Origin of the sequence: Mesorhizobium sp. M0208, assembly GCF_040322015.1 — a bacterium.
In the GTDB taxonomy this organism is placed as follows: Bacteria; Pseudomonadota; Alphaproteobacteria; order Rhizobiales; family Rhizobiaceae; genus Mesorhizobium.
On sequence record NZ_JAMYSP010000026.1, the window covers coordinates 1 to 86,525 of the forward strand.

Consider the following 86,525-nt stretch of genomic DNA (forward strand, 5'->3'; position numbering starts at 1 on the left):
GCAAATCACTCAAGGCGGCACCTCCTGCCACCTTGAATCACCCAACAGAGATCAACTCAACAAATTAATGGGTCCTGACCCTAGCTGAACCGCCACGCCAGCCTGCATCGTTGAGATAATGAGGGCGGATATGCAGGTGATGGAGCTTTGGGATGGCCGCTCGTTGCCGTGCATCGGGATCGAGCACCTGGGCGGCCCTTCAGCACGGGCGAAGTGAGGATAAAACGTGAGGCGGCTACGCCGCCTAAGCCGATTTCGGTCCGCGGTCGCTCAAGCAGTCGGCTGCTTTCGAATTTGGGCAGCGTTGGTGGCGGTGCAGGTTTCGAGAGGACGATCACTCCCTCCAACTCAAGAGACCTCCAATCTGAGCAATATCTTCCCGCCACATGCTGTCGCAAAATGGCAGCACCGCTTACCGAGGCCCCGACCCCTGAGCTTTGCGCCGAAGCAGTTTGCGCGCCAAAACGGCAGATCATTTCAGCCGGCGGGTTTGCCTATATCGCGGCCTCTGTTTGGCACGATTAATTCGACGGCTCTGGGAGAACACGGGTATTCGGATGTTGACCCGGACGGTTGTTGACGCGACAACCCGCCGATGCCGTGAGTATTTATAGCGGCCAAATCGCTCCCTCCCGCGACCGGCCTGCTGCTGCCGGTCCGGGACAAGCTGCCGCTAGACTATCGCCGCTCACCGCTCGGTCGCGAAGTCTACTGTGTTCCAGAGTACTGTGCGTCCCTCGGGCTGGAGCACGGGCCCACCATCTCAGCTGACGACATTGTGCAGGCGGTTCTGACTACGGGCCGTCCGAAAGGCGCAGGGCTGCTTCACCGAGAGCATCCGCTACATGACCCGCCTGTTCCTGCCGCTCGCGGAGCGCGCTCCGACCCCTTCAGCGCTCGGCTCTTCTCGCGTATTGCCAAATGGTATAGAATGAGATATTCACTGCCATATGGAAATGACGCATGCTAGCACTTGAACGCGTCGATACGGCCCCTGAGGCATTCCGTGCCGATCCTGTTACCGAGGCCGAGGCGGCTGCCATGTTTCGCGCCGCGCTCAATCTTTTCGGCAAATGGGAATTGACCGACGAGCAGTCGGCGACCCTGCTCGACATGCCGGTCCGGTCCTTCCGCCGCTGGAAGGCTGAAGGGCCCGGACGGATATCCCGCGACGGCCGTGCGCGCCTTTCCAACCTGATGGGCATCCACAAGGCCCTCAGGATCATCTTCACCGAGGCGCAGCGCGGATATGCGTGGATCCGCACCGGCAATTCCGCCTTTGCCGGGGCAAGCGCCTTGGATGTGATGCTTGGTGGCGAGCTCACTGACATCATGCGGGTCCGCCGCTATCTCGACGCCGAGCGCGGCGGCTGGTGACGGCGCCGGAACAGATCCCGGTTTCGCGGATTAAGTGGAAAGGTGCTGTCAGGATCATTCGCAGCGCCTTTCCGCCGATCGATTTATTCGAGGACATTGCGGATCCGGCCGATTGGCCGCTGCTGATCTCCGCGGAGCAGAAGACCAACCCGCGGGTCATGGCGAGCATCGGCAATCTCGATCTCGTGCCGGTCGAGCGCAGGGTCGGCGGCAATGGCGCGTCCTACCTCATGGCGCCCTTCACGCATGTGAGCACCGACAGGCCAAGCCGCTTCACCGACGGCACTTTTGGCGTCCTCTACGTCGGCAATGTCTTCGAGACGGCGCTGTTCGAGACCATCCATCACCACGAGCGCTTCATGGTGCGGACAGCCGAAGAAGCTGGCTGGACTTCGCAGTTCCGTGAGATCGTTCTTTCGGTTGATGCCGATCTGCACGACTTGAGAGGGCCTGAGCGGCAGGGCCATTCGGCCCTTGCCCCGGACAACTACCAGTCATCGCAAGGGTTGGCGAAGCGCCTCAAGGACGCTGGGTCGGACGGTATGATATATCCCAGCGTCCGGCACCCAAACGGCGAGTGCGTTGGCCTTTTCTACCCGGATTGTGCTTCGGCACCCGTTCAGGGCCGCCATCTCGACTACCGCTGGGACGGCGAGCGCGTCGATCTTGTGCGGGATGCAGGATCGGGGGAGGTCTTCCGTGTCGTGGATGTTTCCTGAACCACGGGCTGCGGGTGACCTCGCAATCCGGCCTTCGCGGAGGGCGTCGATCGATTTAGGCCGCCGATGCGAGGGACTGCTCGTAAATGCGGGTTAGGACTGCTATCGTGCCGTTCTTCGGAAGGGCGCCTGACCCGTTTGGGCTGATTTCTGTCAGACAGCTTTCTCTTGTCGCTGAAGTCGCCGAATATGGGGATCATGGCTTCGCCATTGTCCCGCACGATCATAGTCGCGTCGTGATACATTCCTTTCGTATCGAAAGAACCGAGCGCCGCGTATGAGCTTGTCGAAGTCCTCGCGGACAAAGCGCGTTTCGTTCCACTCTGCAGTCGACAAGTAGGAGAGCGAGCAGACCTGATCCTGGGTCGGGCGGCCGAATGAAAGTCATGCAGAAAGGCTGCTTTTTCCATACGTTTGACCAGTAGCCGTCGCCGGGTTCGCGCCTGACCTCGATGGCGATTCCGCCTTTGCGGCGCTCTGCTGGTAAAGTTGGGCGGCGTCGACCGCACCAAGGAACGCCACGTCCGGTTCTCGACTGTTCGGCCTGACATTTTATCTTCTGTTTTATTTTCTCCCGCCAACATGCCCTGCAAAGATTGGCTTTGACATCAAGCCATCAGCAGCCGTCTTGCTAGCAGAGCGGATGAGCCTATATAACAGTGCCAAGGAGTCCGATATGGCCGAACCGCAACTCTCAGTCCGCAGCGCTAAGGCGCGTGATCTTGCACACCGGCTTGCCCGCCGTGAAAACCGCTCGATTGCGGACGTGGTCGAGCGCGCCCTCGAATCCTACGAGGTCCGCGAGGCCGGTCGCGAGCCTGCTTCTGCCTTCTATCTGCGTCTTTCAGCGCAATCCGGCACAGACGTCGACCTTGAGGCGGTGATCCGTGAGAGTCGCCGGCCGAATCGAGGCGTCGAGCTTTGATCTTCGTCGATACCAACGTCGTTTCCGAAACGTTGAAAAAGACCCCAGACGAGGCAGTCATTGCCTGGCTGATCCGATACGATGCCGAACTCGCGCTTCCAACCGTGACGATTGCCGAGATCGCCTTCGGCATCCAGAAGATAAGACCGGATCAACGTGCCGAACGGCTGGAGCAAGGGTTGGCCGACTGGCGCCGGCGTTTCGCAGACCGCATCTTCGGTCTGACAGAAGAAGCTGCGCTGGTTTATGGGGAAATTATGGGTGCTGCTGCTCGCCAGGGACGCGGCATGTCGGCACCCGATGGCATGATCGCGGCGATCGCTCGAGTAAACGGTGGCCGCCTCGCCACGCGCAATCTGACTGACTTCGAGACGGCAGGACTCGTTCTGACATCTCCGTGGGAGTTCTGAGACGTTTTCCTGTCGTCGCTTTTGTTCAAGCCCCATCTGCCAGTCACGAGCTGAAAGGCCGTCAAAGCGCAGGCGAGCGACATCAGGTTCGATTGCATGCCGTCAAAATCCCCTCAAGATCACTCGAAGCGCCTCCTCGGCAGCCTCGCCGTAAGGCTCCCGCAACCGACGCTGCCCTTTTTTGAGAAACCAATTAGGCTCGCTGGGCTTGCGAGACACCGAGAGGGGCTGATCTGAAACAGATGCCGGACGTGAAACAATTGAGATTGCTCGGCGTTCTGGCAGCCGCAGCGATCGGTCTATATGTCTGCTATCTGCTTGCGTGGCCTTTTTTGCCCGCATTGACCTGGGCTCTCGTCCTGGCAGTCATTCTGTCTCCGGCTCATCGTTGGGTTGAGAGACGGGTCGGAAATCGAAACCTGGCAGCGCTGATATCGGTAAGCGTGGCGGCGATTGCCGTCGGGCTGCCGCTTGCACTCGTCGCACAACAGCTCGTTCGCGAGGCCGTAAACGGAGCGACTTATCTGCAGGAGGTCATCCGTGGTTGGGATGCAGACGGCTTCATGTCTGGCTATCCCACGCTTTCGGTCATTGCCCAATGGATCGAGAACCAATTCGATCCGGCCGGCTCCGTCGCAGCATTCGTACAATGGCTGACGGGACAAAGCACATCGCTGTTGCGTGGCTCCATCTATCAGGTCGCGATGTTCGGGCTGACATTTTATCTTCTGTTCTATTTTCTGCGTGATCGCCAACATGCCCTGCAAGCCGTTGCGGGCCTTTCGCCCCTGCGCGCTCCGGAGACAGCATACATCTTGTCCCGCTTTGCGGAGACTGTCCATGCAACACTGCTCGGCACCGTGTTCGTCGCCGCCGTCCAGGGAACATTGGGTGGCCTGATGTTCTGGTGGCTCGGCCTGCCGACCCCAGTCTTTTGGGGCCTTGTCATGGGACTTCTTGCCATAGTGCCTGTGCTCGGGGCATTTGTGATCTGGGTGCCCGCAGCGGTCTATCTCGCGCTGGAGGGGGCTTGGGCCAGCGCGGCGATATTGACCGTCTGGGGCGGCGTCATTGTCGGCGGCATCGACAATCTGCTCTATCCGATGCTTGTCGGGAATCGGTTACGCCTCCACACGGTCGTGGCCTTTGTCGGCTCGGTCGGCGGCATTGTCTTGTTTGGGGCATCCGGCCTTGTCCTCGGCCCCGCGGTGATCGCCATCACCATCAGCCTCATTGATGTTCTGAAGAACCGATTGACCGATCAGCCGGAGTCGGCGCCGCCGCGCCCTACCGAGCTACCGCATCAGCCCGTGACGGATTGACCACGAAGACAGGGCTGCTCATGAGTTCCGTGTTCTGACCGCACCGTACTCAAGATCAAGCGGGCGGAAGGGGCGGGCTGGCCTTCGAGCGGTAGCGAGAAACCTGAACAACTCTGGGCCAGACATTTCAATCAAGGCAAGCACATCAGCTCGGCTGCTGTATTGCGGCGAGCTTCCAGTCCCCGCTGTTCTGGCGCATGAAGGTCCACAGTTCGGTTGTCTCGGTCGGCTGATCGGCCTGGCCCTCAACGATTTTGCCGCTGCTGCGATCGCGGGTCACGTCGCGAGACTCATAGCGCAAAGCAGCCGTCGCGTAGTCGCGGTCACCCTCCCGCCAACTTTCCGCAATATCGGCCTCCAATAGGTTGACGTCCGACACGTCGTTCCTGACGCCCTTTTTGGCATTGTCGGCAAGTTCCTCGGACAGATAGGACACCATCTCGGGCGTCGCCAACCGGCGCAAAGCAGCATGATCTTCGCGCCCGAATGCCTCCTGAACTTCCGTCAGCCGTTGCTGGAACGTGTCGAGGTCGGTTTGCGTGAGTGTGATCTCATCGGAAGCGTTGGCTTGGCTCGTTCCGCCAAATCCTGACCCGATGCCTGGAATGGGGAAAGCTGTAGCGTTGCTCGGCTCGGGCCCAGCTGCTGCGTTTCGCCCAAAGGTCCCGGTGCCCCGCGAGGCACCGGCCGTAGCGGGCGCTGGGTTGTATGCCGATTGCGAGCGGAAAAAGCGGATCGCCAGCATGATCACGCCGCCGATCAGCAGTACTTGGAGCAAAAGACCCAACATGCCGGCCAAGCCGCCGAATCCATGGCCCAGAAGAACGCCGATCAAACCGCCGAGGAGCAGCCCACGCATCATCGATCCGCCGAGGCCGTTGAAGAAGCCTGGGCGCTGGAATGCCTGCGGCTGACGGGCCGCATTGTTCGTTGCCGCACTAGGCGTCATCGAGCGCTCGACCGGTGCGGCCGGTTGCGGCGCGACTCTGGTCGGCGGGACCGGCTGGAAAGTGCGCATGCCGCGACTGCCGAAGCTGCCGCCACGGCGCGCATCGGCGTGATCCACAGCGACCATGGAAAATGCCAGGAACAATCCGGCGAACAAAACTGCAAACCGTCCCCAACGCGAAATCAGCATAGGCAAATCCTCAAGTGACACTCTGTCCACCCATATGGGGTGCGTCGATCGAAATATCAGTGAATAGTCCGCTGAGATATTTTCCGACGGCATGGTCGGGCGCCCGCCGGGGTTCACGATGAGACTGTCCAGCCTGCCCAAGCGAGATGATTGCCTGTCCGATCATGCAGGCGCGCCGCACCCGGCCGACCGCCGTCTGTCGCATCAAGAGCAGCGGATATGCAAGCGTCGGGTCACCGCTCTCCCGGCGACGATGCCGACGGTCTCCCGGCAATGACTTGAGCTTGACATACAGCTTTTCTAGGCTGCAAAACCTGCCATACAGGTTTGCCTTCTGAACTGGAGATCGCGTGAGCACGGTGGTAGCCGCAAAACATTCCGACGCAGCGAGCCTGGTCAGCAATACGATCGGCGAGATCACGCGCCACATCCGCACGCATGAACTCGGACCAGGCGACCGGCTGCCCAGCGAGGCCGCGCTTTCGAGGCAATTGAGCGTCTCGCGTACTGTGGTGCGCGAGGCCTTCAGCTCGCTCGCCGCGATGCGGCTTATCGACCTCAGGGCAGGCAGGCGGGCTACCGTCGCCGAGCTGGACTATGGCGCCATGTCGCTGGTGATCGAGCATGGTGTCCACACCGAGCAGATCACGGTGCAGCAAATCTACGACGTGCGCCGCACGATCGAGACCCGCACCGCCATGCTGGCGGCTTTGCGCAGAACCGCCGACGAAGTGGAAAGGATCAGGGCGCACGCGCTTGCCATGCGCGAGAATTTCCAGCGACCGGAACAGGTCATGGAGCACGATCTCGCCTTTCACCTCGAAATCGCCAAGGCGGCAAAGAATCCGGTTTTTAGCCTCATCGTAGGCGCGTTCGAGCGCGTATCGCGCCAGACCTGGCCGATCGGCTGGCGCAGCCGCCCTTCGGATGCCGAGCAGTTGGAGATGATCCAGATCCATATCGAGCTCGCCGAAGCAATCGAGACCGGTGATCCCCAGTCTGCTCGCGACCTGATGGCGAGGCATTTTGACGAGAGCGTCAAGGCCCTGCTGGCGGCCGGCATCGCCTGAGGACGGGGCGCAATGAAGATCGCGAAACTGGAAACGCTGCGGCTCAAGGAGCGGCCGAACCTTCTCTGGGTCCTGGTTCACACGGACGAAGACCTCGTGGGACTGGGCGAGACCTTCTTCATGGCCGAGACCGTCGAGACCTATTTGCACGAATATGTCGCGCCGCGCGTGATCGGTCGCGACCCCTTGCAGATCGACCTGCTCGCCGCCGATCTTGTCGGCTATCTCGGTTTCCGATCGACGGGCGCGGAAGTCAGGGGCAATTCCGCTTTCGACATCGCGCTTTGGGATCTGTTTGGAAAGGCCACGGGTCAGCCGATCACACAGCTCCTCGGCGGGTTCACCAGGCACGAGATCAGGACCTACAACACCTGTGCCGGACCCGAATACATCAAGAAGGCCACGGGCCAGACGACGGCCAACTACGGGCTCGATAAGCCCGGCGACGCCTATGATGATCTGAACGGCTTCCTTCACCGCGCCGACGAACTGGCGCATTCGTTATTGGAGGAAGGCATCACGGCCATGAAGATCTGGCCGTTCGACATGGCCGCCGAGAAAACGCGCGGCCAGTATATATCGCAGCCCGACTTGAATTCCGCGCTGGCGCCATTCGAGAAAATCCGCAATGCGGTCGGCGACAAGATGGACATCATGGTTGAATTCCATTCAATGTGGCAGCTGCTGCCGGCCATCCAGATCGCTCGCGAGCTTGCCCCCTACAAGACCTTCTGGCACGAAGATCCGATCAGGATGGACAGCCTGTCCAGCCTGAAACGCTATGCCGAGGCTTCGCTGGCGCCGATATCGGCTTCGGAGACGCTCGGTTCCCGCTGGGCCTTCCGCGACCTTCTCGAAACTGGAGCGGCCGGTGTCATCATGCTCGATATCAGCTGGTGCGGCGGGCTCTCGGAGGCGCGCAAGATCGCTGCCATGGCTGAGGCATGGCACCTGCCGGTCGCGCCACACGACTGCACCGGTCCAGTGGTGCTCGGCGCATCGACCCACCTGTCGCTGAATGCGCCGAACGCGCTTGTCCAGGAGAGTGTCAGGGCCTTTTACAAGACCTGGTACCGCGACCTTGTGACCGCTTTGCCGCAGGTGAAGAACGGCATGATCACCGTGCCTCCCGGACCGGGCCTCGGCATGGAACTGAACCCGGAGATCGATCGCGCCTTCACGGCGCTTCGACGGGTGACTGACGCATCGACTTTCTGAAAATGAACCTGAAGCAGCTTTCTACGGAGGAGGAGAACCATGAAGAAGCTACTTATCTCGGCAGCCTTGGGAGCAGTACTGGCTGGAGGCTCGGCAATCGGCTCACGCGCACAGGAGCCGATGAACATCGTCTTCACGCATCATTCGTCGGCGTCGAACCCGTTCTGGCAGGCGGTGAAGAAGGGGTTTGACGACGCCTGCGCCAAGATCCAGGCCAATTGCCAGATGGTCTTCACGCAGACCGAAGGCTCGATCGAGCAACAATCGGCCAACATGCAGGCGGCACTCGCGGCAAAACCGGACGCGCTGATCACCTCGATCGTCGACAACAATGCTTTCGACCAGATCATCGCCGACGCCCGCGCTGCCGGCGTCACGGTGATCGCGTCCAACGTCGACGACACCGAGGGTGCAGCCGGCAATGCCCGCCAGGCCTTCATCGGCCAGGGCTTCATTCCCGCCGGCTACGAACTCGGCAAGAAGATGTCCGAGTTCTTCCCCAAGGAAGGCAAGATCAGGGCGCTCGTCGGCGTCTCCGCGCCCGGTCAGAACTGGTCGGAACAGCGTGCTGCCGGTGTCATGAAGTTCCTTGAGGAATACAAGGCCGCGAATGGCGGACGCGAAGTAGTCGTCGAACGGCTCGACACCGGCACAGATGGCGCCGTCGTCGCCGATCGTGTTGGCGCCTATCTGTCTGCCCACCCGGACACCACGGTGTATTTCGACACCGGCCTTTGGCATGCCTACGTGGCCCAAGTGCTGATCGATCGCGGCATCGAGCCGGGCAAGGTGCTGATGGGCGGCTTCGATATCGTCTCGGAAGTCCTGCAACAGATGGAAGCGGGTTATATCCAGGTCCAGGTCGACCAGCAGCCCTACATGCAGGGCTTCATGCCGGTGATGGAATCCTATCTCGCCAAGAACGTCGGTTTGCTGCCGGCAGACATCGACACCGGCAAGGGCATCATCGTCAAGGAAGACGTGCCGAAGCTCAAGGAACTGGCCGCAAAAGGCGTGCGGTAGGCGGCGAAGCCGGCGTCCTCTCCTCGTTCTTTAGGGGAGGGGGCAAGGGTGGGGGGCAGGCCGCGTGGCCTTTGGGCGTTTTAACTCCACCCCTCATCCTGCCACCGCATCTCCCCGTCAAGGGCGGTAGAAGACAGACTGCCGCCATCCTGCTTGCCGGTGCGGCAAGCCAGCGCAAACAATCCCAAGCCGGAGCGAATGATGAAGCGATTGATGAAGATTTATCTGGAGAAGCCGGAGCTTGCCGCGGTCGTGTTCCTGCTCCTCCTCCTTCTCGTCTTTCAGATACGCTCGAACGGCGTATTTCTGAACACACAGAACGTGCGTGGAATGCTTGGGCTGCTGCCTGAAATGGGGCTGGTCGCGATCGGCGTGACCCTGCTGATGATATGCGGCGAGTTTGATCTTTCCGTGGGCTCGGTCTTTGCGCTGACCCCGATGACGATGGCGGTGATGCTGGCGGCCGGCGTGCCGTTCGCGCCGGCCTTTGCCGCCGGCCTCGCGATCGCCGCCCTGATTGGCTTCTTCAACGGGTTCATAACGATTCGTTTCGCGATACCAAGCTTCATCACCACGCTTGGCATGCTGTTCATCGCGCGTTCGCTGACGGTGGTAATCTCCGGCGGCTTCCCTCCTGTCATCCCGGCCAACGCTCTGCCCAAATGGCTGTTTACGATCTATGTGGGGCCGGGCGACCTCTTTCGCATGTCGTTCTTCTGGTTTGTCGCCGTGGCAATCCTGGCGACGGTGCTTCTGTCGCGCACGAATTTCGGCAACTGGGTGCGCGCCACCGGCGGCTTTCTGCCTGCCGCGCAATCGATGGGCATCCCGACGGCCCGGGTGAAGGTCGCCTGCTTCATGATCTGTTCTGTGCTCGCCGGCTTTGCCGGCACCATTCAGGTGATGCGGCTCGGCGCGCCACTGCCCTCGATCGGCGAGGGGCTGGAGTTGCAAGCCGTGTCGGCTGCCGTCATCGGTGGCGCCTCGCTGGCTGGCGGCATCGGCACTATCTTCGGCGGCATCATAGGGGCTGCCCTTATCCGCGTCATCGACAACGGACTGGTGCTGAGCCAGGTTGACGCCAACTGGTTCAAGATGGCAATCGGCTTCCTGACTATCTTCGCGGTCGTCGTGAATGCCTGGCTGCGAAAGCGGGGCAGGGCAATGAAGGTGGAGACCTGATCATGGCGGCACCCATCATCGCGATCAAGGGACTCCAGAAATGGTATTCCGGCGTCCACGCCTTGAAGAACGTCACTCTCGACATTTATCCAGACGAGGCCCTGGGCCTTGTCGGCGACAACGGCGCCGGCAAATCGACGTTGATCAACATCCTGTCAGGCACCCAAAAGCCCGATGGCGGCGAGATCAGGATCGAAGGTGAACCAGTCCGATTCTCGAATCCGCGCGACGCCATGGATCGCGGCATCGAGACGATCTACCAGTACAATTCGATGGTGCCGACCATGACCATCGCCCGCAACGTTTTCATCGGACGCGAGCCGGTGAAGGGCTCGGTTTTCGGCATCGGCATCCTGGACCAGAAGCGCATGCGTGATGAAAGTGTCAAGGCGATCGCCGACGTCGATCTGCATCTGAGGTCGCCGGACGCGCTGGTCGGCGAACTGTCGGGCGGCCAGCGCCAAGGCGTGGCGATCGCCCGGGCCATGCACTTCAAGTCGAAAGTCATGATTCTCGACGAACCGACCAATCATCTTTCGGTGAAGGAGACGCGAAAGGTGATTGGCTTCGTTCGCGCGCTCAAGGCCCAGAACATCACCAGCGTCTTCATCAGCCACAACATGCATCATGTTTTCGAATGCTGCGACCGGGTCGTGGCCATGGCGCGTGGAGAGATCGTTCTCGACAAGCGGATCGGCGAGACCTCGATCGAGGAAATCCACGAGGTTCTGTGACGCGAAGAAGCGATCAGTCGCGAGCCGCTCTGCTGTAGAGGTCAGTCTGCGCTACGGCTTTTGCGCAAGGATCGCCTCAGCGGTTTTCTCGTCGGTGATCAGCACATCGACGACTCCCAGACGCAACACGGCGCGCAGCACCGGAACCTTGTCGAGGCCACCGGAGGGCAGGATCACAGTGTCGACGTCGCGCAGATGTTCGGGCGCGAGGCCGATAACGCGATTGTTCAGCGGGTGATCGACGAGTTGTCCGTCGGCGCCGATCCAGTGGCCGCAAATATCGCCGACGGCCCCCGCTTCGCGGAGCGATTTGAGATCATCATCGCCTACCAGTCCGATCCGAAAGATGGTGGCGTCCTTGTGCACCGCGCCCACCGAAACGAAAGCGGCGTCAACGTCGCGGGCATGGGTGAAGGCGTCTTCCAGAATGGACTGGCGCATAAGCAGATCGCGCGTGGCCTCAGTGTCCGTGAACACCGGTGCTGCGATGTAGAAGCATTCCGCATCGAAAAGCGCCGCGAGCCGCGAAGCGATCTCATAGATGTTGATCGCCGATCCGCGCGTGAGCCCACCAAGCAGGGAAACGACCGACATTCCTTTGACCGGGCGTACGGTCACTGACCGCAGACTAAGCTGGAGCGTCCGTCCCCATCCCACGCCCACCGATATCCCGTCGCGGATTCTGAGCGACAGGGCCTCACCGGCGGCGGCTGCGATGACCTGTGGCACCAGCGCGGGATCGGGTGGTGTCGGAACCACGATTGGATCCGAGACACCATAGGCGTCCCGCAGCCGGTGCTCCAGCTCGATGCAGTTCGCCACCTTCGAATTGATACGAATCTGAACGATCCCCCGCTGGCGCGCATGCGCCAGCATCCGGTTGACGCGAAGGCGGGTCAGGCCAAGAGACTTGGCAATTTGCGCCTGCGTGAGGTCACCGACGTAAGCAAGCCAGGCGGCGCGCACCAGCAGCCCTTCCTCACGATCAGCGGTGACCGAACTCGTTACAGCTTGGCGGCCGTCGCGTTTCTTTCGTGCGGGTTTCTCCATCAGATCATCCTGTCCACTCCGCGGCAGCGGGTCCAGAGCGGGCTCGGCCGAGCCATGTGCTCATCGATATGAGGCATCAATCGAGTTTCCCCGGCTCCGCTAGCCTCGATGATAGCGGTCGAAGGACAAAACCAGCGGAGCATCGTGACAAACCGCGTCGATGATGGCGGTCGTCAGCGGCAGGCGATCATGGGGAAGTACACGCCGGGCCATCATATTCTTCAAAGTCGGACCAAGGTCCAGCGCCAGTTGCGCTCCCTCGACCGTGTCCGAACTCATATGTTCGCGCTTCGCCACGGAATAGGGCAGGCCGCGGCCAAGCAGGCGCCCCATGCGACCGTTACGGCCCGCCTGGCAGGTCACATAAAGATCGCCGGAGCCTGCCAGCCCCAGCACTGTTTCGATTTTTCCGCCCAGAGCATCGACCAGAATCGCCATCTCCGCGAGGGACTGCGAGAAAAGTGACGAGGCAAGATTGTGCATGAGCGCACCATTGGGCGCCTTGCCGTCGCGCTCCAGCAGTCCGACGGGAGCCCCAACTGCGAGTGTGTAGAAATTCTTGAAAGCAGCGCAGATCTCGACGCCGACGAGATCGGGTGACGATCGCGCATGATAGAAAGGCGCGCGCAGAATGCGGGACGCCGCGGCCACCTGGTCGGGATCGTGCCCGGCCACGATCACAGAGGTGTCGCGCTGTGCCGCCAGTTCGCCGGCAATGCACGGTCCGCCGACGGCCATCACCGGGACAGACAAGCCGGTGCGTTGCTCGATCTCGCGGGCAAGCAGATGTGGCAGGATTTCCACGCCTTCGTCGCTTGCTGCAAGTCCTTTCGTAATCATCAGTATCGGCACCGGCAACTTGATGCTTTCTGCAATACGCTCGATCGCCCAAGGAATGCCGGCCGACGAGACGCCGAGTACAAGCAGATCGGGTCCATCGTTCATCGCTGCCCCGAATTCGGTCCAGGACCTGGCGGCTACCACATCAGGCAGTGTGATGTTGAGGCGCGGATGACGACCTGTGCCGGCCACCGAGCCGACGATCTCCTCGTCGAGATGGGTGCCGACAAGAGTGATGCGGTTACCCGCGTGAGCGGCCGGAAGCGTCATGGCAGAGCCCATGACGCCGGCGCCGAGGATAACGACCTGGGCCATTCAGCTTCTTCCCTTGTCCAGTCGCTCGCCGCTGCCTTGGTCGAACAGGTGGATTCGCTCAGGCGCCGGTTCCAGATGGATTACAGCTCCAGGAGAGACCTCCATGCGGTCATGCAGCACCGAGCAGATCGCGGTGTTGCCCATGCTGGCAAAGATGTGGATTTCGGGGCCGGTCGGCTCGACAACCGTAATGGTGGCCGGAATGCCGCGCCCGTCGGCCACGGGTCGAAGATGTTCGGGGCGAATGCCGTAGATCACCTTTTGGCCGGGCCGGACCGCAGCCCCTGGCGGCAGCGGGAGGGATAGCTCGTCGGTCCGCACCACCCAGGCGTCGCGCTCGGAAGCCACCTCGCCATGGAACATGTTCATTGCGGGCGAGCCGATGAAAGAGGCGACGAACAGGTTTGCCGGGTGATCGTAGACATCGAGCGGGCGCCCGATCTGCTCGATATGGCCGTCGCGCATGATGACGATGACATCGGCCATGGTCATGGCCTCGATCTGGTCATGCGTGACATAGACCGTGGTGGTCTTCAGTCGCTGGTGGAGTTCCTTGATTTCGGTGCGCATCTGCACCCGCAGCTTGGCATCGAGGTTGGACAGCGGCTCGTCGAACAGGAACACAGTTGGGTCCCGCACGATGGCGCGGCCCATGGCGACACGCTGCCGCTGGCCGCCCGAAAGCTGGCGAGGGTACCGTTCCAGATAGGGAGTCAGGTTGAGGATCGATGCCGCCCACCCGACCTTCTGTTTGATTTCTTCGTTGGGGCGCTTCTTCAACTGCATGGAAAAGGCCATGTTGTCGAAGACGGTCATGTGCGCATAAAGCGCGTAATTCTGGAAGACCATCGCGATGTTGCGGTCTTTGGGATGAAGCGTGTTGACGACCCTGTCGCCTATGGCGATTTCACCGGACGTGATGGGCTCGAGACCGGCTATCATGCGCAACAGTGTGAACTTGCCGCAGCCGGACGGCCCCAACAGAACGACGAACTGGCCATCCTCGATCGAGAGATCTAGTCCATCGATAATCGAGAGGGCGCCATAGTCCTTTTTTATGTTGCTGATGGTGACAGACGCCATAAATTGCTACCCTTCGATTGCCCTTGCCGGTTGGATCTCATTTTCGCCATGCGAGCCATTGGCGATCGGATGCGCTCTCACCATTCGCTGTCCAGAAATTCTTCCAAGAGTCCTGCATCGGCGGCCAGATTGACAAAGGACCAGCGGCCGCGGATTTCCCGCGAATAGCGAATGGCATCGTGCCAAAGCGCGCGCGGCAGGCCTAGTTCCGCGCCGGTGACCGGCCCCCCCGCAGCCTTCAGTGCTGCCTCCATGCGGGCGACCGGCATTGCCATTGGCCGAACCTCCTGGCGCAGGGCCGGCCAGATTTCCGCGAATTTCCGGTTGAAGATTTCCGTCTGGCTGGCGTCGAGTGCTGTCTTCCTCATCTCGGCAATGCAAAGTGGTCCAAGCTGCGCTCCATAGCGGGCCAGCATCGCCGCCTCGTCGATGACGGTTGGCTTTGCCTGCGGCGGCTCTTCCATGTCCAGCAGCAGCGCTTGCAGACGCGCCATGACCAAAGAGGCAACCCCGACCTGCTGGCCGTGCGTGGTGCCGGGATGATGTGCTTGCGCGAACATGTCGACCCAATGGGAGATCTGGTGCTCCCCCATGGACCCGGGATGGGAAACGCCGGCAAAGCACACGCCCATCGAGCACAGCGTCAGGACGCGCTGGAGATGCCCGACGGCGGTGATGTTGTGCCTGGCAAGGCCAGGCGCATGGGCCAGCATCGGTTCCTCATCCCTCGCCTGAAGCAGATAAGGCACCTCGGAGTAGTAAGTGTCGAACAGCCGATGCGAAGCCCACCAGTCGATCTGGGCGGTGGAGCGGCACAGGCTGTCGCCAAGCCCGGCGGCGCTGAGCCAACTGGGTGCTGCCGCCGACACGCCAAGGTCCAGGAAGATGCCTCGCGGAGCATGCGAGGGCAGCGAGATCTTGAGCCCTGAAGCCAACGTCACCGACGCTGTCGAGGCGCCATAGCCATTCATCGAGGCCGCCGTGCCGAAGACGGCATAGGGCCGCTGGTCGAGGAAGGTTGCATGCTTGCAGCTGTCGTTGAGGACGCCGGATCCGACGGCCACGACGCCTTCGGCGTGACGCGTCTTCTCCCTGACCATCTGGATCGTTGCCTCATCGCAGTCGAGGCCGTCAGGCAGCACGATTTCGTCGATTTCGGCGATGGCACGCAGCGCCTTTGCGACGCGCCTGCCCATCACATCGACCGTGTTGATGTCGGAGACCACGGCGATGCGGCTGCCTAGCGCCAGGGGCGCAACGAGATCCCCCTCGCGGCCCTCCGTCGTCTCCAGCAATTCGATTGTCTGGAACGGCAGGACCGCGGCTGCGCCTGTCTTGGGATCTGTCCAGCGTCCTGCGACAACGTCCTCGATCAAGGCGTTCCAGTTGCTCGTTTCAGCCATGGTCGGTCTCCATGAAGGCCGCGAGACGCTGGTTCCAGGCTGACAGCGTTGGCCAAAGATCGGCATGGATCGCAAGAAGTTCGGCGTAGAGCGCGGCCCGTTTCGCGTCCGGTTCGAAGGTTTTGGCCGGCTCGCTGGCCATTGCGAGCGACGCTTCGGCGATGGTGGAAAACCAGCCCACGCCCTTTGCCGCCGCCATCGCCGCGCCAAGCGAGGAGGCTTCGACCGTCGTCGAACGCTTTATGGGATGATCGAGCGCATCCGCCAGAATCTGCATCCACAGGTCGGACTTCGCTCCTCCGCCGATGGCTATGAACTGGCCGATGGTCTGGGCGGCGGCTGCGGCCGCCCGCTGACTTGTCGCGGCCTGATGCAGCGCTATACCTTCCAGCACGGCACGATAGATGTCGCCGCGGCTGCTCGAGCCGGACAGCCCGGCAATCACACCACGGGCCGTACTGTCCCAGTGCGGGTCCATGACGCCCTGCCAGTAGGGAAGAAGCATTATGCCGCCTGCGCCGATCGGGCTGGCAGCGGCTTCGGCCTCGAGCGCTGCCAGGCCGCTTGCGCCATGCAGATCGACGCCAAGCATTTCGCGCGCCATCCAGTCGACGAGAAAAGTGCCGGCGCGAAGGCACGTCTCGTAGATATAGCCATCATCGGCGACCGCCGTCTCGGTGCGGAAGGCCTGGTCATGGACGTAGTCCGTGCCAAAGCTGCCGGAGACGACCGCCGTGCCGAGATTGATGTAAGCGCATCGTGGCTGCAACACGCCAGCGCCCGTTCCGGCGCATTGACCGTCGCCGCCGCCGGCGACGATCGGCGTGCCCTCCCGCAGGCCCGTCAGTATGGCGGCTTCCGAAGTCAGTTGGCCCAGAACGCTGCCGGGCCTCGCCAGGTCCGGCATCATTCCTCGCGCCACGCCCGCGGCGTCCAGTATTTCGTTCGACCAGTCCATAGCTCGCATATCGAGTATGCCCATCGGGTCGGCGGATGCGGTGGATGTCACCCACCGGCCGCTCAAACGAAAGACCAGATAGCCATGGACTTCGGCCATTCGCTCCACGCGGGCAAATATCTCGGGCTCTTCCTCGCGAAACCAGATCATGCGGTAAAGGCAAGGAATGACGTCCAGCGGCTTGCCGGATGTTGCGTGGACGCGTGCCGCGCCGAAACTCTCGCCGAAGCGGCGTGCCTTCTGCCGGGCGCGCTCATCGAGCCAGAGCGTCGCCGGCCCGACCGCCTGGCCCTGCTCGTCGAAAAGGCCGAAGCTTTCGCGCTGGTTGGCAATCGCAAGGGCGGCAATGCGTGCCGGCGAAACTGTTGCTACGACAGCGCGAAGCGCCGTCACCGTCGAGGCCCACCACTCGGCCGGATCCTGCTCGAAATAGCCCGGCCGCGGGTTGGACATTGCAAGCGGTGCACGACCTTCGGCCACGGCCAGCCCATTGCGGTCCCAGGCGATCGCCTTGGTTGCCGAGGTCGAGGAATCGATGCCGATGACGAGATCCGGAACCATTGCCGCCACATTGCCAAAGGGCGAGGGCGGTGGAAGCCGCCTTCGCCCAAATCACCGACGAGTCGCTAAAGACCGGCGTCCTTGACTTTGCCGTCGACAATGCCGGCGATGGCATCGAGGCACGCCTTGGCATTGCCGCCATAGTCTTGGCCCGTAAGCAATTTGCCGAGCTCAACCGGAATGTCGTTGTTCGACAGATCCGCCCAGATCGGCATGTCCGGCTCGGATCCCATCTGGTTGTCGATCGTGTATTTGATCGCGTCGAAGTGGCGTGTCGTTCCAGGCCCGACGACGGCCTTCGCCTTCACGCGAGGATCGGTGAAGGAAGAATTGCGCATCGGCGAGGCGCCGCCGCCGAGCGTCGATACCCGCGCCATCACATCCTTCGAGCAGACCCACTGCATGAACAGCCATGCTGCTTCCTTGTTCTTGGAATATTGCGACAGCGAAATCGTCGAGCCGCCCTGGTGACCAACGGCCGGGATTTCGTTGAAGCCGCAATCGGCGGCGGCGCGACGACCGGGAACCTCCTTGGGCGCGGGCAGGGCCTCGAACAGGCCTTTGACCTTGGAATCGTTGGCGTCGAAGCCGGGGAAATCTTCGCCCCAGGTGATTGCCATCGCCGCCTGCCCCTGTGTCAGTGCCTGTCCCTGGCCGTCCCAGGTCCATGTCGTCGCCGAGGGCGGCGAGTTCTTGACCAGCTCCTGATAGAATTGCAGCCCGGCCACGCCGCGCTCGTCATTGCCGACAAACTTCTTGTCTTTGTTGAAGATCGACCCGCCATGGCCCCACAAGGCGAAGGTCCAGTCGCATTCGAGCGAATAGTGGCCGGACTTCGCCTGGCACGCGGTGCCGAAGATGCCGTTGCTTTTTTCTGCGTCAGTGAGCGCCTGCACGGCCTTGAGGTAGGCGTCGAGGTCTGTCGGCAGCGCAATGTTGTGTTTGTCGAAAAGATCCTTGCGGTACATCAGGATGAAGATCGGAATATCGAATGGAATTCCGCACTGTTTGCCGTTGTACATGGCGATGCCGTCGACCAGTGGCTTGGAGAAATCGTCCCAGTCGAAGTTGGGCATCGCCAGGTCTTTGTTCTGGTCATAATACTCGCGCGGATCGACGACATCCTGGGCAAATGTCGCCATCCAGGACTGGTCGAGATAATAGACGTCGTACGTGCCCAGCTGGCCCTGCACGTCTTGCGTCGCCTTGGCGAGAACCTGCTCCAGCGGCACGATTTCGACTTCCACCTCAATGCCGGTTGCCTTGGTGAATTCACCCGCGACAAGCTGGTTGGCGACGATCGTTGGCGGCGTCGCTTCCGAAGTGTAGCGGATTTTGGTGCCGGCATACGGTTTGCCGACATCGGCCAGCCACTTCAACATATCGGCGTCCTGGGCGCGGGCTTCTTCAACCCCGAGGCCCAGGATCCCGCGATTGGTGCGGCCGCCACCTAGCATGGCTGATCCGAAGGCAGAAAAGCCGACACCGGCGAGCGCCATCTTCCTCATGAAGTCGCGTTTGGTTATTCGGCGCGCCGTAAAGTCGTTGCAGGTATCGGCGACGAATGTCTTCTTGTCGTGTTCTCTGAAGCTCATGATCGTTCCTCCGTTGCTTTTTTGTCGTCGTTCTTCTCGCCTGCGCCTCACTCCTTCAGGGACCCGAGGGTGAGGCCGCGGACCAGATGCCGTTGAACCAGCAGGATAAAGATGAAGCTGGGTATGATCGCGGACGTGCCGAGCGCTGTGATGTAGCCCCACTCGGTTGCGGTCGAGGTGACAAAGGTCGAAATCTTCACCGGCACGGTGCGGATCGACGTCGTTAGGAACAGTGAGAGCAGGAACTCGGTCCACGAAAAGATGAAACACAGCACAGCCGTCGCAGCGATGCCGCCCTTGACCATAGGAAGGACCACGCGCCGGAACGTCTGCCAGCGCGTCGCGCCGTCGATCAGTGCCGCCTCATCGACCTCGCGCGGGACGTCGTCGAAGAACGACTTCAAAAGCAAAACCGCCAGCGGCAGATTGATCAGACTGTGAACGAGGATGAGCCCCGTATAGGTATCGCGCAAGCCGAGATCGCGGAACATGAAAACGATCGGAATGACGATCGCGATTGGCGGCATGAAGCGCTGCGAAAGAATCCAGAACAGAAAGGACTGCTGGCCGCTGAACTGCATTCGCGACAGGCAATAGGCGGCCAGAGTTGCCAGCAGCAGCGTCAGCGCTGTCGATCCGACGGCTATGACGGCGCTGTCGAGCAACGACTGGCGGGAATCGTAGGAACTCGCGCCCCCCTTGATGACCCCGGCCGCTTCGCCGCCCTGTTCCATGCCGATGTCGACGCGCGAAACGCCAAGCAACGTCACGCGGTAGTTGTCCGGCGTCGGCGTGAAACCGGTGTAAACCGGTCCGCTGCGATCGAAGATCGCCGAATAGGGTTTGATGGACGACAGGGCCCACCAAGCGATCGGGAACATGAAGATCGCCACCACCAGGACGGCGAGCACGTCACGGGCGATCGTTTGGGCGCGCGACGACTCCATCAGAACCTCACCTTGAACAGCCTGACGAAGAGGTTCGACACGACAATCAAGACGACGAGCACGATCAGCGACAGGGTCGCGGCATAGGGGAAGTCTCCGGTGAAGTAGATTCGCCCCGCGTAGAATGAAAGCGTCTCGGTGGCCGTGCCTGGCCCGCCAGCGGTGATGATGTAAACGTAGTCGTAGATGCGAAAGAGATCGACGCCGCGGATCAGCACCGCGACCGCTATCACCTTGCGCAGCATCGGCAATGTGAGCCGCCAGAACGTCTGGATGCCGTTGGCACCGTCGATCGCCGCGGCCTCGAAAGGTTCCTTCGGCAGCGCCCTGAGCCCTGCCAGGATGATGAGCACCATGAACGGCGTCCATTGCCATATGTCAGCCAGCAGGATCGCCGCCAATGCGGTTCCCGGCTGCGTCAGGATCGGCTGTGCCGGCGAGACCAGGTCGAGGGCATACAGGTAAAACGACAGGACACCGAAAGAACCGTCCTGCATCAGCAGGAACATCATTCCGGTTACCGCAGGCGGCACCACCAGCGGCAGTGTCATCAGCGCCCGCAGCACGCCGTAACCTTTGCGATCGGTGTCAAGCAGAAGCGCGATGAGGATGCCGAGCGCAAGCTGAACCGCAAGCGCGACGAAGGTGTAGATCAGCGTGGTTTCCAGCGAATGCCACATGCGCGCATCCGAGAAGGCACGCGTCCATTGGTGGAGCCCGGCGAAGTCAAGTTGCCGGGAGACGACATTGCGTTTGTGAAACGAAAGCCAGACTGAATAGGCGAGGGGATAGATGCCGAAAACGAGAAGCATCACCGTGATCGGCGCGAGCCAGGGGAAAGGATGCTCGGCCGTCATGAACCGGGGCAGGGCCCATCTGGGCGTTTCGCGGGTCACGGTCAGCGTGCTCACGCGCAAATCTCCGCTCGGTCACAGAGACGCATCGGCCTTCTCCCTATCGGCCAGATTGTGCCAACTTGAACTTTTGTAAGTTTGTTGTGTCTTTTGTTAAGAACGTGTCGGACGGCCGCCGATTTGTCAAGTGTCGGTCCCCTCAGCGCTCAAGGGATTTACTCGTGGTCCTACAGGATGCCGTCATCGCCGGGTATGGAGTTGTTCTTGGAGGGAGCGCCGCCGGTAAATGTCCTTGTGTCAGCATCAAAAGCGCACAGGGCCGCCCCCAACTTTGGCAGCCCAAGGAACGATCGGGAGGACAGCCCGGAGCTTTGGAACTCGCTAATCCGGCAATCGGATCTGAAGCTTTACGTCCGCCGGCCGGGCTTCGACTGCGCGGTCGAAGGCGGCAATGGAATCTTCGAAGGGGAAGGTCGCCGAAATCAATGGTTTGAGATCGACCCGGCCCGATCCCATCAGTGCGATCGCCCGGTCATACTGGTGGGCATATCGGAACACCGTCTCGATGCGGATTTCCTTGGTAGAGGCCGTAGCGATGTCGAACGCCACCGGCGCGACCGGCAGGCCGACCACCACCACGGTACCACCGGGCCGCGGCAGATCGAGCAACGTCTCCCAGGCTTTGGTCGAGCCGGAACATTCAAAGACGACGTCGGTGCCCCAGCCGTCGGTCAGGCGCTTGACCTCCGCCGGCAGGCTCTTGTCGCGGATGTTGACCGGGATCACACCCTGGTAGCCGGCGGCAATGTCGAGCTTGGGTTGGGCGAGATCTGCAACAACGGCGCGGGCGCAGCCGCCGGCGAGCGCGGCGATCGCCACCATCGTGCCGATCGGCCCGGCGCCAATCACCACCGCGGTGTCACCCGGCGCAATCTTCGCTTTGGCCGCCGCCTGCATTCCGACAGCGAAGGGCTCCACCATCGCGCCTTCGGCGAAGCTGACATTGTCGGGCAGTTTGAAAGTGTAGTTGGCGGGGTGCACGACATAGGGCGTCAGCACGCCGTGGATCGGCGGCGTTGCCCAGAACCTGACCGCTGGATCGATGTTGTAGAGGCCGAGCCGGCTTGCCCGCGAATTGGGATCGGGGATACCCGGCTCCATGCAGACGCGGTCGCCGACCTTCAGATGCTCGACGCCTTCCCCCGTTTCGACGACGGTGCCGGCGGCTTCATGGCCCAAGACCATCGGCGCTTCGACCACGAACGGGCCGATGCGGCCATGGGTGTAGTAGTGCACGTCGGAGCCGCAGATGCCCACGGTATGGATCTTGATGCGAACTTCGCCCGGGCCGACGGTCTGTGGCAGATCGATGTCACGCAGCTTGAGTTCGTGTTGGCGTTCGAGGACAAGGGCGCGCGCGTTCGTCATCGACGTAGTCTCCTCTAAAGCCGATCGTAGGGGCCTTTAACCGTCTACGGGTACACACACCGTCCATCTATGCATCATTGTTCTCCGGGCTGGCGCTGTGGCCCCGATAGACGCCATCGAGCGCAGGCGGGTTCAGTTGGTGCTGGTTGTGGGGGTGAACCCGCACTGCTTCTGTTCCATATCGATCTGCTTCGTGATGCGGACGGCGTTCTGTGCGTAGGCCTCCGTCACGGAGCCACTATTCACGGTCTTGCCCTTCAGCGGACTCACGCCTGCGCAGAGGTGGAAAACATGCGGCTCGGCGGACTTCGCGGCTCCGGCTTCCGGCGCGATCCAGTAGACGACATCCTGACCGGCGGGGTGGCTCGCGTCCCGCGTCGCCGCCGTCACCGCGGCGGTGTCCGTCGCGATCGCCTGCGCCTGAGCGGCGACATCGGGCGAACAGGCGGTGGTGGGCTGCCCCGACTTGATCTGGGCCGCGCATGCGTTCATATCCTGGGTGTACTGCTCGACCGACGGGGGTTTGAAACTGATCCCCATGACCGTCGCGAGCACGGCCAGCGCAGCGCCGACGCCGCCGGCAACCTTCTTGGTCCGCGGATCCATGTTTTTGTCGGTGAGGATCAAGAAAACCAGCGGAAGGAAGGCAATCAGCGTGATAATTGCGCCGAGCTGGTTTTGGAAGAAGAACCTGGCCGCGTCGGATGCACGGGCCGGATCGTGCCTGTTGGCCGCCTTCCACAGCAAGTTGCCGGCGATTGCGAAAATCGCGATGCCGACCAGAAGGCCGATGACCAGCGGCAGGTGTGCCTGGTCGAACTTGTTCTGGCGAAGCAGCATGATTCCGTAGACCTCGCCGCCAATGGCGACGATCCACGAGAGTGCGGCGAAAAGGCGAAGACGCGTGGCGGAGGACTTCTGGCCCTGCGTCGCTTGCCAATCCTTGGTAACGTCTGGCTTGTTGTCGGTCATTGACCAGATCCCCTGATATCGACACTTCTGCGGGGCGTTAGACCAGAAGGCCAACCCGCCCGGCGCAGCAGCATTGAACGAGCGCCACCTGCCTTAGCGACGCGACGAAATGTGAGCGCCACGGCAGGCCTCATCTCCATTCATAATTCATATTGCGCATGAGTGAGTCCGTCCAGACCCACGCAGGCAGACGCCTATGGGCGAGGGCTCCGTTCTTCTTGATCTCTGGCTCGAACTTGATGTAGCGGACTGACAACTTACGGCCAATAAATGCGACGTAGAGTATCTGCTCGGCAAAGAGGGCTCCTGTACAACTCCGACGTCGCAGGGCAGATCAACCGGTTCGGCCAACATCAGAATCAGTCGAACGAGGGGGCGAGCGCAAATCCACGATCCCTGACGGCTTTCTAGAAGGCATCAATGCCATTCAGTCGCCGCATGGACGCCAAGCTTTGGCCCCCGACCATCTGCATTGATAATAATGCAGATTTGCATTATCATAGCGCGAGAACAGGAAATGTTTAACATGACAACGTTGACAGTGACGACAAGGGGACAGGTGACGTTCCGCAAGGACGTGCTGCAACATCTGGGCATCAAACCGGGCGAGAAGATCGAGCTTGATCTGCTGCCCGACGGTCGGGCGGAATTGAGGGCTGCACGGGCGAAGGGGTCGTTCCGGGACCTCCACGGCTTCCTCAGAGGCAAGACGAACGGCCGGGTGCTCAGCATCGAGGAGATCAACGAGGCGATAGCGGAAGCGGGCGCTGCGGCCGCGTCCGGCAAGGAATGAGGGTTATGGCCGACACGAATGTGCTGTTGCGCGCCTATGTCGCCGATGATGAGGCGCAGGCAGCCATTGCCGTCGACCTGCTGGCCAAAGCGGACATCGTGGCCGTGAGCTTGCAGGCCTTGTGCGAGTTCGCCTGGGTTCTGGCCCGGCAGTACCAGACAGAGCGCGAAAATATTGCCGCGGCGATCCGGGCGTTGCTGAACACCGCGAATGTTGTCATCAACCGGCCGGCAGTTGAGGCAGGGCTGTCAGTCCTCGATGCCGGCGGCGATTTCGCGGACGGCGTGATCGCTTTTGACGGCGGCTGGCTTGGCGGGGAGATTTTCGTCTCGTTTGACCGGAAGGCCGTCAAACTGCTCTCGGCGCAGGGACAATCCGTACAGCTTCTTTTCTAAGTCTCTTTCCGCGGTGGTCTTTCGCCCTGTGCTGTCGCGTCTTTAGAGACCACTGCGAGCAATCGGATTCTGTCTGCGGTACGGATGTCAGATCAGAATGGCGGGGTGAGAGCCGACGATCGCCGATAGGTGATTGTGGAAATCGTTGGAATTGCCCAACTACCAGGCCGACTTGGTCGCGCAGATCGCGTAGCGATGCTGCGTCGAGCGTTCCAGCGCCCTGAGGAAGTTCATGTGCCGTGCCTGCGCGCGATGAATCGCGCCGAGCCGGGTGTCGACCACAGGCATCTCAAAGCCAGCCTCCACCAGAAGCGCGCAGACCTCGTCCGCTTTGGCGCCACGCGAAAAGTGCAACCGTGACAGGATGCTGCCATGGCGGTCCGCCATCACCTGATCCAGTTTGTGGACCGGCCCGACCGTCCGGCCAACGGCCCTTTCCAGCACTTGTCGCAGAGAGGTTACCCAGGTCTTACTGACGCAATCACCATCAATGATCAGCAGCCGTCCGCCAGGCTTGAGCAGCGAGAACCATTCGGCGAATGCCGCTCGCGGATCCACCAACGTCCAGACGAGATGACGGGTGACGAGGACGTCGTAGCTTTCTCCGTTTTCACGGGTTCGCTCGGCGTCCCCGATCAGAAACCGGATGCCGCTTTCCCTCTGCGTCGCCTTTGCACGCGCGCGGGCAAGCATGGCCTCTGACCAATCGAGCCCGGTCACGGCATAACCCAGGTCGTGCATGAGATGGGATATGACCCCGGTGCCGCAAGCGAGGTCGAGAGCGCGACGCCCATCCCCGCGCCCCAAGTGCTTGAGTATCAGCCTGTGCCAGGCCAGGCGTTCCCGCTGTGAGAAGATTTCATGCCCCACCGAAAGGTCGAATGTCCCGGCGCGCGTCGACCAATAGTCGCGTATCTCGTCCCGCAGCGAATAATTGGGCTCGCCCGCCATTCCAGACCCCTTGTCGTCGTACCAGTCTGGAATGGCTCTAAAAGATATTTCTTGAGAATTGAAGTCATCTTTAATAAGGCACCTCTGGCTAATCCATTTCAAGAGAGGGCGCGATGAATTTCGGAAAGATCCCAGCAGCGACGATGGCGGCCGCTATCGTCGCTCTGTCGATGACGCTGGCCGCCAGGGCCGAAATGGTTGCAGTGACTGACATCACGGGCCGCCAGGTCAAGGTGAACGTCCCTGTCGAGAGGGTAATCCTGGGTGAGGGCCGGCAGGTCTATCTCGTCGCGGCGCTCGAGACCGAGGATCCGTTCAAGCGCATCGCTGGCTGGCGCGAGGATTTCAGCCAAGCGGATCCGGACAGCTACGCCGCCTATCTGGAAAAATTCCCAAGGATGGCGAATATCCCCACGTTCGGCGGTTTCAAGGACGGCACTTTCGACGTCGAGCAGGCGATATCGCTCAAGCCCGACGTCATCGTGATGAACATCGAGTCGAAGCAGGCCACGGAAGACGCCAAGTATATCGAGAAGCTCACCGCTGCCGGCATTCCATTGGTTTATGTCGATTTCCGCGAGCGTCCCTTTACCAACACCGAACCTAGCATGCGCCTGTTTGGCAGGCTGTTCGGCAAGGAGGAGCGCGCCGAGGAATTCATCGCCTGGCGCGCCGCCGAGATCGCGCGCGTTACCGACGTAATCGAGAAGGCCAAGCCGGAAAGGCCCAAGGTCTTCATCGAACGCGCCGGCGGCTATTCGGACGATTGCTGCATGAGCTTCGGCGACGACAATTTCGGCAAATTTGTTGAGATGGCAGGCGGTGACAACATCGCCAAGGACATCATCCCCGGCACCTTCGGCACACTCAATCCCGAACAGATCATCGCCTCCGACCCGGATCAGATCATCGTCACCGGCGGCTCGTGGGAAGCCTATGTACCGGGCGGTGCCTGGGTGGGCGTCGGCCCCGGCCGTGATGAGGCGGAGGCGGTGCGCAAGCTGAAGGCGCTGACCGAGCGGCCGGCGCTGACCGGCGTGAAGGCCGTCGAGGACGGCGCGGTGCATGCCATCTGGCATCAGTTCTACAACAGTCCTTATCAGTTCGTGGCCATCCAGCAGATGGCGAAGTGGCTGCACCCCGATCTTTTCGCCGACCTTGATCCTGAAGTGACCTTCAGCGAGTTGCACAAGAAATTCCTGCCCATCGCATACAGGCCCGGCCACTGGGTCTCGCTGACCGATGTCGATTGAATCGACGGCCGTCAGCACCGCGCTCGACAGCACCGATGGACGAGGGCGTTACCGCGCCCTCGTCTGGCGGCGGCAGTTGATCCTTGCCGGCCTCGGCGCTGCCCTGCTCTTCAGCCTGTGCGTCGACCTTGCGGTCGGTCCCGCCCGCTACGACCTCGGCGAGGTCGTGCGGGCCCTTGTGTTCCCCGACACCGTGCCGCTGCAGGTGCGCGTGGTGCTCTGGGACATCCGCATGCCGGTGGCCCTGATGGCGATTGTCGTAGGGGCGGCGCTCGCCGTGGCCGGCGCGCAGATGCAGACCATCCTCAATAACCCGCTGGCGAGCCCCTTCACGCTCGGCATATCCGCCGCCGCGAGCTTCGGCGCTGCGCTTGCGCTTGCCTTCGGAGTGAGGCTTGTCCCCGCCGCAGTCGAGTATGTAGTGCCGATCAACGCCTTCGTGATGGCGATGCTGGCGGCCTTCCTAATTCATGTGCTGAGCGTCAAGCGCGGCGTCAGCGCGGAGACCATCGTGCTGCTCGGCATCGCGCTGGTTTTCACCTTCAACGCGCTGCTCGCGCTCGCCCAGTTTTTCGCGTCGGCGGAAGCGCTGGCGGCAGTCGTCTTCTGGACAATGGGCAGCCTCACCAAGGCCACCTGGCCTAAGCTTGCGGTCACCACATTCATTCTCCTCGCAGTCTTACCCATTTTCGCCCGGCGCGTCTGGGCGCTGACGGCGTTGAGGCTCGGTGAGGACAAGGCGGCCAGCTTCGGCGTCAAAGTCGGTCGCCTGCGGCTCGAGACGCTCATCCTGGTGAGCCTCCTCGCCGCCATTCCCGTCGCCTTCGTCGGCACCATAGGTTTTGTCGGCCTCGTGGGCCCGCACATCGCGCGCATGGTCATCGGCGAGGACCAACGCTTCTTCCTGCCCGCCTCGGCCCTCGCGGGCGCGCTCATCCTGTCGGCCAGCTCGGTCGTCAGCAAGTCGCTTATCCCGGGGACGGTTTTCCCGATCGGCATCGTCACCTCGCTGATCGGCATCCCCTTCTTCATCTCGCTCATCCTGTCCAGCACGAGGCGCTCATGGTGACGATCCGGCTTGAGGCGCTCGGCGCGCGCTACGGGACGAGCCTCCGGCTTCGGGATGTGACGACGCCAGTGTTCGAGGGCGGAGACATTGTGGCTGTGATCGGTCCGAATGCCGCCGGGAAGTCGACGCTCTTCAGGCGCATCGCCGGCCTCCTGCAAGGACCGGGAGCAATGCATGTCGAGGGGGCCATTCGCGGGACGAGCGGCATCTGCTACATGCCACAGGAAACGTCCGCCAACGCGGTGCTCACCGTCTATGAGTCAGTGTTGCTCGCCCGCAAGCAGGGTAAGGGCTGGTCTGTGGGCGACGATGATCTGGCTCGCATCGACGAGACCCTTGCGGCGCTCGGCATCGCCGACATCGCTTTCCGCAACATTGGCGAGCTTTCCGGCGGCCAGCGGCAACTCGCCAGCCTGGCACAGACGCTGGTGCGCGAGCCGGAGGTCCTGCTGATGGACGAACCGACATCAGCACTCGATCTGTCGCGGCAGGTGGAAGTGCTCGGTCTCATGCGGGAACTTGCCAGGGCGCGAGGCATGGTCGTGCTGATCGCCCTGCACGACCTCAATCAGGCCCTGCGCTTCAGCGATCAGACAATGGTCATCGCGGACGGCCGGCTGGTCGCATGCGGGCCAACGCGGGACATCATCACCTCACATCTGCTGCGGGACATTTATCATCTCAACGCGCGCATCGAGCCGTGCTCGCGCGGCATCGGCCATGTCATCGTGGATGGCGTGGCGGATGGGCGTCGGACGCTCATAATGCCGGCAGCGGAGACCGAATCCGGGCTTCGGAGCAGATTCGAGGCGGCAGCCGTTCCGGCCGCGTGACGGCAACCATTAAGCCGGTTGATCGACGCCCGCACTGATCGACCTGGTCCTCTGACCGCTGGTTGAAGGCGAGAGCGTGCTTGCATTCAACTCAAGGCGTGGCCCGCCAATCCATAGACCCAAGGCCCATTGTCTTCCCGGTTCAGAAAGCGGCGCCCCTTGGACATGGTCGTAACGGTCTCGGCAATGCCGAGGCCGCACTGCTGGAGAAACGCGGCAAACACGCCATCCTTCTCGCGGGTGTCGACGCGGGCAAATCGTCCTGCCAGTCCCTTCAGATGCACGGCTGTAAGATGGACCGCGTCGAAATCGTTTCCCGCGACCATCGGGCCGATCACGTGACCACGCCCGAACTCGCGACACATGGAATAGCCAACGATCTCGCTGCCGCGGCTCAAAGTGCAGATTGAGGCATCGGCCGCGAGCAACGTGAGCAGCCTCTCGCGGTTTGTCCCAAACGCGCGCGTATCCAGCGCCGTGATCTCCTTCAGCCTGTCGCTCGACAGCGCCTGCAATTGACCGTCCAGGGACGGCACTGTTGGGAGGACCGGTGGGACTTCCCCCTGGCGCATGTATACAGTCGCCTCGGTCGTGAAACCGAGCGAGACATAAAGAGGATAGGCAGCATGGGTAGCATTGAGTGCCAAGTTGCGATCGCCGCACTGCTCGAGGACTAGGTCCATGAGCCACCGGCCGCCTCCTTGCGCTTGCGTGCGGGGCGTTGTGATCACTACGCCGATGGTGGCGAAGTCGTCCCCGTGAGGAAACCACATCGCGCTGCCGAAAACGCGTCCAATACCATCAACGGCAACGATGCCCTGGCCGGCGCGACGCAGTAGGTTCCAATCCTTCGGCCGATGAGGCCAGCGGACTGAGATCGACAGCGCGTGCAGCAGCTCAACGTCGACATCATTGATGTCCCGCGCGACCAGTTCGAAGGATTTCAGGCGTACTGATCTCTGCATCTCAGTCGATCCTTCAACAAATGCGCAAGGCACGCGGTGTGACGTTGTGATCGATCGCCATGTCGCGACATGCCTCTTTTGCCGTAGCATTATACGGGAAAGCCAGCAGGTTTCGCTGGTTCGAGGTGCTTTTTCGCAATCTTCGGCCAAAGCATGACGCAATTCGGCAGCGAACTCTGCTGCCTGCGGATACGCTGGTTGCACCCGGTGATAATGTGCGATTAGAGCGGACCGCCATGAACGTGGAAGAAATCCTCGCGACGCTGATTGGATTTCCCTCTGTTGTGGGCACGCCAAACCGCGCGATCGTCGATTGGATCCGCGACTACTGTCAGGCAGCCGGAGCCGAGGTGACGGTTCTGCCAGGTCCCGAGGGCGACCGGTCCAACCTCTTCGTGACGATCGGCCCGCGCCAGGGTCGGGGCTACATCATCTCCGGACATATGGATGTCGTGCCGGCCGGCGAGCCGGAATGGAGCTCGGACCCGTTCGTCCTGCGCGGAGAGGGCGGCAGGCTATACGGCCGCGGCACCACCGACATGAAGGGCTTCCTCGCCTGCACATTGGCCGCGCTCCCAGGACTTGCTGCGATGAACCTGCGGCAGCCAGTTCATCTCGCATTCTCCTATGACGAAGAGGCGGGGTGCCGTGGTGTGCCGCATCTCCTGGCCGCGTTGCCGAGCTTATGCGAGAGGCCGCTTGGCGCCATTGTCGGCGAGCCGAGCCGGATGCAGCCTGTGCGCGCGCACAAGGGGAAGGCCGCCGCGCGGCTCGAGGTGATGGGGCGATCCGGCCATTCCTCACGCCCCGATCTCGGACTCAATGCTGTGCACGCCATGGCCAGCGTCATCACATACGCCGTGGTCTACGGCCAGTCCCTCGCCGACGGGCCGCTCGATAAAAATTTCGAGCCCCCATATTCTTCCTTGCAGGTGGGCGTCATCGCCGGTGGACAGGCGGTCAACATCATCCCTGGCCAATGCACAGCCGATATCGAGGTGCGCGCCGTGCCCGGCGTTTCTCCAGCCTCCCTGCTTGAGCCTGTCAAGACCCGGCTTTTCGCCCTGCGAGACAGCGGCTTCGATGTGGTGTGGCACGAGTTGAGCACCTATCCCGCCCTCGCGCCCGCGAACGGGAGCGCGCTAGCGGCCGTTCTGACCGAGCTGACGGGGCAGGAGCCGCTCACAGCCGTCAGCTTCGGCACGGAGGCCGGGCTTTACCAGCAGGCCGGCATCGACGCGATCATTTGCGGTCCTGGCGACATCGGCCGTGCCCATCGTCCCAATGAGTATATCGAGATCGGTGAACTCGCCGCTTGCCGGAAGATGATCGAGGGGCTCGGCGCGCGTCTTGCGGCCTGAAGGAAGGGCGGTCGCCATGGCGTTTCTTTTCAATTCCGATGCGGCGCGTGCTGCGGTCTTCCGCGAGATATTCGCGCGCGAGCTCCCGGATCTGGTATTCTTCCATTCCGGAGACGAGATGGAGCCGGAGAAGGTGCGCTATCTCATCACCTGGACGGTGCCGGACGAGATCTCGCGCTACCGCAATCTGGAAGTGCTGTTTTCCATCGGCGCGGGCGTCGACCAGTTCAAGCAGGACGGAGTGCCAAGCCATGTGAAGCTTGTGCGCATGGTCGAGGACGGCATCATACGCATGATGCAAGAATACGTCGCGCTCGGCGTGTTGGCGCTCCACCGCGAGATGCCCGCCTATCTTGAGCAGCAGAAAAAGTGCTTGTGGAAACCGATTGCCGCTCGACAGGCGGCCGAACGCCGGGTTGGCTTTCTCGGCCTTGGCATGCTGGCCCGCGCGGCTATCGAGCGCTTGAAGCCGTTCGAGTTTCAGCTTGCCGGGTGGAGCCGCAGCGAAAAGCGGATCGAGGACGTCGCCTGCTTTCACGGCACGGACCAACTCGCGGGCTTTCTGAAGCAAACGGATATTCTCGTCTGCCTGCTCCCGCTCACGGAACAAACGCACGGCATGCTCGATGCGGAGTTCTTCGACTTACTGCCCGCCGGGGCGCAGCTGCTGCATGTCGGCAGGGGTCCGCAACTGGACCAGACCGCGCTGATCGACGCGCTCCACACCGGTCACGTATCTGCGGCGATGCTTGATGTCACCGATCCAGAACCGCTCCCGGAAAACCATCCGCTGTGGTCGCATCCGAAGGTGATGATAACGCCGCACATCGCCTCGGTGACGCAACCGCATACGGCGGCACAATCCGTCGTCGACAACATTCGGCGCCACCGCGCCGGAGAAGAACTGATCGGCCTCGTCGATCGGACACTCGGCTACTAACAAGGAAACATCACATGTCACTTCTGATCACGATCGACACAGTTCCAGACTTTGCGCCGAAGGAGGCATTACCGGCTCCGGAGCGGCTCATTTCCGGCAATCCATCCTTCAAGACCTGGGCGCAGGATGCCTCGAAAGGTGAGAAGGTTCTGACCGGCGTCTGGGAGGCGACGCCCGGCGAGACGCATTCGATCAAGGGCACTATCTACGAGTTCTGCCATATCATTTCGGGTCTCGTCGAAATCGAGGAGAAGGGCGGTGAGACCAAGACCTACCGCGCCGGCGACAGTTTCGTGATGAAACCCGGTTTCGTCGGCGTCTGGCGCACGATCGAGACCGTGCGCAAGATCTACGTCTGCGTTGATGACTGAGTTCAGTGCTCAAGGTCTGGCCGAATAGCGCGCGGCGGTTCCAGAACAATCGGCTTTCCAGGTTCCGCCTGACGCGATTCGACGCCGTCGGAGGGCTCAACCTCGACGGAAAATGCGGCGGGCGGTCGACTACTGTTTCCAGTGACGCCAGTGCGAATGAGGACCTCCATCCATGAAGACCTACAAGATAGCGCTGATCCCCGGCGACGGCATCGGCAAGGACGTGACGCAGGCGGCATGGCAGGTGCTGCAGGCGGCGGCTAAGCAGGGCGGTTTCGTCCTTGATGACACAAGATTCCCGTGGTCGTGCGCCTACTACCTGGAGACCGGTGCAATGATGCCGTCAGACGGCATCGATACACTCCGAAAATTCGATGCGATCTATCTCGGCGCTGTGGGCTGGTCCGCGGAAGTGCCCGACTCAGTATCGCTTCACGGACTGCTCCTGCCGATCCGGAAAGGCTTCACGCAGTACGCCAACATACGACCGCACCGGCTGTTGCCGGGCGTTCAGGGGCCCCTCCGCTCCGATGGTTTCGATATCCTGTGCATCCGCGAGAATACGGAAGGCGAATATTCCGGCGCCGGTGGGCGCGTTCATTCCGGCACGGCCGATGAGGTCGCGGTTGAGACTGCGATCTTCACGCGTGCGGGTGTCGAACGGATCATCCGTTTCGGTTTCGAACAGGCGCGGGCGCGTCGCAAGAAGCTCGCATCTGTCACCAAATCCAACGCGCAGAAACACTCCATGGTTTTCTGGGATGAGGTCACGCGCGAGGTGGCGAAAGACTATGCTGATGTGGAGGTCTCGCACTACCACATCGACGCCATTGCCGCCCGGATGGTCCTGGCGCCGGAAAGCCTCGACGTAATCGTCGCATCGAACCTTTTCGGCGACACCCTCACGGATATTGGAGCGGCCATTCAGGGAGGGCTGGGTTACGCCGCCTCCGCCAATATCAATCCCGATCGCAGCGCGCCTTCCATGTTCGAGCCGGTCCATGGTTCGGCGCCCGACATCGCGCATCTCGGCGTCGCCAATCCGATCGCCGCGATCTGGTCCGGTGCCATGATGCTCGAGCATCTGGGCGAGGGGCACGCTGCGGCGGAAGTAATGTCGGCAATCGAGTCCGCAACCGCGCGGGGGATTGGCACGATCGCAGGCAAGGACAGGACTGAAACGATCATGCAGGCCGTGCTGGTGGGATTAAGCTGAAAGGGCAGAGGAAAGACCATGAATGCGATGACGAAGATTGGCATGTTCAACGACTCCGACCTTTTTCGCCAGCAGGTGCTGATTGGCGGTGTCTGGCGGGATGCGGAAACGAAGGGCGCGGTCGATGTCATTGCCCCTGCCAGCCAAAGTGTTCTCGGCACCGTTCCCGCAATGGGGGAGAACGAGACGAGAGCGGCAATCGCTGCCGCGGCCGAGGCCTTCAAGGGCTGGAAGAAAAGGACGCATGCCGAGCGTGCAGGATTTCTGGAGCGCTGGCACGACCTCATCCGCCAGCACGAACAGGATCTCGCGCTCCTGCTGACGCTGGAACAGGGCAAGCCGCTTGCCGAGGCGTTGGCAGAAATCCGCTATGGCGCATCTTTTGTGAAATGGTTCTCCGAAGAAGCGCGCCGGATCGGTGGTTCGACCATTCCCTCACCCACGGCCGATCGCCGCATTCTGGTGCTGAAAGAACCCGTCGGCGTCTGCGCCATCATCACGCCGTGGAATTTCCCCAACGCAATGATCGCACGCAAAGTAGCACCGGCGCTGGCCGCAGGTTGTACGGTTGTCATCAAGCCGTCGGAATTTACGCCATTCTCGGCGCTGGCGCTCGCCGTTCTGGCGGAACGGGCAGGTATTCCTGCAGGCGTGATCAACATTGTGACCGGCATGCCCGTCGAAATCGGCAACGAACTGATGGCCAATCAGACGGTGCGCAAGATCTCGTTCACCGGTTCGACCCGCGTCGGTGCGCTGCTCATGCGTGGCGCGTCCGATAGCATCAAGCGGCTGAGCCTGGAGCTTGGCGGCAACGCACCCTTTATCGTCTTTGACGACGCCGATCTGGATAAGGCAGTTGAAGGGGTGATCGCATCCAAGTTCCGCAATGGCGGTCAAACCTGCGTCTGCGCGAACCGGATTCTTGTGCAGGAAGGCGTTTACGACGCCTTCGCCGAAAAGCTGAGCCGGCGCGTCACGCGGATGAAGGTTGGCGCAGGGACAGATGAGGGCACTGAGATCGGCCCGATGATCAACGCAGCCGCGATCGACAAGATCGAGCGTCACATCGCCGATGCTCAGGCGAAAGGTGCGCAGATCATAGCCCAAAGCGAGACGATGCCGGAGGGTAAGCAATATGCACGGCCCGTCGTGCTGGGAGAAGCTACTACGGGGATGCTCCTGGCATCGGAAGAGACGTTCGGTCCAGTGGCGCCGCTTTTTCGCTTCGAGACGGAGGAAGAGGCCATCGCCATTGCGAACGGTACGCCGTTCGGCCTTGCCGCCTACTTCTACACCGACAACCTCAAGCGCTCATGGCGTGTTGCCGAGGCGCTCGAGTTCGGTATGGTCGGGCTCAACACAGGCATGATCTCGACCGAGGTTGCGCCTTTCGGCGGTGTCAAGCAATCGGGAGTGGGGCGCGAAGGATCGCAGCTCGGCATCGAGGAATATCTCGAGGTCAAGGCGCTTCATGTTGGCGGGCTTAACTAGTTATCTTGCACGCAGGTGGAAACACTTGCAGCCCTAAAGCATTGGAACCACAAGAAAGGGGCGGTGAAAACCGCCCCTTTCTTTTCGCGACCAAGCGCCTCGTCTGGTGCGACTGCGCCAGCAAAAAAATGTTCAGGCGAACTCCCGAACGGGCTCCAGTCCGACGGCGCCGGCCAGACCGCCGATATCCTTGATTTCGGTATATTCGTAGAAGGGGTTCGCAGGCTCATGGCCGCGGTTCACCCAGACCTTGCTCTTGATGCCAAGATCATAGGCCGTCATGAGATCGTAGCGGAATGAAGACGACACATGTGTAATGTCCTCTGGGCCGCAGCCGAGCTTGTCGAACATATATTCGAAGCCCTTCATCTGGGGCTTGTAGGCGCCGGTCTCCTCGGCCGTGATGACCATGTGAAAGGGTGCGCCGAGCTTCTCCACATTCGACATGATCAGGCTCTTCATGGAGTTCGACAGGATCACCAGCGGAATCTCCTTGGCGACCTTGGCCAGGCCCGCCGGGACATCCGGGTGCGGACCCCATGTCGGCACTTCCGCATAGATGCGCTGGGCATCTTCGGGCCGGAATGCGACGCCGTTGCGCTTGCAGGTCCGTTCCACGGAATTGTGCACGACCTCGCTGTACGGCTTCCAGGCGCCAAGAACCTCGTCGAGGCGATAGGCCGAGAAATCCTTGATGAACTGCGTCATCCCAGTTGGGGAGAGCTGCGCGCCGTATACGCGTCTCGCCGCACCGGCCATGTCGAAGTTGGTCAGCGTACCATAGCAGTCGAAGGTGATGTATTTCGGTCTGAACTGGGTCATGGGCGTCGATCCTTCCAATCGTGTCGGCACCGCGTGCCTTTAACAGCAAGGATCATAATGAGGACCGCAGAAGACTAGTCGCCGCATTCGAGCGCCCTGAAGCAGATTGTTTTGTATTGCGTGAGAGCTTTGGCAGGGAGTTGCGCCTGAGTTCGTTTTCGAGCTTCGGCGGGAGCGCGATCTCTCAGCCGTGCTGGCATAAGATGCGGTGCCAGCGGCAAAGGAAAGTCAAAACGCCCATCGCTCAGGTTCTGGTCGGGAGGAACTGCTGTCCGCGGCGGCCTATCTTCGGCCTAGGCGAATTCAGGCCCGAAATGATCCGTGACCGCGCAGCAGATCACGCTGGAAAACGAGCTGAAGGACGAAACCGCACCACACCGGACTTACGCTCTCGTAAGTCAGGCCCTACGCTGAATCGGAGGAAGCAAATGCTGGCAAACTCACTGATCGAACTCGATCGCGCACATCTGGTTCACCCGTTTTCATGCTATCGGAGCCACGAGAAGACGGGCGTGCGGGTGCTCAAATCCGCCAAAGGCGCAACCGTGACCGATGCAAGCGGGAAAACCCTGCTGGACGGATTCGCCGGCCTATGGTGTGTAAATATCGGATATGGCCAGGAAAGCGTCATTGAAGCAGCGGCAAAGCAGCTAAGAGAACTTCCCTATGCGACGGGATATTTCGGGCTCGGATCCGAGCCTGCCATTCGCCTTGCTGCCAGGCTTGCCGAGTTGGCGCCCGGCGATTTGAACCATGTCTATTTCACGCTTGGCGGCTCCGACGCAGTCGACAGTACGATCCGCTTCATTCGCTATTACTACCATGCCAAGGGTACGCCGCAAAAGGACCAGTTCATCTCGGTGGAGCACGGCTACCATGGATCCTCGACGGCAGGGTCAGGTCTGACCGCGATCCCGGCTTTTCACGCAGGTTTCGGCGTGCCTTACGACTGGCAGCACAAGATTCCCTCCCACTACGCCTATCGCAATCCAGTCGGTTCCGATCCGCAGGCGATCATCGGCGCATCGGTCGCGGCCCTGCGGGCCAAAATTGCAGAACTCGGCGCGGGCCGCGTTGCGGCCTTCTACGCCGAACCAATCCAGGGTTCGGGCGGTGTCCTCGTTCCACCGACAGGTTGGCTGAAGGCTCTGCACGCCGTGTGCAAGGAAAACGACATTCTGTTCATTGCCGACGAAGTTATCACTGCGTTTGGCCGCACAGGCCCTCTCTTCGCCTGTGAGGAAGACGAGGTCGTGCCGGATTTCATGACCACGGCGAAGGGACTGACCTCGGGCTACGTGCCGATGGGCGCCGTCTTCATGTCGGACCATGTGTACAATACGATCGCGGACGGAGCCGGCAAAGCGGCTGTCGGCCATGGCTATACCTATTCGGCCCATCCCGTGAGCGCGGCGGTCGGGCTCGAATGTCTGCGTCTCTATGAAGATGGCCTGCTCGAGAATGGGCGGAAGGTGGGGAAGCGGTTGATGGAAGGCCTTCGCTCGCTCGCCGACCACCCGCTGGTTGGCGACGTTCGCGGTCGCGGCATGCTGGCAGCAATCGAGTTGGTCACCGACAAGGCACGCAAGACACCGCTGCCGGCGGCGGCCGATCCGGGGCGCCGCATCTTCGAGCGCGCGTGGGCGAACGGCCTTGTCATCCGCGCCTTCAACAGCGGCATCCTCGGCTTTGCGCCGCCGCTCTGCTGCACCGAGGACGATATTGATGGAATCCTCGAACGCACGCGGATGACGCTGGACCAAACCCTCGAAGATAAGGATGTGCGGGCAGCGATGAAGGCATGATCAGCGGGCGCATTGCATTGACCAGGGCTAAACTCACGCCGCCCGGGTCTTTCGCATGTGTCCCGGCCTAAGTATCAGCCCAGACGCTTCTTTCTCCGCTGTACGAACGCTTGGCTCGGCGTCACCGAGGCTTCACGTCCGCCACTTGCCAAACCTGGTCAGCGGCGCACCCACTGATCGACTTTTGCCCCTGTCACCCATCGCGCAGCAAAGATGATGGTCGGGCGATTTGTCTCCACGAATCGTCGTCCTCGCATCGGCCATTCTGAAGCTCAGCGAGGTCGATCGTGACTCGTTGCACGGCGAGTTCGGGTCTCTTCGGCCTGGAGCCCGCCATTGAGACAATTCCCGCCCGCTCAAGGGCCGCCAAGGAGCGGGATACGTTCGGCTGCGGACGCGCCGCCAACCTGCACAGCTCCGTGATGCTTTGCGGTCGATACCGATGGATCAGCGCCACCAGCCGACAATTCTCAGGGGTCAACGCCCGCAGAATCTCTTCCGGCGCACACGACTGAGCCATTGTTCAGGGACCACCCGGCCCCCTGAGCCGTCGCCGCCGCCATCACTGTCGTGCGTGTTTTCCTAAGTAAGAGTGCTTTCCAGGTGAACAATGGCCTCGAGGAAAGACGGAAATGCCTCTTTTACCCTGTCGAGGCTTTCCTGCACCTTGTCGGTTTTCAGGTCAAAACCGTACCGATGCCTCACCAGGTGACGGAATCCGTTTAACTCACTCAAGGACTGATAAAGCTCGGGGTCGAGCACAGCCGGCCGGATGCCTGCAATTTCCGCCGACATCTGATCGAGCACGTCCTGGTGCATCGTAGGCCCTTGGAGAACGAGGCCGTCTATGTCGTTGGAGAGGCTGAGCAGGATGTCCTCGATGCTGTTGTAGACATTGTGGACTCCCAGCGAACTGCTGCGATCGCGCCCCATTTGCCGAGTGACAGCTCACTCCGATTCGCCAGATATTCCTCGCTTGCTGCAGTTCCTTCGCAGCGGTCGATTTTTGGCGACAGTTTTGCGAACGCCGGATGCTTAAACGCTGCCATTAAGCAATTCCTGCACTCGTTCGGACGAAACGTCTGAGGCAAAGATCAGGTCATAAGGAATGTTCGTTCCCCGAAGCTGGTCTGCGACCAAGCGCTCCACCATGGCCCGGCGCGCGGGATCAGTGCGTCCGTGCACCAGCAGATCTACGTCAGAGTGGACGCGGAAACGGTTTTTCGCGAGGGATCCGACAACAGAGATATCGACGCCGCGGGCTTTGGCGTTCCGGAGAATACGCGATACACAGGCTTGCGCAGTCATCCGGCGATCGTCAGCTCTTCGGTGGATCAAAGTGTCAATCTTGTTCATCTTTTCGCCTGTTGCCTTTGCTCCAACTGTGACCCGAGGGGAGATTGTCGCAACTCCGCAAGCTGTGCGCGCTACCTGCCTATACATGATTCATATTCACGCCATTTGACGACAGGGTGGCAATGACGGCCTCCCCCGAAACGGACATCGTCATTCGACAAATGCCGCGCGCAACAAGATGGAGCTTGGCACGAGCGCCCGCTGCTTGAGGACCGAGCCGGAGCTGCATTCTCATTTGTCGAAAATGATGTCGAGAGGCAAATGGGATTTCACGATCGGTGACTTCAGCACGACGAAGCTGAAATATTTGTCGATTCCGATATCCAATTCGATCATGCGCTCCATAATCGTCTGGTACTCGCTGATGCCTGCTGTGACAAACTTCACAAGATAGTCGTATCCGCCTGAAACCAGATGGCATTCGATGACCGAATCGACTTTCTGAATTGCGGTGAGAAATCTCGCGAAGTCGTTCTGTTGATGGTGCTTGAGCGTGACTTCGGTGAAGATGGTTAGAGTCTGTCCGAGCTTGGACACATCGATCTGGGCGGAATAGCCGGTGATGAAGCCTTCCGCCTGAAGCTTCTTCACCCGCATCAGGCAAGGGCTCGGCGAAAGGTTGACAAGGTCGGCAAGCTCGACATTCGTGACTCGCCCGTTCTTTTGCAGTTGGGATAAGATCTTGATGTCGATCTTGTCGAGCTTCATTGGAAACCTGTCACATGTTCGAACCGCGGATCGCTCGGCAGACGGCGTCCGTCACTTCCTGCGTGGTCGCTGTCCCTCCCACGTCCGGCGTCAGCACGCCTTCACTCGTCACCGTTTCCACAGCGCTCATCAACCGCACGGCCGCTGCGCTCTCGCCCAGATGTTCGAGCATCTGGGCAGCGGTCCAGAAGGTGGCGACCGGGTTGGCAATACCCTTGCCGGCGATGTCGAATGCCGAGCCGTGAATTGGCTCGAACATCGAGGGATAGCGACGCTCGGGATCAATGTTGGCGGTCGGTGCAACGCCGAGACTGCCCGCGAGCGCGCCTGCAAGGTCCGACAATATGTCGGCGTGAAGATTGGTGGCGACGATCGTATCGAGGCTCCGAGGTTTCAACGTCATACGCACTGTCATAGCATCGACTAGCATCTTGTCCCACGCGACGTCAGGGAACTCTTGCGCCACCTCGGCTGCGATTTCGTCCCACATTACCATCCCGTGACGCTGAGCGTTGGATTTCGTAACCACGGTCAGGAGCTTTCGCGGCCGTGACTGCGCCAGCCGGAATGCATAGCGCATGATGCGGGTGACGCCGACGCGCGTGAAGATCGCGACCTCGGTTCCGACCTCCTCGGGGAGGCCGCGATGGGCGCGGCCGCCGTGGCCCGAATACTCGCCCTCGGAATTCTCCCGCACGATCACCCAATCCAGATCGCCAGGGCCAACACCCGCCAGAGGCGAAACAATCCCGGGCAATATTCTTGTTGGCCGCACGTTCGCGTATTGATCAAAGCCTTGGCAAATCGGCAGCCGGAGGCCCCAGAGCGTGATATTGTCGGGCAAGTCGGGAGCGCCTACCGCGCCAAAGAAGATGGCGTCGAAGCGCTTCAGTTGCGCCACGCCATCTTCGGGCATCATCCGACCATGGGCCTTGTAGTAATCCGAGCCCCAGTCGAAGTGCTGGACGCGCAGCTTGAAGTCGCCGCAGCGTTGCTGCAGCGCCTCAAGCGCCTGGAGACCTGCGGCAATGACCTCTGGCCCGATCCCGTCGGCAGGAATGGCGGCAATCTCATATTCGCGCATCGTCAGTTCCCTGTTTTTGGTGCTGGCCGCATGGTGCCTCAATCTCGTGTGCGACCGATTGTACCTTGGCAAGACGGTCTTCTCAGAATTCAGCGACCTTGCCCCACGCAGCGGTCTTCAGACGCTCGGGCCTATAAGGACGCGGATCGACAATAGGCTCGCTGCCTGCGATGATGTCGGCGATCATATGCCCCGCACCGGGGCCAATCCCGAAGCCGTGACCGCTGAATCCCGCCGCCAGGATGAAGCCCGGAATCCCCTCCACTTCGCCGACTGCGGGAATGCCGTCGGGTGTACTGTCGATATAACCCGCCCACACATCGGAGATCGCCACCCGTTGGAGTTCGGGGATCAATTCGCAGGCTCTCCGATATGTCAGCCGAATCTGCCCCATGTCGGGCTTCGGGTCGAGAATCCGGTTCCGTTCCATTGGCGTGATGTCGTCGAGGGTCCATTTGCGCAGGCTTTCGTGGCCCTGACGCCAGCCCTCGAAGGCGCCCGGGGCGAGATTGCGCCAGCGGCGGGCGAACATAGGTACAAACTCACGGCTGAACCTGAACTGTTGCGGCGTTGGATCGACACGCGCCCGCCCGCTGATCGCCAGCGTGTATCCACCGTTGCTGCGCCGCGTCAGAGAGATGCGAGCGGTATGCAGGGCATCTGGCAGACCGTTTGCGCCTGGCGCCACGGCCAGAATGGACTGACGCACGGCAGCTTGCGGAAAACGCACACCGAGCTGGTTGCAGAAGGAAGACGCCCACGCGCCCCCGGCCATGACCACGGTCTTTGTCCGGATGCTACCCGCTTCGGTCACGACAGCGCTCACCCGGCCGGCGCTCAATTCCAGCCCGCGCGCCGCGCAGTGCTGATGTACGGTGCCTCCCGCCGCCATGATGCCGCGCGCTGCAACCGGCACTGCCTTGGAAGGGTCCGCCGTTCCGTCGGTTGGCGAGAACACGCCACCTTTCCATTTGCGGCGCGTCGCTCTGCCCCGTTCGGTGGCTTCTTCCGCGCTCAGCATGTGCGTGGTGACGCCGACCGTTCTCGCAAAATCGCGCCACTTCGCCCAGCCTGCCAGCTCATTTTCGTCTTGTGAGAGATAGAGGAGCCCGCAGCGGCGAAAGCCGGTGTCTTGGCCGGTCTCCTGTGCTACCTTCTCCCAGAGGTCGAGGCTCTTGGTCGCCATCGGCAGCTCACGCGCATCGCGGTTCTGCTGGCGGCACCAACCCCAGTTGCGGCTGGACTGCTCGGCCGCGATACGCCCCTTCTCGACCAGGGCGACCTTGAGGCCGCGGCGCGCCAGATAGTAAGCGCTGAACACGCCCACCACCCCGCCGCCGATGACGACGACGTCCGCCTCGCGAGGGAGGGAAGGGCTGCAGTCGATGTGCATGAGCGGCGCGGGCATGGATGGGACTCCGGTAATTTGAACCATCCTAACCTGCCGCCCGCAGAGGCAGACTGCGGAGTTTGTGCCTGGACGGAATTTCCTGCGTTTAGCAGCCCCCAGGACAGGCAATTATTGCGCTAAGAGCTCGCTGCGTGGGCAAGCTGGAGTACATTTCATGCAGTCGCGTCATCTGCGGCATGGGCGGCATACGGCGCAGTCGTCGACCTTGATCGGCAGCGCCTTGGCCGACATTGCGATGGGCCGCACGGTCACCAATCCGTTTGGGCGCCATGGCCCGCAAATGGTGTCGATGTACACCGGAAATCTTTGGTCCTATCCCTCATGGCCACGTATTGCCGAATAAAGGATATGGTTGCCTGATCCCGGTTTCCGCGCCGAAACGGGAACAGAGTGAAATGCCGAACTGGATGTTCTTTTCAGAAGTTCCTGCCGCGCGAGGGCCAAGTTTCGAAGACTCTGCGGAAACAGAACAGTCAGACTGGCTGCAAGAACGGAGCAACCCTTCCTTTTGGCAGGCAGGCTCCAGAGGACATTCGACAGGCAAGGCTTGCTCCTTCGGAGAGTTCTCCAAGAAAAAGGGAACAGAGTCCGGTACACGGATCGGATTTCATAAGGGAGCCGCCAGGATGAGCAGAACCCGTCTCTCGCAGCCTCAGCGCGCGAAGCGCCGAGAACGCCGGACTACGGCCGCTAGGGTGAGGCGCTTCTGCTCAAAGGGCGATGAAGCGGTCCGCAACAGGGTGGACGCGCTCGGTTGAAAGGGGAGGTGATCTCGATGATCGCAAGCATCCAGGCTGTAGCCCCCCACGATGTGGCGCTTTCGGTGCGCGACCTCACAGTGAATTTGCCGCAAGGCATGGAACGGACCCATGCTGTCAAGGATATTTCCTTCGATCTGAAATGCGGCCAGATCCTTTGCATCATAGGCGAGTCCGGATCGGGTAAGTCGGTGACGGCGAACGCGATCATGGGGCTTCTGCCGAAGGTGATCCGGCTCTCATCGGGTGTCATCCAGCTGGAAGGGATGAACATCGTCGGCATGTCGCCAGACAAGCTGCGCAACCTGCGTGGACGGGTCGTGTCGATGATCTTTCAGGACCCGCTCTCGGCGCTCAATCCCCTGATGACGGTGGGCGCGCAGATTGACGAGGTCATGGCAGCGCACGGCTTCGGCACGCCACAAACCTGTCGCAACCGCGCAATCGAACTGCTCACTGAAGTAGGCCTGCCAGATCCCGAACTCATGTATTACCAGTACCCGTTCCGGCTTTCGGGCGGGCAGCGGCAGCGCGTCATGATCGCCATGGCCTTGGCGCTTGAGCCGACGGTGCTGATTGCCGATGAGCCGACCACCGCGCTCGACGTCACCACCCAGGCTCAGATCCTGCAACTGATCCGTGACATTCAGCGGCGCAAGGGCATGAGCGTGATGTTCATCACCCACGATTTCGGCGTGGTGGCCGAGATCGCCGACAGCGTCGTGGTGATGGAAAAGGGCCATGTCGTCGAACAAGGCAGCGCCGAGCAGGTGTTGAAGTCGCCCAAGCACCCTTATACCCAGCGCCTGATCGCAGCCGTACCGCATTTGACCGGCGAAGATCGCCCCCGTCCGGACGCTGCCAGCAAGGAGCCGATCCTGAAGGTTGAGGGTCTGGTGAAGACCTATCGCGGTGGCAGCGCGCTGTTCGGCGCGCAACGGACTGTGACAGCGGTCAACGAGGTTTCGTTCGAACTGGCGCCCGGCCGCACGCTTGGGGTCGTAGGCGAGAGCGGTTCGGGGAAATCGTCGCTGGGCCGGCTGCTGATCAAGCTGCTGGACAATGACGGCGGCGAGATCTTGTTTCAAGGCTGTGACATAGCCAAGCTTTCCGAAGCGAAGTTCCGCCCGCTTCGACCGCGGATCCAGATGATCTTCCAGGATCCCTTCGCTTCTCTGAACCCACGCTCGACGGTCGGTCACATCATGACGGTAGGCCCGCTGGCGCACGGGATGCCTTATGTCCAAGCGCGCGATGAAGCGCGTGCGCTTCTGGCCCATGTCGGTCTCGATGCCGGCGCTTTTGGCCGCTACCCGCACGAGTTCTCGGGTGGGCAACGCCAGCGCATCGGCATCGCTCGTGCGCTGATGTTCAAGCCGAAGCTGTTGATTGCCGACGAGGCGGTCTCCGCACTCGACGTGTCGATCCAGGCACAGATCCTGCAGCTTCTGGACCAGATCCAGCGCGAGACGGGCGTGTCGATGGTCTTCATCACGCACGACCTGCGCGTCGCCAGCCAGATCTGCGACGAAATCGCAGTGATGCAGAAGGGCCGGATCGTCGAGCGCGGACCGCCCTCGCAAATATTCCTGAACCCGCAAGCAGCCTACACGCGCCAACTGGTAGCGGCGATTCCAGGAGAGCGGCCGGGCAATGCCCGTCCAGTAGCAGCAAACGCATAAGAAATAACAAGAGAGGAACTACCATGACCAAAAATTCATCGACTACGTCCAACTACTCGAGGCGCGAAGCGCTGCGACTGATGGCGATAGGTGGGGCTGCAGGCCTCATCGCGCCCAATCTGTTGGGCAAGCCCGCCTTCGCCAAGACCCCTCCGGCAGGGCCGGCCGGGCGCGTCGTCGTCGGCCTCTCCCAAGAGCCGACCGTGTTCAATCCGCTGATGGCGCATATCGAAGTCGATGACGCGATCCATTTCTCGGTTTTCGACGCGCTGGTCCGCATGGATCCCCAAGGTGGCCTACATCCAAACCTCGCGGCCGAGGTGCCAAGCCAGAAGAACGGCGGCATTTCGGAGGACGGTCTCAACTGGCGCATCCGGTTGCGTGACAATGCCCGCTGGCACGACGGTGAGCCCTTCACGGCCGAAGACGTGAAATTCACCCTTGAGCTCATCACGAACCCGAAGTTTCGGGCTTGGCGCACGAGCGGCCATTCGCTCGTGCAGGACATCACAGTGGTTTCGCCCACCGAGATCACATGGCGGATGAAGGAGGCCTTCGCGCCCTATCTTTCGTTCTTGGCCGAAACCTTCATCGTGCCCAAGCACATTCTGGGGAAAGAAGCCGATCCGAATACAGCCGCGTTCAACCAGGCGCCGGTCGGCACCGGAGCATTCAAATGGGGCCAGCGTGTTGCGGGCGATCATATCGAGCTCGTCGCCAATCCTGAGTACGCCGGCGAAGGTCCCTATGTCGAGCAGCTCATCTTCAAATACATCCCCGACATGACCGTGCTCTACACTCAGTTCAAGAGCGGCGACGTGGACCTTGTCGATCAGTCGTTCATCACCGCCGACCATTATACTGAAGCCCGCGAACTACCAGACCGCGTAGTGACACTGGAGACAGGGGCATCCCTGGAGTCGATCTACCTCAATTTGGGCCGCCCGCAGTTCAAGGACCTGGCAGTGCGCCAGGCGCTCTACGCCGCGTTGGACAGGAAGGCGATTGTCGACACGATCTATTACGGGGTGGGTACCCTCACCGAGACCTTCATGCCGAAGGAGTCCTACTACTATGACCCGAACCTGCCGGTTCAGGAATTCAATCTGGACCGGGCGCGCCAAATCCTTGATGAGGCCGGGTGGGTGCCGGGGCCGGATGGAATCCGGGCCAAGGATGGGGTGCGACTGTCCTTCTCCAACTCGACAACTTCCGGCAACAACCTGCGCGAGCAGACGCAGCAGTTCCTGCAGCAGACGTTTGCCGAGATAGGCGTCGAGATGACCATCTCGAATTTGCCGGCTGCAGTCATGTGGGGCGAGTTCTGGCTGAAATCGCAATTCGACACCGCCATGGTGGGCGTCACCTATCTGATTGCCGCCGACCCCGACGCCACAAACCGGCTCCATACGAAGGCAATCGCCGCTCAAGGCGGACACGGTTCGAACACCGGGCAATATTCCAATCCTGAGGTCGATGCCCTGCTCGAAAAGGGTGCTCGCAGCTTCGATCCGGAAGAACGGCGCGCGATCTATAATCGTGTGCAGGAAGTCGTGCGCCACGATCTGCCCTTCCTGCCGCTGTTCGCGTACACAATCGTCCTCGGGCGCAAGAAGGGGCTGGACGGCTTCGAGCCCAACGCCAACACCCGCACCGCGTCGTGGAATGCCGCGGCCTGGAAGTGGAAGGCCTAGACGCAGTTGCCGCCGCCCAGCCCGATTCCGCCGCGGCGGCGGCAACAGACTAAAATCATCAACCCACAATGGAGGGACTCGAATGCGCGGCTTCCTGCTCAATCGCCTCTTGCAGAGCCTGGTGCTGCTTGTGATCGTTTCGATCATCGGCTTCGGCATTCTGAATCTCCTTCCCGGCGGCCCGCTAGCCCAATTCGGGCTTGATCCCGGAATGACCCAGCAGGATATCGAGCGTCTCAAGGGGCTGCTGGGCCTCGATCGCCCTATATGGATCCAATATCTGGACTGGGCATGGCGGCTGGTGCGGGGCGACTGGGGCCACTCCTTCCGCGACGGAGCGCCGGTCTTGGAGGTCATCGGCAGCCATCTCTTTGCCACGCTGCTGCTGATGGGTTCCTCAACCGTGATTGCAATCTCCATTGGCGCCTGGATCGGAATCCGCGGCGCCACGCGCCGCTACTCGCTGTTCGACTATCTTGCAACTGTCGGCGCCATGGTCGCGTTGTCGGTCCCCACCTTCTGGTTCGGACTCGTCGGCATCTACGTCTTTTCCCTGAAGCTGGGCTGGCTGCCCGCGGGCAATATGTCCGAGATCGGCGATGCCTCGATCCTGGGCTATCTCCACCATCTGATCCTGCCAAGTATCGTGCTGTCGCTGGTCCATGTCGCGATCTGGAGCCGCTACATGCGGACGGCGACTCTCGACGCCATTAGCCAGGATTTCGTCAAGACGGCCCGGGCCAAAGGCTTGAGTGAACGCCGGATTCTGATGAAGCATGTCGTCGGCAACGCACTTTTGCCGATGATTACCTTGGCCGGGATGCAGCTTCCCAGCGTCCTCACTGGCGCACTCGTGACCGAAACCGTCTTTACCTGGCCAGGAATGGGACGGTTGTTCCTCGATAGCCTTGGTTACAGCGACTATCCGGTTGTGATGGGGCTACTGATGTTCTCCGCCATCCTCGTTCTGCTTGGAAACCTGATCGCCGACATTGTCGTCGCTATTGTCGATCCGCGCATTCGCCTGGCTTGAGCGCGCAACTTCCCCGACAGGAGACAGCCGATATGACCGCTCTCACCGCAAATGCAGCTCCAAGCCGATGGAGAAACAACCGTGCGGCACTTCGTTTCATGCGGCATCGCTTGGCGCTGCTTGGGTTGGCGATGATCATCTTCCTGAGCCTTGCTTGCGTCCTCGGCCCCCATCTCCTGCCTTATGACTCACTGTACATCGATCTGCGGGCCCGCTTTGCCCCTCCGCTGACGGACTACCACTTTCTAGGTACCGATCCGCTTGGCCGCGACGTGGCGGCAAGGCTTTTGATGGCGGGACGAATCTCGCTGCTGGTGGGTTTCTTTGCCATGGTTTTGTCGACGCTCATCGGCACGCTGGTCGGCGTAATTGCCGGCTATCGCGGCGGCTGGGTCGGGGCCATGCTGATGCGCACGGTCGATGGTTTCCTGTCATTCCCATCGATCTTTCTGCTGCTGGCGCTGGCTGCCGCACTGAAGCCCAGTCCTGTGATGATCACCGTCATTATCGCCCTCACCAGTTGGATGGAGGTTGCCCGCATAGTCGAAGCGGAAGTCCGCTCGTTACGAGAACGCGAGTTCGTCCTGGCCGGGCGAATGGTGGGATTGAGTGGCACCCACATCATGTTCCGCGAGATACTGCCCAACGCCATGGGGCCGATTATCGTTGCTTCCACCTTGACGGTCGCGCGCGCCATTCTCATGGAAGCCTACATCAGTTTCCTCGGCTACGGGATCCAGCCGCCACTGCCCAGCTGGGGCAACATGCTCAACGGCGCCCAGCAATATCTGGGCAGCGCACCCTGGCTGGCAATCATTCCCGGAGCTGCAATCACGATCGCGGTAACCAGTTTCAACTTCATCGGTGACGGGCTGCGTGATGCGCTCGACGTCCGAGACGACCACATCTGAAGTTTCACCGACCGTAGATCACCCCAGCGAGAAGTCAGCCCCGTGCAAGAGCCTCATATCGCCGACAAGAACACACCCTACTGGTGGGAAGCAGCGCCCGTCATGCCGCTGCCGCGGCAGCCCCTCGCAAAGAAGCTTGACGTGGCAATCGTCGGCGCCGGTTATGCCGGTCTTTCGGCCGGGCTTGTGCTGGTGCGCGAAGGACGCTCGGTCGCAGCTTTTGACGCAATGAATCCGGGCGAGGGTGCTTCCACCCGCAACGGCGGGATTACGAGCGCGAGCATCCGGCCCGACTATGCTACGATCACCCGGCGCTTCGGGGAAGAGAAAGCCATGGCGATCGAGGCCGAGGGAAAGGTCGCACGCGAATTCCTCTACGACTTCATCAAGACCGAAGGGCTCGACTGCGACTTCCGACTGGTTGGCCAATTCAAGGGCGCTTTCGGATATGAACAGTATGAGAAGATGGCGCGCGGCGCCGAGACGCTGGCGAAGAAACTGGGGATCGAGTCCTACGCGGTTCCGCATGCCGAGCAGCGAAGTTATATCGGCACCGACTTCTACCGCGGCGGAACCGTTCGGATGGACATTGGCGGGCTGCACCCCGCAAAATTCCATGCTGAGCTCCTTCGGGTGGCGCTCGCATCCGGGTTGACGGTCCATTCGCATACAGTGGTCAAGTCGATGGAGAGGAACGGTTCGGGGTTCCGCGTCGCGACTTCGGCGGGGACGGTGGACGCACGGCAGGTTCTGGTCTGTACCAACGGCTATACCGACGGCGCTGCTCCCTTCCTGCGCCGCCGCCTGGTTCCGGTCCGCAGCCGGATCATCGTCACCGAGGAACTTGCGCCCGATGTCATGGCGCAACTGATGCCGAAGCTGATGACGGTCACCGAGAACCGGCAACTCGGTTTCTATTATCGTCCCTCGCCCGACGGAAAACGTATCCTGCTGGGGGGCCGTGACAGTTCCCGCTTCGGCGATCCGGCGGCGCCGAAACTTCTCCTTCGCAAGGGCCTGGTGAACCTTTTCCCGGAGTTGGAGAACGTGCGCCTTTCGCATTGCTGGTTCGGCAATGTGGCGATGAACCGAGACATGCTGCCCCGCATCTTCGAGAAGGACGGCGTGGTCTATGCAACTGGCTTCTGCGGTTCGGGCGTGGTCTGGGCGCCATGGATTGGCATGCGTGCGGCCCACAAGTTGATGGGGCATGGCGAGCAGTCGCGCACTGCGTTCGACTTTCGACCGCCTTCGGCCGTCCCGCTCTATCGTGGCAATCCGTGGTTCATGCCGGCGATTATCCAGGGCTATCGGTTGCAGGACCGTCTCGCCTTCTGGCGCGCCAGACGCTAGTCGCCGACATCGGGCGATCCGTGGTTCATGCGGGCACCCCTTTGGCGCGCCCGCCGCTGATACGACTGCAGGATCGCGCGCGGCCACCTTGTTGCCGTGTCGAAAAATCTGTCGGGACTGGGGACTCGGTGCGAAAACTGATCAGCGGTGGGACGCCTTTGCGCGGATCAGCGCGTCGGCCATGTAGAGGTCCTGCAGGGAGATGCCGGAACTGTCGAAGACCGTGATCTCATTGTCGAAGTGGCGTCCGAGCGCACGCCTTTCAACAACGTCGCCGATTGGTGTTACCGCAAGCACGCCGGCGTCGATTTCGTCGCGCACGTGTTGGAACTCGCCGATCTGGACGGACTGGGAAAGCAGATCACAAAACAGACGTGCCTTGCGAAACAATTCGCTCGGCAATTCGCGTTTGCCCGGAGCATCCGACCCGATGCTGACGATATGGGTTCCGGGTCCCACCCAAGCGGCATCGAACAGCGGTTCGCGTGCGGGTGTCGCCGTCACCACGATGTCGGCCGTGCGCACGGCTTCTTCCGGCAAGGCAGCGCGCGCCTTCAGTCCCCTTTCGCCGATCTGATCGACAAAAGCGTCGCGCCGCGGCGAAGGCCGGGCCACGACCAGCACTGTTTCGATTGGGCGGATGCGTGCCAGCGCCATCACTTCGAAGCTCGCCTGGTTGCCGGCCCCGAAGATCGCCAGCACCTTGGCTTGCTTGCGCGCAAGAAGATCGGCCGCAACCGCGTCGGCGGCGGCCGTCCTGTAGGCGTTGACCTTCCCGGCCTCGACTACGGCACCCAGCCGACCTGTATGCTGATCGAGCAGCACGATGCTCGAGTTGTGGCGGGGAAGGCCACGTGCCGGGTTGCCCGACCAGAAGGAGCCAATTTTCACGCCGGTCAGCTCGCCCGACGAACCGGATTTGATTGAGAAGGTATTGGTCACCTCCTGTGTGCGCCCGAGAACAGCCGGAAAGACCCAGCTCTGCCGCGATGCTGCCGCCACGAGAGCCTCGCGCGCCGCCTCGAAAGCAAGTTCATGTGTGACGAGGGCGGCTGACTCCTCTTCGCTGATGTAGATCATCCAAAATTCCTCCTGGGCATCGCCGATCGGGCAACCACGAAGCTGCGATTCAAGGTGCCAGGTATTCCTCGCCCGATTTGCGCGATTTGGCATGCCGAGGAACTGCATAAAACGAATAATACCGCTGATTTGAAGGGGCAAAACAGCAGCGAAATCTGTCCGCCGGGCGCGACCCTAAGATCCGACGTCAATCCGACTCTGGATCAACTGACAGCGTTGCACCTTATGGCCTTTGAGCATGACAGAGATATCGTCAGCGCCCCGATCGAGCTGATGGAATTGGAAACCCGCCATTTGCCGGGCGCACTGAAGCTGTCGCAGGAGATGGCCTGGCCCTACCGTCAGGAGGATTGGGAATTTGCCCTGATGGTCGGCAATGGCCTGGTCCTTGAGCGGGCAGGACAGGTGATTGGCACGGCCATGTCCTGGAATTACGGACAGTCCTATGCCTCGGTCGGGATGATCATAGTTACTGGCTCCGCGCAAGGCGGTGGCAACGGCGCCCGGCTCTTTGATGGATTGCTTGAGGCGACACTCGGTCGCAACCTGCTGCTCAACTCAACCGAAGAGGGGCTGGCGCTCTACAAGCGACGCGGCTTCACTGCCTGGGGCACGGTGCTTCAGCACCAGGGCTCGCTGGCTGTCACCGTGACGCGGAGTACCCGCGACGACGTCCGTCAAGCGACAGCCTCTGACCTAGCGGCGATCCAGGCCTTCGACGAACGGGCCACAGGCATGCCCCGGCTGGCGATGGTGGCTGCGCTCGCCGATGTGGGCAACGCATTGGTCATCGAGCGCAGGGGACGGATTGCAGGCTACGCTGTCGCGAGGAGGTTTGGCCGCGGCTATGTCGTCGGCCCTTGTGCAGCCGAGAGCGACCACGACGCGCGGCTTCTGATCCTGGCCCAGCTTTCGAAGCTTCACAATCAATTCGTTCGCATCGACGTCTATGCCGAGGATGGATTGGGCGACTGGCTTGCGAGCCTTGGCCTGCAGCGGTCCGGCACTGCGACCGCCATGGTCAAAGGACAACGACCCGTCGCCGAGGGGCCAGCCCATATGTATGCGTTGGCAAACCAGTCGTTCACTTAGGAAACGAGATTATGAACAAGGTGGCCGCAAACCTGGCAGTGAGCGAGACGGCTAGGACGATCGACGCCTTGGTCACGCCGGCGCTGCTTCTCGACCGTGGGCGGCTCGGACGCAACATTCAGCGCTTGGCTGAGCGCGCCAGGAAGCTTGGCGTGGTGCTGCGCCCGCATATGAAGACGGCCAAGAGCATCGATGTCGCCCGATACCCGCTTCACCGCGAACCCGGACCGATCACGGTCTCGACCATCGCCGAGGCGGAGTATTTCGCGGGCCATGGCTTTCGAGACATGACCTATGCGGTCGGCATCTCGCCGGCCTCGGCCAAGCGGGCCATGGAGCTTTGTCGCCGCACCGGCGCTGGTGTGAAGCTGTTGCTCGATTCGGTCGAGCAGGCCGATGCCCTAGCCAGCGTCCGCGAAGCCACCGGTATGACCCCATCTGTTTTCATCGAACTGGACTGCGATGACCATCGCGGTGGCTTGAGGCCGGACGACCCGAAGTTGCTCGACGTGGCCGGCAGTGTCGTCGCGGCCAGTGCCAAACTCGTCGGCGTTCTCGCCCATGCAGGCGAATCCTATGGCTTGAACACGCCCGATGCGCTGGTCAAGGCAGGCGAGAACGAGCGTTCAGCCACGGTGCGCGCCGCTGAAATCCTGCGCGCCCATGGCCATGCCTGCCCGATCGTCAGCGTCGGCTCGACGCCGACAGCGCATTTCGCCAGCAATCTTGAGGGGGTCACGGAGCTGCGCGCCGGGGTCTACATGTTCTTCGACCTGGTCCAGCACGGCGTTGGGGTGTGCGAACTCGACGACATCGCGATTTCCGTATTGGCCACGGTGATCGGGTCCAAGCCGGAAAAGGGATGGGTGCTGGTTGACGCCGGATGGATGGCGCTTTCGCGCGACCGGGGAACCGCAAACCAGCAGATCGACCAGGGTTACGGCCTGGTCTGCGACGAAAAGGGGCGGGTGCTTGAAGATGTGATCGTGGCCCAGGCCAGCCAGGAACACGGTATCCTCGCCATTCGTGCCGGTTCTGGAAAGTCCATGCCCGAGCTGCCGCTCGGGACTCGGGTCCGGATTCTGCCCAACCATGCGTGTGCGATGGCCGCCCAGCATGATTTCTACAGCGTCGTCAACGGGGCCAGCCCCAAGATTGAAGCACGTTGGGAGCGGATGCGCGGCTGGTAGGCGCGCGACTAGGCTCGGATGTCGCCCCACTCAAATCAACACCGGTGGTCAAGAAAATGAAGCTTACCTCTTACTGGCTGGATACGTCTCAGCCGTTCAATGAAGGGTCGTCCAAACCGCTCGAAGGCCACTACGACGTGGCGATTGTGGGCGGCGGCTTGACCGGCTCCTCCGCCGCGCTGGCCCTTGCCAAAAAGGGCGCCCGGGTTGCCCTGTTGGAGGCCGAAACGATCGGCAATGCCGCGTCCGGCCGCAATGGCGGCATGTGCAACAACGGCTTTGCCCAGAACTATGCAATCATGGCTGGCAAGCACGGCAAGCCTGCCGCAAATGCGCTGTACAAGGCGTTCGACGCCGGCGTCGATATGGTCGCGCGGTTGGTGCAGGAAGAGAAGATCGACTGCAGCTTCTCCCGCGTCGGCAAGCTCAAGCTTGCCGCCAAGCCCGAGCACTACGACATGCTGGCGCGCAGCCAGGAACTACTGGCTGCCAATGTCGATCCCGACACCAGGATGATCGCGCGCGAGGACCTGCAAACCGAAGTCGGCACCAACCGCTACCATGGCGGGCTGCTCTTTCCCAAGAGCGCGGCCATGCATGTCGGCCGGTTCGTCAGGGGCCTCGCGACCGCCGCTGCCCGGGGTGGCGCAGAGGTCCATGAACGCTCGCCTGTCATTGCGATGCGCAAGGTTTCAGGCGGGCATGAGGTAACGACGCCAAAGGGCAAGATCGTCGCGCGGCAGGTCCTGTTGGCAAGCGGCATTTCCCAGGTTGGCCCGCTCGGCTGGATCCGCCGGCGCATGATCCCGGTCGGCGCATTTCTGATCGTGACCGAACCGCTGTCGCCTTCGCAACTCGAGCGCCTCATGCCGACCCGTCGCAATGTCGTCGACACGCGCAATCTCGTTGTCTACTGGCGGCTCACGCCGGACAATCGCCTTCTGTTCGGCGGGAGGGCGCGCTTTGCCGTGTCCAACCCTCAATCCGACGAAAAAAGCGGCCGGATACTCAAGGCGGCGATGGTCGAGGTCTTTCCGGAACTGGCCGGCACCCGCATCGACTACTGCTGGGGCGGCATGGTCGATATGACCCGCGATCGCCTGCCGCGCGCCGGAGTGCGCGATGGCATCTATTACTCGATGGGCTACAGCGGACACGGGACCCAGATGTCGACGTTGATGGGCACCATCATGGCCGACGTCATGGACGGGCGCCCCGAGCTCAATCCCTGGAAGGATTTCGACTGGCCAGCGATCCCCGGTTATTTCGGGCGCCCCTGGTTCCTGCCGATTCTCGGCGCCTATTACCGCATGAAGGATCTTGTAGGGTGATGACGCCTCTAGAACACCTGGCCCGCAACGGCCACCTGGACAAGTTCTTCATCGACGGTCAATGGGTTGAGCCGAGCGGCACCGCGACGGGCGTCGTCGTCAATCCCGCCACAGAAGAGGTTGTGAGCCAGTTTCCGCTTGGAAATGGCAAGGACGTTGACGCGGCCGTTGCAGCGGCCCGGCGGGCATTCGCCACCTGGAGTCGGACCACGCCAGAAGACCGCGCGGGTCTGCTCGATCGCCTGCACGCGCTGCTCGAGGCGCGCGGCGAACTGCTGGCTCAATGCCTGAGCCTCGAAATGGGCGCGGCGATCGGCTATGCGCGCAGCGCCCAGGTGCCGCTGGCGATCACGCATGTTAAGGTCGCTCGCGATGTGCTGACAGACTTTCGCTTCGTCACGCAACGGGGGCAAACCGCCGTCACCCACGAACCGATCGGTGTCTGCGCCCTGATCACGCCGTGGAACTGGCCGCTTTACCAGATCACCGCCAAGGTTTCGCCGGCGCTCGCTGCAGGCTGCACGATCGTGCTGAAGCCGAGTGAGCTTTCTCCCTTGGACGCCCTGCTATTCACCGAGGCAATCGAGGAAGCCGGCTTCCCTGCCGGGGTTTTCAACCTCCTGCAAGGTGATGGTCCAGGCGTGGGTATGGGTCTCGCCTCCCATGCGGATGTCGACATGATCTCCATTACCGGGTCCACCCGCGCGGGCATTGCGGTGGCCCAGGCGGCAGCGACGACTGTCAAGCGTGTCGCGCAGGAGCTGGGCGGCAAGTCGCCGAACGTGATCCTGCCGGACGCAGATCTCGATCGCGCCGTTTCTCTGGGCGTAGCCGCCGCCTTCCGCAATCTCGGCCAGTCATGCAGTGCCCCGACGCGCATGATCGTGCCACGCCCGCGGCTCTCCGAGATCGAGGCAATCGCCAAAAGGGCCGCAGCCCAGATTGTCATTGGCGATCCTCTTTGCGAAGCCACTACTCATGGTGCAATCGCAAACCGTGCCCAATTCGACCGCATCCAAACCATGATCGGCGTCGGCATTTCTGAGGGCGCCAGGCTCCTCACCGGCGGACCGGGCCGTGCGCACGATCTGAGCGTCGGGTTCTATGTGAGGCCGACCATCTTTTCCGACGTGCGCACGACCATGCGCATTGCCCAGGACGAGGTCTTCGGGCCAGTTCTCTGCATCATCCCCTACGACACAGTCGAGGAGGCCGTCACCATCGCCAATGATACGGTCTACGGTCTGGGGGCTCATGTGCAGGGCCAGGATGTGGACGCCGTCAGGGACGTGGCCTCGCGGATCCGCTCCGGTCAGGTGCATCTCAACTACCCGGCCTGGGATCCGCACGCCCCGTTTGGCGGTTTCAAGCAGTCTGGAAACGGACGCGAATATGGGATCGAGGGCATGTTGGAGTATCTCGAGGTAAAATCCATCCTCGGCTATTTCTAGGCGACATCTTCGCCCAGCGCAGGGGGCGCCCGTGGGCCGAGCCGAGCTCCTGGACCGGGCTCGCGTACGTACCTGGCAATTTGACATGGCTCTGCAGCGCGCTAGCCATCTGCTGAGAAACCGGTCGAGGCCGCTAGCCAGGCTTGGTCGATCCCGAATGCCGTCGAAATTAGAGATGTCTGGCCGTAGCGGTTCAGCCGATCGAGTGTGTACGTTTTCGTACATCGATTTGGAACACAACCACGGATAGAGTACCATCACTATGGGCAGCTATGGGGAGGGTTGGATGAGTAAGGTGCAGAGGGTCAGTCCGGTAGTAGAGCAGGCAATCGCCGCAGTCCTCAATAGGGAGGATCGTGGTGACACTATCTCGGTCACAGCGACATTAAACGCAGCACGGCAAGCCGCCCCTTATCTGGTCGCATCCGACGAAGAGCTGACCGAGGCGATCGTCGAGGCAGCAACTGCCCTGGGCCTGTCCGTGGCTTTCGACGGTCGGAAATAGCCGTCGGCTCACAGGGTGGCTAAGAGTCGGAAAGTTGGTGTCGTGCTTAGGAGCCCTCCTATTAGGAGGTAACTATCACCCGCAACACTTTCTTGCTCGGTCCCTGGTCACGCATGCTGCGAACCCACGCGATGACGCGTGCGTGCTCGTCCGCCATAGCCGCGTCGAACCTGCTGTCGCCGCTGAAAGCCACGGTGCATTTGCGCAGAGCTCGTCCTCCCGGAATCATTGCTGAGGTACTGGGCAGTGTTGGCCATCCCGGCTCCGATCAAGAGCCCTGCGCGCCAGCCAGCCCACCAAGGTTGCCGCGATCGCCCACGATGTCGTAGAGGCTACGGTCGGCGGTCAAAAAAATTGGCGGAGAAGCATATTTGCCAGAGCACCTGAAACTCGTCTCGACTGCCAAGTCGCATGGCGGTGCCCAGCACGTTTACTCTCATCTCTCGACGAGCTGCTCGTGCGAAATGACGTTTGCCATTTTCGTGCCTCCGCAGGCGCGGGAAAGGCGTTGCCCCGTGGTGTGGTACCTCTCCGGACTCACCTGCACGCATGCGAATGTAATGGAAAAAGGAGAATACAGACGTATTGCCGCCGAACTTGGCTTCATCGTCGTTTGTCCCGACACCAGCCCGCGTGGTGCCGACATTCCAGATGAAAAGGACAATTGGCAGTTCGGCACCGGCGCCGGTTTCTACCTCGACGCCACGCAAGAGCCGTATGCCAAGAACTATCGCATGTATTCCTATATCGTCGAGGAACTGCCAGCCGTAATCGGGCGCGAATTTCCCGCCGATATGGCGCGCCAGTCGATCTTCGGCCATTCGATGGGCGGGCATGGCGCGCTGACGATCGCACTGAAAAATCCCGCGCGTTTCAGAAGTTGCTCGGCCTTTGCGCCGATCGTGCAACCAAGCACAGCCGGCTGGTCGAAGCCGGCTTTCAAAAAATATCTCGGCCTGGATGAGGCCTCGTGGCGGCGCTACGATGCCACTTCGCTCATCGAGGACGGATACCGTTTCCCGGAATTCCTGGTCGATCAGGGGACGTCAGACGGTTTCCTCAAGGAGGGCCTCAGGCCTTGGCTGCTCGAAGACGCGTGCTCCAAAGCAGGCATTCCGTTGAAATTGCGGATGCAGGATGACTACGATCACTCCTATTTTTTCATTTCGACATTCATGCAGGACCATATGACGTGGCATGCCGAACGGCTTTCACGAGGCTAAGTCCGTAGGAATAGGTCGGCAGTCAGGCCGGCTCGGTGACGACGCCGATACGCCGGTAGACGAACAGTTCGTCCTTCGAAGGAACCGTCGCAGCGCGCTGGGCTTCGTCGATCAGCATTGCCATGCGCGCATGGATCGGCGATTTCGCGCAAGCCGGGTCCGTCACGGCGGCGTCGCCGGCGATTGCCATCGCCTGGCAGCGGCAGCCGCCCCAGTCGATCTCGCGCCGCTCACAGTTGCGGCAGGGCTCCTGCATCCAGTCCGTGCCTCGAAAGGCATTAAATGCCGGGGAATCGGTCCAGATCGCGGCCAGGCTGCGAGGTCCAAAACGCTCGAAGCTGAGCGACGGGATGGTCTGGGCGGCATGGCATGGCAGTACGGTGCCGTCTGGCGTCACCATGAAGGCGTCGCGCGCCCAGCCGCCCATGCATGGCTTGGGATAGATGGCGAAATAATCCGGCGTGACGAAATCGATGTTCATGATGCCGGTGAGCCGTTCGCGCGCCTCTGCGACGATCTCCGCCTGCCGATCGACGGCAGCACGCTCGGGCATCAGTTGATCGCGATTGGTCAGCGCCCAGCCGGCGTACTGCACGTTGGCTATCTCGAGACGCTCCGCATCCAGCGAAAGGGCCAGATCGATGAATTCCGGTACCTCCTCGATATTGTGGCGATGGATCGGCGCGTTGATGGTAAGCGGCAAGCCGGCCGCGCGGGCGCGGCGTGCCGTTTCCAGCTTCTTTTCGTGGCTGCCCCTGTGATTGCCGATGCGCTCGGTGGTCGCCGGCCGTGCGCCTTGAAAGCTCAGTTGCAGATGGTCGAGCCCGGCTTCGGCAAATGCCTCGATACGGCCATCCGCAATGCCGACGCCGGCGGTGATCAGGTTGGTGTAGACGCCACGCGCCGAAAGCCCGGCGATCAATTGCTCAAGATCGCGACGCAGCGTCGGTTCACCGCCAGACAGATGCACCTGGAGAACGCCAAGATCGGCCGCCTGCGAGAACAAGTCGAGCCAGCTCTGCGTGTCGAGTTCGCGATTGGCCTTCAGCAATTCGAGCGGGTTGGAGCAATAGGGGCATTGCAGCGGGCAGCGATGCGTCAGTTCCGCCAGCATGCCGATCGGGGGGAGAGGGGGCTCGCTCATAGCTTCACCAGCAGCTTGTCCGACCATTCCTGCAGGAAGGCAATGACATCGGCCGCCACAGCCTCCTGTTCCGCATCATAATCTGCGGCAAGGCCGGCAACGATGTGGCCGACCGTGGACCGCCCATCGCAGCGGCGCAATATGTCGAGGCTGATGTCGTTTGGCCAGAACACCTTTTCAGGCGAAAGCACGGCGAACCCCTGGCGCACGGGGTCATACTGTATGCGCACGTGCTTCGGCAGCGATGGAACCGACTGCGGCGACACCATGGCTCTTTCGCGCAGTGCCATCATGGGCCCTCCGGACGGAAGGCGCCGGGCGGGATATTGCCCGGCTCGCCATAGGCGTGTTGAAGCGCGTCGAGCATGGCCCAGAGTATATCGCATTTGAACACGAGTGCATCGATCGCCCGCTGCTGGCGTTCCGCCGTGTCGGCATGTTCGAGCACATAGGCAAGAGCGAAGTCGGCGTCGCGTGAGGCCTGTTCGGGCCGTCGGCTGAAATAGGCCAGCGTATCCTCGGTGATGTAATCGTATCTGGCCAGCATCGCGGGTACCCGCTCGCCGATGATGAGCGGCGAGAACATCTCGGTCAGCGACGACGCGACCGCCTCCAGCAGGGTCCGGTTCGTGCAAAAGGAGAGGTAAGCGCCAACCGCAAAACGTGTCGCCGGCAGGGCCAGCCTCTCGCTCTTCACCGCGTCGGCATCCAGACCGAGCGAGGTCGCCAGGTGCAACCAGCGCGCAATACCGCCGCTCCAGCCGTCCTCGCCGTCATGATCCTCGATGCGTTTGCGCCAGGCGGCGCGAAACGCCGGATCCTCGGCGTGCGCGAGGATCATGGCATCCTTGCGCGGAATGACAGCCTGATAGCAATAGCGGTTCAGCGCCCAGGCCTGCATCTCGGTCCTCGACAACGCACCGCTGGTCATCCTGTGATGGAAAGGATGGCGGTTGTGATAGCGCTGGGCACCGACCTGCCGCAGCACGGCTTCGAGCTCTCTGGAGGACAGGCCGTTGCTGGCTGCGTGGTGGAAATCACTCAAAGTTCCATCTCCATCCCGTCGCGGGCCACTTCCCAGCCAGCCGCTGCGACTGCTGCATGCTCGGGAGAATTCTCGTCCAGAACAGGATTGGTGTTGTTGATGTGGACGAAGACACGACGGCCGATCCTCACATCGGCCAAGCCGGCGATCGATCCTGCGTCTCCCGACATTGCCAGATGCCCCATGCGCGCACCCGTCTTTTCGCCAACGCCGGCAGCAATCATCTCGTCGTCGGTGAAGACGGTGCCGTCGAACAGAAGGCATGCGGCATCGGCTAGACGCGTGCGCAGGGTCGCATCAATGCGGGCGCAGCCGGGGATGTAGAAGACGGAGCCGCGACTGCCGGCACCGGCGATACGGACGCCGATCGTGTCGCCGGCGTCAGAGCTGAAATTCGCATCCGGCTGACCTCTTTCTTCGAGATAGAGCGCTATCTTCCCGGGCACGGGAAAGCTCTCGACAGCCACGCCGGTGTCGTGGCCGTCTGCGTCGCAGATCGCCAATTCTTGCGCCGGTGGCAAGATGCGTCGCGGCACGAGCGCCGGATCGAGGACATTGAAAATCGAATTCGCCTCCAGCGTCGCCAGAACCTGTGTCGTTGCATAGATAGCGAAAGGCTGCCGCTCACGCAGGCTGAGCAGGCCGGCGATATGATCGACATCGGCATTGGTCAGTAGCACCGCGCGAATGGGCGTCGAGCGCAGCGGCGCATCGTGCGCGGGCTGCAATTCAGGCGTTGCCGCGATCTGCTGGCGAATGTCGGGTGACGCGTTGAACAGAACCCAGCCGAGCCCATCCGCCGACGCGGCGACACTTGATTGGGTTCGTGAATGCACGCCAGCCATCCCGGTGCGAGTCGCACGGCTCAGACGATAATTGCAGTTCCACTGCGGAAAGCCACCGCCGGCCGCCGATCCGATGATTCTCAAGCGCATGAAAACGCCCGCCCCGCGGCTTCTCTGACCAGCAGCCAATTTGCAGCCGCAAAAAACGTCCCGCTCGCTTTGCGTGCCTCAAGATCTTTCACGAAAAACCCATGCGGCAAGGGGATGCGTGCCCCTGTTGCCAGGGACACGCACCTCTGCGGCCTACTTCTTGGGAGTAATCTCAGCAGGCAGATACCGCGAAATTTCAAAGCCCGCAGCAACCTGACACATCGTCGGTTTTGTCCAGCTCTTCTTCATAACATTTCTCCTCTTCTACCAGCCCGAAGGGGCCGATCCGGTGGTTAGCCAACCATTGCAGGGCACCGAAGCAATGGCTCGTCCATCACGTCTCAAATGGACAAATGAAACACAAGGTTTTGAAAGGCCGAAAAACAAAACGATCGAAAATAGCTGTAGCCTTCTCTTAAATTTTTCATCGCGCAGGTTTGTCCTCCTCCTCACCCATCCCGACTATTGCGTAATCGGATTATCGTGCTCGTCGATCAGCGGCACATTATAACCCAGCAGGAGCTTGGTGATCTCCGCCTGGTTCTCCCTGATCACCCGGTTGAGCGTCCGCTTCCATTCCTGGTCGGACGGACGTACGCCCATGGTGATGCGGTAGGACATGCGCGAGCCTTTCTTTTCCTTCAGCAGCGGAACAATGGTGATATCGGCTCCGAGTTCCCTGGCATAGTAACCTGCCATCGGCCCCCACAGGACCGCCGCGTCAATCTTGCCGGCCAGCATGTCCTTGATCATGACCTCCCCCATGGAAGGAGTGACGCGCGTATCCACCGCGAGTGGATAGATCTTGGCGGTCCGCAGAAGCTTGTTGGCGGCCATGTTGGCGGTTGGCGGCGTGCTTTCGACGACGCCGATTCTCTTGCCGGAAAGTTTCGGGTCTTCGATCGTCTCGATGCCTTCCATGCCGTTGCCTTTGGGGTATACGAGCACATAGGCGGAGCGATAGTAGGCATTGGTGTTCTGCACCAGTTCGTCGCCTTGGGCGTAGCCCATGATGATGTCGCATCGGTTGGCCCCCAGCGTGTTGCGCACAAAGCCGACGACAGTGGGAAACCATGTGTAGGCGACTGATTTCCGCCCCGTCTTCTTGGCAACCAGTTCAGCCAGCTTGTTTTCGAAGCCTTGGCCGTTCTTGTCGGTAAAGGGCATGTTCGAAGGATCGGCGCAGACGCGCAGAATGTCGGGGTCCACCAGTTCGCCCGCAGCGCCAAGCCCGGCATTTTGCGCCAGAACGTTCGACGCCAGCAAGGCGAGCGCGCCGAGGATCGGCAGAACGACGCGCAGCTTCGATGCAGTACTGGTCATATCATCCACCCATGCAGGATGCTTCGGCATCCTTGGCTGCCTGAGCCTTGTTTTCGTGCTTGGGCGGCCTGCCGCGGGGTGCCGCGCCATCAGCGCGCGCGCGCAGATAGACGTAGAGATCGTCCAGGTAACAATAGACGTTCTTGTTGTCGCCAAAGGCAGGCATGACGTTTTCCTTGCCGCCGCCGACATTCTTGCGGCCCTCGGCGACGATCGAGAGGAACGTGGCGTAGTCCATGGTTTTCAGACTATTGACCAGGGCAGGCGCATAGCTCGAACCTGTTGCGTCCTGCCCGTGACAGACATGGCAATCGGAGTGATACCGGCGGTACCCGCTGAAGGTGTACCAATCGACGGTTCCGTTTTCGATCTTGTAGGTCGGATTTCCGTCCGCATCTAGATATTTGCCTCCTTCTTGCTTCACCGCCTTGGCTTTTTCCATACTGTCTTCGGCCCGTGCCAGAGTTGAGCTGGCCACAGGCAGCAGGACCAGGGCGAGAGCGGAAACTGCAATGCGAACGATCATTCAGACTCTTCCTTCATCTGCCAGGGACACTGGCTGCCGTCGTGCAGCGGCATTGATCGGTGCCTGGGTGCGCGGCGCAATCGAGAGCCCGGTTCCCGGTTTCGGGTGACGCGGGCTCTCGTTTCGAACCTAGTCGTAAGGCTCTTCCCGGTTATCAGTCCGGAAGGCCGAAGACGGTGAGCTGGCCGCCCAGCGTCGTATAGTCGGCAAGTGCCGCGTAGCCGCCGACGGCACCCAGGCCGGCGGTTCCAACCACTGCGGCCTGGTCGCCCTGCTCACGGCCCTGATCAACGGCGCCATGCCAGGCAGCGGCGTTGTCGGGCGAAAGCAGGCCACCTGCCAGACCGATACCGGCCCATCCACCCACGCCGGACAGAACGGCGATGTACTGCTTGCCGTCATGCTCGTAGGTCGTGATGTTGCCGATGATGCCGGACGGGGTCTTGAACTTGTAGAGTTCCTTGCCGTCCTTATCGACCGCCTTGATGTAGCCTTCGAGGGTACCATAGAAGACGACGTCGCCATCTGTCGCCAATGCGCCCGACCACACCGAGAACTGCTCGGGCTTCGACCAGACGATCTCACCCTTGGCTGCATCCCAGGCAATGAAGTTGCCCATGTTGCCGTCACCGCCGGGCGCCGCATACATCGACACGGTGGCGCCCACATAGGGCTGACCGGCGGTGTAGCTCACTTTGTAAGGCTCATAGTCCATGCAGACATGGTTGGTCGGCACGTAGAACAACCCGGTCTTCGGCGAGTAGGCGGCCGGCTGCTGGTCCTTGGTACCAAGCGCGGCTGGGCAGATACCGGTCGAGTTGGTGTCTTCGCCGTTCTGCTGGGTCGAATACTTGGCGACGACCTGCGGGCGGCCGTACTGGTCGCTCTTGGGATCCATGTTGACTTCCGTCGCCCAGTTCACTGCCGGATCGTATTTTTTGGCGACGAGAAGTTCGCCGGTGGCGCGATCCATTGTGTAGGCAAAGCCGTTGCGGTCGAAATGCACCAGCACGTCGTGCTTGGCGCCGTTGACCTCCATGCCATCGACGAGAATCATCTCGTTGATGCCGTCATAGTCCCACTCGTCATGCGGGGTCATTTGGTAGAGCCATTTGGCAACACCGGTATCGGCGTCGCGAGCCATGATTGTCATGGACCAGCGATTGTCGCCTGGGCGCTGGACCGGGTTCCACGTCGAGGGATTGCCGGTGCCGTAATAGACCAGGTTCAGCTTGGGATCATAGGAATACCATCCCCATGTCGTGCCGCCGCCCGTCTTCCACTGTTCGCCTTCCCAGGTGTTGGTGCCGGAATCCTTTCCGACGGGCTTGCCGAGATGGGTCGTCTTCTCGGGGTCGAGAAGGGTGTCTGCATCAGGACCTTCCGAATAGGCTTTCCAGGCAAGCTTGCCGTCTTTCAGATTGTAGGCGGCCAGCCAGCCGCGAACACCGAATTCAGCACCGGAGACGCCCACGAGCACCTTGTCCTTGATGACTACGGGGGCTGACGTGCCGGATTCGCCCTTTCCGCCGTCGGTCTGGTCGCCGTTCTTGACAGACCATACGACCTTGCCGGTCTTGGCATCGAGCGCGACGACGGTGGTGTCGGCCTGGTTGAGAATGATCTTGCCGTCGCCATAGGCGACACCGCGATTGACCGTGTCGCAGCACATGATCGGAATGACGTTCGAGTCCTGCTTGGGCTCGTATTTCCACAGGATCTTGCCGTCGTTCTTGAGGTCGAGAGCATAGACGTTGTTTGGGAAAGGCGTGTGGACATACATCACATCGCCGATGATCAGCGGGCCGCCTTCGTGACCGCGCAGCACGCCGGTGGAAAAGCTCCATTTGACCTGCAGGTTCTTTACATTGTCCGCAGTGATCTGGTTGAGTTTGGAATAGCGGGTGTTGGCGTAGTCACCCGTCTGCATCGCCCAGTTCTTCGCATCTGATGCGAGCTTTGCAAGGTCTTCATTGGCCGAAGCCGTATAGGCAGCGCCTAGCGACAAAAAAGCCGCGGTCGTCAGTATGTAGGTAGTTTTCGCAAGTACACGCATCCGACATCCTCCCGAGGTTCACAGTGACGAATCGACCGTCAAGCCCACAAGGGGCCTGCCCAAGCGATTCATGTGGGGAAGTAATTTCCGGCAGCTGTCACGACCTACCCCGACAAGCAGAGGGCACGTTATTGCCCGCCCCACTTGGCCTTCGAAAGACTGCCACCGCTCCCTGACAATGGCGCTCTTGAAGCCGGAAACAGGGGAAAAGCTATGTCATCGCTAAAGGCCAAGCAAGGAAAAACCCTGAGGTGATATTGCGGTGCAATATCTATTATGGTGCGTCGCAGTATAAAGACACAAACAAGAGAAGTATCCTGCGCGGAACTATTGAGAGAATGGCTGGCAGCGACGACATATATAATATCCATATCGTTGTTGTATTGTTGATGTAATTCGTTTTGGAATTTATTTCCATGTAATTTACAAGATCGCTTCGAGGTAAGTATGCGTGCGTCTGGTTGGTTGCCGATAGTGGGCGAGGCATGAAATGACCGCTGGAAGCGGGGTGCGCAGCGGGCCGTGAATCCAACTTTTGCCGGTCGACAGGGCATTCCTCCTTTGGTCCTATAAGCAGGCCATGGGAGCTTGACTGGCTTTGCGGTACGTCACCAATTGGGGCGATAATCCTGTCCGGATACATCGTGTCCAGGCCAACTGGAGGTTCCCTCATGATCAGATCTGTTGGGTCTTTTATCCTACCGCTGGTCTTTTCGGCGACACTGGCCTTTGCGAACCCGGCCAGCGCCGCGGGAGACTACCCGACGGCAACGATTGCCGATTACGTGCTCGGCTGCATGCAAACAAATGGCCAGACACGTCAGGCGCTTGAAAGCTGTTCCTGCTCGATCGATGTTATCGCCTCGATCCTTCCCTACGATCACTATGAGAGGGCGGAGACCTTCAAAAGCATGTCGCTGACGACAGGGGAGGCGGCAGGGTTGTTTCGCGAAAGCGCGCCAGCGAAGGCGGCGCGCACGGAACTGAAACGCGCGCAGGCTGAAGCCGACGTACGTTGCTTTTAGTCAGGCGGAACAGGCACGCGTGGCGGTGCCTCACAGTCTCGCCGTTTCTATTGGCCATTGGCTGCGAAATAACTTGCAATCCGCATTCGAGCCGTAAAGCGATCAGGTCACGCCCGGAAGGTTTTGGTGGAACGACAGCAAAAGGTCGCTCTCACAACCGGCTTTGAGGCGAGGATGGCGGCTGCCCCCACAGCCGCCAAGCGCAGTGTCGCGCGCCGCGAAATCATCATGGCGTCTCCCCTTTCAGGGCCGTCGACGAACCAGGAATGCCTATCAAATCGCTCGTTCCTTGCTCGGAAAGGCACATTTCCAGCGCACGACCCTGAGCCTCGGATTTTCCTGCGACCATTTTGCGATCTCGGCGGGCGCCAGGAACATGCATTGGAACAGAGAGCCGCGGCTCTCGAAATAGAGATGCTCATCTCGGCAATTGCCCGGATTGGCGCTAAGGCACACCGTTAATATGAGATCGACCATGTCCATTTGGCACTTATCGTCGCCTGCGCGGCGAACTCTCCAGAGTTCGTGCTTTGGAGTTGCGCGGATTCCTGAAGGTGCCCAAACAGCAAACCGGTTGGAGTGAGGCTACGCGTTCGGCCAATAGGCGTCAATGATGTGGACCGCCTGTCGCTACACCCTTCGCGCAGTCGGGAAACGAAGCAGGACCTTTGTACGATTGACTTCCTTCATCGGCAGTCTAGCTTTTCGAGGCGTGTAGGTGCTGCCGGTCCCGGGGGAAAGGACGAATAGTTCGCTCTCCCGCACAAAAACGGATGCCGGCGGTCTAGGCATCGACACGCGTAAATTATCCAGGGCACTCACACGATCAATGAGGAAATGCCATGCGCGCAGTCGCATTTTTCGCCGCCGTGTCCGTCGCTACCTTTGTCACCACCCAGTCCCAGGCACAGGATGCGGCGGCGGGTGAGAAGGTGTTTGCCAAATGCAAGGTCTGCCACGTCGCAGACAAGGACCAGAACAAGGTCGGTCCGTCGTTGAACGGCGTCATCGGCCGAACGGCCGGGACGCATCCGGGGTTCAGCTATTCCAAGGCCATGACCGAGGCCGGCAAGTCGGGTGTCAAATGGGACGAAGCCACGCTGACGAACTATCTTCGCGATCCCAAGGCGATGGTCAAAGGAACGAAGATGGCGTTTCCCGGCCTCAAGAAGGACGAGGACATCGCCAATGTCATTGCCTATCTGAAGCAATTCTCCAAATAACGCGGTACCGCCGGCCATTTGGAGTGCGCCCGGCCGGCGTTGGCTTGGGCTTTGCGCTTGGGGGTCACGCAGCGTCTTGCAGCGTCTGCATCGCGGACGGCAGATCGAACAGGCTGTCGCAAACGAGGTCGGCGCCAAGCTCTTCAACGGGAATTTGGCTGTATCCGCCACGCAGCAGAACGACTGCCATGCTGGCCGCGCGGGCGGCGGCCACGTCGGCGCTGCTATCTCCGACCATCAGCGTATCACGAGGTTCGACCTGAAGCTGGTCGAGCGCCAGCAATAGCGCGTCTGGCGCGGGCTTCAAGTATGTCACCGCGTCTCCGCCGACGATCGCGCCGAGATAGTCCGTCAGCCCAAAATGCAGCAGGATTTCGCGTGCCGCCAACTGCGGCTTGTTGGTTACCACGCCCATGGCTATTCCGCTCAAATGCAAGTGCGTGAGAACCTCCCTGACGCCAGGCATCAGCCTTGTGCGGCCGGTCAGATGCCTGCGATAGATCGGCGCCATGACGCGGTTGGCCTCATCGAGCGCGCTGCCGAGGAGCGGCGTGCCTGAAGCCGCGAAAGCTCGCTCGACCAGTTTCCTGATGCCGCCGCCGATCATGGACTTGACCTGATCCAGGCGCAGCGGCGGCAGATCGCGGTCGGCCAGCAATTCGTTGACGGCGGCCGCTATGTCAGGCGCCGAATCGACCAGCGTGCCGTCGAGATCGAACAGGATCGCCTTGGGCGAGCGAAACGGCCTGCCTGCGCCGACGTTCATGCAGCATCCTTCCACTTGATCGAACAGCCGATCGAAGCGATCTGGTCCAGCGGTCCGTCGCCGGTTCGGGCAACCTGCTTCATCGCCTCGAACAGATCGCGCCTGAGCCCAGGCGGTCCAACGTCGCGTCGCGACGCGTCAAGCCGGCCGCGATATTGCAGCGTCAACTCGTTGTTGAGCCCGAAGAAATCCGGAGTGCAAACGGCTCCGTAGGCACGCGCCACCGTCTGGTGCTCGTCGTGGAGGTAAGGGAAAGTGAAGCCGTTCGTCCCGGCGAAGAGCTTCATGTTGTTGAAGGAATCCTCCGGATAGGCGTCGGCATCGTTGGAGTTTATCGCGACGAAGCCAATGCCCTCGGCCTTGAGATCGTTGGCGTCGCGGACGATGCGTGGAATCGCCGCCTTCACATAGGGGCAGTGGTTGCAGATAAAGGCCACCACCAGCCCGTTCGGACCGGCGTCGCTGAAGATCGAATGCGATTTGCCGTCGACACCGGGCAAAACGGCATCGATGGCTTGCCAGCCGAAATCACAGACAGGTGGGATCGCCCCCATGTTGCCCTCCGATGAAATGGTTTTACGCGGCTTTCCGGATCGCCCCGTCGGCCGCCTGCCTGATGGCGTCGATATTGGCACGATAGGCAGCCTCGGTGCCACCCTTGAAGATGGCCGAGCCGGCGACCAGCACATTGGCGCCGGCAGCGGTGACCAGCGGAGCGGTCTCGGGGGTGACGCCGCCGTCGATCTCGATGTCGATCGGGCGGTTGCCGATCAGCGCCTTGACCCGCCTGACCTTGTCGACGACAGCCGAAATGAAGGCTTGGCCGCCGAAGCCCGGATTGACCGTCATCAGAAGCACAAGATCGAGCCGGTCAAGCACATATTCGATCACGCTTTCCGGTGTTGACGGGTTCAGCGACACGCCGGCCTTCTTGCCGAGATTCCTGATTGCCTGCAGCGAACGGTCGAGATGCGGCCCGGCCTCGGCATGCACCGTAATGATGTCGCACCCGGCATCGGCGAAGGCGCCGAGATAGGCGTCGGCCGGAGCGATCATCAGGTGGCAGTCGAAGACCTTGTCCGTTCGATTACGGATCGCCTTGACCACCGGCGGACCGAAGGTGATGTTGGGCACGAAATGGCCATCCATCACGTCGAGATGGATCCAGTCGGCACCCGCCCGGACGACCGCGTCAACCTCGTCGCCGAGCCGCGAGAAGTCCGCGGAAAGCACCGAGGGCGCGATGATTGTCTTGGTACCCATGGTCGTCGGCTCCCATTCTGTCGTCCGTTTCCAGTCGCTGCACACCAACCGCCGTCATCTTGTCAGCGCGCCTTCGTCTCCGGTTCGCCTTCGAGCTTACCTTCCGCGAATACGCGGCTGCCGCGAATATCGGATTCCTCGATGGTGATAAGATCGGTTTTCGTCAACGCCCGGTCGCGCGATGCGAAAAGCCGGCTGGCCTGGCGAAGCCGCGCCCGGTCGAGGCCATTGCGGACCGATCGAGCGTTGGAGAAATGCGGCAGCCGCATGCGGATCGGGAGATACTCTTCGAGCGCCTTGGCTGCCGCTTCGCTGAGACGGTAATTCTGTTCCGCCAGCATGATCTCGGCGATCGATTTGAGTTCGCTGACACCGTAGTCGGGAAAATCGAGGTGATGGGCAATGCGCGAGCGCATACCGGGATTGCTGTCGAAGAAGCGGTCCATCTTGTCCTTGTAGCCGGCGAGAATCACAACCAGATCGTCACGGTTGTTTTCCATGCACTGCAGCAAGATTTCGATCGATTCCTGACCGTAGTCGCGTTCGTTCTCGGGCTTGTAGAGATAGTAGGCCTCGTCGATGAAAAGCACCCCGCCCATGGCGCGCTTGATCACTTCGCGGGTTTTGGGCGCGGTGTGGCCCACATATTGGCCGACGAGATCGTCGCGCGTCACCGCGACCATGTGCCCTTCGCGGACATAGCCGAGACGATGCAGGATTTCTGCCATTCTGAGCGCCACGGTGGTCTTTCCGGTACCGGGATTCCCCGTAAAGTTCATGTGCAGCGTCGGAGCGCCCGAGGTCAGCCCGAACTTGCGGCGAAGCCGGTCGACCAGTAGGAGCGCGGCGATCTCGCGGATGCGGGTCTTGATGGGTTTCAGGCCAACGAGTTCGCGGTCGAGCTTATCCATCACCTCGTCGATGTTGGACGCTTCGAACTCGGCCTGCAGATCGACCGTTTCGCCCTGCGCGGCAGCGCCCTTTGCTATCGCGTCCAGCATGGTTTCGCCTAGCTCCGCTCGCCTTCGGGCCTGTCGGTCGCATAAGGCACGATCGAATAACCCTGGCTGCGGCCGTCGCGCTCCTGGCGCAGCAGCCGGAAGCCGGGTTCATTGGGTGGCCGGTTGACGATGAATGACATGCGCGGCGCTTCCCAGCCCTTGGTCGAATCGAAGGCGGTGACCCGGACATACATGTTGGGCATGGCTTTCCGGCAATTGTTGACTTCAAGCAGGATGCCCGCCGGGTCCCTCAGGTCGAACATCGGGTTGCCGTACATTTCCCAATAGGTGTTTCGCGGATGCGGATCGTCCGTGTATTCGACGCTGACCGCCCAGTGGTTTTTCAACGCGTATTTGATCTGCGCCGAAATCTGCTCATCGGTCAGGCCGGGCAGGAACGAAAACTGTCCCTGCGTGACCTTGTTTCCCGGATTGGTCATCATGGCGACGGTTCCTTTCGTCTAGAAGCTCGGCGTTGCGGTTGGCACAAAGTCGGCCGTGTCGGTCGATTCGTAGTTGAAGGTGACGTCCTTCCACGTCTCCAGGGCCGCCTTGAGCGGCGTGCACCATCTGGCCGCCTGTTCGAGGATCTTGGTCCCTTCGCGCAGATAGTCGCGGCCCTCGTTGCGGGCGAGGATCATCGCCTCCAGCGCGACGCGATTGGCCGTCGCCCCGGCCTGGATGCCGTCCGGATGGCCGATCGTGCCGCCGCCGAACTGCAGGATGACATCCTCGCCGAGATAATGGATCAACTGGTGCATCTGGCCGGCATGGATGCCGCCCGAGGCGACGGGCATCACCTTGTTGAGCGAGGCCCAGTCCTGATCGAAGAACAGCCCGGTTTCGAGGTTCTGCGGCGTGCGCTCCTCGCGCAGCGTGTCATAAAACCCCTTGATCATCAGCGGGTCGCCTTCCAGCTTGCCGACCACCGTGCCGGCATGGATGTGATCGACGCCGGCCATGCGCATCCATTTGCAGATGACACGAAAATTCATGCCGTGGTTCTTCTGGCGCGAATAGGTCGAGTTGCCGGCCCGGTGCAGGTGCAGGATCATGTCGTTGCGGCGTGCCCACTTGGCCATCGACTGGATCGCCGTATAGCCAATGACGAGGTCGATCATGACGATGCAGGAGCCAAGCTGTTTTGCGAATTCGGCGCGCTCGTACATCTCCTCCATCGTGCCGGCGGTGACGTTGAGATAATGGCCCTTGACTTCGCCGGTGGCGGCTGACGCCTTGTTCACTGCCTCCATGCAGTAGAGGAAGCGGTCGCGCCAGTGCATGAAGGGCTGCGAGTTGATGTTCTCGTCGTCCTTGACGAAGTCAAGGCCACCCTTCAGCGCCTCGTAGACGACGCGGCCGTAGTTGCGGCCTGACAGGCCAAGCTTCGGCTTCGTCGTCGCGCCGAGCAACGGCCGGCCGAACTTGTCGAGCCGCTCGCGTTCCACCACGATGCCGGTCGCCGGGCCCTGGAATGTCTTGAGGTAAGCCACCGGAATGCGCATGTCCTCGAGCCGCAGGGCCTTGACTGCCTTGAAGCCGAACACGTTGCCGACGATCGATGCAGTCAGGTTGGCGATTGAGCCTGGCTCGAAAAGGTCGAGGTCGTAGGCGATATAGGCGAAGTACTGCTGCTCGATTCTGGTGCCTGGACCTGTGTTCGGCACCGGCTCGGATTTGAACGCCTTGGCGCGGTAGAGCTCGCAGGCGGTCAGCCTGTCGGTCCACACCACGGTCCATGTCGCGGTAGAGGATTCGCCGGCGACGGCGGCGGCCGCCTCCTCGTGGTCGACGCCCGGCTGCGGCGTGATCCGAAACATGGCGATCAGGTCGGTCTCCTTGGGTCGGTAGTCCGGCTCCCAGTAGCCCATCTTCTTGTAGGGGATGACGCCCGACCTGTAGCGTTCGCTGCCTTCCTTGAGCGTGCCTGCTGACGGCATCTCGATCTTGTTCATGACAGGTCTCCTGTTTGCCGCTCAGGCGGCTTTCGCGGTTGCGATATGCGGGTCGAGCTTTCCTGCGGCGTAACGTTTCGCCATCTCATCCATGGCGATCACCCTGATCTTCGACGCGTGGCCTGCGGTGCCGAAGCGTTCGAAGCGATCGCGGCAAAGGTCGCGCAGCGCGTCCATGGCGGGTTTCAGGAATTTACGCGGATCGAATTCGCGCGGGTCCTGCGTCGCGACGCGGCGGAACTGCCCGGCCATGGCCATTCGGCAATCGGTGTCGATGTTGACCTTGCGCACGCCGTAGCGGATGCCGCGCTCGATTTCCTCGACCGGGACGCCAAAGGTCTGGGGCATCTCGCCGCCATAGTTGTTGATGATGTCCTGCAGTTCCTGCGGCACGGAGGAAGACCCGTGCATGACCAGATGCGTGTTGGGCAGCTTTTCGTGGATCGCCTCGATCACCTGCATGGCCAGGATGCCGCCGTCAGGCTTGCGGCTGAATTTATAGGCACCGTGTGAGGTACCGCAGGCAATCGCCAGCGCGTCGACCCCGGTGGCGGTCACGAAGTCGACTGCCTGATCGGGATCGGTCAAAAGCTGGTCATGGAAAAGCGCACCTTCGGCGCCGTGTCCGTCCTCGGCCTCGCCCTGGCCGGTTTCCAGCGAGCCGAGCACGCCGAGCTCGCCTTCGACCGAAGCGCCGACCCAATGCGCCATGCGTGCGACACGTTCGGTGATGGCGACGTTGTAGTCGTAGCTCGCCGGCGTCTTGGCGTCCGCCATCAATGACCCGTCCATCATCACCGAGGTGAAGCCGTGGCGGATCGCCGACAGGCAGGTGGCTTCGTTGTTGCCGTGATCCTGATGGATGCAGAGCGGAATGGCCGGATGGATTTCGGTCAACGCCTCCATCATCTTGGCCAGCATGATGTCGTTGGCATAGGAGCGGGCGCCGCGCGAGGCCTGGATGATGACCGGCGCGTCGCAGGCCCTGGCCGCCTCCATGATGGCGAGGCCCTGTTCCATGTTGTTGATGTTGAATGCCGGCACCCCGTAGCCATGCTCGGCGGCATGGTCGAGAAGCTGGCGAAGGGTGATGCGGGCCATGGTCGTCCTCCTAGATGATGAGCTTCAGCGCCGCTGCCGCGACGGCTTCGGGCGTGATGTCGAAATGCCGGTAGAGATCCTGGGCAGGGGCGCTGGCGCCGAAACCAGCCATGCCGACGAAAGCGCCCGTGTCGCCGATCCAGCGGTCCCAGCCGAGCCGTGCTGCGGCTTCGATGGCGATGCGCGGCGCCAGGCCGAGGACGGCCTTGCGGTAGTCCGCATCCTGTTCCTCAAACAGCTCCCAGCACGGCATCGAGACGACCGCAGCGGCGACGCCGTGCTCGGTCTCCAGCCGTTCGGCGGCGGCAATAGCGATCTCGACCTCCGAGCCGGTGGCGATCAGCGTCACGGCGCGGTGCCGGGCTGGCTCGCGCAGGATGTAGGCGCCACGACTCGACCGGTTCTCGTCGCCGTGCCCTTGGCGCAGCATCGGCAGGTTCTGGCGCGAGAGCACCAGCACGCTTGGCCGGTCCTCGCTTCTCAGTGCCAGTTCCCAGCATTCCGCCGTTTCGATGATGTCGGCCGGACGGAAGACGTTGAGGTTTGGCGTCGCCCGCAACATCGCCAGGTGCTCGACCGGCTGGTGGGTCGGGCCGTCCTCGCCCAGACCGATGGAATCATGCGTCATCACATAGATGACGCGCTGGCCCATCAGCGCCGAGAGCCGCATCGCGCCGCGCGCATAGTCGGCAAAGCACAGGAACGTACCGCCATAAGGCAAGAAGCCGCCATGCAGTGCGATGCCGTTCATGGCTGCGGCCATGCCGTGCTCGCGGATTCCATAGTGGATGTAACGGCCGGCGTAGTCGCCCGGCGTGATGCGATCCATGCCCTTGGTGATCGTCAGGTTCGAATGCGTCAGATCGGCGGAGCCGCCGACGGTCAGTACGGTTGCGGCGTTGATTGCGCCGAGCGCCATTTCCGAGGCTTTTCGCGTCGCAACCTTGGTCGCCTTTTCGACATGCTCCTTGCGGAAAACACCGAGCGCTTCGAAGACCGCGTCGGGCAGGGCGCCGGCGACCGCGCTCTCGAAGGCCTCACGCTGCGGCGAAGCGGCAAGCCGCTGCTCCCAGGCGCGCCGCACCGCTTGACCGCGGCTGGCGATCTCGCGCCAGGCGAAACGGATGTCGTCCGGCACCTCGAACGGCGCGTAGGCCCAGCCGATGTTCCGGCGCGTCGCGGCGATCTCCGCATCGCCCAGCGGCGCGCCATGCGTCTTTTCCGAACCGCCCAGATTGGGCGCTCCCTTGCCGATCACCGTGCGGCAGGCGATCAGGGACGGCTGGTCCGATTGCTGCGCCGCTTCGATTGCCGCCGCAACGGTTTCGGTATCGTGGCCGTTCACCGACTGGACATGCCATCCAGCGGCTTTGAACCGTGCCGGCTGGTCCATCGATGTCGACAGCGAAGTCGGACCGTCGATCGAGATCGCATTGTCGTCCCAGAAGACGATCAGCCGGGAGAGCTTCAGGTGACCCGCAAGATCGATCGCCTCGTGGCTGATGCCTTCCTGCAGGCAGCCGTCGCCGGCGATCACGTAGGTGAAATGGTCGACGAGATCGGCGCCGTGCCGGGCAGCAAGCATGCGCTCCGCCAGCGCCATGCCGACCGCGGTCGAAATGCCTTGTCCAAGCGGACCGGTCGTCGTCTCGATGCCGAGCGCATGGCCATATTCCGGATGTCCGGCGGTGCGGCTGCCCAGCTGGCGAAACCGCTGCAATTCTTCGATCGGCATGTCTTCAAAGCCGAGCAGGTAATGCAGCGCATACTGCAGCATCGAACCGTGCCCGGCCGACAGCACGAAGCGATCGCGATCGGGCCAGTTGGGCGCCGACGGATCGATGTTGATGAAGCGGCTGAACAGCACCGTCGCGACATCGGCCATGCCCATCGGCATGCCCGGATGACCGGAATTGGCCTTTTGGACGCTGTCCATCGCTAGTGCGCGAATGGCGTTGGCCATGTCCCGTTCCGAGACGGCGGCGACGGGCTTCAGTGCTGCTGCCTGGCTGTTCATGGCGTCCTCCTCACGACACACGGTTCTTGCGTTCGATCAATTGCAGGATGAGCGGCGTCAGGATCAGCTGCATGGCAAGATCGAGCTTGTTGCCGGGCACCACTATGGAATTCGGCCGCGACATGAACGAGTCGTGGATCATCGAAAGCAGGTAGGGGAAATCGATGCCGCGGGGATTGGCGAAGCGGATGACTAGCATCGATTCGTCGGGTGTCGGAATCCAGCGCGCGATGAATGGATTGGACGTGTCGACGATCGGCACGCGCTGGAAGTTGATGGCGGTCTGCGAAAACTGCGGGACGATGTAGCGGACATAGTCCGGCATGCGGCGCAGGATTACGTCCATCACCGCCTCTGTGGAATAGCCGCGCGTTGCGCGGTCGCGGTGGATCTTCTGGATCCATTCCAGATTTATGACCGGCACCACGCCGATCCTAAGGTCAGCGTGCCTGGCCAGGTTGATTTTGTCGGTGACGACGCAGCCATGCAGGCCCTCGTAGAAGAGCAGGTCGCTCGGCGGGAATTCGCGCCATTCGGTGAAATGTCCCGGCGGCGTGCCGTACTGCTTCTCCTCATCCTCGTCATGGATGTAGGTGCGGGTCTTTCCGGTTCCCCGCCGGCCATATTCCTCGAATACCTCTTCGAGGATTGCCAACTCATTGGCCTCGGCATGGAAGTGGGTGAAGTTCGGATTGCCCGCCTTTTCCTCCTCAGCCACTTTCGCCTTCATCGTGGCGCGGTCGTAGCGATGGAAAGCATCGCCTTCGATGAAGGCGGCCCCGATGTTCTCGCGCCGGAAGATCAGTTCGAAGATGCGCTTGACAGAGGTGGTGCCTGCGCCCGACGACCCGGTGATGGTAATGATGGGGTGCTTTGCCGACATGGTGTTCAGGCCCTGAAAAGGCCGCGGCGGCTGAACAGCGGCGCGCGTTCGCCGATGGCGCTCGGTTCGGTGTGGTAGCGGGTGACGCGCGCGACTTCGCGCGCCGATCCGAAAACCATGGGCACGCGCTGGTGCAGGTTCTCTGGTTGGATTTCGAGGATGCGGGTGATCGTATCGGTGGCGGCACCGCCCGCCTGTTCGACGAGATAGGCGATCGGGTTTGCCTCATAGACGAGGCGCAGTCGCCCCTGGCGGTAAGTCTTGCGCTTGTCGCCCGGATACAGGAATACGCCGCCGCGCATCAATATGCGGTAGCAGTCCGCGACCAGGGAGGCGATCCAGCGCATGTTGAAGTCCTTCTCGCGTGGGCCTTCGGTGCCTTCAAGGCAGTCGTCGATGTAGAGCCGCACCGCCTCGTCCCAATGCCGGTAGTTGGCGGCATTGATGGCGAACTCCTGGGTTCGCTGCGGGATGATCCGGCTCTCGTAGGCCTGGACGAAGGTGCCGAGCCGGGTCGAGAGAACGAAGACATGGGTGCCGCTGCCGAGCGACAGAACCAGCGCCAACTGCGGCCCGTAGATGAAGAAACCGGCGCCCAGCTGGTTCACGCCTGCCTGCAAAAACGAGGCGGCCGGATTCCTATCCGGCGCACCAATTGCAGGGAGGAGCGAGAAGACCGTTCCGATCGACACGTTGGTGTCGATGTTGGATGAGCCGTCGAGCGGGTCGATGGCGATGGCAAGAGGCGCTTGCCTGTCGAGCAGCACCGGCTGCTCCAGTTCCTCGGAAGCGTAGAGCGCGACCGGAGCGTGGCGCATGGCGTCGAGGAAGATGTCATCGGCAAAGACATCGAGATCCTTCTGGATGTCGCCGTCAGCATTGGCGCCGCGGGTTCCGGCAAAGGCCGTGCCGAGCACCCCTTGATTGATGGTGTTGCGGATCGTGGTGGCCGCCTGCGTCAGCTGACGGACGGTCGCTACGACCGCGGAGCGCGGTTCGTCCGGCTCGCCAAGATAGGAGTTCAGAAAAGCGTCGAGCGTTGCCGCTGGCATCGTAACCTCCCGATCCAGCCGCCTCTCCTCGGGTCGGCCGGATTGGGAAAAGAGAACAAACGACGCCCGATAAGTAAAATTCAATAACTTTACTCAGGCAGTAAAAAAATTTTAGTATGCCATATGAGAAACCTCACGCTTAAGCAATTCAAGACCGTTCAGGCAATCATCAGCCACGGAAAAATCGTCAGCGCGGCCAAGGCGTTAGGCCTGTCTCCTCCAGCGGTGACGATCCAGTTGCGGCAGGTGGAGGAGGAGTTCCAACTGGCCTTGTTCGACCGGACGTCGGATGGCATGCGTCCCACTGCCGCAGGTCTGGCCTTCGTCGAGACGGCACAGGCCATCGAGGAGCGGCTTCGTCTGCTCGAAGACAAGATGGATGCGATCAAGGGCGTGCGCGCCGGCAGCTTGCGGCTCGGCGTCGTTTCCACGGCCAAATATTTCGCGCCGCGGCTGATGGCCGCCTTCATGAAGGAACATCCCGATATCGACATGCACCTTGCCATCGGCAACCGCGCCGAGACGATTGACAATCTGAAGAACCACGACATCGATATCGCGCTGATGGGACGCCCGGCCAAGGAAGTCCCGGTGCGTGCTTCGGTCTTCGGCGATCACCCGCTGGTCATCATCGCACCACCCGACCACCCGCTGGCGTCGGCACGCGACATTTCCAAGGAGCGGATCGCCGAGGAGCATTTCCTCATTCGCGAGCCCGGCTCCGGAACGCGCATCTCACTGGAAATATTCCTGAGCGACGTGCCCGGCCGCATCGACGATCTCGGCGTCGAGATGGACTCTAACGAGACCATCAAGCAGGCGGTGATGGCCGGGCTCGGCATCGCGTTCATCTCTGCCCACACCATCGCTGCCGAAACCGAAGCCGGCCGGCTGGTTATCCTCGACGTTGTCGGCATGCCGATCCGCCGGCAATGGTTTTCGGTGATGCGCAGCGATCACGCGATTTCGCCGGCGATGGCGACCTTCCACGATTTTCTGATGCGCAAGGGCGCGATGTACCTGCCCCTGTTCGGCAAGCTCTATCCGCACGAGGAACCGAACACTGGAGGTCGCGCGAGTTAGGGCGCGGGGTGCAGGCAAAACGCTTGCCCCCAAACTTATTAGATGGCGTGATCGAGGCACCGTGTGGCGAGCCGCGCGGACGCGAGAGCCAACGGCCAGTAGCACGCAGGTTGCGGCTACACGTCGGCTCAGCGCATTGTCGCGTCGGCTCGCAGACGCCTGTTCGTCTCGGTCGAGACCGTCACCTGCTCGCCGGACCTTGAGAACGCGTAGAGCGAGCCCTGGTGACCCGGCATGGAAAAGGCCACGGAGTCGTCGTCGGCGAGACCCATTACGACGCGCAGCGGATCGCCCCCGGTCTTCGGCGCGAAGGTGGCGGTGACCTCCAAGAGGTCGCCGTCGACCGGGACGTAGTAGACCACCATGTCAAGGTGTCCCTCGTGCAGGCTGCCGCCCTCGATCGGGCGTCCGATGGTGGCCTCCTCGGCAAAAGCCGGGGTCGCGAGAAACAGCGCGGCCAGGAGCGATGCGCTCAGGTTTTTGCGGATCATCTCATATCTCCTTTTTTAGATTGCATTCGACCTCTATACGATTTATAGATTACGAATGCAATCCAAAAAGGAAGCTAACGATGCGCGTAAGTCGTACCCAGGCCGCGGAAAACCGCGAAACCGTTATCAATGTGGCAAGCCGCCTTTTTCGGGAGCGCGGTTTTGACGGCATTGGCCTTAAGGATCTGATGAAGGGTGCCGGGCTGACCCAAGGCGCTTTTTACAAGCAGTTCGCGTCAAAGGAGGACCTGGCGGCGCAGGCGTCCAAACGGGCGATGGAGAGCGCCACCCACCGATGGTCGGCCGCGATTACGGCAAAACCCGAGGATCCGCTTGGCGCGGTGATCGCGTTCTACCTCAGCATGGACCATCGCGAAGAAAGGATGGACGGCTGCCCGATCGTGGCGCTCGGTTCGGATGCCGCCAGACAGGGCGTGGACGTGAGAGCGTCGTTCGAAGCCGGGATCAGGGAATATCTTGAGATGTTTGGTAGTTGGGTTGGCGAGGCCGACGGCGAGCGGCCCGGCGACAAGGCCATGGCCATTCTCTCGACAATGGTCGGTGCGGTGCTCCTTTCGCGCGTCGTCAACGACCCCGACCTCGCGCAGGCATTTCTGGATGCGGCGACAGAACAGGTTCGCGAAGCAGCCGGTGCTTGAACGGCGTGCGCAGCGCTGGCGGCGCACCCAAATTGATAGGAAAATAGATGCGACGGATTGTTGTCACAGGCATGGGAGCGGTCACGCCCCTTGCTGCCGATGTCGAAGCGTCCTGGTCGCGCCTCCTGGCCGGTCGCTCGGGTATCCGCAGGCTTCCGGACGATGTGGTGGGAGACCTCCCGGCGAAGATCGGAGGGGTGGTTCCCTCCCTGGAAGAAGACCCCGAAGCCGGCTTTGATCCGAATACCGTCCTGGCTGCGAAGGACCAGCGCAAGGTAGACCGGTTCATCATCTTCGGGCTCGCGGCTGCCGAAGAGGCACTCGCCCAAGCAAGATGGACGCCCGTCTTGGAAGCGGATCGCTTGCGCACGGCCATTATCATCGCGTCCGGCATCGGCGGGTTCCCTGCCATAACCGAGGCGGTGCGCACGGTGGACCTGCGCGGCGTCCGCCGCCTCTCGCCGTTTACGGTGCCGTCCTTCCTGGTAAACCTCGCGGCGGGCCACATCTCGATCCGCCATGGCTTCAAAGGCCCGCTCGGTGCACCGGTGACGGCGTGCGCGGCCGGCATCCAGGCGATCGGCGATGCGGCTCGTCTCATCCGGGCAAACGAGGCCGATATCGCCGTGTGCGGTGGAACGGAAGCATGCATGAATATCGTCAGTCTCGGTGGGTTTGCTGCCGCACGCTCTCTTTCAACCGGCTTCAATTGGGCGCCGGCTCAAGCCTCCAGACCGTTCGACAAGTCGCGGGACGGCTTCGTCATGGGCGAAGGAGCCGGCATGCTGGTCATCGAGGAATTGAGCCACGCGCTGGCGCGCGGCGCAAGACCGCTGGCCGAGCTTGTCGGCTACGGCACGACGGCTGATGCTCATCACGTCACCTCCGGTCCCGAGGACGGCGACGGTGCGCGCCGGGCCATGGAGATCGCAATCGCCCAAGCAGGGATTTCGCCCCGCGAGGTTCGTCATCTCAATGCCCATGCGACCTCCACGCCGGTGGGCGACCTGGGTGAGATCGAAGCGATCAAGAGCGTGTTCGGGCGCGATTTCGCGATAGCTGTCAGTGCTACGAAATCGGCGACCGGACACCTGCTCGGAGCCGCTGGCGGGCTCGGAGCTATCTTCGCAATCCTGGCGCTCAGGGATCAGATGGCACCGCCGACCCTCAATCTGAGCGCTCCCGATCCGGCCGGCGACGGGATCGACTTCGTCGCAAACCAGGCCCGGCCGATGGCGATGGACTACGCAATCTCCAATGGCTTCGGCTTCGGAGGCGTTAATGCCAGCGCGCTGTTCCGGCGCTGGACGGATGATCTGGCCGGCGCGAGCACCGGAGGCGCTCATGATTGACGCCTTTCGCTCCGACCTTTCGCGCTTCTCCCCCGCAATGCAAACACGAAGAGAGATGTGATCTTCATGAACAGGACCAATCTAGGCGTCGCCCTGGTGACCGGGACATCCAGCGGCATCGGGCACACAACGGCCAAAGCCCTGCAGAACGCGGGCTTTCGCGTGTTCGGAACCAGCCGTCGCGCGGTCGTCGACCGATCCGATGGCGTTACCATGCTGGCCTGTGACGTGACCGATGACACGTCCGTGGCGAAACTTGTCCAGGACGTGCTGGCCGAGACCGGGCGCATCGACCTGCTTGTCAATAATGCCGGTGTTGGCCTGCTTGGTGGCGCGGAGGAGTCCTCGGTGGCCCAGGCCAAGTCGCTGTTTGACGTGAACGTCTTTGGCGTTATGCGAGTAACCAAAGCGGTGTTGCCGACAATGCGCCGCCAAGGCAAGGGCAGAATCGTCAATTTGAGCTCGGTGCAGGGGTTCATTCCAGCTCCCTATTTCGCGCTTTATTCGTCGACCAAGCATGCCGTTGAGGGCTACTCCGAATCGCTCGACCACGAACTGCGTCCTTTCGGAATTCGCGTCGTGTTGGTGGAGCCCGCGTATACCCGCACCTCATTTGAAGAAAATCTCGCCAGGCCGGATCAGTTGCTTGATATCTATGACTCTGCGCGCGCCGGCATGAATGCAGCTGTGCGCAAAGCGATGGAAAAAGGCGATGCGCCGGAAGTGGTGGCCAGGACCGTTTTGGCGGCTGCGACCGATCCCGCTCCGAAGAGGCGCTATGCGGCTGGAACAATGGCGCGCCAGGTCAGTTTCCTGCGCCGTTTCGTCCCCGCATCCGCATTCGACAACAGCCTGCGAAAGCAACTCGGGCTGCCGGTTTGATGACCTCGACGAAATCCCGTGAAGCTCGGAATCATCGACGTTGGACCATCGTCACCACATTGGCGCGGCGCAACCTGACGCGATTGCTCTGGAGAACGCCCTGCGGTCGTTGGCGTTAGATTAGCGGTATGTTATGTTGCGGCGCGAAAGAGCGGGGGCCACGTCCTTTCACACCCGTAAGCGATCTGTATGTGCGACCTCTGCAGACGGGTCGGTATCACGGAAACCTCCCGGCATGGAGTTCGGGATTCGATGGGGACAAGGGGCAATGCTTTACACGCTCGTTATGATGGTCTGCCTGACGGCTGTGCCGCAGACCTGTGAACAACGCGAACAGATGGTGGACGGCCTGGCGATGAATCCCGGGACCGCGTTCATGCAGGCGCAGCCGCTGGTCGCTCAGTGGATCGAGACGCATCCCGGTTATTTCGTGCAGCGCTGGCGCGTGCTGCCCGGCCGGGGTTCGTGATATCCGCCGCGACGATCGAATGGGGTTCTATTTCTTCGCGCCGAGCGCTTCCGAGACGACCTTGGACAATTGATAAAGCCGCTGCTCGATTATCGTCGGCACTTCACAGACGTAAGTCAGTGATTGGACGCGTTCATTGAAAATTCGCGTTGCGAATTTCAGCTCTTCGGTTCGCCGATCGATCTCTTCGGGATCTGCATCCGGCTTGGCCCGCAACGCATCGACATCGGACCCTTCCTTGCGCAACGCGGCGGCCATTTCGAGCTGCTTGTGGGCGTAGCGGGAAATGCCCGAAATCACCTGCGAGCGCTCGGCGTCCAGGTGATCGAACATGCCTTGCACCAGCATCGCCATTTTGGGTGCAAGCTGTTCTGCCGGCAAGGAAGCCGCGAAATCCCTGATCTTCTTTTGAGCTTCCGCAATCGGCATCCGGCGAGCTGCCACTTCCTCGATCAGGGCGGAGATGGTGGGGTCCTTCGACCAGTCCTTCGCCGCTGAAGGAAGGTCCCGTCCGTTCCAGATCTGGCCGAGCGAGAGTTGCGGCACCTTGCGCTGCATGCAGGGCCAGTCCGGATCGGGGTTCGCCGCCATGGCGTTGATGCCCGGCGCGAGCATGGCAACCAGAGCCAGGCCGCGAACAAGGCTCATTCGTGCCATCAGGTATTTCCTCCCGTGTCCTGTTTGCGGGTCATCAGGCCGCGCGAAGGGTCGTAGGCGATGATGGCGGCGGCAAGGAACAGCAGCGTGCAGCTGGCAACGACGGCTAGCGACAGCCACTCAACCTGGCCGTAGAAGGCGAAGCGGATCAGTTCGACGGCGTAAGTAAAAGGATTGGCGAGGCAGATCTTGTAGAGCAGGGGGCTAGCCTCCTGGATACGCCACAAGGGATAGAGTGCCGGAGAAGCGAAATAGCCGGGAAAGATGACGAAGTTCATGATGCCAGCGAAGTTTTCGAGCTGCTTGATCATCGAGGACAAAAGCATGCCGAGCGCGCACAGCATCATGCCTGACAGGAACAGCGCAGGCAGTACGGTGAGATAGCCAAGCGGCGGCGCCTTGACGCCCCAGAACCAGGCAACGATAAGGAACGCGTAAACCTGCGCGATCGACACGGCGACACCGGCGAGCATCTTCGAGATCAGTAGAAACCAACGCGGGAAGGGGCTGACCAGCAGGGTGCGCATGTTGCCCATTTCGCGGTCATAGACCATCGACAGCGAAGACTGCATGCCCGAAAACAGCAGAATCATGCCGCACAGGCCCGGCGTGATGTAGACCTCGTAGAGCACGTAGGTCTTGTAGGGCGGGATGATCGATACGCCGAGCACCTGCCGGAATCCGGCGGCAAAGATGAACAGCCAGACGAGCGGCCGAACCAGCGAGGAAATGAAGCGCTCGCGCTGATGCAGGAAGCGCAGGCACTCCCGCACGACGATCCCTTTGAGGCAAATGAGGTAGTGACGGAGCCCAAATTGTTCGAAACTCACCGGCGTGAGGGTCGCGACTTTTGCGGGCATTGCGGGAGCGCTCACGGCGACATCTCCGCGATGCCGCTTGTTTCGATGCGGTTGAGCTTGGAAAAGGCGTCGCGGATCGAACTGGCACCGCTCGTCGCAACGACGTCGGCCACCTTACCCTTGGCCACCAGGTCGCCCTGCCGCAGCACGACGACATGGTCGCCGTCGTCGACCTCATCGATCAGATGCGTCGCCCACAGCACGCCGATGCCCTCGGTTTCGACGAGCTTGCGGATGGTGCCCAGAATGCCCGCACGCGACTGGATGTCGAGACCGACCGTCGCCTCGTCGAGCAGCAGCAGGGAAGGGCGGTGGAGCAGCGCCCGCGCGATCTCGATGCGCCGCATTTGGCCGCCGGAAAGACTGCGTGCCTTGTCATGCTGACGGCCCTGCATGTTGACTGTATCCAGCAGCGCGGCAATGCGCTGCCGGGCATGGTGTCCGCCGATGCCATGCAATGAGGCGTGGTAGGAGAGGTTCTGGTGGACGCTGAGGTCGAGGTCGAGCGTGCGTGCCTGGAACACGATGCCGACACGCCTGAGCGCTTCGCCCGAAGCGCGGCTGACGTCATGGCCGAAGATGCGGATCGATCCGCGGCGGGTGCCGTAAAGATGGCTGATCAGTGAAAACAAAGTTGTCTTGCCGGCGCCGTTGAGGCCGAGCAGAACGGTGAAAGTTCCCGGCGCGATCGAGAATGAGACATCGTTGAGCGCCCGCTTCGGACCATAGGAATGGCTGACGCCGGCAACATCGAGCGCCGCCACCTCGTCTCCAGCTCCGCTTGTCCTCACATGCTGCATGCCGCTGGCTCCTTCGGGGCGCGCTGGTTATCTAGTGCACGTGCAACATCCCCGCGGCAAATATTCATCACGTCGGCCTCCCTGATCATTGCTGCGGTCTAGTGGGGCGATATGGCCACGCCCCAAGGCTGCTGGCCCACCGTAACCGATTGAACCGGCTCGTCCGTCGCCGTGTCGATGAAGGTGATGTCATTGGAATTGCCGTTGGTGGTGATCAGCGTCTTCTGATCGGGGGTGAAGTCGAGATGCCAGACGCGCTGGCCGACCAGGATGTATTTTTCCACCTCGTAGGTTTCGGTATTGATGACGGCGACATGATTCGCCGGGCCGAGCGCGACATAGGCTTTCTTGCCGTCGGCGCTGATCGCGATGCCTACCGGCTGGATGGTTTCGGGCCGCAGTCCCGCAATCGCGAACTGGATCTTCTTCACCACCTCGCGCTTGAGACTATCGATGACGCTGACGGTGCCGCCGATTTCGGCGCTGACCCAGATCTGTGATCCGTCGGGCTTGAATTGCGCAAAGCGCGGACGCGTGTCGACCAGGACATTGTCGGTCACCTCATGGCTGTCGGTGTCGATAAAATGCGCCATGCTGGTGGTTTCGGAGGTGTTGACCATGGTTTTGCCATCGGGACTGATAGCCATGCCTTCAGGCTCCACCCCAACGGGAATCTCGGTCATGACCTGCTTGCTCTCGATGTTGATCGCGGTGACGAGATTGTCGTCCTCGTTGGCGACGTAGAGCGTGGTCCCGTCGGGCGAAAGCACGAACAGTTCGGGATCCGGGCCGGATGGCAGCGTGCCCACAATTTGCAGCGTCTCGCTATCGATGATTTCGATCGTATCGTCATCGCTGGCGCACAAATAGATGAACTTGCCGTCATGCGAGATGGTGATACCGCGCGGCCTCTGGCCGACTTCGACGGTCTTCACCACTTGCATCGTCGCCGTGTCGACGACCGTTATCGTATTGTCTTTCTCGTTGGAGACATAAACGGTGTAAGCCCACGCCGGATTGGCCATGACGCCGGTTGCGAGAATGGCGAGTGCGCAAGCTCGTCTCTGCACGAAGATTCCTCCCGACTGGTTCTACTTAAGTACGCATTTCGTTTCCGGCTGATCGATACCGAGCGTATCGAGCTCGGAGATTTGGTGGAGATAACCCTCCTGTGGCGATGTCGAGATGACGGATTTGGTGTCGCCGAGCAGGATTGGCTGGCGAAGCTGATGGTTCCACTTGCGGAAGGTCAGCTTCTGTCCCTTGAAGGCGGCGACCGAGAAATCGTCCGAGCGGATGTAGTCGCCGATCTTCTTCGGATCGTCGCCATTGGTCCGCGTGCTGGCTTCGCCCACCACCCGCACCGCCGTCCAGGCCGACATGTCCTTGGACAGCATTCGCCGACCGGTCGTCCTCAGGAAACGGCTCTGCATCTGGATGCCGCCCCATTGCTCGCTCGCGGGATGCCAGGACGACGCGACAAGGCCCGCCGTGCCGGCGACCAGCCGCGGTGTCCAGGTGCGGTAGGGCACATAAGTTCCGAACACCTCGCTCTCATCGGCGACAAGCACCACGTCATGCTCCGGCAGATCCTGCGTGAACACGGAAATCTGCTGCTGTATCTGCGTGGCGCCGGTGTCGGTGCGGCGCGCCGTGCCGGTGTCTTTGAACTCCTTCTCGGCGACGATCTGACCGCCGAAGCGGGCCGCCGCGCGGCGCAACGCGTCCGCGTAGAGATGATCCTGCTCATGCGAACCGTAGAGCAGCACCCAATTCGGCCATTTCTTTACCACGAGATACTGGGCCAGCGCGTCAGCCAGCATGCTTCGCGTCGGCGCGATATGGAAAATATTTATGCGGCAGTCTTCCTCGCGCAGGCTGTCGTCGGTGGCACCGACATTGAAGACCAGAACGCCCTTGTCGCGGGCGATGTCTGCGATCGACAGCAATTGCCTAGCCGAGAGGTCCGCGACAACATAGCGGTCACCTTTGGCAATCAGATCGTTGAAGGCTTGTACCGCGTCGGCGTCCGGCTTGATCTCGGTTATGTCGAGGCTGAATTTCTGGCTGAGGAACTTTCCTGTCGTATTGTTGTCGCCGATCGCCACATTGGCGCCGGCGACACCTTCGTCGCGTGGCGGCAGGTCCAGCAGGGAAAGCGCCAGTTGCGGCGCGTAGGCCCGCAAATAACCTATTCTGATTTCGGTTATTTTTCTTTCCGGCCTGTCGGTTGCGATCGGTTGCTTGCCCGTCACTTCCTGGGCCATCACGTCCGCAACGTCGGCGGTCTGGAAAAAAAAACACAAAAAGGCCGCGAGAGTGCCTGGCACCGCGCTCGTCATCGATAAAACTGCCTGTTCTTGCACTAAAGTCCGATTGTTCCCCGACCAGCGCGAATTCAAGGTGCCCACAATGAGCTTAGCGGACCCCACAAGATTTATCAAAGCCCTGCAAGTGGACTTGCGTGTCTGCTTTAGTCCTATGCCTTTTCGTGGGAATACGGCGATGAATGAGCGTGTTGCGGTCTTGGACTCCGAGATCATCCGCAGCAATGCCGGAATGTGAAACTCTATGGGTTGTCTTGGGAGGATTGCCTGATGAAAACGCGCGCCGCTGTTGCCGTCGCCGCCGGAAAGCCGCTGGAGATCATGGAGGTCGACCTCGAGGGTCCTCGCGATGGCGAGGTGCTGGTCGAGATCAAGG

At 61.4% G+C, this 86,525-nt stretch carries 85 protein-coding genes and 1 pseudogene; 40 read left to right on the forward strand and 46 right to left on the reverse strand.

The features are described 5' to 3' along the window. Positions 1 to 963: 963 nt before the first annotated feature. Together NKJ17_RS23020 and NKJ17_RS23025 are read left to right on the forward strand one after the other, a co-directional pair. Positions 964 to 1,377: an MbcA/ParS/Xre antitoxin family protein gene (locus NKJ17_RS23020; protein WP_352690065.1), complete on the forward strand. Its 414-nt coding sequence runs from the start codon at positions 964 to 966 to the stop codon at positions 1,375 to 1,377. Continuing rightward, positions 1,374 to 2,096, forward strand: coding sequence for an RES family NAD+ phosphorylase (locus NKJ17_RS23025; protein ID WP_352690067.1), 723 nt, complete (start codon positions 1,374 to 1,376; stop codon positions 2,094 to 2,096). Before NKJ17_RS23020 ends, NKJ17_RS23025 begins: the two co-directional genes overlap by 4 nt. Positions 2,097 to 2,272: 176 nt before the next feature. Here NKJ17_RS23025 and NKJ17_RS23030 read toward each other — a convergent pair. After that, positions 2,273 to 2,630 (reverse strand): annotated as a pseudogene (locus NKJ17_RS23030) (ABC transporter substrate-binding protein); the annotation flags it as partial. A gap of 142 nt (positions 2,631 to 2,772) precedes the next feature. Between NKJ17_RS23030 and NKJ17_RS23035 the strand changes: the two are divergent. The 3 genes from NKJ17_RS23035 (at position 2,773) to NKJ17_RS23045 (ending at position 4,753) form a co-directional block, all read left to right on the forward strand. Continuing rightward, complete coding sequence (locus NKJ17_RS23035; protein WP_352690069.1) at positions 2,773 to 3,021, forward strand: plasmid stabilization protein; 249 nt, start codon at positions 2,773 to 2,775, stop codon at positions 3,019 to 3,021. Next, positions 3,018 to 3,431, forward strand: coding sequence for a type II toxin-antitoxin system VapC family toxin (locus tag NKJ17_RS23040; protein WP_352579037.1), 414 nt, complete (start codon positions 3,018 to 3,020; stop codon positions 3,429 to 3,431). Before NKJ17_RS23035 ends, NKJ17_RS23040 begins: the two co-directional genes overlap by 4 nt. Positions 3,432 to 3,673: 242 nt before the next feature. Then, complete coding sequence (locus NKJ17_RS23045) at positions 3,674 to 4,753, forward strand: AI-2E family transporter (protein WP_352690071.1); 1,080 nt, start codon at positions 3,674 to 3,676, stop codon at positions 4,751 to 4,753. Positions 4,754 to 4,898: 145 nt separating this feature from the next. On the opposite strand, the gene NKJ17_RS23050 is transcribed toward NKJ17_RS23045, so the two are convergent. Beyond that, entirely contained in the window at positions 4,899 to 5,888 is a 990-nt protein-coding gene (locus tag NKJ17_RS23050; protein WP_352690151.1) for a Tim44 domain-containing protein, read from the reverse strand. 353 nt (positions 5,889 to 6,241) lie between these two features. On the opposite strand from NKJ17_RS23050, the gene NKJ17_RS23055 reads away from it, so the two are divergent. From NKJ17_RS23055 to NKJ17_RS23075, 5 genes are all read left to right on the forward strand, one after another. Continuing rightward, positions 6,242 to 6,961, forward strand: a complete 720-nt coding sequence (locus tag NKJ17_RS23055; protein WP_502895628.1) for a FadR/GntR family transcriptional regulator — start codon at positions 6,242 to 6,244, stop codon at positions 6,959 to 6,961. A gap of 12 nt (positions 6,962 to 6,973) precedes the next feature. Further along, entirely contained in the window at positions 6,974 to 8,179 is a 1,206-nt protein-coding gene (locus NKJ17_RS23060) for a mandelate racemase/muconate lactonizing enzyme family protein (RefSeq protein ID WP_352690073.1), read from the forward strand. A gap of 39 nt (positions 8,180 to 8,218) precedes the next feature. Continuing rightward, positions 8,219 to 9,202: a sugar ABC transporter substrate-binding protein gene (locus NKJ17_RS23065; protein ID WP_352690075.1), complete on the forward strand. Its 984-nt coding sequence runs from the start codon at positions 8,219 to 8,221 to the stop codon at positions 9,200 to 9,202. Between the two features lie 201 nt (positions 9,203 to 9,403). Beyond that, a complete protein-coding gene (locus NKJ17_RS23070) occupies positions 9,404 to 10,384 on the forward strand; it encodes an ABC transporter permease (RefSeq protein ID WP_023678771.1) in 981 nt (326 codons plus the stop codon). 2 nt (positions 10,385 to 10,386) lie between these two features. Further along, positions 10,387 to 11,118: an ATP-binding cassette domain-containing protein gene (locus NKJ17_RS23075; RefSeq protein WP_254819755.1), complete on the forward strand. Its 732-nt coding sequence runs from the start codon at positions 10,387 to 10,389 to the stop codon at positions 11,116 to 11,118. Positions 11,119 to 11,169: 51 nt separating this feature from the next. Here NKJ17_RS23075 and NKJ17_RS23080 read toward each other — a convergent pair whose 3' ends face one another. From NKJ17_RS23080 to NKJ17_RS23125, 10 genes are all read right to left on the reverse strand, one after another. Then, positions 11,170 to 12,168, reverse strand: coding sequence for a sugar-binding transcriptional regulator (locus tag NKJ17_RS23080; RefSeq protein WP_352690078.1), 999 nt, complete (start codon positions 12,166 to 12,168; stop codon positions 11,170 to 11,172). 99 nt (positions 12,169 to 12,267) lie between these two features. After that, positions 12,268 to 13,323 (reverse strand): hypothetical protein, encoded by a 1,056-nt coding sequence (locus NKJ17_RS23085; RefSeq protein WP_352690079.1) that lies wholly within the window; start codon positions 13,321 to 13,323, stop codon positions 12,268 to 12,270. Further along, complete coding sequence (locus NKJ17_RS23090) at positions 13,324 to 14,406, reverse strand: ABC transporter ATP-binding protein (RefSeq protein WP_352690081.1); 1,083 nt, start codon at positions 14,404 to 14,406, stop codon at positions 13,324 to 13,326. A gap of 77 nt (positions 14,407 to 14,483) precedes the next feature. After that, a complete protein-coding gene (locus NKJ17_RS23095) occupies positions 14,484 to 15,809 on the reverse strand; it encodes an iron-containing alcohol dehydrogenase (protein ID WP_352690082.1) in 1,326 nt (441 codons plus the stop codon). Then, on the reverse strand, positions 15,802 to 17,328 hold the full coding sequence (locus tag NKJ17_RS23100; protein ID WP_352690084.1) for a xylulokinase: 1,527 nt from the start codon (positions 17,326 to 17,328) through the stop codon (positions 15,802 to 15,804). Before NKJ17_RS23100 ends, NKJ17_RS23095 begins: the two co-directional genes overlap by 8 nt. A 65-nt stretch (positions 17,329 to 17,393) precedes the next feature. After that, positions 17,394 to 18,923, reverse strand: a complete 1,530-nt coding sequence (locus tag NKJ17_RS23105) for an ABC transporter substrate-binding protein (RefSeq protein ID WP_352507690.1) — start codon at positions 18,921 to 18,923, stop codon at positions 17,394 to 17,396. A 47-nt stretch (positions 18,924 to 18,970) separates the two neighbouring features. After that, positions 18,971 to 19,870 carry a carbohydrate ABC transporter permease gene (locus tag NKJ17_RS23110; RefSeq protein ID WP_352455511.1) on the reverse strand — a complete coding sequence of 300 codons (900 nt, stop codon included), beginning with the start codon at positions 19,868 to 19,870 and terminating at the stop codon, positions 18,971 to 18,973. Continuing rightward, positions 19,870 to 20,781, reverse strand: coding sequence for a carbohydrate ABC transporter permease (locus tag NKJ17_RS23115; protein WP_352690086.1), 912 nt, complete (start codon positions 20,779 to 20,781; stop codon positions 19,870 to 19,872). Before NKJ17_RS23115 ends, NKJ17_RS23110 begins: the two co-directional genes overlap by 1 nt. A 324-nt stretch (positions 20,782 to 21,105) precedes the next feature. Next, complete coding sequence (locus NKJ17_RS23120; protein WP_352507694.1) at positions 21,106 to 22,152, reverse strand: NAD(P)-dependent alcohol dehydrogenase; 1,047 nt, start codon at positions 22,150 to 22,152, stop codon at positions 21,106 to 21,108. A gap of 132 nt (positions 22,153 to 22,284) precedes the next feature. Next, the gene (locus NKJ17_RS23125; RefSeq protein ID WP_352507696.1) at positions 22,285 to 23,124 is read right to left on the reverse strand and encodes a hypothetical protein; all 840 of its coding nucleotides are present in this window, start codon (positions 23,122 to 23,124) and stop codon (positions 22,285 to 22,287) included. A 526-nt stretch (positions 23,125 to 23,650) separates the two neighbouring features. On the opposite strand from NKJ17_RS23125, the gene NKJ17_RS23130 reads away from it, so the two are divergent. Further along, positions 23,651 to 23,917, forward strand: a complete 267-nt coding sequence (locus NKJ17_RS23130; RefSeq protein ID WP_352507697.1) for an AbrB/MazE/SpoVT family DNA-binding domain-containing protein — start codon at positions 23,651 to 23,653, stop codon at positions 23,915 to 23,917. Beyond that, positions 23,914 to 24,312, forward strand: coding sequence for a type II toxin-antitoxin system VapC family toxin (locus NKJ17_RS23135; protein WP_352690088.1), 399 nt, complete (start codon positions 23,914 to 23,916; stop codon positions 24,310 to 24,312). The genes NKJ17_RS23130 and NKJ17_RS23135 overlap by 4 nt, the downstream gene beginning before the upstream one ends. A gap of 159 nt (positions 24,313 to 24,471) precedes the next feature. On the opposite strand, the gene NKJ17_RS23140 is transcribed toward NKJ17_RS23135, so the two are convergent. After that, on the reverse strand, positions 24,472 to 25,263 hold the full coding sequence (locus NKJ17_RS23140; protein WP_352507699.1) for a class I SAM-dependent methyltransferase: 792 nt from the start codon (positions 25,261 to 25,263) through the stop codon (positions 24,472 to 24,474). Between the two features lie 143 nt (positions 25,264 to 25,406). Between NKJ17_RS23140 and NKJ17_RS23145 the strand changes: the two genes are divergently transcribed. The 3 genes from NKJ17_RS23145 to NKJ17_RS23155 are packed head-to-tail and all read left to right on the forward strand — an operon-like array spanning position 25,407 to position 28,418. Beyond that, the gene (locus tag NKJ17_RS23145) at positions 25,407 to 26,516 is read left to right on the forward strand and encodes an ABC transporter substrate-binding protein (RefSeq protein WP_352507766.1); all 1,110 of its coding nucleotides are present in this window, start codon (positions 25,407 to 25,409) and stop codon (positions 26,514 to 26,516) included. Beyond that, positions 26,506 to 27,585 (forward strand): FecCD family ABC transporter permease, encoded by a 1,080-nt coding sequence (locus NKJ17_RS23150; RefSeq protein WP_352690090.1) that lies wholly within the window; start codon positions 26,506 to 26,508, stop codon positions 27,583 to 27,585. The genes NKJ17_RS23145 and NKJ17_RS23150 overlap by 11 nt, the downstream gene beginning before the upstream one ends. Next, positions 27,579 to 28,418, forward strand: a complete 840-nt coding sequence (locus tag NKJ17_RS23155; protein ID WP_352507703.1) for an ABC transporter ATP-binding protein — start codon at positions 27,579 to 27,581, stop codon at positions 28,416 to 28,418. Before NKJ17_RS23150 ends, NKJ17_RS23155 begins: the two co-directional genes overlap by 7 nt. Before the next feature lie 86 nt (positions 28,419 to 28,504). Here NKJ17_RS23155 and NKJ17_RS23160 read toward each other — a convergent pair whose 3' ends face one another. Beyond that, positions 28,505 to 29,383 (reverse strand): GNAT family N-acetyltransferase, encoded by an 879-nt coding sequence (locus NKJ17_RS23160; RefSeq protein ID WP_352507704.1) that lies wholly within the window; start codon positions 29,381 to 29,383, stop codon positions 28,505 to 28,507. A gap of 236 nt (positions 29,384 to 29,619) precedes the next feature. Between NKJ17_RS23160 and argE the strand changes: the two genes are divergently transcribed. The 5 genes from argE (at position 29,620) to NKJ17_RS23185 (ending at position 34,765) form a co-directional block, all read left to right on the forward strand. Beyond that, entirely contained in the window at positions 29,620 to 30,744 is a 1,125-nt protein-coding gene (argE, locus tag NKJ17_RS23165; RefSeq protein ID WP_352507705.1) for an acetylornithine deacetylase, read from the forward strand. Positions 30,745 to 30,760: 16 nt separating this feature from the next. Further along, the gene (locus tag NKJ17_RS23170; protein ID WP_352690093.1) at positions 30,761 to 31,684 is read left to right on the forward strand and encodes a 2-hydroxyacid dehydrogenase; all 924 of its coding nucleotides are present in this window, start codon (positions 30,761 to 30,763) and stop codon (positions 31,682 to 31,684) included. Between the two features lie 14 nt (positions 31,685 to 31,698). Next, complete coding sequence (locus NKJ17_RS23175; RefSeq protein WP_352507708.1) at positions 31,699 to 32,055, forward strand: cupin domain-containing protein; 357 nt, start codon at positions 31,699 to 31,701, stop codon at positions 32,053 to 32,055. A 172-nt stretch (positions 32,056 to 32,227) separates the two neighbouring features. Continuing rightward, positions 32,228 to 33,271 carry a tartrate dehydrogenase gene (locus NKJ17_RS23180; RefSeq protein WP_352690095.1) on the forward strand — a complete coding sequence of 348 codons (1,044 nt, stop codon included), beginning with the start codon at positions 32,228 to 32,230 and terminating at the stop codon, positions 33,269 to 33,271. An 18-nt stretch (positions 33,272 to 33,289) separates the two neighbouring features. Then, positions 33,290 to 34,765, forward strand: a complete 1,476-nt coding sequence (locus tag NKJ17_RS23185) for an NAD-dependent succinate-semialdehyde dehydrogenase (RefSeq protein ID WP_352690097.1) — start codon at positions 33,290 to 33,292, stop codon at positions 34,763 to 34,765. A gap of 132 nt (positions 34,766 to 34,897) precedes the next feature. Here NKJ17_RS23185 and NKJ17_RS23190 read toward each other — a convergent pair whose 3' ends face one another. Beyond that, positions 34,898 to 35,587, reverse strand: a complete 690-nt coding sequence (locus NKJ17_RS23190; protein ID WP_352507713.1) for a haloacid dehalogenase type II — start codon at positions 35,585 to 35,587, stop codon at positions 34,898 to 34,900. Positions 35,588 to 36,015: 428 nt separating this feature from the next. Here NKJ17_RS23190 and NKJ17_RS23195 point away from each other — a divergent pair, with 428 nt between their 5' ends. Then, the gene (locus NKJ17_RS23195) at positions 36,016 to 37,392 is read left to right on the forward strand and encodes an aspartate aminotransferase family protein (RefSeq protein ID WP_352507715.1); all 1,377 of its coding nucleotides are present in this window, start codon (positions 36,016 to 36,018) and stop codon (positions 37,390 to 37,392) included. 193 nt (positions 37,393 to 37,585) lie between these two features. On the opposite strand, the gene NKJ17_RS23200 is transcribed toward NKJ17_RS23195, so the two are convergent. The 6 genes from NKJ17_RS23200 to NKJ17_RS23225 form a co-directional block, all read right to left on the reverse strand. Beyond that, positions 37,586 to 37,912, reverse strand: coding sequence for an HVO_A0114 family putative DNA-binding protein (locus tag NKJ17_RS23200; RefSeq protein ID WP_352507717.1), 327 nt, complete (start codon positions 37,910 to 37,912; stop codon positions 37,586 to 37,588). 62 nt (positions 37,913 to 37,974) lie between these two features. Next, positions 37,975 to 38,325, reverse strand: a complete 351-nt coding sequence (locus NKJ17_RS23205; protein ID WP_352507718.1) for a ribonuclease toxin HepT-like protein — start codon at positions 38,323 to 38,325, stop codon at positions 37,975 to 37,977. 102 nt (positions 38,326 to 38,427) lie between these two features. After that, a complete protein-coding gene (locus tag NKJ17_RS23210) occupies positions 38,428 to 38,748 on the reverse strand; it encodes a nucleotidyltransferase domain-containing protein (RefSeq protein ID WP_352507720.1) in 321 nt (106 codons plus the stop codon). 231 nt (positions 38,749 to 38,979) lie between these two features. Beyond that, positions 38,980 to 39,456 carry an Lrp/AsnC family transcriptional regulator gene (locus tag NKJ17_RS23215; RefSeq protein ID WP_023718597.1) on the reverse strand — a complete coding sequence of 159 codons (477 nt, stop codon included), beginning with the start codon at positions 39,454 to 39,456 and terminating at the stop codon, positions 38,980 to 38,982. Between the two features lie 10 nt (positions 39,457 to 39,466). Then, a complete protein-coding gene (locus tag NKJ17_RS23220; protein ID WP_352507721.1) occupies positions 39,467 to 40,540 on the reverse strand; it encodes a tartrate dehydrogenase in 1,074 nt (357 codons plus the stop codon). Between the two features lie 82 nt (positions 40,541 to 40,622). Next, positions 40,623 to 41,948: an NAD(P)/FAD-dependent oxidoreductase gene (locus tag NKJ17_RS23225; RefSeq protein ID WP_352507722.1), complete on the reverse strand. Its 1,326-nt coding sequence runs from the start codon at positions 41,946 to 41,948 to the stop codon at positions 40,623 to 40,625. Positions 41,949 to 42,105: 157 nt separating this feature from the next. On the opposite strand from NKJ17_RS23225, the gene NKJ17_RS23230 reads away from it, so the two are divergent. The 6 genes from NKJ17_RS23230 to NKJ17_RS23255 all read left to right on the forward strand — a co-directional run bounded on the left by NKJ17_RS23230 (position 42,106) and on the right by NKJ17_RS23255 (position 49,382). Beyond that, on the forward strand, positions 42,106 to 42,294 hold the full coding sequence (locus NKJ17_RS23230) for a hypothetical protein (protein WP_352507723.1): 189 nt from the start codon (positions 42,106 to 42,108) through the stop codon (positions 42,292 to 42,294). A 432-nt stretch (positions 42,295 to 42,726) separates the two neighbouring features. Then, positions 42,727 to 44,391: an ABC transporter ATP-binding protein gene (locus tag NKJ17_RS23235; RefSeq protein WP_352690100.1), complete on the forward strand. Its 1,665-nt coding sequence runs from the start codon at positions 42,727 to 42,729 to the stop codon at positions 44,389 to 44,391. Positions 44,392 to 44,414: 23 nt separating this feature from the next. Next, positions 44,415 to 46,085, forward strand: a complete 1,671-nt coding sequence (locus tag NKJ17_RS23240; RefSeq protein WP_352507725.1) for a peptide ABC transporter substrate-binding protein — start codon at positions 44,415 to 44,417, stop codon at positions 46,083 to 46,085. An 82-nt stretch (positions 46,086 to 46,167) separates the two neighbouring features. Next, positions 46,168 to 47,118 (forward strand): ABC transporter permease, encoded by a 951-nt coding sequence (locus NKJ17_RS23245; RefSeq protein WP_352507726.1) that lies wholly within the window; start codon positions 46,168 to 46,170, stop codon positions 47,116 to 47,118. A gap of 32 nt (positions 47,119 to 47,150) precedes the next feature. Next, positions 47,151 to 48,029 (forward strand): ABC transporter permease, encoded by an 879-nt coding sequence (locus tag NKJ17_RS23250; protein ID WP_352507767.1) that lies wholly within the window; start codon positions 47,151 to 47,153, stop codon positions 48,027 to 48,029. 102 nt (positions 48,030 to 48,131) lie between these two features. Then, on the forward strand, positions 48,132 to 49,382 hold the full coding sequence (locus NKJ17_RS23255; RefSeq protein WP_502899792.1) for an NAD(P)/FAD-dependent oxidoreductase: 1,251 nt from the start codon (positions 48,132 to 48,134) through the stop codon (positions 49,380 to 49,382). Between the two features lie 141 nt (positions 49,383 to 49,523). Here NKJ17_RS23255 and NKJ17_RS23260 read toward each other — a convergent pair whose 3' ends face one another. Beyond that, positions 49,524 to 50,462 carry an ornithine cyclodeaminase family protein gene (locus tag NKJ17_RS23260; protein WP_352507728.1) on the reverse strand — a complete coding sequence of 313 codons (939 nt, stop codon included), beginning with the start codon at positions 50,460 to 50,462 and terminating at the stop codon, positions 49,524 to 49,526. Positions 50,463 to 50,516: 54 nt separating this feature from the next. Here NKJ17_RS23260 and NKJ17_RS23265 point away from each other — a divergent pair, with 54 nt between their 5' ends. From NKJ17_RS23265 to fghA, 6 genes are all read left to right on the forward strand, one after another. Next, positions 50,517 to 51,554: a GNAT family N-acetyltransferase gene (locus NKJ17_RS23265; RefSeq protein ID WP_352507729.1), complete on the forward strand. Its 1,038-nt coding sequence runs from the start codon at positions 50,517 to 50,519 to the stop codon at positions 51,552 to 51,554. An 11-nt stretch (positions 51,555 to 51,565) separates the two neighbouring features. Further along, complete coding sequence (locus tag NKJ17_RS23270) at positions 51,566 to 52,744, forward strand: alanine racemase (protein WP_352690103.1); 1,179 nt, start codon at positions 51,566 to 51,568, stop codon at positions 52,742 to 52,744. A gap of 56 nt (positions 52,745 to 52,800) precedes the next feature. Then, on the forward strand, positions 52,801 to 54,075 hold the full coding sequence (locus NKJ17_RS23275; protein ID WP_352690105.1) for an NAD(P)/FAD-dependent oxidoreductase: 1,275 nt from the start codon (positions 52,801 to 52,803) through the stop codon (positions 54,073 to 54,075). Continuing rightward, a complete protein-coding gene (locus tag NKJ17_RS23280) occupies positions 54,072 to 55,526 on the forward strand; it encodes an aldehyde dehydrogenase family protein (RefSeq protein ID WP_352690107.1) in 1,455 nt (484 codons plus the stop codon). Before NKJ17_RS23275 ends, NKJ17_RS23280 begins: the two co-directional genes overlap by 4 nt. 286 nt (positions 55,527 to 55,812) lie before the next feature. Continuing rightward, positions 55,813 to 56,031, forward strand: a complete 219-nt coding sequence (locus NKJ17_RS23285; protein ID WP_352507733.1) for a hypothetical protein — start codon at positions 55,813 to 55,815, stop codon at positions 56,029 to 56,031. Positions 56,032 to 56,414: 383 nt separating this feature from the next. Continuing rightward, positions 56,415 to 57,254 carry an S-formylglutathione hydrolase gene (fghA, locus tag NKJ17_RS23290; protein WP_502906565.1) on the forward strand — a complete coding sequence of 280 codons (840 nt, stop codon included), beginning with the start codon at positions 56,415 to 56,417 and terminating at the stop codon, positions 57,252 to 57,254. Positions 57,255 to 57,276: 22 nt separating this feature from the next. On the opposite strand, the gene pqqE is transcribed toward fghA, so the two are convergent. From pqqE to NKJ17_RS23325, 7 genes are all read right to left on the reverse strand, one after another. Further along, positions 57,277 to 58,398, reverse strand: a complete 1,122-nt coding sequence (gene pqqE, locus NKJ17_RS23295) for a pyrroloquinoline quinone biosynthesis protein PqqE (protein WP_352507735.1) — start codon at positions 58,396 to 58,398, stop codon at positions 57,277 to 57,279. Beyond that, complete coding sequence (gene pqqD, locus NKJ17_RS23300) at positions 58,395 to 58,691, reverse strand: pyrroloquinoline quinone biosynthesis peptide chaperone PqqD (RefSeq protein ID WP_352507736.1); 297 nt, start codon at positions 58,689 to 58,691, stop codon at positions 58,395 to 58,397. Before pqqD ends, pqqE begins: the two co-directional genes overlap by 4 nt. Next, entirely contained in the window at positions 58,688 to 59,443 is a 756-nt protein-coding gene (gene pqqC, locus NKJ17_RS23305; protein WP_352690111.1) for a pyrroloquinoline-quinone synthase PqqC, read from the reverse strand. Before pqqC ends, pqqD begins: the two co-directional genes overlap by 4 nt. Beyond that, positions 59,440 to 60,378 (reverse strand): pyrroloquinoline quinone biosynthesis protein PqqB, encoded by a 939-nt coding sequence (gene pqqB, locus NKJ17_RS23310; protein WP_352690113.1) that lies wholly within the window; start codon positions 60,376 to 60,378, stop codon positions 59,440 to 59,442. The genes pqqC and pqqB overlap by 4 nt, the downstream gene beginning before the upstream one ends. A gap of 462 nt (positions 60,379 to 60,840) precedes the next feature. Beyond that, positions 60,841 to 61,701, reverse strand: coding sequence for a substrate-binding domain-containing protein (locus tag NKJ17_RS23315; RefSeq protein ID WP_352690115.1), 861 nt, complete (start codon positions 61,699 to 61,701; stop codon positions 60,841 to 60,843). Between the two features lies 1 nt (position 61,702). Beyond that, positions 61,703 to 62,227, reverse strand: a complete 525-nt coding sequence (locus NKJ17_RS23320) for a c-type cytochrome, methanol metabolism-related (RefSeq protein WP_254819800.1) — start codon at positions 62,225 to 62,227, stop codon at positions 61,703 to 61,705. Between the two features lie 154 nt (positions 62,228 to 62,381). Then, the gene (locus NKJ17_RS23325; RefSeq protein WP_254819801.1) at positions 62,382 to 64,283 is read right to left on the reverse strand and encodes a methanol/ethanol family PQQ-dependent dehydrogenase; all 1,902 of its coding nucleotides are present in this window, start codon (positions 64,281 to 64,283) and stop codon (positions 62,382 to 62,384) included. A gap of 671 nt (positions 64,284 to 64,954) precedes the next feature. On the opposite strand from NKJ17_RS23325, the gene NKJ17_RS23330 reads away from it, so the two are divergent. Next, the gene (locus NKJ17_RS23330) at positions 64,955 to 65,308 is read left to right on the forward strand and encodes a hypothetical protein (RefSeq protein WP_352690117.1); all 354 of its coding nucleotides are present in this window, start codon (positions 64,955 to 64,957) and stop codon (positions 65,306 to 65,308) included. A 273-nt stretch (positions 65,309 to 65,581) separates the two neighbouring features. On the opposite strand, the gene NKJ17_RS23335 is transcribed toward NKJ17_RS23330, so the two are convergent. Then, complete coding sequence (locus tag NKJ17_RS23335) at positions 65,582 to 65,791, reverse strand: hypothetical protein (RefSeq protein ID WP_352690118.1); 210 nt, start codon at positions 65,789 to 65,791, stop codon at positions 65,582 to 65,584. A 359-nt stretch (positions 65,792 to 66,150) separates the two neighbouring features. Between NKJ17_RS23335 and NKJ17_RS23340 the strand changes: the two genes are divergently transcribed. Continuing rightward, positions 66,151 to 66,531, forward strand: coding sequence for a c-type cytochrome (locus NKJ17_RS23340; protein ID WP_352690120.1), 381 nt, complete (start codon positions 66,151 to 66,153; stop codon positions 66,529 to 66,531). Positions 66,532 to 66,595: 64 nt separating this feature from the next. Here NKJ17_RS23340 and gph read toward each other — a convergent pair whose 3' ends face one another. The 10 genes from gph to NKJ17_RS23390 all read right to left on the reverse strand — a co-directional run bounded on the left by gph (position 66,596) and on the right by NKJ17_RS23390 (position 76,569). Further along, complete coding sequence (gene gph / locus NKJ17_RS23345; protein WP_352690122.1) at positions 66,596 to 67,297, reverse strand: phosphoglycolate phosphatase; 702 nt, start codon at positions 67,295 to 67,297, stop codon at positions 66,596 to 66,598. Then, positions 67,294 to 67,851, reverse strand: a complete 558-nt coding sequence (locus NKJ17_RS23350; RefSeq protein WP_352690124.1) for a thioredoxin family protein — start codon at positions 67,849 to 67,851, stop codon at positions 67,294 to 67,296. The genes gph and NKJ17_RS23350 overlap by 4 nt, the downstream gene beginning before the upstream one ends. A 22-nt stretch (positions 67,852 to 67,873) precedes the next feature. Then, the gene (rpe, locus tag NKJ17_RS23355; protein WP_352690125.1) at positions 67,874 to 68,560 is read right to left on the reverse strand and encodes a ribulose-phosphate 3-epimerase; all 687 of its coding nucleotides are present in this window, start codon (positions 68,558 to 68,560) and stop codon (positions 67,874 to 67,876) included. A 62-nt stretch (positions 68,561 to 68,622) separates the two neighbouring features. Then, a complete protein-coding gene (cbbX, locus tag NKJ17_RS23360) occupies positions 68,623 to 69,561 on the reverse strand; it encodes a CbbX protein (protein WP_352690127.1) in 939 nt (312 codons plus the stop codon). A gap of 8 nt (positions 69,562 to 69,569) precedes the next feature. Beyond that, positions 69,570 to 70,004: a ribulose bisphosphate carboxylase small subunit gene (locus NKJ17_RS23365; RefSeq protein ID WP_352690129.1), complete on the reverse strand. Its 435-nt coding sequence runs from the start codon at positions 70,002 to 70,004 to the stop codon at positions 69,570 to 69,572. An 18-nt stretch (positions 70,005 to 70,022) separates the two neighbouring features. Next, complete coding sequence (locus tag NKJ17_RS23370; RefSeq protein WP_502906564.1) at positions 70,023 to 71,516, reverse strand: ribulose-bisphosphate carboxylase large subunit; 1,494 nt, start codon at positions 71,514 to 71,516, stop codon at positions 70,023 to 70,025. A 21-nt stretch (positions 71,517 to 71,537) separates the two neighbouring features. Further along, positions 71,538 to 72,617, reverse strand: coding sequence for a class II fructose-bisphosphate aldolase (gene fba / locus NKJ17_RS23375; RefSeq protein ID WP_352690131.1), 1,080 nt, complete (start codon positions 72,615 to 72,617; stop codon positions 71,538 to 71,540). Positions 72,618 to 72,627: 10 nt separating this feature from the next. Beyond that, entirely contained in the window at positions 72,628 to 74,634 is a 2,007-nt protein-coding gene (gene tkt, locus NKJ17_RS23380; RefSeq protein WP_352690133.1) for a transketolase, read from the reverse strand. A gap of 10 nt (positions 74,635 to 74,644) precedes the next feature. Further along, positions 74,645 to 75,517 carry a phosphoribulokinase gene (locus NKJ17_RS23385; protein ID WP_254819812.1) on the reverse strand — a complete coding sequence of 291 codons (873 nt, stop codon included), beginning with the start codon at positions 75,515 to 75,517 and terminating at the stop codon, positions 74,645 to 74,647. Positions 75,518 to 75,522: 5 nt separating this feature from the next. Further along, the gene (locus tag NKJ17_RS23390) at positions 75,523 to 76,569 is read right to left on the reverse strand and encodes a class 1 fructose-bisphosphatase (protein WP_352690135.1); all 1,047 of its coding nucleotides are present in this window, start codon (positions 76,567 to 76,569) and stop codon (positions 75,523 to 75,525) included. Between the two features lie 123 nt (positions 76,570 to 76,692). Here NKJ17_RS23390 and NKJ17_RS23395 point away from each other — a divergent pair, with 123 nt between their 5' ends. Then, entirely contained in the window at positions 76,693 to 77,652 is a 960-nt protein-coding gene (locus tag NKJ17_RS23395) for a LysR family transcriptional regulator (protein ID WP_352690137.1), read from the forward strand. A 128-nt stretch (positions 77,653 to 77,780) separates the two neighbouring features. Here the strand turns inward: NKJ17_RS23395 and NKJ17_RS23400 are convergent, their stop codons facing one another. Next, positions 77,781 to 78,143 carry a hypothetical protein gene (locus NKJ17_RS23400; RefSeq protein ID WP_352507756.1) on the reverse strand — a complete coding sequence of 121 codons (363 nt, stop codon included), beginning with the start codon at positions 78,141 to 78,143 and terminating at the stop codon, positions 77,781 to 77,783. 80 nt (positions 78,144 to 78,223) lie between these two features. Between NKJ17_RS23400 and NKJ17_RS23405 the strand changes: the two genes are divergently transcribed. The 4 genes from NKJ17_RS23405 to NKJ17_RS23420 all read left to right on the forward strand — a co-directional run bounded on the left by NKJ17_RS23405 (position 78,224) and on the right by NKJ17_RS23420 (position 81,505). After that, positions 78,224 to 78,802: a TetR/AcrR family transcriptional regulator gene (locus NKJ17_RS23405; RefSeq protein ID WP_352507770.1), complete on the forward strand. Its 579-nt coding sequence runs from the start codon at positions 78,224 to 78,226 to the stop codon at positions 78,800 to 78,802. A gap of 47 nt (positions 78,803 to 78,849) precedes the next feature. Continuing rightward, positions 78,850 to 80,154 (forward strand): beta-ketoacyl-ACP synthase II, encoded by a 1,305-nt coding sequence (gene fabF, locus NKJ17_RS23410; protein WP_352690139.1) that lies wholly within the window; start codon positions 78,850 to 78,852, stop codon positions 80,152 to 80,154. Positions 80,155 to 80,220: 66 nt separating this feature from the next. Beyond that, positions 80,221 to 81,036: an oxidoreductase gene (locus NKJ17_RS23415; RefSeq protein WP_352690141.1), complete on the forward strand. Its 816-nt coding sequence runs from the start codon at positions 80,221 to 80,223 to the stop codon at positions 81,034 to 81,036. A gap of 268 nt (positions 81,037 to 81,304) precedes the next feature. Beyond that, positions 81,305 to 81,505, forward strand: a complete 201-nt coding sequence (locus NKJ17_RS23420) for a hypothetical protein (protein ID WP_352507759.1) — start codon at positions 81,305 to 81,307, stop codon at positions 81,503 to 81,505. A 27-nt stretch (positions 81,506 to 81,532) separates the two neighbouring features. Here the strand turns inward: NKJ17_RS23420 and NKJ17_RS23425 are convergent, their stop codons facing one another. The 5 genes from NKJ17_RS23425 to NKJ17_RS23445 form a co-directional block, all read right to left on the reverse strand. Beyond that, positions 81,533 to 82,162 (reverse strand): hypothetical protein, encoded by a 630-nt coding sequence (locus NKJ17_RS23425; RefSeq protein ID WP_352690143.1) that lies wholly within the window; start codon positions 82,160 to 82,162, stop codon positions 81,533 to 81,535. Further along, positions 82,162 to 83,022, reverse strand: a complete 861-nt coding sequence (locus NKJ17_RS23430) for a lanthanide ABC transporter permease protein PedC (protein ID WP_352690156.1) — start codon at positions 83,020 to 83,022, stop codon at positions 82,162 to 82,164. The genes NKJ17_RS23425 and NKJ17_RS23430 overlap by 1 nt, the downstream gene beginning before the upstream one ends. An 11-nt stretch (positions 83,023 to 83,033) precedes the next feature. Beyond that, a complete protein-coding gene (locus tag NKJ17_RS23435; RefSeq protein ID WP_352690145.1) occupies positions 83,034 to 83,822 on the reverse strand; it encodes a lanthanide ABC transporter ATP-binding protein PedB/LutE in 789 nt (262 codons plus the stop codon). Between the two features lie 98 nt (positions 83,823 to 83,920). Further along, positions 83,921 to 84,892, reverse strand: coding sequence for a YVTN family beta-propeller repeat protein (locus NKJ17_RS23440; protein WP_352690147.1), 972 nt, complete (start codon positions 84,890 to 84,892; stop codon positions 83,921 to 83,923). A 21-nt stretch (positions 84,893 to 84,913) separates the two neighbouring features. Next, complete coding sequence (locus NKJ17_RS23445; RefSeq protein WP_352690149.1) at positions 84,914 to 86,164, reverse strand: lanthanide ABC transporter ABC transporter substrate-binding protein PedA1; 1,251 nt, start codon at positions 86,162 to 86,164, stop codon at positions 84,914 to 84,916. Between the last annotated feature and the right edge of the window lie 361 nt (positions 86,165 to 86,525).

What these genes read in the sequence shown, in the direction of transcription:
- NKJ17_RS23180 (WP_352690095.1), top strand. Translation starts at nt 32,228, where the DNA reads ATGAAGACCTACAAGATAGCGCTGATCCCCGGCGACGGCATCGGCAAG.
- NKJ17_RS23090 (WP_352690081.1), bottom strand. Translation starts at nt 14,406, where the DNA reads ATGGCGTCTGTCACCATCAGCAACATAAAAAAGGACTATGGCGCCCTC.
- NKJ17_RS23085 (WP_352690079.1), bottom strand. Translation starts at nt 13,323, where the DNA reads ATGGCCCAGGTCGTTATCCTCGGCGCCGGCGTCATGGGCTCTGCCATG.
- NKJ17_RS23125 (WP_352507696.1), bottom strand. Translation starts at nt 23,124, where the DNA reads ATGACCGACAACAAGCCAGACGTTACCAAGGATTGGCAAGCGACGCAG.
- cbbX (WP_352690127.1), bottom strand. Translation starts at nt 69,561, where the DNA reads ATGCTGGACGCGATAGCAAAGGGCGCTGCCGCGCAGGGCGAAACGGTC.
- NKJ17_RS23415 (WP_352690141.1), top strand. Translation starts at nt 80,221, where the DNA reads ATGAACAGGACCAATCTAGGCGTCGCCCTGGTGACCGGGACATCCAGC.
- NKJ17_RS23205 (WP_352507718.1), bottom strand. Translation starts at nt 38,325, where the DNA reads ATGGGGCGCGATCGCAGCAGTTCGCTGGGAGTCCACAATGTCTACAAC.
- NKJ17_RS23235 (WP_352690100.1), top strand. Translation starts at nt 42,727, where the DNA reads ATGATCGCAAGCATCCAGGCTGTAGCCCCCCACGATGTGGCGCTTTCG.
- NKJ17_RS23070 (WP_023678771.1), top strand. Translation starts at nt 9,404, where the DNA reads ATGAAGCGATTGATGAAGATTTATCTGGAGAAGCCGGAGCTTGCCGCG.
- NKJ17_RS23405 (WP_352507770.1), top strand. Translation starts at nt 78,224, where the DNA reads ATGCGCGTAAGTCGTACCCAGGCCGCGGAAAACCGCGAAACCGTTATC.
- NKJ17_RS23130 (WP_352507697.1), top strand. Translation starts at nt 23,651, where the DNA reads ATGACAACGTTGACAGTGACGACAAGGGGACAGGTGACGTTCCGCAAG.
- NKJ17_RS23430 (WP_352690156.1), bottom strand. Translation starts at nt 83,022, where the DNA reads ATGCCCGCAAAAGTCGCGACCCTCACGCCGGTGAGTTTCGAACAATTT.
- NKJ17_RS23150 (WP_352690090.1), top strand. Translation starts at nt 26,506, where the DNA reads ATGTCGATTGAATCGACGGCCGTCAGCACCGCGCTCGACAGCACCGAT.
- NKJ17_RS23105 (WP_352507690.1), bottom strand. Translation starts at nt 18,923, where the DNA reads ATGAGCTTCAGAGAACACGACAAGAAGACATTCGTCGCCGATACCTGC.
- NKJ17_RS23035 (WP_352690069.1), top strand. Translation starts at nt 2,773, where the DNA reads ATGGCCGAACCGCAACTCTCAGTCCGCAGCGCTAAGGCGCGTGATCTT.
- NKJ17_RS23425 (WP_352690143.1), bottom strand. Translation starts at nt 82,162, where the DNA reads ATGGCACGAATGAGCCTTGTTCGCGGCCTGGCTCTGGTTGCCATGCTC.
- NKJ17_RS23140 (WP_352507699.1), bottom strand. Translation starts at nt 25,263, where the DNA reads ATGGCGGGCGAGCCCAATTATTCGCTGCGGGACGAGATACGCGACTAT.
- NKJ17_RS23190 (WP_352507713.1), bottom strand. Translation starts at nt 35,587, where the DNA reads ATGACCCAGTTCAGACCGAAATACATCACCTTCGACTGCTATGGTACG.
- NKJ17_RS23270 (WP_352690103.1), top strand. Translation starts at nt 51,566, where the DNA reads ATGAACAAGGTGGCCGCAAACCTGGCAGTGAGCGAGACGGCTAGGACG.
- NKJ17_RS23080 (WP_352690078.1), bottom strand. Translation starts at nt 12,168, where the DNA reads ATGGAGAAACCCGCACGAAAGAAACGCGACGGCCGCCAAGCTGTAACG.
- NKJ17_RS23095 (WP_352690082.1), bottom strand. Translation starts at nt 15,809, where the DNA reads ATGGCTGAAACGAGCAACTGGAACGCCTTGATCGAGGACGTTGTCGCA.
- NKJ17_RS23330 (WP_352690117.1), top strand. Translation starts at nt 64,955, where the DNA reads ATGATCAGATCTGTTGGGTCTTTTATCCTACCGCTGGTCTTTTCGGCG.
- NKJ17_RS23320 (WP_254819800.1), bottom strand. Translation starts at nt 62,227, where the DNA reads ATGATCGTTCGCATTGCAGTTTCCGCTCTCGCCCTGGTCCTGCTGCCT.
- NKJ17_RS23200 (WP_352507717.1), bottom strand. Translation starts at nt 37,912, where the DNA reads ATGGCTCAGTCGTGTGCGCCGGAAGAGATTCTGCGGGCGTTGACCCCT.
- NKJ17_RS23260 (WP_352507728.1), bottom strand. Translation starts at nt 50,462, where the DNA reads ATGATCTACATCAGCGAAGAGGAGTCAGCCGCCCTCGTCACACATGAA.
- fba (WP_352690131.1), bottom strand. Translation starts at nt 72,617, where the DNA reads ATGGCCCGCATCACCCTTCGCCAGCTTCTCGACCATGCCGCCGAGCAT.
- NKJ17_RS23390 (WP_352690135.1), bottom strand. Translation starts at nt 76,569, where the DNA reads ATGCCAGCGGCAACGCTCGACGCTTTTCTGAACTCCTATCTTGGCGAG.
- NKJ17_RS23195 (WP_352507715.1), top strand. Translation starts at nt 36,016, where the DNA reads ATGCTGGCAAACTCACTGATCGAACTCGATCGCGCACATCTGGTTCAC.
- NKJ17_RS23160 (WP_352507704.1), bottom strand. Translation starts at nt 29,383, where the DNA reads ATGCAGAGATCAGTACGCCTGAAATCCTTCGAACTGGTCGCGCGGGAC.
- argE (WP_352507705.1), top strand. Translation starts at nt 29,620, where the DNA reads ATGAACGTGGAAGAAATCCTCGCGACGCTGATTGGATTTCCCTCTGTT.
- NKJ17_RS23230 (WP_352507723.1), top strand. Translation starts at nt 42,106, where the DNA reads ATGCAGTCGCGTCATCTGCGGCATGGGCGGCATACGGCGCAGTCGTCG.
- NKJ17_RS23385 (WP_254819812.1), bottom strand. Translation starts at nt 75,517, where the DNA reads ATGTCGGCAAAGCACCCCATCATTACCATCACCGGGTCGTCGGGCGCA.
- tkt (WP_352690133.1), bottom strand. Translation starts at nt 74,634, where the DNA reads ATGAACAGCCAGGCAGCAGCACTGAAGCCCGTCGCCGCCGTCTCGGAA.
- NKJ17_RS23100 (WP_352690084.1), bottom strand. Translation starts at nt 17,328, where the DNA reads ATGGTTCCGGATCTCGTCATCGGCATCGATTCCTCGACCTCGGCAACC.
- NKJ17_RS23220 (WP_352507721.1), bottom strand. Translation starts at nt 40,540, where the DNA reads ATGCGCGAATATGAGATTGCCGCCATTCCTGCCGACGGGATCGGGCCA.
- NKJ17_RS23350 (WP_352690124.1), bottom strand. Translation starts at nt 67,851, where the DNA reads ATGGGGGCGATCCCACCTGTCTGTGATTTCGGCTGGCAAGCCATCGAT.
- pqqE (WP_352507735.1), bottom strand. Translation starts at nt 58,398, where the DNA reads ATGAGCGAGCCCCCTCTCCCCCCGATCGGCATGCTGGCGGAACTGACG.
- NKJ17_RS23185 (WP_352690097.1), top strand. Translation starts at nt 33,290, where the DNA reads ATGAATGCGATGACGAAGATTGGCATGTTCAACGACTCCGACCTTTTT.
- NKJ17_RS23435 (WP_352690145.1), bottom strand. Translation starts at nt 83,822, where the DNA reads ATGCAGCATGTGAGGACAAGCGGAGCTGGAGACGAGGTGGCGGCGCTC.
- fabF (WP_352690139.1), top strand. Translation starts at nt 78,850, where the DNA reads ATGCGACGGATTGTTGTCACAGGCATGGGAGCGGTCACGCCCCTTGCT.
- NKJ17_RS23210 (WP_352507720.1), bottom strand. Translation starts at nt 38,748, where the DNA reads ATGAACAAGATTGACACTTTGATCCACCGAAGAGCTGACGATCGCCGG.
- NKJ17_RS23275 (WP_352690105.1), top strand. Translation starts at nt 52,801, where the DNA reads ATGAAGCTTACCTCTTACTGGCTGGATACGTCTCAGCCGTTCAATGAA.
- NKJ17_RS23250 (WP_352507767.1), top strand. Translation starts at nt 47,151, where the DNA reads ATGACCGCTCTCACCGCAAATGCAGCTCCAAGCCGATGGAGAAACAAC.
- pqqB (WP_352690113.1), bottom strand. Translation starts at nt 60,378, where the DNA reads ATGCGCTTGAGAATCATCGGATCGGCGGCCGGCGGTGGCTTTCCGCAG.
- NKJ17_RS23240 (WP_352507725.1), top strand. Translation starts at nt 44,415, where the DNA reads ATGACCAAAAATTCATCGACTACGTCCAACTACTCGAGGCGCGAAGCG.
- NKJ17_RS23420 (WP_352507759.1), top strand. Translation starts at nt 81,305, where the DNA reads ATGCTTTACACGCTCGTTATGATGGTCTGCCTGACGGCTGTGCCGCAG.
- NKJ17_RS23155 (WP_352507703.1), top strand. Translation starts at nt 27,579, where the DNA reads ATGGTGACGATCCGGCTTGAGGCGCTCGGCGCGCGCTACGGGACGAGC.
- NKJ17_RS23215 (WP_023718597.1), bottom strand. Translation starts at nt 39,456, where the DNA reads ATGAAGCTCGACAAGATCGACATCAAGATCTTATCCCAACTGCAAAAG.
- NKJ17_RS23135 (WP_352690088.1), top strand. Translation starts at nt 23,914, where the DNA reads ATGAGGGTTATGGCCGACACGAATGTGCTGTTGCGCGCCTATGTCGCC.
- gph (WP_352690122.1), bottom strand. Translation starts at nt 67,297, where the DNA reads ATGAACGTCGGCGCAGGCAGGCCGTTTCGCTCGCCCAAGGCGATCCTG.
- NKJ17_RS23225 (WP_352507722.1), bottom strand. Translation starts at nt 41,948, where the DNA reads ATGCCCGCGCCGCTCATGCACATCGACTGCAGCCCTTCCCTCCCTCGC.
- NKJ17_RS23120 (WP_352507694.1), bottom strand. Translation starts at nt 22,152, where the DNA reads ATGACGAACGCGCGCGCCCTTGTCCTCGAACGCCAACACGAACTCAAG.
- NKJ17_RS23065 (WP_352690075.1), top strand. Translation starts at nt 8,219, where the DNA reads ATGAAGAAGCTACTTATCTCGGCAGCCTTGGGAGCAGTACTGGCTGGA.
- pqqD (WP_352507736.1), bottom strand. Translation starts at nt 58,691, where the DNA reads ATGATGGCACTGCGCGAAAGAGCCATGGTGTCGCCGCAGTCGGTTCCA.
- NKJ17_RS23255 (WP_502899792.1), top strand. Translation starts at nt 48,132, where the DNA reads ATGCCGCTGCCGCGGCAGCCCCTCGCAAAGAAGCTTGACGTGGCAATC.
- NKJ17_RS23020 (WP_352690065.1), top strand. Translation starts at nt 964, where the DNA reads ATGCTAGCACTTGAACGCGTCGATACGGCCCCTGAGGCATTCCGTGCC.
- NKJ17_RS23110 (WP_352455511.1), bottom strand. Translation starts at nt 19,870, where the DNA reads ATGGAGTCGTCGCGCGCCCAAACGATCGCCCGTGACGTGCTCGCCGTC.
- NKJ17_RS23245 (WP_352507726.1), top strand. Translation starts at nt 46,168, where the DNA reads ATGCGCGGCTTCCTGCTCAATCGCCTCTTGCAGAGCCTGGTGCTGCTT.
- NKJ17_RS23325 (WP_254819801.1), bottom strand. Translation starts at nt 64,283, where the DNA reads ATGCGTGTACTTGCGAAAACTACCTACATACTGACGACCGCGGCTTTT.
- NKJ17_RS23365 (WP_352690129.1), bottom strand. Translation starts at nt 70,004, where the DNA reads ATGATGACCAATCCGGGAAACAAGGTCACGCAGGGACAGTTTTCGTTC.
- NKJ17_RS23335 (WP_352690118.1), bottom strand. Translation starts at nt 65,791, where the DNA reads ATGGACATGGTCGATCTCATATTAACGGTGTGCCTTAGCGCCAATCCG.
- NKJ17_RS23145 (WP_352507766.1), top strand. Translation starts at nt 25,407, where the DNA reads ATGGCGGCCGCTATCGTCGCTCTGTCGATGACGCTGGCCGCCAGGGCC.
- NKJ17_RS23175 (WP_352507708.1), top strand. Translation starts at nt 31,699, where the DNA reads ATGTCACTTCTGATCACGATCGACACAGTTCCAGACTTTGCGCCGAAG.
- NKJ17_RS23170 (WP_352690093.1), top strand. Translation starts at nt 30,761, where the DNA reads ATGGCGTTTCTTTTCAATTCCGATGCGGCGCGTGCTGCGGTCTTCCGC.
- NKJ17_RS23400 (WP_352507756.1), bottom strand. Translation starts at nt 78,143, where the DNA reads ATGATCCGCAAAAACCTGAGCGCATCGCTCCTGGCCGCGCTGTTTCTC.
- NKJ17_RS23340 (WP_352690120.1), top strand. Translation starts at nt 66,151, where the DNA reads ATGCGCGCAGTCGCATTTTTCGCCGCCGTGTCCGTCGCTACCTTTGTC.
- NKJ17_RS23315 (WP_352690115.1), bottom strand. Translation starts at nt 61,701, where the DNA reads ATGACCAGTACTGCATCGAAGCTGCGCGTCGTTCTGCCGATCCTCGGC.
- NKJ17_RS23370 (WP_502906564.1), bottom strand. Translation starts at nt 71,516, where the DNA reads ATGAACAAGATCGAGATGCCGTCAGCAGGCACGCTCAAGGAAGGCAGC.
- rpe (WP_352690125.1), bottom strand. Translation starts at nt 68,560, where the DNA reads ATGGGTACCAAGACAATCATCGCGCCCTCGGTGCTTTCCGCGGACTTC.
- NKJ17_RS23075 (WP_254819755.1), top strand. Translation starts at nt 10,387, where the DNA reads ATGGCGGCACCCATCATCGCGATCAAGGGACTCCAGAAATGGTATTCC.
- NKJ17_RS23045 (WP_352690071.1), top strand. Translation starts at nt 3,674, where the DNA reads ATGCCGGACGTGAAACAATTGAGATTGCTCGGCGTTCTGGCAGCCGCA.
- NKJ17_RS23285 (WP_352507733.1), top strand. Translation starts at nt 55,813, where the DNA reads ATGAGTAAGGTGCAGAGGGTCAGTCCGGTAGTAGAGCAGGCAATCGCC.
- NKJ17_RS23060 (WP_352690073.1), top strand. Translation starts at nt 6,974, where the DNA reads ATGAAGATCGCGAAACTGGAAACGCTGCGGCTCAAGGAGCGGCCGAAC.
- NKJ17_RS23445 (WP_352690149.1), bottom strand. Translation starts at nt 86,164, where the DNA reads ATGACGAGCGCGGTGCCAGGCACTCTCGCGGCCTTTTTGTGTTTTTTT.
- NKJ17_RS23395 (WP_352690137.1), top strand. Translation starts at nt 76,693, where the DNA reads ATGAGAAACCTCACGCTTAAGCAATTCAAGACCGTTCAGGCAATCATC.